This is a genomic window from Nocardia sp. NPDC047038 (assembly GCF_040644075.1).
In the GTDB taxonomy this organism is placed as follows: domain Bacteria; phylum Actinomycetota; class Actinomycetes; order Mycobacteriales; family Mycobacteriaceae; genus Nocardia; species Nocardia sichangensis.
Genome location: NZ_JBEYVQ010000003.1, coordinates 57,672 through 169,422, shown reverse-complemented (window position 1 = coordinate 169,422; position 111,751 = coordinate 57,672). Strand labels below are relative to the sequence as shown.

111 protein-coding genes, 2 pseudogenes and 1 riboswitch (2 of these 114 only partly in view) are annotated in these 111,751 nt (G+C 68.9%); of the genes and pseudogenes, 50 read left to right on the top strand and 63 right to left on the bottom strand.

All coding sequences use genetic code 11. From position 1 onward, the window contains the following. A protein-coding gene (locus ABZ824_RS14280; protein WP_356963609.1) for an acyl-CoA dehydrogenase family protein crosses the window boundary here: on the bottom strand, positions 1–1,088 show its 5' portion. The gene continues 130 nt to the left of window position 1, outside the view; 1,088 of the gene's 1,218 nt are visible here — the first part of the coding sequence; its start codon is at positions 1,086–1,088; its stop codon lies beyond the left edge, outside the window. A gap of 75 nt (positions 1,089–1,163) precedes the next feature. Between ABZ824_RS14280 and ABZ824_RS14275 the strand changes: the two genes are divergently transcribed. From ABZ824_RS14275 to ABZ824_RS14250, 6 genes are all read left to right on the top strand, one after another. Next, positions 1,164–2,711 (top strand): FadD3 family acyl-CoA ligase, encoded by a 1,548-nt coding sequence (locus ABZ824_RS14275; protein ID WP_356963608.1) that lies wholly within the window; start codon positions 1,164–1,166, stop codon positions 2,709–2,711. Further along, positions 2,711–3,616: an enoyl-CoA hydratase gene (locus tag ABZ824_RS14270; RefSeq protein ID WP_356963607.1), complete on the top strand. Its 906-nt coding sequence runs from the start codon at positions 2,711–2,713 to the stop codon at positions 3,614–3,616. Before ABZ824_RS14275 ends, ABZ824_RS14270 begins: the two co-directional genes overlap by 1 nt. Next, on the top strand, positions 3,616–4,758 hold the full coding sequence (locus tag ABZ824_RS14265; protein ID WP_356963606.1) for an acyl-CoA dehydrogenase family protein: 1,143 nt from the start codon (positions 3,616–3,618) through the stop codon (positions 4,756–4,758). The genes ABZ824_RS14270 and ABZ824_RS14265 overlap by 1 nt, the downstream gene beginning before the upstream one ends. Next, positions 4,755–5,771, top strand: a complete 1,017-nt coding sequence (locus tag ABZ824_RS14260) for an acyl-CoA dehydrogenase family protein (protein ID WP_356963605.1) — start codon at positions 4,755–4,757, stop codon at positions 5,769–5,771. Before ABZ824_RS14265 ends, ABZ824_RS14260 begins: the two co-directional genes overlap by 4 nt. Continuing rightward, positions 5,768–6,820, top strand: coding sequence for an acyl-CoA dehydrogenase family protein (locus ABZ824_RS14255; protein WP_356963604.1), 1,053 nt, complete (start codon positions 5,768–5,770; stop codon positions 6,818–6,820). The genes ABZ824_RS14260 and ABZ824_RS14255 overlap by 4 nt, the downstream gene beginning before the upstream one ends. Positions 6,821–7,035: 215 nt before the next feature. Next, positions 7,036–8,433, top strand: coding sequence for an FAD-binding oxidoreductase (locus ABZ824_RS14250; protein ID WP_355076821.1), 1,398 nt, complete (start codon positions 7,036–7,038; stop codon positions 8,431–8,433). Positions 8,434–8,442: 9 nt separating this feature from the next. On the opposite strand, the gene ABZ824_RS14245 is transcribed toward ABZ824_RS14250, so the two are convergent. Further along, a complete protein-coding gene (locus tag ABZ824_RS14245; protein ID WP_356963603.1) occupies positions 8,443–9,036 on the bottom strand; it encodes a TetR family transcriptional regulator in 594 nt (197 codons plus the stop codon). 77 nt (positions 9,037–9,113) lie between these two features. On the opposite strand from ABZ824_RS14245, the gene ABZ824_RS14240 reads away from it, so the two are divergent. From ABZ824_RS14240 to ABZ824_RS14225, 4 genes are all read left to right on the top strand, one after another. After that, positions 9,114–9,602 (top strand): cupin domain-containing protein, encoded by a 489-nt coding sequence (locus ABZ824_RS14240; protein ID WP_355076817.1) that lies wholly within the window; start codon positions 9,114–9,116, stop codon positions 9,600–9,602. Between the two features lie 113 nt (positions 9,603–9,715). Next, the gene (locus ABZ824_RS14235; protein WP_355076815.1) at positions 9,716–10,189 is read left to right on the top strand and encodes a MarR family transcriptional regulator; all 474 of its coding nucleotides are present in this window, start codon (positions 9,716–9,718) and stop codon (positions 10,187–10,189) included. Further along, the gene (locus ABZ824_RS14230; protein WP_356963602.1) at positions 10,186–11,427 is read left to right on the top strand and encodes an MFS transporter; all 1,242 of its coding nucleotides are present in this window, start codon (positions 10,186–10,188) and stop codon (positions 11,425–11,427) included. The genes ABZ824_RS14235 and ABZ824_RS14230 overlap by 4 nt, the downstream gene beginning before the upstream one ends. Positions 11,428–11,520: 93 nt before the next feature. Next, the gene (locus ABZ824_RS14225) at positions 11,521–12,273 is read left to right on the top strand and encodes a DUF427 domain-containing protein (RefSeq protein WP_356963601.1); all 753 of its coding nucleotides are present in this window, start codon (positions 11,521–11,523) and stop codon (positions 12,271–12,273) included. 142 nt (positions 12,274–12,415) lie between these two features. Here ABZ824_RS14225 and ABZ824_RS14220 read toward each other — a convergent pair whose 3' ends face one another. Further along, positions 12,416–13,333 carry an AraC family transcriptional regulator gene (locus ABZ824_RS14220; RefSeq protein ID WP_356963600.1) on the bottom strand — a complete coding sequence of 306 codons (918 nt, stop codon included), beginning with the start codon at positions 13,331–13,333 and terminating at the stop codon, positions 12,416–12,418. 96 nt (positions 13,334–13,429) lie between these two features. Between ABZ824_RS14220 and ABZ824_RS14215 the strand changes: the two genes are divergently transcribed. Both ABZ824_RS14215 and ABZ824_RS14210 read left to right on the top strand, forming a co-directional pair. Then, positions 13,430–14,503, top strand: a complete 1,074-nt coding sequence (locus ABZ824_RS14215) for a saccharopine dehydrogenase NADP-binding domain-containing protein (protein ID WP_356963599.1) — start codon at positions 13,430–13,432, stop codon at positions 14,501–14,503. 7 nt (positions 14,504–14,510) lie between these two features. Continuing rightward, on the top strand, positions 14,511–14,921 hold the full coding sequence (locus tag ABZ824_RS14210; protein ID WP_355076809.1) for a cupin domain-containing protein: 411 nt from the start codon (positions 14,511–14,513) through the stop codon (positions 14,919–14,921). 6 nt (positions 14,922–14,927) lie between these two features. On the opposite strand, the gene ABZ824_RS14205 is transcribed toward ABZ824_RS14210, so the two are convergent. The 3 genes from ABZ824_RS14205 to ABZ824_RS14195 form a co-directional block, all read right to left on the bottom strand. Continuing rightward, entirely contained in the window at positions 14,928–15,746 is an 819-nt protein-coding gene (locus tag ABZ824_RS14205) for an MBL fold metallo-hydrolase (protein WP_356963598.1), read from the bottom strand. A gap of 169 nt (positions 15,747–15,915) precedes the next feature. Next, positions 15,916–16,248, bottom strand: coding sequence for a hypothetical protein (locus tag ABZ824_RS14200; protein ID WP_355076806.1), 333 nt, complete (start codon positions 16,246–16,248; stop codon positions 15,916–15,918). Further along, positions 16,248–17,444 carry a Rieske 2Fe-2S domain-containing protein gene (locus ABZ824_RS14195; RefSeq protein WP_356963597.1) on the bottom strand — a complete coding sequence of 399 codons (1,197 nt, stop codon included), beginning with the start codon at positions 17,442–17,444 and terminating at the stop codon, positions 16,248–16,250. Before ABZ824_RS14195 ends, ABZ824_RS14200 begins: the two co-directional genes overlap by 1 nt. Positions 17,445–17,642: 198 nt before the next feature. Here ABZ824_RS14195 and hsaA point away from each other — a divergent pair, with 198 nt between their 5' ends. The 6 genes from hsaA to ABZ824_RS14165 all read left to right on the top strand — a co-directional run bounded on the left by hsaA (position 17,643) and on the right by ABZ824_RS14165 (position 21,931). Next, a complete protein-coding gene (gene hsaA / locus ABZ824_RS14190) occupies positions 17,643–18,806 on the top strand; it encodes a 3-hydroxy-9,10-secoandrosta-1,3,5(10)-triene-9,17-dione monooxygenase oxygenase subunit (RefSeq protein WP_355076804.1) in 1,164 nt (387 codons plus the stop codon). A gap of 10 nt (positions 18,807–18,816) precedes the next feature. Further along, positions 18,817–19,695, top strand: coding sequence for a 4,5:9,10-diseco-3-hydroxy-5,9,17-trioxoandrosta-1(10),2-diene-4-oate hydrolase (gene hsaD, locus ABZ824_RS14185; RefSeq protein WP_356963596.1), 879 nt, complete (start codon positions 18,817–18,819; stop codon positions 19,693–19,695). Next, entirely contained in the window at positions 19,695–20,600 is a 906-nt protein-coding gene (hsaC, locus tag ABZ824_RS14180) for an iron-dependent extradiol dioxygenase HsaC (protein ID WP_356963595.1), read from the top strand. Before hsaD ends, hsaC begins: the two co-directional genes overlap by 1 nt. A 20-nt stretch (positions 20,601–20,620) precedes the next feature. Then, positions 20,621–21,193, top strand: a complete 573-nt coding sequence (gene hsaB, locus ABZ824_RS14175) for a 3-hydroxy-9,10-secoandrosta-1,3,5(10)-triene-9,17-dione monooxygenase reductase subunit (RefSeq protein WP_356963594.1) — start codon at positions 20,621–20,623, stop codon at positions 21,191–21,193. A 61-nt stretch (positions 21,194–21,254) separates the two neighbouring features. Continuing rightward, the gene (locus ABZ824_RS14170; RefSeq protein WP_356963593.1) at positions 21,255–21,530 is read left to right on the top strand and encodes a type II toxin-antitoxin system prevent-host-death family antitoxin; all 276 of its coding nucleotides are present in this window, start codon (positions 21,255–21,257) and stop codon (positions 21,528–21,530) included. Next, the gene (locus ABZ824_RS14165; protein ID WP_356963592.1) at positions 21,527–21,931 is read left to right on the top strand and encodes a type II toxin-antitoxin system VapC family toxin; all 405 of its coding nucleotides are present in this window, start codon (positions 21,527–21,529) and stop codon (positions 21,929–21,931) included. The genes ABZ824_RS14170 and ABZ824_RS14165 overlap by 4 nt, the downstream gene beginning before the upstream one ends. Before the next feature lie 63 nt (positions 21,932–21,994). Here ABZ824_RS14165 and ABZ824_RS14160 read toward each other — a convergent pair whose 3' ends face one another. Next, a complete protein-coding gene (locus ABZ824_RS14160; protein WP_356963591.1) occupies positions 21,995–22,852 on the bottom strand; it encodes a 3-hydroxyacyl-CoA dehydrogenase in 858 nt (285 codons plus the stop codon). 287 nt (positions 22,853–23,139) lie between these two features. On the opposite strand from ABZ824_RS14160, the gene ABZ824_RS14155 reads away from it, so the two are divergent. From ABZ824_RS14155 to ABZ824_RS14145, 3 genes are all read left to right on the top strand, one after another. Continuing rightward, positions 23,140–23,712 carry a YdeI/OmpD-associated family protein gene (locus ABZ824_RS14155; protein ID WP_356963590.1) on the top strand — a complete coding sequence of 191 codons (573 nt, stop codon included), beginning with the start codon at positions 23,140–23,142 and terminating at the stop codon, positions 23,710–23,712. 89 nt (positions 23,713–23,801) lie between these two features. Then, positions 23,802–24,647 (top strand): ATP-grasp domain-containing protein, encoded by an 846-nt coding sequence (locus ABZ824_RS14150; protein ID WP_356963589.1) that lies wholly within the window; start codon positions 23,802–23,804, stop codon positions 24,645–24,647. Between the two features lie 48 nt (positions 24,648–24,695). Continuing rightward, the gene (locus ABZ824_RS14145) at positions 24,696–25,871 is read left to right on the top strand and encodes a lipase family protein (RefSeq protein WP_356963588.1); all 1,176 of its coding nucleotides are present in this window, start codon (positions 24,696–24,698) and stop codon (positions 25,869–25,871) included. A 97-nt stretch (positions 25,872–25,968) separates the two neighbouring features. Here the strand turns inward: ABZ824_RS14145 and dmpG are convergent, their stop codons facing one another. Genes dmpG through ABZ824_RS14125 form a run of 4 tightly spaced genes read right to left on the bottom strand, consistent with a single transcriptional unit; the run spans position 25,969 to position 30,350 of the window. Next, a complete protein-coding gene (gene dmpG / locus ABZ824_RS14140; RefSeq protein ID WP_356963587.1) occupies positions 25,969–27,006 on the bottom strand; it encodes a 4-hydroxy-2-oxovalerate aldolase in 1,038 nt (345 codons plus the stop codon). A 12-nt stretch (positions 27,007–27,018) separates the two neighbouring features. Further along, positions 27,019–27,927: an acetaldehyde dehydrogenase (acetylating) gene (locus ABZ824_RS14135; RefSeq protein WP_063022250.1), complete on the bottom strand. Its 909-nt coding sequence runs from the start codon at positions 27,925–27,927 to the stop codon at positions 27,019–27,021. A gap of 10 nt (positions 27,928–27,937) precedes the next feature. Further along, positions 27,938–28,723 (bottom strand): 2-keto-4-pentenoate hydratase, encoded by a 786-nt coding sequence (locus ABZ824_RS14130; protein ID WP_355076778.1) that lies wholly within the window; start codon positions 28,721–28,723, stop codon positions 27,938–27,940. Position 28,724: 1 nt separating this feature from the next. Then, a complete protein-coding gene (locus ABZ824_RS14125; RefSeq protein WP_356963586.1) occupies positions 28,725–30,350 on the bottom strand; it encodes an FAD-binding protein in 1,626 nt (541 codons plus the stop codon). Between the two features lie 105 nt (positions 30,351–30,455). Here ABZ824_RS14125 and kstD point away from each other — a divergent pair, with 105 nt between their 5' ends. Together kstD and ABZ824_RS14115 are read left to right on the top strand one after the other, a co-directional pair. Further along, complete coding sequence (kstD, locus tag ABZ824_RS14120) at positions 30,456–32,165, top strand: 3-oxosteroid 1-dehydrogenase (protein WP_356963585.1); 1,710 nt, start codon at positions 30,456–30,458, stop codon at positions 32,163–32,165. A gap of 196 nt (positions 32,166–32,361) precedes the next feature. Then, positions 32,362–33,228 carry a MaoC/PaaZ C-terminal domain-containing protein gene (locus ABZ824_RS14115; RefSeq protein ID WP_356963584.1) on the top strand — a complete coding sequence of 289 codons (867 nt, stop codon included), beginning with the start codon at positions 32,362–32,364 and terminating at the stop codon, positions 33,226–33,228. A gap of 75 nt (positions 33,229–33,303) precedes the next feature. Here ABZ824_RS14115 and ABZ824_RS14110 read toward each other — a convergent pair whose 3' ends face one another. The 9 genes from ABZ824_RS14110 to zapE form a co-directional block, all read right to left on the bottom strand. Beyond that, on the bottom strand, positions 33,304–33,759 hold the full coding sequence (locus ABZ824_RS14110; RefSeq protein WP_356963583.1) for a hypothetical protein: 456 nt from the start codon (positions 33,757–33,759) through the stop codon (positions 33,304–33,306). 26 nt (positions 33,760–33,785) lie between these two features. After that, a complete protein-coding gene (locus ABZ824_RS14105) occupies positions 33,786–34,355 on the bottom strand; it encodes a CBS domain-containing protein (protein WP_356963886.1) in 570 nt (189 codons plus the stop codon). A 122-nt stretch (positions 34,356–34,477) separates the two neighbouring features. Continuing rightward, on the bottom strand, positions 34,478–36,001 hold the full coding sequence (locus ABZ824_RS14100; protein WP_356963582.1) for a helix-turn-helix domain-containing protein: 1,524 nt from the start codon (positions 35,999–36,001) through the stop codon (positions 34,478–34,480). 274 nt (positions 36,002–36,275) lie between these two features. Continuing rightward, positions 36,276–36,737 carry a hypothetical protein gene (locus ABZ824_RS14095; protein WP_356963581.1) on the bottom strand — a complete coding sequence of 154 codons (462 nt, stop codon included), beginning with the start codon at positions 36,735–36,737 and terminating at the stop codon, positions 36,276–36,278. Beyond that, positions 36,734–38,008: a DUF58 domain-containing protein gene (locus ABZ824_RS14090; RefSeq protein ID WP_355076768.1), complete on the bottom strand. Its 1,275-nt coding sequence runs from the start codon at positions 38,006–38,008 to the stop codon at positions 36,734–36,736. The genes ABZ824_RS14095 and ABZ824_RS14090 overlap by 4 nt, the downstream gene beginning before the upstream one ends. Then, the gene (locus ABZ824_RS14085) at positions 38,005–38,967 is read right to left on the bottom strand and encodes a MoxR family ATPase (protein WP_355076766.1); all 963 of its coding nucleotides are present in this window, start codon (positions 38,965–38,967) and stop codon (positions 38,005–38,007) included. Before ABZ824_RS14085 ends, ABZ824_RS14090 begins: the two co-directional genes overlap by 4 nt. Before the next feature lie 29 nt (positions 38,968–38,996). Continuing rightward, positions 38,997–39,485 carry a hypothetical protein gene (locus ABZ824_RS14080; RefSeq protein ID WP_356963885.1) on the bottom strand — a complete coding sequence of 163 codons (489 nt, stop codon included), beginning with the start codon at positions 39,483–39,485 and terminating at the stop codon, positions 38,997–38,999. 34 nt (positions 39,486–39,519) lie between these two features. Then, positions 39,520–40,479 (bottom strand): DUF4129 domain-containing protein, encoded by a 960-nt coding sequence (locus ABZ824_RS14075; RefSeq protein ID WP_356963580.1) that lies wholly within the window; start codon positions 40,477–40,479, stop codon positions 39,520–39,522. Positions 40,480–40,617: 138 nt separating this feature from the next. Next, positions 40,618–41,628 carry a cell division protein ZapE gene (gene zapE / locus ABZ824_RS14070; RefSeq protein ID WP_356963579.1) on the bottom strand — a complete coding sequence of 337 codons (1,011 nt, stop codon included), beginning with the start codon at positions 41,626–41,628 and terminating at the stop codon, positions 40,618–40,620. A gap of 64 nt (positions 41,629–41,692) precedes the next feature. On the opposite strand from zapE, the gene ABZ824_RS14065 reads away from it, so the two are divergent. Beyond that, the gene (locus tag ABZ824_RS14065; protein ID WP_356963578.1) at positions 41,693–42,265 is read left to right on the top strand and encodes a TetR family transcriptional regulator; all 573 of its coding nucleotides are present in this window, start codon (positions 41,693–41,695) and stop codon (positions 42,263–42,265) included. On the opposite strand, the gene ABZ824_RS14060 is transcribed toward ABZ824_RS14065, so the two are convergent. From ABZ824_RS14060 to ABZ824_RS14030, 7 genes are all read right to left on the bottom strand, one after another. Continuing rightward, positions 42,266–42,724, bottom strand: coding sequence for an NUDIX domain-containing protein (locus tag ABZ824_RS14060; RefSeq protein WP_355076760.1), 459 nt, complete (start codon positions 42,722–42,724; stop codon positions 42,266–42,268). Positions 42,725–42,819: 95 nt separating this feature from the next. After that, positions 42,820–43,998 (bottom strand): lipid-transfer protein, encoded by a 1,179-nt coding sequence (locus ABZ824_RS14055; RefSeq protein WP_355076758.1) that lies wholly within the window; start codon positions 43,996–43,998, stop codon positions 42,820–42,822. Beyond that, complete coding sequence (locus tag ABZ824_RS14050; protein ID WP_355076756.1) at positions 43,991–44,395, bottom strand: MaoC family dehydratase; 405 nt, start codon at positions 44,393–44,395, stop codon at positions 43,991–43,993. Before ABZ824_RS14050 ends, ABZ824_RS14055 begins: the two co-directional genes overlap by 8 nt. Further along, on the bottom strand, positions 44,392–45,327 hold the full coding sequence (locus tag ABZ824_RS14045; protein WP_356963577.1) for an OB-fold domain-containing protein: 936 nt from the start codon (positions 45,325–45,327) through the stop codon (positions 44,392–44,394). Before ABZ824_RS14045 ends, ABZ824_RS14050 begins: the two co-directional genes overlap by 4 nt. 18 nt (positions 45,328–45,345) lie before the next feature. After that, positions 45,346–46,506: an acyl-CoA dehydrogenase family protein gene (locus ABZ824_RS14040; RefSeq protein ID WP_356963576.1), complete on the bottom strand. Its 1,161-nt coding sequence runs from the start codon at positions 46,504–46,506 to the stop codon at positions 45,346–45,348. After that, positions 46,491–47,555, bottom strand: coding sequence for an acyl-CoA dehydrogenase family protein (locus tag ABZ824_RS14035; RefSeq protein ID WP_355076751.1), 1,065 nt, complete (start codon positions 47,553–47,555; stop codon positions 46,491–46,493). Before ABZ824_RS14035 ends, ABZ824_RS14040 begins: the two co-directional genes overlap by 16 nt. A 25-nt stretch (positions 47,556–47,580) precedes the next feature. Continuing rightward, entirely contained in the window at positions 47,581–49,734 is a 2,154-nt protein-coding gene (locus ABZ824_RS14030) for an acyl-CoA dehydrogenase (protein WP_356963575.1), read from the bottom strand. 139 nt (positions 49,735–49,873) lie between these two features. Between ABZ824_RS14030 and kstR the strand changes: the two genes are divergently transcribed. The 7 genes and pseudogenes from kstR to ABZ824_RS13995 all read left to right on the top strand — a co-directional run bounded on the left by kstR (position 49,874) and on the right by ABZ824_RS13995 (position 59,109). After that, positions 49,874–50,524: a cholesterol catabolism transcriptional regulator KstR gene (gene kstR / locus ABZ824_RS14025; RefSeq protein ID WP_039794748.1), complete on the top strand. Its 651-nt coding sequence runs from the start codon at positions 49,874–49,876 to the stop codon at positions 50,522–50,524. 256 nt (positions 50,525–50,780) lie between these two features. Further along, positions 50,781–53,354 (top strand): trehalose-phosphatase, encoded by a 2,574-nt coding sequence (gene otsB / locus ABZ824_RS14020; RefSeq protein ID WP_355076747.1) that lies wholly within the window; start codon positions 50,781–50,783, stop codon positions 53,352–53,354. 157 nt (positions 53,355–53,511) lie between these two features. Then, on the top strand, positions 53,512–54,393 hold the full coding sequence (locus ABZ824_RS14015) for a zinc ABC transporter substrate-binding protein (RefSeq protein ID WP_356963574.1): 882 nt from the start codon (positions 53,512–53,514) through the stop codon (positions 54,391–54,393). Positions 54,394–54,397: 4 nt separating this feature from the next. Then, positions 54,398–55,255: pseudogene (locus ABZ824_RS14010) on the top strand (ATP-binding cassette domain-containing protein); the annotation flags it as partial. A gap of 695 nt (positions 55,256–55,950) precedes the next feature. Beyond that, complete coding sequence (locus ABZ824_RS14005) at positions 55,951–56,820, top strand: metal ABC transporter permease (RefSeq protein WP_355076743.1); 870 nt, start codon at positions 55,951–55,953, stop codon at positions 56,818–56,820. Positions 56,821–57,074: 254 nt separating this feature from the next. Beyond that, positions 57,075–58,247 (top strand): acyl-CoA dehydrogenase family protein, encoded by a 1,173-nt coding sequence (locus ABZ824_RS14000; protein WP_356963573.1) that lies wholly within the window; start codon positions 57,075–57,077, stop codon positions 58,245–58,247. 55 nt (positions 58,248–58,302) lie between these two features. After that, a complete protein-coding gene (locus tag ABZ824_RS13995; protein WP_355076739.1) occupies positions 58,303–59,109 on the top strand; it encodes an enoyl-CoA hydratase-related protein in 807 nt (268 codons plus the stop codon). Positions 59,110–59,197: 88 nt separating this feature from the next. On the opposite strand, the gene ABZ824_RS13990 is transcribed toward ABZ824_RS13995, so the two are convergent. The 6 genes from ABZ824_RS13990 to carD all read right to left on the bottom strand — a co-directional run bounded on the left by ABZ824_RS13990 (position 59,198) and on the right by carD (position 63,881). Beyond that, positions 59,198–59,476, bottom strand: a complete 279-nt coding sequence (locus ABZ824_RS13990) for a DUF4190 domain-containing protein (RefSeq protein ID WP_356963572.1) — start codon at positions 59,474–59,476, stop codon at positions 59,198–59,200. 270 nt (positions 59,477–59,746) lie between these two features. Continuing rightward, positions 59,747–60,724 carry a 23S rRNA (guanosine(2251)-2'-O)-methyltransferase RlmB gene (gene rlmB, locus ABZ824_RS13985; RefSeq protein WP_356963571.1) on the bottom strand — a complete coding sequence of 326 codons (978 nt, stop codon included), beginning with the start codon at positions 60,722–60,724 and terminating at the stop codon, positions 59,747–59,749. Then, on the bottom strand, positions 60,724–62,130 hold the full coding sequence (gene cysS / locus ABZ824_RS13980; RefSeq protein WP_356963570.1) for a cysteine--tRNA ligase: 1,407 nt from the start codon (positions 62,128–62,130) through the stop codon (positions 60,724–60,726). The genes rlmB and cysS overlap by 1 nt, the downstream gene beginning before the upstream one ends. Positions 62,131–62,194: 64 nt before the next feature. Beyond that, the gene (gene ispF, locus ABZ824_RS13975) at positions 62,195–62,662 is read right to left on the bottom strand and encodes a 2-C-methyl-D-erythritol 2,4-cyclodiphosphate synthase (RefSeq protein ID WP_062968866.1); all 468 of its coding nucleotides are present in this window, start codon (positions 62,660–62,662) and stop codon (positions 62,195–62,197) included. Between the two features lie 2 nt (positions 62,663–62,664). Beyond that, positions 62,665–63,390 carry a 2-C-methyl-D-erythritol 4-phosphate cytidylyltransferase gene (gene ispD / locus ABZ824_RS13970; protein ID WP_356963569.1) on the bottom strand — a complete coding sequence of 242 codons (726 nt, stop codon included), beginning with the start codon at positions 63,388–63,390 and terminating at the stop codon, positions 62,665–62,667. A 2-nt stretch (positions 63,391–63,392) separates the two neighbouring features. Continuing rightward, a complete protein-coding gene (gene carD / locus ABZ824_RS13965) occupies positions 63,393–63,881 on the bottom strand; it encodes an RNA polymerase-binding transcription factor CarD (RefSeq protein WP_011206964.1) in 489 nt (162 codons plus the stop codon). 433 nt (positions 63,882–64,314) lie between these two features. Between carD and ABZ824_RS13960 the strand changes: the two genes are divergently transcribed. Continuing rightward, the gene (locus tag ABZ824_RS13960; RefSeq protein ID WP_356963568.1) at positions 64,315–65,037 is read left to right on the top strand and encodes a hypothetical protein; all 723 of its coding nucleotides are present in this window, start codon (positions 64,315–64,317) and stop codon (positions 65,035–65,037) included. 87 nt (positions 65,038–65,124) lie between these two features. Continuing rightward, a complete protein-coding gene (gene radA, locus ABZ824_RS13955) occupies positions 65,125–66,522 on the top strand; it encodes a DNA repair protein RadA (RefSeq protein WP_356963567.1) in 1,398 nt (465 codons plus the stop codon). Between the two features lie 10 nt (positions 66,523–66,532). Here radA and ABZ824_RS13950 read toward each other — a convergent pair whose 3' ends face one another. Beyond that, positions 66,533–67,180, bottom strand: coding sequence for a hypothetical protein (locus ABZ824_RS13950; protein ID WP_356963566.1), 648 nt, complete (start codon positions 67,178–67,180; stop codon positions 66,533–66,535). A gap of 124 nt (positions 67,181–67,304) precedes the next feature. After that, positions 67,305–67,928, bottom strand: coding sequence for a carbonic anhydrase (locus ABZ824_RS13945; RefSeq protein WP_355076724.1), 624 nt, complete (start codon positions 67,926–67,928; stop codon positions 67,305–67,307). A gap of 88 nt (positions 67,929–68,016) precedes the next feature. Between ABZ824_RS13945 and ABZ824_RS13940 the strand changes: the two genes are divergently transcribed. Continuing rightward, on the top strand, positions 68,017–68,937 hold the full coding sequence (locus ABZ824_RS13940) for an A/G-specific adenine glycosylase (RefSeq protein ID WP_356963565.1): 921 nt from the start codon (positions 68,017–68,019) through the stop codon (positions 68,935–68,937). A 21-nt stretch (positions 68,938–68,958) separates the two neighbouring features. On the opposite strand, the gene ABZ824_RS13935 is transcribed toward ABZ824_RS13940, so the two are convergent. Further along, complete coding sequence (locus ABZ824_RS13935; protein ID WP_356963564.1) at positions 68,959–69,705, bottom strand: alpha/beta hydrolase; 747 nt, start codon at positions 69,703–69,705, stop codon at positions 68,959–68,961. A gap of 58 nt (positions 69,706–69,763) precedes the next feature. Here ABZ824_RS13935 and mhuD point away from each other — a divergent pair, with 58 nt between their 5' ends. The 4 genes from mhuD to ABZ824_RS13915 all read left to right on the top strand — a co-directional run bounded on the left by mhuD (position 69,764) and on the right by ABZ824_RS13915 (position 71,850). Continuing rightward, a complete protein-coding gene (gene mhuD, locus ABZ824_RS13930; RefSeq protein ID WP_355076719.1) occupies positions 69,764–70,078 on the top strand; it encodes a mycobilin-forming heme oxygenase MhuD in 315 nt (104 codons plus the stop codon). 80 nt (positions 70,079–70,158) lie between these two features. Further along, positions 70,159–70,311: riboswitch (cobalamin riboswitch) on the top strand. Positions 70,312–70,340: 29 nt separating this feature from the next. After that, positions 70,341–70,535 (top strand): CbtB-domain containing protein, encoded by a 195-nt coding sequence (locus ABZ824_RS13925; protein ID WP_039794710.1) that lies wholly within the window; start codon positions 70,341–70,343, stop codon positions 70,533–70,535. Continuing rightward, positions 70,526–71,332 carry a CbtA family protein gene (locus tag ABZ824_RS13920; RefSeq protein WP_355076718.1) on the top strand — a complete coding sequence of 269 codons (807 nt, stop codon included), beginning with the start codon at positions 70,526–70,528 and terminating at the stop codon, positions 71,330–71,332. Before ABZ824_RS13925 ends, ABZ824_RS13920 begins: the two co-directional genes overlap by 10 nt. Before the next feature lie 35 nt (positions 71,333–71,367). Then, the gene (locus ABZ824_RS13915) at positions 71,368–71,850 is read left to right on the top strand and encodes a hypothetical protein (RefSeq protein WP_356963563.1); all 483 of its coding nucleotides are present in this window, start codon (positions 71,368–71,370) and stop codon (positions 71,848–71,850) included. A gap of 61 nt (positions 71,851–71,911) precedes the next feature. Here ABZ824_RS13915 and ABZ824_RS13910 read toward each other — a convergent pair whose 3' ends face one another. The 3 genes from ABZ824_RS13910 to ABZ824_RS13900 form a co-directional block, all read right to left on the bottom strand. Further along, complete coding sequence (locus ABZ824_RS13910) at positions 71,912–72,352, bottom strand: OsmC family peroxiredoxin (protein WP_355076714.1); 441 nt, start codon at positions 72,350–72,352, stop codon at positions 71,912–71,914. Positions 72,353–72,510: 158 nt separating this feature from the next. Next, positions 72,511–72,831, bottom strand: coding sequence for a multidrug efflux SMR transporter (locus ABZ824_RS13905; protein ID WP_356963562.1), 321 nt, complete (start codon positions 72,829–72,831; stop codon positions 72,511–72,513). A gap of 1 nt (position 72,832) precedes the next feature. Continuing rightward, the gene (locus ABZ824_RS13900; protein ID WP_356963561.1) at positions 72,833–73,480 is read right to left on the bottom strand and encodes an NAD(P)H-dependent oxidoreductase; all 648 of its coding nucleotides are present in this window, start codon (positions 73,478–73,480) and stop codon (positions 72,833–72,835) included. 108 nt (positions 73,481–73,588) lie between these two features. Here ABZ824_RS13900 and ABZ824_RS13895 point away from each other — a divergent pair, with 108 nt between their 5' ends. Continuing rightward, positions 73,589–74,200, top strand: a complete 612-nt coding sequence (locus ABZ824_RS13895) for a TetR family transcriptional regulator (RefSeq protein ID WP_356963560.1) — start codon at positions 73,589–73,591, stop codon at positions 74,198–74,200. 56 nt (positions 74,201–74,256) lie between these two features. Here the strand turns inward: ABZ824_RS13895 and ABZ824_RS13890 are convergent, their stop codons facing one another. Together ABZ824_RS13890 and ABZ824_RS13885 are read right to left on the bottom strand one after the other, a co-directional pair. Further along, positions 74,257–75,135 carry an ABC transporter permease gene (locus tag ABZ824_RS13890; RefSeq protein ID WP_356963559.1) on the bottom strand — a complete coding sequence of 293 codons (879 nt, stop codon included), beginning with the start codon at positions 75,133–75,135 and terminating at the stop codon, positions 74,257–74,259. Next, positions 75,117–76,019 (bottom strand): ABC transporter ATP-binding protein, encoded by a 903-nt coding sequence (locus tag ABZ824_RS13885; protein ID WP_356963558.1) that lies wholly within the window; start codon positions 76,017–76,019, stop codon positions 75,117–75,119. Before ABZ824_RS13885 ends, ABZ824_RS13890 begins: the two co-directional genes overlap by 19 nt. Before the next feature lie 229 nt (positions 76,020–76,248). On the opposite strand from ABZ824_RS13885, the gene ABZ824_RS13880 reads away from it, so the two are divergent. From ABZ824_RS13880 to ABZ824_RS13865, 4 genes are all read left to right on the top strand, one after another. Continuing rightward, positions 76,249–77,823 carry a sensor histidine kinase gene (locus ABZ824_RS13880; RefSeq protein WP_356963557.1) on the top strand — a complete coding sequence of 525 codons (1,575 nt, stop codon included), beginning with the start codon at positions 76,249–76,251 and terminating at the stop codon, positions 77,821–77,823. A 32-nt stretch (positions 77,824–77,855) separates the two neighbouring features. Next, a complete protein-coding gene (locus ABZ824_RS13875) occupies positions 77,856–78,560 on the top strand; it encodes a response regulator transcription factor (RefSeq protein WP_356963556.1) in 705 nt (234 codons plus the stop codon). Positions 78,561–79,039: 479 nt separating this feature from the next. Next, positions 79,040–79,303, top strand: coding sequence for a hypothetical protein (locus tag ABZ824_RS13870; RefSeq protein ID WP_356963555.1), 264 nt, complete (start codon positions 79,040–79,042; stop codon positions 79,301–79,303). A gap of 32 nt (positions 79,304–79,335) precedes the next feature. Continuing rightward, positions 79,336–80,142, top strand: coding sequence for an LLM class flavin-dependent oxidoreductase (locus tag ABZ824_RS13865; protein WP_356963554.1), 807 nt, complete (start codon positions 79,336–79,338; stop codon positions 80,140–80,142). A 73-nt stretch (positions 80,143–80,215) separates the two neighbouring features. Here the strand turns inward: ABZ824_RS13865 and ABZ824_RS13860 are convergent, their stop codons facing one another. The 19 genes from ABZ824_RS13860 to ftsH form a co-directional block, all read right to left on the bottom strand. Continuing rightward, positions 80,216–82,771: an ATP-dependent Clp protease ATP-binding subunit gene (locus ABZ824_RS13860; RefSeq protein ID WP_355079133.1), complete on the bottom strand. Its 2,556-nt coding sequence runs from the start codon at positions 82,769–82,771 to the stop codon at positions 80,216–80,218. Positions 82,772–83,061: 290 nt separating this feature from the next. After that, a complete protein-coding gene (locus ABZ824_RS13855) occupies positions 83,062–83,955 on the bottom strand; it encodes an alpha/beta fold hydrolase (protein ID WP_355079256.1) in 894 nt (297 codons plus the stop codon). 135 nt (positions 83,956–84,090) lie between these two features. Beyond that, positions 84,091–84,681, bottom strand: a complete 591-nt coding sequence (locus ABZ824_RS13850) for an anthrone oxygenase family protein (protein ID WP_356963553.1) — start codon at positions 84,679–84,681, stop codon at positions 84,091–84,093. Positions 84,682–84,812: 131 nt separating this feature from the next. Then, on the bottom strand, positions 84,813–85,412 hold the full coding sequence (locus ABZ824_RS13845) for an FHA domain-containing protein (protein ID WP_355079137.1): 600 nt from the start codon (positions 85,410–85,412) through the stop codon (positions 84,813–84,815). Positions 85,413–85,641: 229 nt separating this feature from the next. Further along, entirely contained in the window at positions 85,642–86,001 is a 360-nt protein-coding gene (locus tag ABZ824_RS13840; RefSeq protein ID WP_039794672.1) for an Lsr2 family protein, read from the bottom strand. A 115-nt stretch (positions 86,002–86,116) separates the two neighbouring features. After that, positions 86,117–87,616 (bottom strand): lysine--tRNA ligase, encoded by a 1,500-nt coding sequence (gene lysS, locus ABZ824_RS13835; protein ID WP_355079258.1) that lies wholly within the window; start codon positions 87,614–87,616, stop codon positions 86,117–86,119. A gap of 262 nt (positions 87,617–87,878) precedes the next feature. Continuing rightward, on the bottom strand, positions 87,879–88,301 hold the full coding sequence (locus tag ABZ824_RS13830; protein WP_355079260.1) for a rhodanese-like domain-containing protein: 423 nt from the start codon (positions 88,299–88,301) through the stop codon (positions 87,879–87,881). A gap of 8 nt (positions 88,302–88,309) precedes the next feature. Continuing rightward, the gene (locus ABZ824_RS13825; protein ID WP_356963552.1) at positions 88,310–88,918 is read right to left on the bottom strand and encodes a cysteine dioxygenase family protein; all 609 of its coding nucleotides are present in this window, start codon (positions 88,916–88,918) and stop codon (positions 88,310–88,312) included. A gap of 181 nt (positions 88,919–89,099) precedes the next feature. Further along, a complete protein-coding gene (locus ABZ824_RS13820; protein ID WP_355079142.1) occupies positions 89,100–89,897 on the bottom strand; it encodes a type III pantothenate kinase in 798 nt (265 codons plus the stop codon). A gap of 16 nt (positions 89,898–89,913) precedes the next feature. After that, entirely contained in the window at positions 89,914–90,333 is a 420-nt protein-coding gene (gene panD / locus ABZ824_RS13815; RefSeq protein ID WP_355079144.1) for an aspartate 1-decarboxylase, read from the bottom strand. 13 nt (positions 90,334–90,346) lie between these two features. After that, positions 90,347–91,324, bottom strand: a complete 978-nt coding sequence (gene panC, locus ABZ824_RS13810) for a pantoate--beta-alanine ligase (RefSeq protein ID WP_356963551.1) — start codon at positions 91,322–91,324, stop codon at positions 90,347–90,349. Further along, positions 91,324–92,268 carry a DUF2520 domain-containing protein gene (locus ABZ824_RS13805; RefSeq protein WP_356963550.1) on the bottom strand — a complete coding sequence of 315 codons (945 nt, stop codon included), beginning with the start codon at positions 92,266–92,268 and terminating at the stop codon, positions 91,324–91,326. The genes panC and ABZ824_RS13805 overlap by 1 nt, the downstream gene beginning before the upstream one ends. Positions 92,269–92,408: 140 nt before the next feature. After that, positions 92,409–93,356: a DUF6779 domain-containing protein gene (locus tag ABZ824_RS13800; protein WP_356963549.1), complete on the bottom strand. Its 948-nt coding sequence runs from the start codon at positions 93,354–93,356 to the stop codon at positions 92,409–92,411. A 70-nt stretch (positions 93,357–93,426) separates the two neighbouring features. Continuing rightward, positions 93,427–93,897 carry a DUF3180 domain-containing protein gene (locus ABZ824_RS13795; RefSeq protein WP_355079262.1) on the bottom strand — a complete coding sequence of 157 codons (471 nt, stop codon included), beginning with the start codon at positions 93,895–93,897 and terminating at the stop codon, positions 93,427–93,429. Positions 93,898–93,899: 2 nt separating this feature from the next. Next, positions 93,900–94,436, bottom strand: a complete 537-nt coding sequence (folK, locus tag ABZ824_RS13790) for a 2-amino-4-hydroxy-6-hydroxymethyldihydropteridine diphosphokinase (RefSeq protein WP_356963548.1) — start codon at positions 94,434–94,436, stop codon at positions 93,900–93,902. Between the two features lie 58 nt (positions 94,437–94,494). Next, positions 94,495–94,932, bottom strand: a complete 438-nt coding sequence (gene folB / locus ABZ824_RS13785) for a dihydroneopterin aldolase (RefSeq protein ID WP_356963547.1) — start codon at positions 94,930–94,932, stop codon at positions 94,495–94,497. Continuing rightward, a complete protein-coding gene (folP, locus tag ABZ824_RS13780) occupies positions 94,929–95,786 on the bottom strand; it encodes a dihydropteroate synthase (RefSeq protein WP_356963884.1) in 858 nt (285 codons plus the stop codon). Before folP ends, folB begins: the two co-directional genes overlap by 4 nt. A 71-nt stretch (positions 95,787–95,857) precedes the next feature. Beyond that, positions 95,858–96,475, bottom strand: a complete 618-nt coding sequence (gene folE, locus ABZ824_RS13775; protein ID WP_355079266.1) for a GTP cyclohydrolase I FolE — start codon at positions 96,473–96,475, stop codon at positions 95,858–95,860. Positions 96,476–96,616: 141 nt separating this feature from the next. Beyond that, complete coding sequence (gene ftsH / locus ABZ824_RS13770) at positions 96,617–99,001, bottom strand: ATP-dependent zinc metalloprotease FtsH (RefSeq protein ID WP_355079156.1); 2,385 nt, start codon at positions 98,999–99,001, stop codon at positions 96,617–96,619. Positions 99,002–99,427: 426 nt separating this feature from the next. Between ftsH and ABZ824_RS13765 the strand changes: the two genes are divergently transcribed. Beyond that, a complete protein-coding gene (locus ABZ824_RS13765; RefSeq protein ID WP_356963546.1) occupies positions 99,428–100,306 on the top strand; it encodes a hypothetical protein in 879 nt (292 codons plus the stop codon). Here ABZ824_RS13765 and ABZ824_RS13760 read toward each other — a convergent pair. Beyond that, positions 100,286–101,119 carry a DUF1266 domain-containing protein gene (locus tag ABZ824_RS13760; protein ID WP_355079160.1) on the bottom strand — a complete coding sequence of 278 codons (834 nt, stop codon included), beginning with the start codon at positions 101,117–101,119 and terminating at the stop codon, positions 100,286–100,288. The two genes, ABZ824_RS13765 and ABZ824_RS13760, sit on opposite strands and share 21 nt — an antisense overlap. A 165-nt stretch (positions 101,120–101,284) precedes the next feature. Between ABZ824_RS13760 and ABZ824_RS13755 the strand changes: the two genes are divergently transcribed. Further along, positions 101,285–101,551: a DUF2277 domain-containing protein gene (locus ABZ824_RS13755; RefSeq protein WP_356963545.1), complete on the top strand. Its 267-nt coding sequence runs from the start codon at positions 101,285–101,287 to the stop codon at positions 101,549–101,551. A gap of 13 nt (positions 101,552–101,564) precedes the next feature. Here ABZ824_RS13755 and ABZ824_RS13750 read toward each other — a convergent pair whose 3' ends face one another. Beyond that, positions 101,565–102,878 (bottom strand): helix-turn-helix domain-containing protein, encoded by a 1,314-nt coding sequence (locus ABZ824_RS13750; RefSeq protein ID WP_356963544.1) that lies wholly within the window; start codon positions 102,876–102,878, stop codon positions 101,565–101,567. Between the two features lie 185 nt (positions 102,879–103,063). Between ABZ824_RS13750 and ABZ824_RS13745 the strand changes: the two genes are divergently transcribed. The 3 genes and pseudogenes from ABZ824_RS13745 (at position 103,064) to ABZ824_RS13735 (ending at position 106,811) form a co-directional block, all read left to right on the top strand. After that, positions 103,064–104,668: an aldehyde dehydrogenase family protein gene (locus ABZ824_RS13745; protein ID WP_356963543.1), complete on the top strand. Its 1,605-nt coding sequence runs from the start codon at positions 103,064–103,066 to the stop codon at positions 104,666–104,668. After that, a pseudogene (locus ABZ824_RS13740) lies at positions 104,665–105,489 on the top strand (SDR family oxidoreductase); the annotation flags it as partial. The gene ABZ824_RS13745 and the pseudogene ABZ824_RS13740, both read left to right, overlap by 4 nt. Positions 105,490–105,923: 434 nt before the next feature. Further along, positions 105,924–106,811, top strand: a complete 888-nt coding sequence (locus ABZ824_RS13735; RefSeq protein WP_355079169.1) for a LysR family transcriptional regulator — start codon at positions 105,924–105,926, stop codon at positions 106,809–106,811. Here ABZ824_RS13735 and ABZ824_RS13730 read toward each other — a convergent pair. After that, positions 106,801–108,294: an amidase family protein gene (locus ABZ824_RS13730; RefSeq protein WP_356963542.1), complete on the bottom strand. Its 1,494-nt coding sequence runs from the start codon at positions 108,292–108,294 to the stop codon at positions 106,801–106,803. The two genes, ABZ824_RS13735 and ABZ824_RS13730, sit on opposite strands and share 11 nt — an antisense overlap. Positions 108,295–108,472: 178 nt before the next feature. Here ABZ824_RS13730 and ABZ824_RS13725 point away from each other — a divergent pair, with 178 nt between their 5' ends. After that, complete coding sequence (locus ABZ824_RS13725) at positions 108,473–111,022, top strand: serine/threonine-protein kinase (protein ID WP_356963541.1); 2,550 nt, start codon at positions 108,473–108,475, stop codon at positions 111,020–111,022. Next, positions 111,019–111,751, top strand: partial view of a protein kinase gene (locus ABZ824_RS13720; protein WP_356963540.1) — the start only. Its footprint extends 1,967 nt past the window's final position; only the first 733 of its 2,700 coding nucleotides appear in the window; it begins with the start codon at positions 111,019–111,021; its stop codon lies beyond the right edge, outside the window. The genes ABZ824_RS13725 and ABZ824_RS13720 overlap by 4 nt, the downstream gene beginning before the upstream one ends.

Genomic DNA, 111,751 nt, shown 5'->3' with positions numbered 1-111,751 from the left:
TTCTCGCCCGCCACCAGGCCGCGGGCGCCGAGCACGGCCATCGCCAGCTCCCCCAGCCCGCGATGCCAGTTGGCCCACAGCAGTTTCGCCACCGAGGCCTGGCCAGCCCCGTCGTCCACGCCCGCGCCCTCCATCGTGCGCATGGCGTGCGCGCGCAGCACGCGCAACCCGACCCAGGCGCGGTCGATCCGGTCGGCGATCAGCGGGTCGTCGGCCGTGCCGGTGCGGCGGGCCAGAGCCTCGATGTCGGCCAGTTCGCGGGCGAACCGGATCTGCTGGCCCAAGGTGGAGATGCCGCGCTCGAAGGTGAGCGTGCCCATGGCGATCCGCCAACCGTCGCCCGGCTCGCCGACCACCAGGTCGGCCGCGGTGCGGGCGTTGTCGAAGAAGACCTCGTTGAATTCCGAGGTCCCGGTCAGCTGGATGATCGGACGCACGTCGATCCCCGGCTGCCGCATCGGGACCAGCAGGTAGGACAGACCCTTGTGCCTGGTGGACCCGCGCTCGGTGCGGGCGACGACGAAGCACCAGTCGGCCACGTGAGCCAGCGACGTCCAGATCTTCTGCCCGTTGATCGACCACTCGTCGCCGTCCAGGTGCGCCGAGGTGGTGATGGCGGCCAGGTCGGAGCCGGCGCCGGGCTCCGAATAACCCTGGCACCACAGTTCGCTGACGTTGCGGATGCCGGGCAGGAAGCGGTCCTTCTGCGCCTGGGTGCCGAACGCGAGCAAGGTCGGGCCGAGCAGTTCCTCGCCGACGTGCGACACCCGCGCGGGGGCGTTCGCCTTGGCGTACTCCTCGTGGAAGATGACCTGCTGGCGCACCGTGGCCTCGCGGCCGCCGTACTCCTTCGGCCAGCCCAGGCAGGTCCACCCGGCCGCGGCCAGGTGCCGGTCCCAGGCCAGGCGTTCGTCGAACGCCTCGTGTTCGCGGCCTGGACCGCCGAGGCCGCGCAGCGCGCGGAATTCGCCGTTGAGGTTCTCCTCCAGCCACTCGCGCACTTCGGCGGCGAATCGCTCGTCCTGCACGGCGGAAAACCGCCCGTCCGGAGCGGCGGTGTCGGATTCTGAGGTCTGGATCGCACCCACGCCGGTAGGATAACCTACCAAGCACTTGCTTTGTAGAGTGCACGCATAACTCGCTCGCGGACGGTAAGGACAACCGTGACAACCCCTGCACAGACGACACCGATGGCACTGCACCACGCCGCTCGGACCTTCGGCGACGCCCCGGCGATCGCCGACGGCGAGGTGCGGCTGAACTGGGCCCAGTTGCTCGAGGCGGTCCAGGAAGTGGCACGGGCGCTCATCGCACGCGGGGTGCGGACGGGCGACCGGGTGGCCATGTGGGCGCCCAATACCCACCACTGGGTGATCGCCGCGCTCGCCGCGCACTACGCGGGCGCGGCGCTGGTGCCGCTGAACACCCGCTACGTGGCCGACGAGGCCGCCGACGTGCTCGGACGGGTGGACGCGAAGGCCCTGTTCATCGCGGGGCCCTTCCTCGGCCGCGACCGCTTGGCCGAACTGCGCACGTCCGACCTGGCCATCGACACGGTGGTGGTGATCCCGGTCGAACCCGGCACGGAGAACACCGACATCGCCGCGCTGGACTGGTCGGAACTCGCGACCGTCGCCGCACCGGTCACCGTGGCCGAAGCCGAGGAACGCGCCGAGTCGGTCCGCCCCGACGACATCTCCGACATCCTGTTCACCTCCGGCACCACCGGCCGCAGCAAGGGCACGCTGGTCGCGCACCGGCAGGCGCTGTCGGTGGTGCGGGCCTGGGCGGAGTGCGCCACCTTGCGGGGCGACGACCGGTATCTGGTGGTGAACCCGTTCTTCCACAACTTCGGATACAAGGCGGGCATCCTCGCCTGCCTGGTCACGGGCGCCACGATCATCCCGCAGGTCACCTTCGACGTACCGGAGACGATGCGGCGGATCGGCGCGGAGCGGATCACCGTGCTGCCCGGCCCGCCGACGATCTACCAGACGATCCTGGATTTCCCGCGCCGCACCGAATTCGACTTGAGCTCCCTGCGCGTGGCCGTCACCGGAGCGGCGACGGTGCCGGTGGTGCTGATCGAGCGGATGCGCTCGGAACTGGCCTTCGACGTCGTCATCACCGCCTACGGCCTGTCCGAGAGCGCGGGTTTCGGCACCATGTGCCGCGTCGACGACGACGCCGAGACCATCGCGAACACCTGCGGCAGGCCGATCGCGGATTTCGAGTTGCGCCTCGGCGAGGCGGGCGAGGTCCTGCTGCGCGGGCCGAACGTGATGCTCGGATACCTGGACGACCCGGAAAGCACCGCGGAGACGATCGACGAGGACGGCTGGCTGCACACCGGCGACATCGGCACGGTCGACGACCGCGGATACCTGACGATCACCGACCGGCTCAAGGACATGTACATCTCCGGCGGCTTCAACGTCTACCCCGCCGAAGTGGAACAGGCGCTGGCCCGGCTGGACGGCGTGGCGGAGTCGGCGGTCATCGGCGTGCCCGACACCAGGATGGGCGAGGTGGGCAAGGCGTACGTGGTGCGCAAGCCCGGCTCGGGCCTGACCGAGGACCAGGTGCTCGCCCACGCCACCACCGTGCTGGCCAATTTCAAGGTGCCGCGGTTCGTCGAGTTCCGCGACCAGTTGCCCTACAGCGCCGCCGGGAAAGTGCTCAAGCGTCAACTACGTGAGGAGAAGTCGTAATGTCGGAACCGGCAACCCCGGACGAGGGTCCGGCGATCCCGGACGAAGGTGAGGTCGTCACCTACGAGCGGCGCGGACGCGTCGCGATCGTCACGCTGAACCGGCCGGACTACCGCAACGCGCAGAACTCGGTGATGACCTACGCCCTCGACGCCGCGTTCGAGCGCGCCGTGGAGGACCCCGAGGTCGGAGTGATCGTGCTCGCGGGCAACGGCAAACACTTCAGCGCCGGGCACGACATCGGCACGCCCGGCCGCGACCACCACGTGCGGTACCAGAACAAGGCCGCGCTGTGGTGGGACCACGTGGACCGGGCCGGCGGCGACCAGCGCTTCGCCCGCGAGCTCGAGGTCTACCTCGGCATGTGCAGGCGCTGGCGGGAGATCCCCAAGCCGACCATCGCCATGGTGCAGGGCGCCTGCATCGCGGGCGGGCTCATGCTGGCCTGGGTGTGCGATCTGATCATCGCCTCCGACGACGCGTTCTTCTCCGATCCCGTGGTCCGCATGGGCATTCCGGGCGTCGAGTACTTCGCGCATCCGTGGGTGATGGGTCCGCGCGCGGCCAAGGAGTTCCTGTTCACCGGCGACCGCTTCGGGGCCACGCAGGCCAAGGAGTGGGGCATGGTCAACCGGGTGGTGCCGCGCGCCGAACTGGAGGCCGAAACCCTCGCGCTGGCCGAGAAGATCGCCACCATGCCGCAATTCGGTCTCGCGCTGACCAAGAAAGCGGTCAATCAGGCCGAGGACCTGATGGGCATGCGCTCGGGCATGGATTCGGTCTTCGGCCTGCACCACTTCGCGCACGCGCACAACGCCGAGGTCGGCGCCGACTCGCTGGGCGGCATGAACGCCAAGTCGATGAAGGCCTCCGCGAGCACCGCAGAACAGAACGGAACGACCTAGTGGATCTGGATCTCGATCAGACGACCCAGGAATTCCAGCGGGAGGTCCGCGAATTCCTGGCCGCGAACAAACCCGCGAAACCGCTGCCCTCCATGGACACCAAGGCGGGATTCGAGGCGCATCGCGCGTGGGAGCGCACCCTTGCCGACGCACGGCTCTCGGTGGTGGCCTGGCCGGAAGAGTTCGGCGGGCGCGATGCCTCGCTGCTGGAGTGGGTGCTGTTCGAGCAGGAGTACTACGCGGCGGGCGCGCCGGGGCGGGTCAGTCAGAACGGCATATTCCTGCTGGCGCCAACGCTTTTCGAACACGGCACCACGGAACAGCTGGAACGGATCATGCCGCGGATGGCGCGCGGCGACGACATCTGGGCGCAGGCGTGGTCGGAGCCCGAAGCGGGCAGCGACCTGGCCGGTATCCGCTCGACCGCCCGGCGCACCAACGGCGGCTGGCTGCTGAGCGGCCAGAAGACGTGGAGTTCGCGCGCCGCCTTCGCGGACTGGGCATTCGGGCTGTTCCGCAGCGATCCCGAGGCCGAGCGGCACAAGGGCCTCACCTACGTGATGTTCCCGCTGTCCGCCGACGGGGTCTCGGTGCGCCCGATCCCGCAGCTGGACGGCGAACCCGGCTTCGCGGAGATCTTCCTCGACGACGTGTTCGTGCCCGACCGCGACGTCATCGGCGCGGCCGGCGAGGGCTGGCGCGTGGCGATGAGCACCTCCAGCAACGAACGCGGCCTCTCGCTGCGCAGCCCCGGGCGGTTCAGCGCCACCGCGCGACGGCTGATCGATCTGTGGCGCGAGGCGGGCGACGAGGACAACACCGCGCAGCGCGACGCGGTGGTGGACGCCTGGATCGGCAGCGAGGCCTACCGGCTGCACACGTTCGGCACGGTAACCCGGCTCAACGAAGGCGGCAAGCTCGGCGCGGAATCCTCGATCACGAAGGTGTTCTGGTCCGAACTCGACATCGCCATGCACGAGACCGCGCTCGAGGTGCTCGGTCCGGCGGCGGAACGTTCCGGGCTGTGGACGGACGGATACCTGTTCGCGCTGTCGGGACCGATCTACGCGGGCACCAACGAGATCCAGCGCAACATCATCGCCGAGCGGCTGCTCGGACTACCGAGAGGAAGCAGCCGATGAGATTCGCGCTCAGCCCCGAACAACTCGATTTCGCCGCCAGCCTGCGCAAACTGCTGGAGGCGGGCCGCGCGCCCTCCGCCGTGCGCGCGTGGGCGTCCGGCGACAGCGGGCCCGGTCGCGCGTTGATCCGGCAACTCGCCGAGGCCGGTGTGCTGGGTCTGGCGGTGGCGGAGGAGCACGGCGGCATCGGCGCCGAACCGATCGATCTGGTCGTGGCGTTCCAGGAGATCGGCCGGGCGGCCGTGCCGGGACCGGTGCTGGAGACCGCCGCCGCGATTCCGGCTCTGCTGCAAGCGCTTCCGGACCGGAATCCGGCCGCGCGCTGGCTGCCCGGCTTCGCGGAGGGCACGGCGCTGGGCACCGTCGCCTTCGCGAGCGGTGTCGCGCTGGATGCCGACACCGCCGAGGTGGTCCTGCTGGCCGGCGAGCAGCTGTCCATCGGGCACCGCGGCGGTCTGGTGCGATCGGTCGATCCCGCCCGCCGCCTGTTCACGGTCGCCGCGGCCGAGCCCGTCGCCGAGGGTGAGCAGGTCGCCGCGGCCGTGGCCGCCGGTTTCGACACCGGCGCGCTGGCCTGCGCGGCCCAGCTGCTCGGCGCGGGAAAGGCCCTGCTGCACGCGTCCACCGAATACGCCAAACACCGCAAGCAATTCGGTAAGCCGATCGGCGAGTTCCAGGCCGTGAAGCAGAAGCTGGCCGACGTGCTCATCGCGCTGGACCTGGCCGAGCCGCTGCTCTATCGGGCCGCGCTGACCATGACCGGACCAACCCGGAGCCGCGACGTCTCGGCCGCCGTGATCGCCTGCGGCGACGCCGCCTACCGCGCGGCCCGCACCGCGCTCCAGGTACACGGCGCGATCGGCTACACCGCCGAGTACGACCTGTCGCTGTGGCTGACCAAGGTGACCGCGCTGCGTTCGGCCTGGGGCACACCGGACCTGCATCGCGCCCGGATCGCACGGGCGCTGCGGGAGGATACCGACCAGGAACACGCCGAGCGAGGCATCGCATGACCGCCGAACACCAGGAATTCCTCGCCTCGGTGCGTGCACTGCTGACCAAGCACGCCGGGTCCGCGGCGGTGCGCGCCGCGATGGACACCGAACTCGGCTACGACCCGGCGCTGTGGCGGCTGCTGTGCGAGCAGATCGGCGTCGCGGCGCTGGCGATTCCCGAGGAATACGGCGGCTTCGGTGCGAGCCTGGTCGAATCCCTGCTGGTGGTGGGCGAATTGGGCCGCACGCTCGCCGGGGTTCCGATGCTCGGCTCGGCCGTTCTCGGTGGACAGGCGGTGCTGCTTTCGGGCGACGACGAAGCGTGCGCACGGCTACTGCCCGAGGTGGCGGAGGGCGCGCGCACGATCGCGGTCTGCTGGGCCGACGAGCGCGGCTGGGACGAGCCGGGTGTGCACGAGACGGACGGCGCCCTCACCGGGACCGCGCACTACGTGCTCGACGGTATGTCGGCCGACACCTTCGTCGTCGTCACGCCGACCGGTCTGTTCGAGATCGAACCCACCGCGCCGGGCGTCACCCGCAGGCCCGCGCCCACCATGGACCCCACCCGCAAACTGGCCGAAGTCGGTTTCGCCGACGCGCACGCGCGACGGCTCGGCTCGGGTGACCAGTCCGGGACGGTCGCCCGGCTGCGCGAGATCGCGTGGGCGGCGGTGGCCGCGGAGCAGGTCGGTGCCGCCGACCGCTGCCTGGAGACGACGGTCGACTACGCCAAATCCCGCGTGCAGTTCGGCCGGGTGATCGGCAGTTTCCAGGCGCTCAAGCACCGCATGGCGGACATGTACGTGCTGCTGGAATCGGCCAGGTCCGCGTCCGTCGCGGCGACCGCGGCGGTGGCGGCGAACAGCCCGTCGGCCGCCGAGGACGTCTGGGTCGCCCGCGTGCACTGCTCGGAGGCGCTCACCGCCATCGCGGCCGAGACCGTCCAGTTGCACGGTGGCATCGCGATCACCTGGGAACACGACGCGCATCTGTTCTTCAAGCGCGCCCACGCGGACGCGCAGCTGTTCGGGGCCGCGCACCGCCCGATGACGCAGCCCGCCTGAGCCGGGTCAGGGCGCGCCGACCTGGTCGGCGGCGCGCCCTTCCTCGATAGGCTGTCCGGCGTGGTCCCGATGCACTAAGATGTGACAAGCGCCACACGCGCATGCCGGGGGATGCGTTTTCGAGTGGCACCGCAGGTCGGAATCGGTGCCGTAGCGAGTCGATATGCCGGCTCGCCTCCCAAAAGTCGTCGGGGCCCACCAGCCGGGAGGATGCCATGACGCAAACAGTGCATTCCGATCTCGAAGCATTACGGTCCACCATGGACGGGCCGGTGTACGGCCCAGCGGATACCGGGTACGACCGGGCCCGCGCCATCTGGAACGGGGACATAGACCGGCACCCCGCCGTGATCGCCCAGTGCCTGTCGCCGCGTGACGTGGCCGCGGCGTTGGCCTTCGGCCGGGACCGGGGGCTGGAGATATCCGTTCGCGGCGGCGGCCACTCCTACAGTGGGACCGCGGTCGGCGAAGGCGGCCTGATGATCAACCTGAGCGCCCTCAAGGGCGTCGTGGTGAATCCGGAAGCCGAGCGGGCCCGGGTCGGCGGCGGAGCGACGATGGCGGACATGGACGCCGCGACCCAGAAGTACGGGTTGGCGGTGACCGGCGGAGTGATCAGCGATACCGGCGTCGGCGGCCTCACCCTCGGCGGCGGCATGGGCTGGCTGACCCGCATGGCGGGGCTGGCCATCGACAACCTCGTCTCGGCGCAGGTGGTGCTCGCCGACGGCCAGGTGGTACGGGCGTCGGAGACCGAGAACGCGGAATTGTTCTGGGCATTGCGCGGCGGCGGCGGAAATTTCGGAGTGGTCACCGAATTCGAGTACCGCCTGCATCACGTCGGGCCGGAAATTCACCTCGGCTTGCTCTTCTGGGACATGCCGGACGGCACCGACGCACTCCGCCTGATCCGTGAGTTCATCCCCACTCTGCCGCGCCGGTCGGGAGCGTTGATCGCGCTGGCGATGTCGGCGCCGCCCGCGCCTTTCGTCCCGGAGCGATACCACGGTCACGCGGGCCATGCCCTGATCGTCGCCGGTTTCGGCACGGCCGAGGAGCATGCCGCCGCGGTGGCGCCGATCCGGAACGCCCTGCCGCCGCTGTTCGAATTCCGCACCCCGATGCCGTATGCCGGATTGCAACGGATGCTCGACGCGGCGGCGCCGTGGGGCCTGTACGGCTACGAGAAGGCGCTCGACCTCGACGATTTCTCCAACGACGCCATCGCGGTGCTGATCGCGAACGCGGCCAGGAAAACCGCGCCGCTGTCGTTCATGCCGATCTTCCCGCTCAGCGGCACGTTCAGCACTGTCGGTGAGGACGACACGGCATTCGGCGGCACGCGCCGTTCGCATTACGAGTGCAACATCACCGCGATCACTCCCGACACCGAGACGCTCGCGCTGGACCGGGAATGGGTGCGCACGACGTGGGATGCGCTGCGTCCATTGGCTTCCAACCAGGGCGGGTATGTCAATTTCATGGCCGACCCGGACCATGCCCGGGTTCGCGAATCGTACGGACGCACGAAATACGCGAAGCTGGCGCACATCAAAGCCGACTACGACCCGGGGAACGTCTTCCACCGCAACGCCAACATAGCCCCGGGCTGACCTCCGAGTTCACTCGTCCGAGCGTCCACGGGCCGCATCGGGGCGCAGGCCGTGCAGCACGATCCGCACGAGCCTGCGCCAATCACCGCTGCCGCTGCCGATGGTGGCGGACAACGCGCCGACGATCATGTAGACGTCCGCCACCGTGCAGTCGTCGCGCAATGTTCCCGCGGCTCGGTCCCGCTCGACGAGCTCGCCGATCACGTCCTCGAGCCTGCCGCGGGATTCGCCCCTCGGCTCGCTGCCCGCCGACTGCCGCGCCGTCTCGATCGCCGCCGACAAGCCCCGGTCGGCCGCCAGCACCTCGCCGACATGAAGCAGGTAGCGTGCGAGCCCCTCGCCGGGCTCGGCGCGCAGGCATTCGGTGCGGGCGAACTCCTCGATCTCGGCGAAGCGCTGCTCGGCCGCGGCCTCGATGAGGTCGGCATGGGTGGGGAAATGACGGTAGACGGTTCCGACGCCGACTCCGGCGGCGCGCGCGATCTCGGTCAGTGGCACGGCACTGCCGTGCTCGGCGAACAGCGTGCGCGCCACGGACACGATGCGGGCGCGGTTGAGCGTGGCGTCGGCGCGCTGCTTGCGGGCCGATGGTGGCCTTGACACTGACGATCCCTCCGTGTTTACGCTTCAAACGGAATCGGATTCCAGTTCCGTTTCATCGCTTCGAAGGGTAGCACTTCATGTCCCACAATCGTTTCCGCGTTCTGACCCCCGGCGAGGCACGGCCCGGCCGAGTGCCGCTGCCGCCCGCGTTCGCGGTGAAGGCCACCACCGCCGACACCGAGGGCAGGTTCTCCCTGCTGGAAGTGACCCTCGCGCGCGATATTCCCCGGCACACACACCACGTCGCGGACGAATGCGTCTACGTGCTCGAAGGAACGCTCGACGTCGAGTTCGACGACCGAACCCTTTCCGCGACGGAAGGCATGTTCGTGTTGCTGCCACACGGCGTGCCGCATGCCCTGCGCTGCGGATCGCAGCCGCCGCCACGAGTGCTGCAGATCTCCTCGCCCGGCGGCTGGGAGTGCTATCTGGAGGACCTTTTCGAAGCCGGAGCATCGGTGCTGACCGAGGGCGTGCTGGATCCGGTGAAGATCAATCCCATCGCGGCGGCATATGACATCCACTACGAAGAATCGGCGAGTCCCGTTGCCGGACAGGTCGATTGACTCGCTCACCGCCGACTTGGACAACCCGGCGGAACCCACCGTCCCGTCGGGATCCACCTCATGTGGCCGACTTCACCGCAGATAGATAGTTAGCCTATGTAATAATATTTCTCGTGCGGCAAGCTCAGGTGAACGTAGCGGATGACATCGTCGTCGACCTTCTCGTCACCGCGGGCAGGCTCACTCGGCTGGCCGGGGTGATCAGCGGCGACGACCTGCCGCGGGCCATGTTGCGGGCGCTGGCGGTGCTCGACGAACACGGCGCGCTGCGCGTCAGCGAATTCGCCAGGATCGACCGATGTTCACAGCCGGCGGCAACGGCGCTGATCGGCAAGCTGGTCGCGGAAGGCTACGCGACCCGACGCAAGGACCCGGAGGACTTCCGGGCCGTGATCGTCGAACTCACCCCGGCCGGGCGGACCCGGCTGGCCGAGTTCCGCCGCGCATTCGCCACCGCGATCGGCGAACACCTGCCCGGCTTCGACACCGAGCGACTGGCCCGGCTGGACACCGAACTGCACGACCTGCTGGAGGCCCTGAAAACGGCTACGCGACAGCACGATCCGATCTCGAGGGAACACCGATGAGCACTTTGGCTCCCACCCGCGCCCCGGTCGCGGACAACACCAAGCAACCGAAAGCCGTCTGGGCGGTCGCGTTCGCGAGCGTGATCGCGTTCATGGGCATCGGCCTCGTCGATCCCATTCTCAAGCCGATCGGCGAGCAACTGAACGCGTCCCCGTCCCAGGTGTCGCTGCTGTTCACCAGCTACATGCTGGTGACCGGCGTGGCCATGCTGGTCACCGGCGTGGTGTCCAGTCGCTTCGGCGCGAAGAAGACGCTGCTGGCGGGGTTGACGATCATCATCGTGTTCGCGGCTCTGGCCGGTATGTCGAATACGGTGGCGCAGATCGTCGGTTTCCGCGCGGGCTGGGGCCTGGGCAACGCGCTGTTCATCGCCACGGCGCTGGCCACCATCGTCGGCGCGGCCAGCGGCGGCGTTGCCCGCGCGATCATCCTCTACGAGGCGGCGCTCGGCATCGGCATCGCGACCGGTCCGCTGGTCGGCGGCGTGCTCGGCGGAATCAGCTGGCGCGGCCCGTTCTTCGGCGTATCGGTGCTGATGGCCATCGCGCTGGTGAGCATCGTCGTCCTGCTGCCGGAAGGGCCCAAGCCGACGCATCACACCTCGATCGCCGCGCCGTTCCGCGCCTTGCGCTACCGGGGGCTGCTGATCGTGAGCATCACCGCCCTGCTGTACAACTTCGGCTTCTTCACCCTGCTCGCCTACACCCCGTTCCCGCTGGATATGGGCACCTATGCGATCGGCTTCATCTTCTGCGGCTGGGGTGTACTGCTGGCGATCGCGTCGGTCTTCCTCGCTCCCCGGTTGCAGCGCCGGTTCGGTTCGCTGCCGATGATGGGACTCTCCCTGGGCCTGTTCGCCGCCGACCTGGCGACGATGGCCGTGTTCGCCGAGCACAAGCCGGTGCTGATCGTCGGCACCGTGCTGGCAGGCCTGTTCCTCGGCGTGAACAACACGCTGATCACCGAGGCCGTGATGATCTCCGCGCCGGTGGAGCGGTCCACCGCCTCGGCGGCCTACAGCTTCGTCCGCTTCGCGGGCGGCGCCGCGGCGCCCTACCTCGCGGGCAAGCTCGGCGAGCACAGCGTCTCGCTGCCGTTCTGGGTGGGCGCGGCGTGCACCGCCGCCGCGGTCGTCGTCCTGCTCGCCGGGCGCGCCGCCTTGGCCCACCTCGACGACCACGATCCCGCACCGCACAGCGTCGAGGAAGCCCAGGCCATCACGGTCGGCGACGACTGATCCCCGCGCGCACCGAAGGCAGCCGCCAGCGTGGCTGCCTTCGCCGTTTCCGCACCCTGGCGCGGGCCGGTGCGAGGAGTACGGTCAGGAGATATGACCGAAGCGAAGCGGGGGCGCGTCAGCGTCGAGACCAGCCAGAAGCGTGTGCGCGTCTATCTGGGCGGGCACTTGGTGGCCGACAGCGCGCGGCCGGTGCTGGTCTGGGAGAACCCGCACTATCCGACCTACTATCTGCCCGTCACCGACCTGCGCGCCAAGCTCGAACCGAACGGGCAGACTCAGCACTCCACCAGCCGCGGCGACGCGACGGTCTACGACCTCATGGTCGACGGCACGACAGCGGGCGGGGCGGCGCTGCGCTACCACGACTCGCCGCTGACCGAATTGCGCGAGCTGGTTCGCTTGGAGTGGGGCGCGATGGACGAGTGGTTCGAGGAGGACGAACCGATCTACGTCCACCCGCGCAACCCGTACTCGCGCGTCGACATCCTGGCCAGCTCCCGGCATGTGCGGGTGGAGATCGACGGGGTCACCGTGGCCGACTCGCACGGGCCGCGCATTCTCTTCGAAACGGGTCTGCCCGCGCGGTACTACCTGCCGATGACGGACGTCCGCATGGATCTGCTGTATCCGTCGGCCACCCACACCAGCTGCCCGTACAAGGGCACCGCCGACTACTGGACCGTCCGCGTCGGCGGCAACGAGTATCCCGACTATGTGTGGGGCTACCGCACGCCGCTTCCGGAGAGCCAGAAGGTCGCCGGGCTGGTCTGCTTCTACAACGAGAAGGTCGACATCTACGTCGACGGGGAACTCCAGGAAAGGCCGCGCTCGCCCTTCAGCTGAGTTCGGCGACAGCCCGCAAGTCTCGCCCCTTTCGGCGTCGTTCCCCTCGGTCACCACGTCATACGGCGCTGGCAGGGATCAGTCCTCGCGCCGCGACCGCGCACTTGCCGGTCCGGTCGAGCGATATGCGGCGGCGGCCCGGTCAGACCGCGACCAATGGCGGACTGTCGGCCGCACGGCGGTATTGGCCCGGCGCCACGCCGTATTCGCGTTTGAAGGCCTTCGCGAAGGCGAACTCCGAGGCGTATCCGACCCGGCGGGCCACCGCGCCGAGACTGCTGTCGGTGTCCCGGAGCAGACGAGCGGCGGTCAGCATGCGCCAGCGGGTCACGTAAGCCAGGGGCGGTTCGCCGACCGTCGCGAGGAAGCGACGCGCGAGGGTGGCGCGAGAGACGCCCGCGATGTCACCGAGGTCGGCGACGGTCCAGGCGCGGGCCGGTTCCTCGTGCACCGCGCGCAGCGCCGCCGCGACCGCGGGATCGGCGAAGGCGCCCGCCCAGCCGGAGGAGCACAGGTCGGACTGCTCGTCGAACCAGGCCCGCAGGATGAACAGCAGCAACGTCTCGAGGATCGCGGGCACGGCCGCGTCGCTACCCGGACGGGGCTCGGCGATCTCCACGGCCAGCAGGTCGACCGCGCCGCGCAGCGCTGGATGTCGCCCCGGACGCGCGGGCAGATGGATGAACTCGGGCAACTCGTCGAGGATCGGATGGGTGCGGCTGCGGCCGAGTTCATAAGCGCCGCACAGCAAGGCGGTCCGCACGCCCGGCCCTACGATCTCCCGTGGCTCACCGGGCTGCGCGGTCTCCGTGACCGGGGTGTCCAGACTGTCCATCAAGTCGTGGTCGGCCCCGCGCGGCATGAACAGCACGTCCCCCACGCCGAGTGCAATGGGTTCGCCGTCCGGCGGCGCCACCCAGCAAGAGCCCTGTAAGACCACGTGGAAACCCGCGCCCGGCACTACCGGGTACCGCCGACCCCACGGAGCGTGCCGGATGAACAGGCCGGAGGTGGGACTGCCGGTGCGGATGGCCGCGATGGTCTCGCTGAGAATATCCACCCATTCACCGTAGCACTCTGTAGTTGAGTGTTTGGGACAAATTATCGAGCGCTCTACGCATTGTCCGGCTCACGAGAAGCCAATAGCTTTCTATTCATGACATCGACCGAAACCACCGCCACCATCGCCGTCTACGGCGCGACCGGACACACCGGCGGCTACCTGCTCGCCGAACTGCGCCGCCGCGGCGTCGACCCGATCCTGGTGGGCCGCGATGCCGATCGCGTCCGAGCCGCTGCCGATGCCGCGGACCTGCCCGCAGCCGACATCCGGGTAGCCGACCTGTCCGACCACACGGCTCTGGTCACCGCGTTCACCGGAGCGGATGTGGTGATCAGCAGCTTGCCCGCCTATGTCGAGCACGGCTCGGCGGTGCTGGCCGCCGCGATCGACGCGGGTGCGCATTACACCGACATGTCCGGCGAGCAGATTTTCCTGAAGCGCGTGCTCGACGAGTTCGGACCGCGCGCGGCGGCGGCCGGCGTCACCGTGGTCTCCGGCGTCACCGACAGCAACCTCCCCGGCGACCTGCTGGCACACCTCATCACGCGCCGGGTGCCCGGGCCGGCCGAGGTGGTGTTGAGCCATCTGAGCAAGAGCGGCGGCAATGGTTCCAAAGGCAGCGCGAAGACGGTGCTCGCCAGTTTGGATTGGTTCCGCGGCGGCGGCTGGCACTACGCCGACGGCGAACTGCGCACCGGCGCGACGGCGCGCCGCGAGAAGATGACCTTCCCCGGTGACACCGAGCCGACCACCGTCGCCAAATTCCCGCAGCCCCCGGTCCTGACCATCCCGCGGCACTCGGACGTCTCCTACGTCGAGGGCGTCCTCGCCACCTCGATCCTCGACACACTCAGCGGGTTCACCGCCGAACTGATCGACACGCTGCCCGACGCGCCCGGCGCGGACCTGCGCTACGACCTCGTCGTCGACGCGTTCGGCGCGGACGGGCGGCAGGTCCGCGGCGTGCTCAGCGGCGTCGACTCCTACCGCGATTCGGCGTTGATGGCGGTGGAGTCGGCGGTCCGCTTGGCCGGCGGAGCCGCGGCGCCCGGCGCCCTCGCGCCGGCGGAGGCGTTCGACCCCGCCGATTTCCTGGACGCGCTGGCGCCTTTCGGTATCACCTGGCGTATCGAGGGAAGCCGAGCGTCGGCGAAGGATCGGGCATAGTCGAACGATGACCGACAATCGACCGCCGCTCGCTGTCGCCCTCGATCTCGCGCCGCATCCCGAAGGCGGCTGGTACCGCCAAACCTGGCGCAGCCCCGTGGAATTCACACCGGAGGGTTATCCGGGCCCGCGCGCCGCCGCCACCGCGATCCATTTCCTGCTGCTGCCGGGCGAGCGGTCCGCCCCGCACACGGTGCGCTCCGACGAGCTGTGGCTCTGGCACCGTGGCGGACCGCTGGCGCTGGAGATCGGCGGCGAGGAGGTGATCCTCGGCCCCGACCTGGAGCACGGTCAGGCGCTCCAAGCGGTGGTGCCGGGCGGGGTCAGCCAGTCGGCGCGGCCGGCGACTGCGGAATACGTGCTGGTCAGCTGCATCGTCGCGCCGGGATTCGACTTCGCGGATTTCCGGCTGGACTGACCCGGCTCAGCGCACCGGCACGGCGGCGAATCGTTCGAGCTCGTGCGGATCGTGCGCGCAGAACATTCGCACCCGCTCGCCGTGGTCGGCGTGCAGCGTGCGCAGCCGTTCCAGGTTCTCCACCCGCTCTCGTCCGAGCGTGCTCGCGAACGCCTCGAACACGCCGAGGCCGACCGGGGGACGCGCCTTCCCCGCTGCCAGCTGCCGGTGGTGGAAATAGGCGTCGCCGCAGTGCAGCAACCATCCGTCGCTCTGCCGGACCGCGACGCCGCTGTGCCCGCGCGTGTGGCCGACCAGCGGGATCAGCATGATGTCCTCGAGCACCGGGACGGCGGTGAAGCCGAACCAGGTGTCCGCGCCGGTCTCGTGGGCCAGCCAGCGGGGGCCGTGTTCCCACTGGCGCGGCTGATACCGCATCTTCTCCCCGAGGGTGGGGCGCTGGGTCGCCGCGTCGAGTTCGTCGGCGAAGACGTGCACAGTGGCGTCGGGGAAGTCGGACAGCCCGCCCGCGTGATCGAGATCGAGATGGGTGAGCACGATGTGCCGGACGTCCTCGCGCCGATAGCCAAGCCCGCGGATCTGGTGCAGCGCGGTGAGTTCCGGGCGCAACCGGGGACGCAGCAACCGCGAGGTACCGAAACCGAGCCTGCCCCGGTCGAGCACGTCGGCCATGCCGAAGCCCGTGTCCACCAGCACCAGCCCGTCATCGGACTCGACGAGCAGGCAATGGCCGACCAACCCGCCGGTCAGCAGACCACCGCTGCCGAGCAGCGCTCGTCCGCCGACCGGGCACATGGTCGCGCAGTCCAGATGCCGCACCAGCATCGCGGAAACTCCCTCCTGCGGCGCCGAATCGGACTGATCCGTTTCGGCACGAAGGTCTCTTTTGTTCCCGTCAACGTAGTCGGAGCACGACTCGGCCGCGACAGCGCGGTCACCGCCGCGGTAATCGGCGGGCGAATCGATCGCCGCCCGCCGATCCCGAACGGCCTGATCACTCAGGAATTTCGAGCACGCCCTCGTCCACGGCCCAGGCGATGGTGCGCTCGAGATCCGGACACGAGTCCGGGCGACCCGGCCCGTGACCGGTCGCGCTCAGTGCGGCGAAAACAGGGCAGTGCTCGGCCGGGTTGCCGGTCCACTGCACCGACGTCTGGTGGTTGCTGCTCTTGCGCACCAGCACATGACTTTGGCAGGCCCGGCACCGCAGGGGTGTCAGGCCGTCCTCCAGATACCGCTGCTTGTCGACCACCGTCTGGGCGCGCACTTCGGCTCGCCGAGCGGGCTGATCGGCGAAATCGGGTGCCTTCGCCCAGGTGGCCGCCATCAGACGCTCGCCTCGGCTTCCTCGGACTCGCGCTTGCGCCGCAGGTTCTCGGCGACCTCGGCTTCCCACGCCTCGTTCGCTTTGGTGGTGTCCACCTCGAACTCGAAGCGCTGGGTCATCTTCTCGGTGACGTCGGCCAGGTCGACGTAGAACTGGTCGTACCAGCGACGCAGCTGGTATACCGGCCCGTCCTCCTCGCACAGCAGCGGGTTCTCGACCTTGGACTTGTGCTTCCAGATCTCGACGTCCTGCAGGAAGCCGACGCTGATGCCCTCGGTCATCTTCTCGGCCAGCTTGGTCGCCATCTCGCCCTCGACGCCCTTGGGCTTCTCCAGCGTGATGCCCCATTGCAGGACGAAGGAGTCCTGCGTGACCGGGTAGTGGCAGTTGATCAGGACGCTTTTGACCTCGTAACCGCTGTAGATGTTGATCAGCGGGTTGATCATGTACGAGGGCCCGAAGTACGAGGCCTCGGACTTCAGCAGCGTGTCACCGCCGTATTTGGAGGCCATGCCGATGTCCGGCCTGCCCTTGGTCTCCAGGAACTGGGTGGCGATGTGACCCTCGAAGACGTTCTTGAAGTACGTCGGGAAGGCGAAATGGATGTAGAAGAAGTGGGCCATGTCGACCACGTTGTCGATGATCTCGCGGCAGTTGGCGCCCTCGATCAGCATCGAATTCCAGGTCCAGTCGGTCCACCCGCTGTCGAGTTGCTCGCTGGGGTTGCCGTCGGCGTCGGTGTAGGGGCCCTTGATGTGCGGGATCGTGACCTCGGGCGGCGGCTGGCTGCCCTCGTGGTCGTGCCAGACGAACAGCTGGCCGTTGCGCTCCAGCGTGGTCCACTTCCTGGTGCGCGCCAGCGGCGGCACCCGCCGCGCGTACGGAATCGCGGTGCACTTGCCGTTGGTCCCCGACCAGCGCCAGTCGTGGAACGGACAGGCGATGTCGTCGCCCTTGACCTCACCCATGCTCAGGTCGCCGCCCATGTGCCTGCAGTAGGCGTCGAGCACCCGCAGTTCACCACTGCTGTCGGCCCAGACGACGAGCTTGGTGCCGAAAACGTTCACCGCGTGCGGCTTGCCGTCGCGGAACGTCTTGGCCAGACCCAGGCAATGCCATCCCCGCGCATAGCGGGTCGGTGCGGTGCCGACATCCAGCTCCCGGACCTTCGCGCCGCCCTGTGGGGTAACTGCCATCGCGTTTCCTCCTCCATCTGTACTAGAACACGTTACAAAACTGGCGTCCTCGACGCCAGCGATTCACCTCACTTCCTGCATGAGCGCATGTCCGCGCGGGGGTGAACACCGGTTCTCGACATAAATAGGAACGTGTTCTAGTCTCAGAGGCAAATGAGATTCCGGACATCAACCGACCAGGCAGGAGCAGGTCCCGAGATGACGCAAGAAGTGACCGAACGGGTCGAAGCGCTGTTGCCGACGTTGCGCGAACGCGCACAGGAGGCCGAGGACCTGCGGCGCATCCCCGACGAAAGCATGAAGGCGTTGCAGGAGACCGGCTTCTTCCGGTTGCTCCAGCCCAAGCAGTGGGGCGGTCACGCCGCCGATCCGGTGGTCTTCTACGACACCGTGCGCAAGATCGCCGGCGCGTGCGGCTCCACCGGCTGGGTGGCCGGCATTGTCGGCGTGCACAACTGGCACCTCGCGCTGTTCGCGCAGCAGGCGCAGGAGGACGTCTGGGGCGAGGACACCGAAGTTCGGATCTCCTCCTCCTACGCGCCCATGGGTGCGGGCACGGTCGTCGACGGCGGCTACCTCGTCAACGGCGCGTGGGCCTGGTCGTCCGGCTGCGATCACGCCACCTGGGCGGTGCTCGGCGGCCCGGTGATCAAGGACGGCAAGCCGGTGGACTTCGGCAGCTTCCTCATCCCGCGCGACGACTACCGCATAGACGACGTGTGGAACGTGGTCGGCCTGCGCGGCACCGGCTCCAACACCGTCGTGGTGAAGGACGTCTTCGTGCCCTCGCACCGGTTCCTCAGCTTCCGTGCCATGAGCGAACTGAAATCGCCCGGTCTGGAGCAGAATACCGATCCGGTCTACAAGATGCCTTGGGGCACAATCCATCCCACCACCATCTCCACCCCGATCGTCGGTATGGCCTACGGCGCCTACGCGGCGCACGTCGAGCACCAGGGCAAGCGGGTGCGCGCGGCCTACGCGGGCGAGAAGGCCAAGGAGGACCCGTTCGCCAAGGTGCGCATCGCGGAGGCCGCCAGCGACATCGACGCCGCGTGGCGGCAGCTGTCGGGCAACGTCGCCGACGAGTACGCACTGCTGGCGGCGGGCAAGGAGATCCCGTTCGACCTGCGCGTGCGGGCGCGGCGCGACCAGGTGCGCGCCACCGGCCGCTCGATCGCCGCGATCGACAAGCTGTTCGAGAGCTCCGGCGCCACCGCACTGGCCAACGGCACACCGCTGCAACGCTTCTGGCGTGACGCGCACGCGGGCCGGGTGCACGCGGCCAACGATCCCGAGCGCGCCTACCTGATGTACGGCACGCACGAGTTCGGCCTGCCCGTCACCGACGGCATGGTCTAGGAGGACGACCGTGACCTCTACCGCGGAACTCACCGCCGAATCGACCTCGCGCTACGCGCAGGCGCGGCCCGATCTGCGGCTGCACTACCACGAGGCGGGCGTCGGCAGCGGGCCGACGATCGTCCTGCTGCACGGCGGCGGCCCCGGCGCGTCCTCCTGGTCGAACTTCGCGCGCAACATCCCGGTGCTGGCCGAGCACTTCCACGTGATCGCGGTCGACCAGCCGGGCTACGGCCGCTCGGACAAACCCACCGAGCATCCGCAGTACTTCGTGCACAGCGCCTCGGCGCTGAAGGACCTGCTCGACCACTTGGAGATCACGTCCCGGGTGCACCTGCTGGGCAACTCGCTCGGCGGCGGCGCGGCGGTCCGGTTCGCACTGGACTACCCGGATCGGGCCGGGAAGCTGATCCTGATGGGGCCGGGCGGGCTGAGCACCAACCTGTTCACGCCCGACCCGACCGAGGGCGTGAAGCTGCTCTCCAAGTTCAATTTCGAGCCGACCAGGGAGAACCTGGAGGCGTTCCTGCGCATCATGGTCTTCGACCAGTCGCTCATCACCGAGGAGCTGATCGACGAGCGGTTCGCCTCGGCGAGCACGCCCGAGGCGCTGGCCGCGACCAGGGCGATGGGCAAGTCGTTCGCGAGCGCGGACTTCGAGAAGGGCATGCTCTGGCGCGACGCCTACAAACTGCGTCAGCCCGTGCTGCTGATCTGGGGCCGGGAGGACCGGGTCAATCCGCTCGACGGCGCGCTGGTGGCGACCAAGGTGATCCCGCGCGCGCAGCTGCACGTCTTCGGTGGCTGCGGGCACTGGGCACAGCTGGAGAAGTTCCACGAATTCAACCGGCTCGCGATCGATTTCCTCGCGGGCGTCAAGGAGAAGTGATGGGCATCCGCTCACTGGGATATCTGCGTATCGAGGCGACCGACATGGCCGCCTGGCGGGAGTACGGCCTGAAGGTCCTCGGCATGGTCGAGGGCAAGGGCACCGACCCCGAAGCGCTGTACTTGCGCATGGACGAGTTCCCGGCCCGGCTGGTGATCGTTCCCGGCGAGAAGGACCGGCTACAGGTCTCGGGCTGGGAGACCGCCAATGCCGAGGAGTTGCAGGACGTCCGCAACCGGCTCGACGCGGCGGGTGTGCCCTACAAGGAGGGCACGGCCACCGAACTGGCCGATCGCCGGGTGTACGAGCTGATCAAGTTCGACGACCCGTCCGGCAACACGCTCGAGGCTTTCCACGGCGCGGCGCTGGAGCATCGCCGGGTCGTCAGTCCATACGGGCACCGGTTCGTCACCGAGGAGCAGGGGCTCGGGCACGTGGTGCTCAGCACCAAGGACGACAAAGCGGCGCTGGAGTTCTACCGCGACGTGCTGGGCTTCCGGCTGCGCGACTCGATGCGGCTGCCACCGCAGATGGTCGGTCGCCCGGCCGACGGCGAGCCCGCCTGGCTGCGCTTCTTCGGCTGCAATCCGCGCCACCACTCGCTGGCGTTCCTGCCCATGCCGACGCCGAGCGGCATTGTGCATCTGATGCTCGAGGTGGAGAACGCCGACGACGTCGGCCTGACCCTGGACCGCGCGCTGCGCAAGAAGGTCAAGATGTCGGCGACGCTCGGACGGCACGTCAACGACAAGATGCTCTCCTTCTACATGAAGACGCCGGGCGGATTCGACGTCGAATTCGGCTGCGAGGGCTTGGAAGTGGACGACCACGACTGGATCGCGCGAGAATCGACCGCGGTGAGCCTGTGGGGCCACGACTTCACCGTCGGGCAACGGCAGCAGTGACCGAGAGGGCGAGCGAAGCGATGACCGCGGACGGATCCGAGATCGATCCACGGCAGTTCCGGAATGTGCTGGGGCAGTTCTGCACCGGCATCACCGTGATCACCACCTTCGACGACGACGGAGTGCCGATCGGCTTCGCGTGCCAGTCTTTCGCCGCCCTCTCCCTCGAACCGCCGCTGGTGCTGTTCTGCCCCACCAAGGCGTCCCGGTCCTGGGCGGCGATCGAGAAATCGGGGCGCTTCTGCGTGAACGTCCTCGCCGAACAGCAGCGCGAACTGTGCGCCCGCTTCGGCTCCCGCGAACCCGACAAGTTCGCCGGCGCCGCCTGGCACACGTCCGACCTGGAACTCCCGGTGCTGGACGAAGCGCTGGCCACCATCGAGTGCAAGGTGGACAACGTCATCGACGGCGGCGACCACTACATCGTGATCGGGCGAGTCCAGACCCTCTCCGAAACCACCACCACCGGCCGCCCCCTGCTGTTCTACCGGGGCCAGTACACCGCGATCGAACCGGAGAAGACCACCCCAGCCCCGTGGCGCGCGGACCTGGAGCACTTCCTCACGACGACGACGCTGGATACCTGGTTGTAGCAGGGCGCGGCTCGGTGTAGCACTTGTAGCCCAGCACGCTACGCCGGGCTACAATCATTCCATGAAGGTGATCACGCAACGCGAGTTCCGCAACAACTCAGCGGCAGTAATGGATGCCGTCGAGGCCGGGGAGACTTTCCGCGTGACCCGCAATGGGGTCGAGGTCGCCGAAGTACGGCCGGTCGGCCGAAAGCGCGGCCGAACGGCGGAGGAACTAGTGGAGCGGCATCGCAAACTCCCGCGTGTCGACTACACCCGCATGCGGCAAGAGGCCGACGAATTCTTCGGAACGGAAGATCGGGTCGGCGACGACGATGCTTGGGGATCGCGTTCATGATCGAGCGACACGCATCGGGCGTTTTGGACACCTGCACCTACATAGACCTGTACGTGCTCGATCCAGGAGCTTTGCCGGAGTTGCCTGAGATCACCGCGATCACGCTGGCCGAATTGCACCAAGGCGTTGCCATGGCGAAAGACGCTGCTACCCGAGCCGCACGATCCGAGCAACTCGGCGCCGCCATAGTGGATTTCGATCCGTTGCCCTTCGACGAGAACGCCGCGACACGCTACGGCACCCTGGTAGCGCTCACCCTGGCAGCGAAACGCGATCCGCGGCCCCGCCGAATGGATTTGCTCATAGCAGCGATTGCGTCAGCACGTGGGTTACCGCTGTACACCCGCAACAGCGCAGATTTCCGCGGGCTGGAAAGCATGCTCGAGATCGTCGCGGTCTAGCGCATCGAGTGCTCGATCGGCTGTGTGGCCTACCGAACTGGGTGACGCAGTCGCCCTCGCCGGTCAGTACTTGTAGAAGCCCTCGCCGGTGGCGATGCCGAGCTTGCCCTTGTCGATGTAGTTCTCCTTCAACCACTGGGCCAGCCGTTGGGAGTCCTCGTCCTCGTTGTTGACGAGGATGTTGTAAGGCGTGGTCAGCCCGATGATGTCGAGAATGCGGAACGGCCCGGCCGGTGCGCCGGTGCCGATCTGCCAGGTCTTGTCCACCGCTTCGGGATCGGCGTAGCCGCCAGCCGCCAGGCTCATGCCCGCGTTGAGCAACGGCACCAGCAGCGAGTTCAGGACGTAACCGGCCTTCTCCTTGTGGATTTCGATCGGCACCATGCCGATCTTCGAGGCGAAGTCGACCACGGCCTGGTACACGTTCGGGTCGGTGTCGGCGGTGCCCATGATCTCGGCGGTGTTGAAGTGCCACACCTGATTCGCGAAGTGCAGCGCGAGGAATCGGTCCGGGCGGCCGGTGAAGTCTTTGATGGCGCTGGGCAGCAGGGTGGAGGAGTTGGTGGCGAAGATGGTGCGCTCCGGTGCGACCTGGCCGAGCTTCTCGTACGTCTGCTGCTTGATGGTCAGCACCTCGGGAATGGCCTCGATGACCAGATCCGCGTCCTGCGCCGCTCGAGCCAGATCGGAAGTCAGCGCGATGCCCGCCGCCGTCTGCTCCGCCTTACCGTCCCCGCCGCCGGGTACCTGCTCACGGTAGACCGCCACCAGCTTGTCGAGTCGCTCCCTGGCCGCGGCCAGCGCCTTGTCGTCGATGTCGTATGCCGTCACCTCGAAACCGTGGAAGGCCGTCTGGAAGGCGATCTGCGAACCGAGCACTCCGGTGCCGAGGACGGTCACCTTGCGAATGTCGATGGTCATTCGTTTCTCCTCTCGACTGTTGCGAAGAAGCCCGCGACGATCCGGTCCGGTATCCGACGTCGTGCTCTCACAAGTGACCGTACAGTCCTTCCACTCCAGCCACCCCGACCCAGGCTTCACGGCCCGTCTGACGTCCGCGGTAGATGGCGGCTCGCGAGTGGCACATGAGCGCGGCGAAACGCGAGAGCGCCACACGCTCATGTGCCACTCGTGAAGTGCTCAATTGGTGAGCACTTTGGGGCGGAGGATGAGGTGCGCAGGCAGCACCGCGTTTTTTGGAGAGCATCATGGGTCAGTTCGATGGGACAGGAATCCTCACTTGTGCCGACGGCGCGCAGTGGGAGGAGTGGCTGGCGGCCAATCATCACGGGGCCGCCGACGTCTGGCTGAAGATCGCCAAGAAGGGGGCAGCGGACCGGACGATCAGCAACGGGGAGGCGCTCGACGGCGCGCTCTGCTTCGGCTGGATCGACAGTCACCGCCGCGGCCTCGACACCGAGCACTACCTGCAGCGATACTCGCCGCGCCGTCCGAGGAGTCGGTGGTCGCAGATCAATGTCGCCAAAGCCGAAGCTCTCGTCGCCGCAGGTCGCATGCGGGCAGCCGGTTTCGCGGCCATCGCCGCCGCGCAGGCCGATGGGCGCTGGGCGGCCGCCTATGAATCCCAGCGGACCGCCACCTGTCCGGCCGACTTGCTCGAAGCGCTCAGCGCGAATCCACGCGCACGGAAGAGATTCGAACTGCTCGACCGCACCGCGCAGTATGCGCACTTCCTGCGGCTGATGAAGACACGGAGTTCCGCCGAGCGGGCTGGGCAGCTGCGGCGCATGCTCGATGAGTTGAATCAGCCAGCGGCGTAGTCCAAGTCGACTACGGCATCGATGATCACCGATAGCGGCGAGGCGAAAATCGGTTGGGAATCGTGTGTGCCGACGCGAGGATATGTGTTGTGCTGCTTCTTGTTCCGGCCGATGTACTTCGCCCCCAACGCGTCGACGAGCATTTCGCCCCGGAGGCGGACGCGGCTCGTGCCGCCGGATGGGAAGTCGCCGTGGTCGATCACGACGCGCTGACCCGCGCCGACGGCGCCGAGGAGGCCGTTCGACGCGTCCGTTCCAGCGGGGTGGCTGTCTACCGCGGCTGGATGTTGCGCAGTGCTGAGTACGCCGCGTTCGAACGGAGCTTGCGGCAGCGGGGCGTCACGCTGCGCACGAGCGCCGAACAATACCGGCGGGCGCACGAGCTGCCGGGGTGGTATTCCGCACTCGCCGAGATGACGCCTCGATCGGTATGGACCAGCGGGGGCGATCGCGCCGCGTTCGATCACGCGCGTCGGGAGCTGGGAACCGGCCCCGTCGTCCTGCGCGACTACACCAAGTCGATGAAGCACTACTGGCACGAAGCGGCGTTCATCCCGGATGTGGCGGACCCGGACGCCGCCTGGCGCGTGGCGCGCAGATTCGCCGAACTTCGCGGCGACGACCTGACCGGCGGATTCGTTCTGCGCCGCTTCGAACATTTCAGATCGGCCGAAGTGCGCACCTGGTGGGCGGACGGCAAGTGCCGGTTGATCGGCCCACACCCGGACACCCCGGACGCGATGCCCGACGCCGACTTCGATCCGGCCACCGTCGAGGACCGCATCGCCGCCCTCGGCCTCCCCTTCGTCACCGCCGACTTCGCACTGCGCGACGACGGAGGCTGGCGCTTGGTCGAACTCGGTGACGGCCAGGTCAGCGACCGTCCCCGGACCATTCCGGCCGAGGAGCTGATCACCGTTCTGGGTGACCGATGACTTTATGATGCAGCAGAGCAATTCGGGTTTGGTCGACGAAGGAAGCCGATGTTCGCCAACTGGTTCCGTCCTGCCGCCGCCATCCCGAAGCCTCGGCGCGCGATGGCGGTAGCGCTCTGCTCGCTCGCCGTGCTGTGCACCGGCGCGGCGGGAACGATCGCGCACGCCGACGAGACCGCCTGGCCGACAGCGGAACCGGGCTCGGTGGTCAGCTCGCACGGGTTCCCGGGCGGATGGGGTGGCATCGAGTCCGCCCGTTTCGTCGAGTACATCACCGAGGGCCCGACCGGCGCGCCGACCACGGCGACCGGCGTGCTCGCGACACCTGACGGAACACCGCCCGCCGGCGGCTGGCCGATCGTCGCCTGGGAGCACGGGACCAGCGGACTCGGCGCGTCGTGCGGGATCAGCGCGAATCCGCGATACGACGCGCCCATCGTCCAGCGGCTGCTGGACCAGGGGTACGCGGTCGTCGCGCCGGACTATGTCGGCCTCGGCGCCGGCGCGGCGACCACGCATCCCTATCTCCAGTCGCGCACCGAGGCCACGGCGACCGTCGACCTCGTCCGCGCCGCCCGCCACATCGATGCCGCGCTCGCGCCCAGGTGGGCGGTAACGGGTGTGTCCCAGGGCGGGCACGCCGCGCTCAACACGGGTGGCATCGCCGACATCTACGCTCCCGAACTCGAATTCCGTGGCACCGCGGCGCTCGCGCCACCGTCGAACATCGAAGGAGTTCTCGCACTCGCCGGACCGTATGTGCCGGAGGTCCCCGGCTTCGAAGGCTCCACCGCTCTATTCGCCGCCATGCTGAACGGGATGCGACTCGCCGCACCCGAAACGGTGGCTGCCGCACTGACACCCGCGGGTGCGGACGCGCTGGCTCGGATCGACCGGCGGTGCCAACGGGAGTGGCAATCGGCAGTTCGCGGCACAACGATCGGATCGATGCTCCAGCGACCTGTGGCGGGCAGCCCTTTGGCCGACGCCCTCACCGGCTACCTGAGGGTACCGACCTCGGGGTATCGCGGCCCGCTGTTCATCGCGCACGGCACCGCCGACAACGTCGTCCCCATCGCGCTCACCCGGTTGTTACTCACCCAATACACGCTCGCCGGAACGAAATACGAATTCCGCAGCTACGACACCGATCACGAAGGAATCGCCGCCGCCGCTTGGCCGGACGTGCTCTCCTTCGTCGCCGCAGTTCTCGGCCCCGCGTAGTCGACCCACTCGACCGCCGTCGACCGGCAGAGCCTTACTCGAGCGCAGACGAACGGGGTCGCGAACCTCCGTCCGCGACCCCGCTGCGTTCGCCCGGTCAGGCGGAGACGGTCGCCTTCTCCCGCTGCAATTCCAGCGCGATGTCGATCAGCTGATCCTCCTGGCCGCCGACCAGTTTGCGCTTGCCCGCGCGCACGAGCATCTCGGCGGCGGAGACGCCGTACCGCTCGGCTTGCCGTTCGGCGTGCTTGAGGAAGCTGGAGTAGACGCCGGCGTAGCCCATCATCAGGGCCTGGCGATCTAGCAGGCATTCCTGGGGCATGGCGGGGCGGACGACGTCTTCGGCGGCGTCGGCGATGGCGAAGAAGTCGATGCCCGTCTTCACGCCCAGCTTGTCGCACACGCCGACCAGCGCCTCGACCGGGGTGTTTCCCGCGCCCGCGCCGAAACGCCGTGCGCTGCCGTCGATCTGCTTGGCGCCCGCGCGGATGGCGTAGATCGAGTTGGCGACGGCCAGGTCGAGGTTCTCGTGACCGTGGAAGCCGACCTGCGCGTCGTCGCCGAGTTCGGCCACCAGCGCCGCGACGCGGTCGGAAACCTGCTCGAGCACCAGCGCACCGGCCGAGTCGACGATGTAGACGCACTGGCAGCCGGCGTCGGCCATGATGCGCGCCTGCTTGGCGAGCACCTCCGGCGGCTGGGTGTGCGACATCATCAGGAACCCGACCGTCTCCAGTCCGAGTTCCCGCGCCAGACCGAAGTGCTGGATCGACACGTCGGCTTCGGTGCAGTGCGTGGCGATCCGGCAGATGGACGCGCCGTTGTCCTGGGAGATCTTGATGTCTTCCTTCACCCCGACGCCGGGCAGCATCAGCACGGCGATCTTCGCCTGCTTCGCCGTCTCGGCGGCGATGGTGACCAGTTCCTGCTCCGGCGTCTTGGAGAAGCCGTAGTTGAACGACGAACCGCCGAGACCGTCGCCGTGGGTCACCTCGATCACCGGCACGCCCGCGCCGTCCAGCGCGGCCACGATGTCGCGGACCTCGGCGGCGGTGAACTGGTGGCGCTTGTGGTGGGATCCGTCGCGCAGCGAGGTGTCGGTGACGCGGATGTCGAGTTCTGCTGAGTAGGCCATGTCGAAAGCTCCTTACACCCGGGCCGTGACGATCTGCTCGGCGATGACCTCGCCGACCTGCGTAGCGGCGGCGGTCATGATGTCGAGGTTGCCCGCGTACGGGGGCAGGAAGTCGCCCGCGCCCTCCACCTCGACGAACACCGACACCTTGGCCATGCCGCCGGAGACCACCGAGGGCTCGTCGAACTGCGGCTCGTTGAGCAGCCGGTAGCCGGGCACGTACTGCTGGATGTCGGCGACCATCCGGTGGATCGAGTCGGCGATCGCGTCGGTGTCGGCGTCGTCGGGGATGGCGCAGAAGATGGTGTCGCGCATGATCATCGGCGGCTCGGCCGGATTCAGGATGATGATGGCCTTGCCGCGCTGCGCCCCGCCGATGGTCTCGACGCCGCGACTGGTGGTCTTGGTGAACTCGTCGATGTTCGCGCGGGTGCCGGGGCCCGCGGAGACCGACGACACAGACGCGACGATCTCCGCGTACGGCACCGGGACGACCCGCGACACCGCGGCGACGATCGGGATCGTCGCCTGGCCGCCGCAGGTGATCATGTTGACGTTCGGCGCGTCGATATTCGCGCCCAGGTTCACCGGCGGCACGACGGCGGGGCCGACGGCGGCGGGGGTGAGGTCGACGGCGCGGATGCCCGCTTCGGCGTAGCGCGGCGCGGCGGCGCGGTGCACGTACGCCGAGGTCGCCTCGAAGATCAGGTCGGGCAGTTCGGATTGTCCGAGCAGCCAGTCCACGCCTTCGTGCGAGGTCTCCAGCCCGAGCCCGCGCGCCCGCTTCAGCCCCTCGCTGTCCGGGTCGATCCCGATCATCCAGCGCGGCTGGATCTTCTGCGAGCGCAGCAGTTTGTAGAGCAGATCGGTGCTGATGTTGCCGGACCCGACGATCGCGGCGGTGACGGTCCCGTTGGACACGACAGCCTCCCTAGGTGAATTGCAAACGGACAGAGCCGAGTCCGGCGAACTCGGCGTGGAAGTCATCGCCCGGACGGGCGTCGATGGCGCGGGTGCACGAGCCGGGCAGCACGATGTCACCTGCCTTCAACCGGACACCGAAGCTCGCGACCTTGCGCGCCAGCCAGGCCACCGCGATCACCGGATCACCCAGGACCGCGTCGCTGCGGCCCTCGGCGACCACCTCGCCGTTGCGGGTGAGCACCGCGTCGATGGCCTTGATGTCGATGTCCTTCGGCGCGACACGCTGCGCGCCGAGCACGAAGCCCGCCGAAGACGCGTTGTCGGAGATGGTGTCGGCCAGGCCGATGTTCCAGTCCTTGATCCGCGAGTCGATCAACTCGATCGCGGGCGCGAAGGCGACCGTGGCGGCGAGCACGTCCTCTTCGGTGCACTCCGCGCCGGGCAGGTCGGCGCCGAGCACGAACCCGACCTCCACCTCGACCCGGGGGAACAGATACCGGCCCGCTTCCACCGGAACATCCTCGTAGACTTCCATTTCCGCGAGCAGATGCCCGTAGTCGGGCTCGTCCACGCCCATCATCTGCTGCATGGCCTTCGAGGACAGGCCCACCTTGTGCCCGACCACGCGCGCGCCCGCGTCGAGCCTGCGGCGGATGTTGATCAGCTGGATCTCGTAGGCGTCGACCACGTCGATGTCGGGGTGGCGGGCGATCAGCGGATCGATCGCCACCCGGTCGCGCTCGGCGCGCTCGAGTTCGTCGGCCAGTTCGGTTCGTACCGCGTCGGACAGCACGCTAATTTCCTTCCACTGTTGCGTTTTCCAGCGCCGAGACCTGCTCGCCCGCGGCCGACCGCCCCGCCCTGCGGCCGGAGAAGACGCAGTCGGCCAGCGACAGCCCGCTGACGTAGGACTTGGAGCAGACGCCGACCGCGGTGCGCCCGGCCGCGAAGAGCCCCGGGATGTCGGCGCCCTCGTTCGTCTTGACCGCGCCGGTGCGCTCGTCCACGACGACGCCGCCGAGGGTGAGCATGGGGCACGGGTTGGTCAGGCTCGGTTTGATGCCCACATCCAACAACCAGAAGGGGCCGGTACGGACCGGTTCGGTGAACTCGGCGGGTTTCCCGACCGGATCGGGGGCGCCGGTCTCGATCGCGGTGTTGTGCGCGTCGACCGTCGCGCGCAGCCCGGCCGGGTCGATGCCCGCCTTCGCCGCGGCTTCCTCCAGCGTGGCGCCGCGAATCGCGGTGCGACGCATGGTCTCGAACTGCCCGCGCTGGAACCAGGCTCCTTGCTTGCCGATCTGCCCGATCGCGGTGCGCATGAGTGGGTTGTCGGCCAGCAGCCACCCCTTGCCGCCGTGCTCGGTGATCAGCTTGTTGCCGACCGCGGCGCCGTAGCGCGTCTCATCGATCACCCGCCTGCCATCGGCGTCCACCAGCAGCGCCGCGGTGAACGCGCTGGGCGGGAGCAGGAATCGCCACGCGGAGACGTTGTCCATGTGATCCACGGCCGCGCCGACCTGCTCGGCCATCAGGATGCCGCTGCCGTCGTCGGCGGTGGTGCCGAGGGCGAGACCGCCGTGGAAGGCGGGCGCGTACTGCCGCACCAACTCGCGATTGGCGATGAACCCGCCCGCGCTGAGCACCACTGCGCGCCGCGCGAGGACCCGGATCGTGCTGCCGTACCGGCGTTCCAGCAGGTCCAGCCGCTGTTCCAGGGTCCGTCGCAGCGGCGGGTAGTAGATGCCGGGCTTTGCCGCGACCTTCGCCATGCGGGTGTAGCGGTCGCGGACCCGGCCGGGCGCGTCGCGCAGGGTGCGGCACTCGACGCCGATCACCGCGCCCGCGCCGTCGGTGATCAGTCGGGTCACCCGGGTGAGGGTCTCCACGCGCACGCCCGCCCTGGACGCGGCGGCGGCGAGCGGGCCGGTGAGCTTCTTTCCCGAAGTGCCCCTTCCCTTCACCCGGTGTCCGCGCTGGGCGGGCGGGATGTCGCGGAACGCGCCGGAGATCTCGCTGCCGGAGTAGTACAGGTAGTAGCGGTCGTTGGGGTAGGAAGTCTTGTACGGGCACAGCGAGGCTTCGAACGGAACGCCGTGCGCCTTCAGCCACTCGATCAGTTCCGGGCTCTCGTCGACGAACCGGCGCAACGTCTCGGGGGCGACCGCGTCGCCGACCTCGCGCTCGAGGTAGGCGTACATGGCCTCCGGGGTGTCCTCCACCCCGGCCTCCCGTTGCACGGAGGTGCCGCCGCCCGCGTAGATGATGCCGCCCGACAGCGCCGACGTCCCGCCTCCGGCGAAGCGTTCGAGCACGAGCACCTGCGCGCCCGCCTCGGTCGCTTCCAGCGCAGCCGCCGCCCCCGCGGCGCCGTATCCGACCACGACAACGTCGGTGGCCAGGTCCCATTCGAGGCCCATGTTCTTAACTCCGGTCTGAAACTGAAACAAGTTTCCTCGACAAACGGAACGTCGAGCAAGTCTTCTGCCACACAACATAGACCAATGGCGCGTCCATTCTATAACGTGTTCTACATGACTGATCGGGAATACGACGTGGTGGTGGTCGGCAGCGGCGCCGCCGGCATGACCGCCGCCCTCACCGCGGCCCACAACGGCCTGAGCGTGGTGGTCATCGAGAAGGCCGCGCACTACGGCGGGTCGACCGCGCGCTCCGGCGGCGGCGTGTGGATCCCGGGCAACAAGGCGCTGCGCGCGTCCGGTCGGCCCGACGACCGCGAGGACGCACGGACCTACCTGCACAGCATCATCGGCGACGTCGTCCCCTCCGAACGGGTCGACACCTTCATCGATCGCGGGGCCGAAGCGCTGGACTTCGTGCTCGATCACTCGCCCCTGAAGATGACGTGGGTGCCCGGCTACTCCGACTACCATCCCGAAGCGCCGGGCGGGCGGCCCGAGGGGCGCTCGTGCGAGCCCAAGCCGTTCGACACGAAGATCCTCGGCGACGAGCGGTTCAACCTGGAGCCGCCGTACGCGAAGGCTCCACTGAACGTGGTGGTCATGCAGGCCGACTTCGTCCGGCTCAATCTGATTCGGCGGCATCCGAAGGGCATGCTCCGGGCGATGCGCGTCGGCGCGCGCACCTACTGGGCCAAGTTCACCCGCAAACACATCGTCGGCATGGGGCAGGCCATCATCGCGGGCATGCGCAAGGGGCTCATGGACGCGAACGTGCCGCTGTTGCTGAACACCCCGATGACCGACCTTGTGGTGACGAACGGCGTCGTCACCGGCGTCAACGCGCTGCACGACGGCGAGCCGGTCACCTTCACCGCCCGCTACGGCGTCGTCCTCGGCAGCGGCGGTTTCGAGCACAACGCGGAAATGCGCACCAAATACCAGCGCCAGCCCATCACCACCGAGTGGACCACCGGCGCGGCCGCCAATACCGGCGACGGCATCCAAGCGGGCATGGCGGCGGGCGCGGCCATCGGTTTCATGGAGGACGCCTGGTGGGGGCCGACCATCTTCAAGGGCGGCAAACCGTGGTTCGCGCTGGCCGAACGGAACCTGCCCGGCAGCATCATGGTGAACGCCGACGGCAAGCGATTCGGAAATGAGTCCGCTCCTTACGTCGAGGCGGTGCACACCATGTACGGCGGCGAGTACGGGCAGGGCGAGGGGCCGGGCGAGAACATCCCCGCGTGGCTGGTCTTCGACCAGCGCTACCGGAACCGCTACATCTTCGCCGGGCTACAGCCCGGTCAGCGTTTTCCGTCCCGGTGGATGGAAAACGACTACATCGTCAAGGCCGACAGCATCGAGGAATTGGCAGGCAAGATCGACGTGCCCGCCGACGAGTTGGCCGCGACCGTCACCCGCTTCAACGGCTTCGCCGAGACCGGGAAGGACGAGGACTTCGGCCGCGGCGACAGCCATTACGACCGGTACTACGGCGATCCGACCGTGCGGCCCAACCCGTGCCTGGCCGCGCTGGTGGAAGGCCCGTACTACGCCGCCAAGATCGTGCCGGGCGATCTGGGCACCAAGGGCGGACTGGTGGCCGACACCGCCGGGCGGGTGCTGCGCGAGGACGGCAGCGTCATCGAGGGGCTGTACGCCTCCGGCAACTGCTCCACACCGGTGATGGGCCACACCTATGCCGGGCCCGGCGCCACCATCGGCCCCGCGATCGCCTTCGGCTACCTCGCGGTGCTGGACATCGTCAAGCGCAAGAAGGAGCAGCCCGCAGTCGCCGCGGCAGAGGCCTGACGGTCGCCCTCGGCCACAACTGGGGCGCCGAGCACGAGTCATACCGCGACTCGCCCATCCCACCGACCGGACGGCGCATTGGCGAGCCGCCGTCGCGCTGAGCAGGATCGAACCGACGGCGCAGCTATTTCCGGCGCGGCCTCGGGCGCGGCGCGGTAGATCCGGATCGATCCACATTCATGCACAAGGAGAACTGATGCCCATCGACCCGAAGATCGCGCTCGGCGCGGAGCTGCCGAGCCGGGAGTTCGCCTGGACCCCGTCGGACGTGCAGCTCTACCAACTGGGCCTCGGCGCCGGCACGCGCTGGACCGAGCCTGCCGAGTTGCGCTACCTCGACGATCGGGAACCCCAGGTACTGCCGACCTTCGCCACCGTCGCGGCCACCGTGCACGAGACCGAGCCGCCCAGGGTGAGCTTCCCCGGCGTCGAGATCGATCTGGCGAAGGTGGTGCACGGTCATCAGGAGGTCGAGGTGCACCGGCCGATCCCGGCCGCGGGCAAGGCGACCAAGGTCAGCCGGATCGCCGAGATCTGGGACAAGGGCTCGGCCGCGGTCATCGTGCAGGAGCACACCGTCACCGGCTCCGACGGAGCGCCGCTGTGGACCGAGCGCTCCTCGATCTTCGCCAAGGGCGAGGGCGGCTTCGGCGGCGAGCGCGGACCGAGCACCAAGACCGAACTGCCCGATCGCGCCCCGGATTTCGACGTCACCACCCCGACGCTGCCGCAGCAGGCGCTGCTCTATCGGATGTCCGGCGACCGCAACCCGCTGCACTCCGACCCCGAATTCGCCCGCGCCGCCGGATTTCCCGCACCCATCCTGCACGGGTTGTGCACCTACGGCATCGTCTGCAAGACCGCGACCGACATCGTGCTCGACTCCGACACGAGCCGCGTCACCGGTTTCCGCGCCCGGTTCGCCGGGGTGCTCTACCCGGGCGAGACGATCCGCACCCGGATCTGGCGCGAGGACGACGAACTGACCATCGCCGCCACCGTGGTCGAACGCGACGACGCAGCGGTCCTCGGCGACGTCAAGCTGCGATTCCGCTCCGCCTGAGGAATCACTACACAGCTTCATTCGAGCGGCCCCCGGCGGGGCGCGTCCGGCAGCACTCGCCCGAACGGTGGGCGGTCAACGGCACGCGAGCGTCTCACGTTTCGTCGGCAGGTCGCGTCGCGGCGCTGGGGAGGGTTGGCCCGGCCGCTGTCCGCGTATCACGCGGGATCCGTCGGCGGAAGGGAGATGCCGGCGGCACCGCAAGCACCACTGGGTAGTGGGAATGGTGCGCAGCAGGCGAACCGAGATCTCGGCGTCACAGCGGCGGCAGCGGCCGTAACGTCCGGTGGAGATGAGCATGAGAGCTGCCTCGATGTCCGCCAGCGCTTGCCGTGCTGCCGCGGCCAGTTTGCTGTCGACCTCGCGTCTGGCTGCGTCAGCCGGGTCGGCGGGTTCGCCTGCGCGGGCGATTGCGGCTTCGAGTTCGGCCAGCTGTTGCAGGCGGAAGCGGCGTTGCTGCAACAGGGCGGCGCGCAGCACGGGTAGCTGTTCGCTGAGGCTTGCGCGTGAAACGGGGTGTGCGTGGGTCATCGTCGACTCCAGGGCTGGTTTGGTGGTCAATACTCGGCCGCGGTGGGTGTGAGCGCGATGCTCGCGGTGCGGATGCCGGGCACGGTGCGGGTCAAGGCGACGGCGATGCGTCGTTCGGATTCGTCGGCGAATCGGCCGTAGACGGTGGCGTCGCCGTCGTCGACGGTGACCTGCCAGCGCCGCGCGCCGCGGTATTGATCGAGCAGGCGCTGCGCATCGGCCGCGAGCGCGTCGTCCGGGGTGAGCATGAGCCGCAGCGCGTCGCCGCGGCTGAACATGCCGACCACGCGGTCCTCGGCGTCGACGACCGGCAGACTGCGTAGTCCGTGGGTCACCAGCCTGCTCATACCCTCGGCCAGTGCCGCGGTCTGGGGCAGGGCGACCGCCGGCGTGGTCATCACCCCGCCGACAGCGTCGTCGAGTTCTCCGGACCGCAAGACGTCACCGCTGGTGAGCATTCCGATGAGGCGGTCGTCCCCGTCGAGCACGGGCAGCGCCGCGTACCGCAGTTCGGCGAACATCAGCGCCGCATCGCGCGCCGTATCCTCGCGCCGAACGGTGGTGACCGGCCTCCGCATCACCTCACGTACCTGCATGTTCCTCACTCCGATACCTCCTTTCCGGCTCAACCCCATGGTGGCGTGGCGGCGAGGCGATCGATTGCGCTGATCGGACAATCGGAGGGCGGAGATTTGTGGCGACGGCACAGCGGGCCGGGTCAGCCGGTGTCGGCGACGGCGAGTTCGATCATCATGGCGAGACGTTTGCGCGGATCGTCCAAGCCGAGATCGGTCACCTCCGCCATCTTGCGCAGCCGGTTGCGGACGGTGTTCTCGTGCACGCCGAGCTGCGCGCTCGCCTGGGCCGAGTCGCCCTGCGCCTGCAACCAAGCGCGCAGCGTAGCCACGTACTGGGTGGAGTGCGCGCGGTCGTGGCGCCGTAATTCCGACACCGGTCCCCGCGCCGGGGTGCGTCCGGAAAGTCCTGCGGTGCGCAATCGCTGTAGCAGGATCTCGTCCCACGACTCGTCGTAGGCGGGAGGCTCGGCCGCCGCGGGCCGGGCCTCGTGCAGCGCCAGGCACTCGTCGGCTTCTCGGCGCGCCGACGCCAATTCCGTGGCCCGTGCGAGACCGCTGACGCCGGCCGTCAATGTCATCCCCACGGGCAGCGCGGCCTGTAACTCACCGACCCAGCGGCGTGCCGCCGCAGCGGAATCAGCGGGGAGCACGGTGTAGACGGTGTCGCCGACCAAGGCGCTGCGGGTCGAACGCGACCAGCCGAATCCGGTCGTCGCTCGCTCGAAGATCAACAGCAGCGCGGCGTGCCGCTCGTGCGCGTCTCGATCCCGCAGCGCGATCACCCGCAAGTTCTCCGGCGCCAGCCCCAGTCTGCTGGCCACCGTCGCCGCGTCCGCCGCACCCTCCAGTAGACGAATGACCAGATCGGCTTCCACCTGACGCTCCAGGTCCGCGCTGGCTCGCGACCGCAACAGGTGCAAGGCCACCGTGCGCGCACCATCGGCCAAGGCCGTGCGCCGGGCCCCGCGCAACGGCGCCGGGCACGACACCCATATCGACCCCAGCAGTTGCCTGCCCACCCGCACGGCCACGACCATCCGCCCCGTCACACCGCGTTCGGCGTCCGCGGCGACGAACAACGGCTCATCCGAGGCGGCCAAATGCGCGAAGACACCGCGCGCGTCGAACAGGGCCCGCAACCACGGCGGCATCTCCCTACCGAGGATCGTCTCGACGCGGGCGGGATCGAGGTGCTGCTTCGGCTTCGAATACGCCAGCACCCGAGACCGCCGGTCCTCGATCGTCACCGCGCCCCCGACAGCGTCGGCCACGCTGTCGGCCAAGGCGAACAAATCGGTCGGGCCGCGACCGGCCTCGGTCTCGCGTCCTTCCAGCACCAATCCGTAAACCACCGCGGCAAGCTCGCTCCAGGCCACCGCGGGATCGACCACCAGCACCGCCACGCCATCGATATCCGGCTCGCGCTCGGTCTCCGCACCCCCACGAAGGACTGCGACGACAGCACCCGCCGAGACCGCCCATTCGACCACCTCCGACAGCGAGCGTGCCCCGATCCCCAGCAGCACGTCGCCCGCCTCCACGGGCCCCTGATCGGCCCCGTGGATCACCACGCTGCGCAATCGGGTGGACCGGGGCACCGAACCCAACCGCAAGCGGATTCCGTAGCCACTCAGCACGTTCGCCAACCGGTCCAATGTCACCACGAGCCGCTCCGAAGCCGAGCCGACAGCGCTGCGCGCCCAGGCGACCGACGCGGCCCGCACAAGGTCGTGGACGTGGCGGTCATTCGATCGAACTCGGCGAACGTCATAAGACCTCCCGCGGTTGTCCATCTCCCTCGATCACGCCTGCGGAGCCTCAGCGGGGGACCTCGTCCGTCGGGACCGCCCTAGCACTACCGAACGGTACGCGCACGACCGTGTGGCTTTCGCGGTTCATACCGGCACGGTCTCGGCGCCGAGGGCTGTCGCGTCCGCGTCAGGCTTCGCCCGTCGCCGGAAGTTCGCGATCGCCGCGCCCGCGCCGGGCCGCGGCGCCCTGGATCACCAGCGCGTACAAAAGCAGCACGAGCACCGGCGCGGCCAGCGGCGCCCAAGCCAAGCGCAGCGGGACGAGAGCGGCGACGACGGCGACCGCCGTGAAGCCGACCGCACCGGTCACGGACGGGATCGTGGTCGGCACCACGCCGTGCGGCGCGGTCACCGTGGCGGCGTTGAGCAGATAGGTCGTGGCCACCAGACCCGTCGCCGCGGAAGCGAGCACACCCGCGTCGGCGACCGCGAGCACGGCGAGCGCGAGCAGCACCGCGCAGACCGCCAGCGGCCGCAGCCACCAGCCGAGCGCGACGAAGACCAGGGCGGGAATGCCGATCCACGGCTCCAGCAGCGCCACCGACGCCACCAGCAGCACCCCGGAGAGAACGGCGAGGAATCTGGTCATCGGCGCACCCGTACGGTCCTGCGGTGCTCCGGCAGCACCCGCATGATCTGGTCCAGGCGCGCGTCTTCCGGCCACGCGACGATGTCGACGCCGACGGTGCCCATGTCCCGGTACATCGCCGCGCGCTCGAGCTGCCACATCTTGGCCAGGATCGGGTCGAGGTCCTCGCGGAACGGCGTGCCGCGCAGGACGTCCACCACGACCACCACGTGCCCGCGCTTGCGCAGATCGATCAGCGCGAGCGCGAACTGTGTGTCCAGCAGGGTGGAGAAGGCCACCACGATCGCGCCGAGCGGAACGGCGGAGTGCGGCGCGAGGGTGCCGGTGGTCGGGATGTGTTCGTCGCCCACGTCGAGCACGGTGTCCACGATGCGGTAGAACTGGCGCCGCCCGATGTCCGGCCGCAGCCAGCGCGGCGCCTGGCCCAAGCAGACCACCGCGGTCCGGTCGCCCGCCTGCAAGGTCGACTGCACCACCTGCGCCGCGCCGCGCACCGACAGCTCCAGCGAATCGGTCGCCGGTCCCGGCGCTTGCTGCGAGGTGTCCACCAGCACAACGACGTCCGCCGAACGATTGGTCAGCCGCTCGGTGACGTACAGCCGCCCGCGCCGCGCGCTCACCGGCCAGTTCACGATGCGCAACTGGTCGCCGGGGGCGTAGGCGCGGATGTCCGCGTACTCGACGCCGGGACCGTGCCTGCGGGTCAGGTGGGTGCCGAGCCGCTCGGGAAGTTCGGTGCGCGGCAACCGCATTCGCTGCGGATCGGTGATCGGGTACACGAACAGCTGCCCCGCGGGCAGCACCGCGGTGGCGACGGCGAGCCCGGCGGGGCTCAGCGCCGAGACCCGCACCGACATCGGGTAGCGCCCCCACCTGGCCGCCGAGAGCGCGAGCCGCAACCCGGCGGGCGCGATTCCGGAATCGCCGGCCTCCTCGATCTGGATCTCCAAGCCGGCCGAACGCTCCGGCTTCAAGCGCAGCAGCGCATGCCCTTTCTCCACGAAGGCGGCGACGGTCAGCGTCACCTCCTCGGTCTCGAAACAGCGCAGCGTGCCGCCGCCGTCGACCTGGATCCTGGTCGAGGACTGCTGCCACGGCGCGGTTGCCAGCACGCCGAGCAGCGGCGCGGCGAACACGAGCAGTTGCCACCGGCCGAGGACCACCGCGAGCACCAGGGCCGCGGCGGCGCACCCCGCGAGCATGAAGACCAGCGGTGCGGGTCGCCACCGCAATTCGGCGTCGACCGCGGAACTGGCGTCGCGGTGCCTCATGTCACGGTGGCGCGCGGTACCGGCAGACGGCGCAGCAGTTCGGTGATCACGTCCTCGCCGCGGATGCGGCGCACCCACATCTCCGGCCGCAGCGTGATCCGGTGCGCCATGGCCGGGATCGCCAGCGCCTTGACGTCTTCGGGAATCACGTAGTCGCGGCCGAGCAGCAGAGCCCGCGCCCGGGACATCTGCACCAGGTCCAGTTCCGCGCGAGGGCTCGCGCCGACCTCGACCTGAGGGTGCCCTCGGGTCGCCGACGCCAGCGCGACGACATAGCTCACCACGTCGGGGTGCACGGTCACGTACTCGACGGATTGCCGCATCTCCAGCAAACCGTTGGCGTCGACGACCTGGTTGACCTGCGGCACCTGCGCCCCGCGCTCCAGTCTGCGGCGGATCATCTGCGTCTCGTCGTGCTCGGACAGGTAGCCCAACCGCAGCTGGATGGCGAAGCGGTCGAGCTGCGCTTCCGGCAGCGGGTAGGTGCCCTCGTACTCGATCGGGTTGTCGGTGGCCAGCACGATGAACGGTTGCGGCAGCAGGAACGTCTCGCCGTCGATGCTGACCTGTCCCTCGGCCATCGCCTCCAGCAGCGCGGCCTGTGTCTTCGGCGGTGTGCGGTTCACCTCGTCGGCCAGCAGCACGTTGGTGAACACCGGCCCGCGACGGAAGGTGAACCGGCCCGAGGACATGTCGTAGATCGTCGAACCGAGCAGATCCGCGGGCAGCAGGTCCGGGGTGAACTGCACCCGGGTGAACTGCAACCCGAGCGCGGCCGCGAACGATCTCGCGATGAGCGTCTTGCCGAGACCGGGTAAGTCCTCGATCAGCACATGCCCACCGGACAGCACCGCGATCATGATCAACTGCAACTCGTCCTGCTTGCCGACCACGACCCGGGACAACTCCCGGAGCACGGCCTCGCTGCGCTGGATGGTCATGTCCATCGGCATGGTCATGTGTGTACCCGCACTTGCCTCAACCCATTTCACATTCTCTGCAGGCGGCTCAGGATCTCGTCCAGCGCCGCACGTCCCGGTGCCCTGCCGGCTTGATCACGAAGGGCCGAATTGGCCGGGTCCACCCAGCGCCACAGTTCCGGCCCGAACTGGTGGACACCCGCCGCCTCGACCGCTCTGCGGTTCTTCGCCACCCGCTGGCCGCTGGACAGCTCGAACTCCTTGGCCAGCAGAGGACGCAGGTGCCGGTCCCAATCGGCACGACTGCCGTCCGCCCGGTCGGCGAGCATCTCCGCCCTGGCGTGCCAGCGCTGCAACATCTCGGCCGGGCCGTTCTCCATGTCGTCGAACTCGTCGGCGTCCCCGGCCTCGGCGCGCTCGAGCAGCGACCAGATCAGCCAGCCCAGCGCCACCGCGACCGGGATGCCCGCGACGATCGGCAGCAGTCCGCGGGCGCGCTCGACGGCGACCAGCTCGATCACCGCGATGACGATCACCCCGGTGATCACCACCCCCATCCGATTCACGCGATGTCCTTTCTCACCCGGCCGGTCACGCGGGCACCTCCCCTTGCAGATCGGCGAGCACGATGCGCAGCAGTTGCTCGGCTCGCATGCGCTGCCATTCGAGCATGGCGTGCGGGCTGAACCTGGCCTCCTCGAACAAGGCGACCAGTTCGCGGGCGGACGCGTCGTGCAGCGCGCCGCGTTCGAACGCGCGGGCCAGCACTTCCATCGGGGTGTCCGAGGCGAGCGGAGCGGCGGCGCGGTCGGAGGCGAGGCCGCGCTCCATCGCGACGTAGCAGGCGATGATCGCGGTGCGCGGGTCCTGGCCCGGGGCGTTCATCGCGGCCAAGCCCAGCTCGGCCGCGCGGGCCAGCGAGTCGGCCACGGTGGGCGTCGGCGCGACCCCGGGCGCCTGCGCCGGGACGGGCTTGCGCCGGGACGACATCGCGACCACGACCAAACCGCTCATCGCCACCGTCACCAGGCCCGCGGCCGCGATTCCGGCCAGCACCAGCGCCGTTCCGGTCAACTCCGCCGACCTGGGCTCGCGTTCGGCGGGCGGCGGGGTCCCCTGCTCCGGCGCGGCGCCCGTGGTGGTGGCGGGGGTCGCCGGGCGCGCGGGTTCGCTCGGCCTGCCCGCGCCGATGAAGTAGATCGCCGTCACGGCCGCGAACAGCACGCCGAGCAGCGCGAGCGCACCGAGCACTGCCAGGCCCACGCGCCCCAACCGCCACTGCTTGCGCTCGTCCGCGCGTTCGGGCTCCGGCATGGCCAGCGGCAACCGGTGCTGGCTGGCGATGACGCCCGCCAGCAGGATGACGATCGATACGGTCAGCAACACGGGCATCAGAGCGACCGACAACGCGGACGGGACTTGCCTGCGCGACTCGCTCTCCGTGATTCCTGGGATGTATCCGTGCAATGCGATGGCGGCAAAAGCCAGCAGCGTGATCAGCACGATCACGCGCGATATCGGCGCTCGCGCCCTGGCCACTGCGTTACCCACCAAATCTGAGTACTCCACAAAACAGCCACATAGTTACATGCCGGGCGGTCCGCTCGGGATGGAATGGAATACTTCGCAGTCCTTCCTCCTAAACCGCAACTGTGCGGGGAGGCGGCGGGTCGGGCATCGCGACGGTGACTACCGGACGATTTCGGCCGAGGATTGGGACAATGCACAAAGCCGACTCGTCAAACGTGAGATATCCGGCACTTCCCGCACCTCCCGCACCAGCTCGCCGAGCGCTGCGGACGCGATGACGGTGAGTGCACGATCGGCGTCGTAGAGCACGTCGACGACGTTCACGAACCGCATCGTCCAGTCGGGCGGAACTGTGCGCAGCGGTGGTACATCCCGGATTTCCCAGCGCGGAAAACGTTGGGCCAGCGCAACATAATCCGCCGCGGAAGTTGGGGTCCCGCACAATGCGGCGAAGTCGATGACGAGTGCGCCTCCGTCCGCCGCAATCGCCCGCAAACTTCTGGCACCGAGGGATATCTCGACGATCGATTCGATTTCCTGTTGTGCCGCATCATTATTGCGGGAGGACGAAGCCGACAACGCTTCCACGGTCATGTGCCATCGGGGCGCCACGACGTATCGCCCGGCCGCGAATCCGGTACCGGCGCCCCGGGAACCGAGGGTCCGATAGTCGATCGCGCCGTCGACAGCGACCACGTCCATGTTCGCGAGAATTCGCTCGATCGTCGGCACGAACCGGTCGTGGAACAACGGATTCGGCAGCAGCTCGGCGGGCGGATAGTTCGACGTCACCACCAGCGCGACGCGGCGGGCGAACAGCGCGTCGAGCAGCCGGGCGAACAGCATCGCGTCGCCGATGTCGTGGACGTGGAATTCGTCGAAGCAGACCAGCAGGGCGTCGCCGAGCAGCGCGTCCACCGCGGCATCGATCGAGCCGGACGCGTGCGCCGCGGCGTGCAGGCTCGCGAAGAACTGGTGAAAGTGGTAGCGCCGCTTGCGTTCCGATGCCACCTCGGCGAAGAACCGGTCCATGAGCATGGTCTTGCCGCGCCCGGGCCTGCCGTGGAGGTAGACGCCACGGCTCCGTCGGCTCGGCCTGCCGCGCCGATCGACCAACTCGCGCAACCGCGCCGCCGCCCGCGCCTGCTCGGCATCCCACCGTAGTTCCACGGCACCTCCAAAGTCCTCTACATTTGTAGAGGACGAGGCCGCGCGGCGGCCAGGAAGGGTGATCATGTCCACAGGCGACCGGCGTGCGCTCCTCGTCGACACGGCCATCGAAGTGATCGCGGCACGCGGCCTGCGCGCGCTCACCCACCGCGCGCTGGACACGGAACTGGGCCTGCCCGCCGGTTCGGCTTCCTACTACTTCCGCACCAAACGCGCCCTCATCGAGGCCATCGTGGAGCGGATCACCACCCGCACCCGCGACGATTTCGCCGCTGCCGCGTTGACGCCGACCGCCGACCGGCAACCGGTCGCGGAAGCCATCGCGGCCTGGCTGGACCGGCTACTCGCGCAACGGCGCGGTCACCTGATCGCACGGCACGCTCTGCTGATCGATCTGCTGGACGATCCCGACCTGCATCCCCGGCTGGTGCGCAGCCTGTTCTCCGTCGACCGCGCCCGCGACCTGTTCCGCGCCATGGGCGCGCCCGATCCGGATATCCGGGCCGCGGATTTCGTCGCCGTCATCGAGGGAGCCGTCTTCGACCGCTTCGCGGGCAATCGCACCGCCCTGCGCCCGGACACGCCGGAGAGCGTCCAGCAGCTCGCCCGCGTTCTCGCCGCGCACTTGCGTGTGTGATCAGCTAGGCCAGCCCCGCTGGCTGTAGGTCACGCCGGTGAGGTAGCCGTGGATACCGGCGGCCGGATACGGAATGAGGGTTTCCGGAAGGTTCGCGAGCGAGAACCACCGCAGCTCGTAGGACTTGTCCGGCTCGCGGTTGACCGGCTCGCCCGACCAGCGGCGCGTCTCGAAGAACAACCCGACCCGGGCTTCCCGTTCGGACTCGACGACGTGCGCGGAATGGACGTGCCGCAGATCCGCCGGATCGATCACCACGCCGACCTCTTCGTGCGCTTCGCGGACCACCGCGGCGAGCACCGACTCCCCCACTTCGAGCTTTCCGGCGGGCAGGTGCCACAGCCCGTCGAACTCGTCCGCGCTGCGCCGCCTGCTCAGCAATAATTCCGCGCCGCGCAGCAGCAACACATGCACATCCACCAAATGCCTGGCCACCACTTGCCCCAAGCTACGCGCCACCCCCCGCACCGGCGGCGGTTCGCACACCCGTCAGCACTCCGGACCCACCATGACGGGTGCCGGAGTGCTGAAGCAGGCAGGCGCGGCCGACCTGATCAGTCCGCACTGAGGACGAGGCCGGAGGTCGGCACGCCGGTGCCCGCGGTGACCAGGATGTTGGTCAGGTCGGCGACCGGGTTGACCGAGACGCCGCGGATCTGGCGCACCGCCTCGGCGATGCCGTTCATCCCGTGGATGTACGCCTCGCCGAGCTGGCCGCCGTGCGTGTTGAGGGGCAGGCGTCCGCCGACCTCGATGGCGCCGTCGGCGATGAACTCCTTCGCCTCGCCCCGGCCGCAGAACCCGAGTTCCTCCAGTTGCATGAGGACGAACGGGGTGAAGTGGTCGTACAGGATGGCGGCCTGCATGTCCTCCGGACGCAACCCGCTCTGCGCCCACAGCTGCTCGCCGACCAGGCCCATCTCCGGCAGGCCGGTCATGGCGTCGCGGTAGTAGCTGGTCATCACGTACTGGTCGGCGCCGGAACCCTGGGCGGCCGCGGCGATGACGGCGGGCCGCTGCGGCAGGTCGCGAGCCCGCTCGACGCTGGTGACCACGATCGCGACGCCGCCGTCGGACTCCTGGCAGCAATCCAGCAGGTGCAGCGGCTCGGCGATCCAGCGGGAATTCTGATGATCCGCCAGCGTGATCGGCTTGCCGTAGAAGAAGGCCGCGGGGTTCACCGCAGCATGCTTGCGGTCGGCGACGGCCACGCGGCCGAAGTCCTCGCTGGTGGCCCCGTAGACGTGCATATAGCGCCGGGCGACCATCGCGACCTGCGCGGCCGGGGTGCCCAGCCCTTGCGGGTAGGACCAGCCCGCGTCGATGCCCGACGAGGTGGGCGCGGTGGCCAGCGCCGTGGAGAACTGCCCGAACCGCGACACCGACCGCTCGTTGAACGCGCGGTAGGCCACCACGACGTCCGCGACGCCGGTGGCCACCGCCATGGCGGCCTGCTGAATGGTGGCGCAGGCCGCGCCGCCGCCGTAGCCGATGTGGCTGAAGAATTTCAGCTGCGGAATGCCGACCGCCCTGGCCACAGCGGCCTGGGTGTTGGTGTCCATGGTGAACGTGGTCAGGCCGTCCACGTCGGCGGGCGTCAGGCCCGCGTCGGCCAGTGCGGCGGTGACCGCCTCGGCGGCCAGGCGCAGTTCGCTTCGTCCGGAGTCCTTGGAGAAATCCGTGGCGCCGATGCCGACGATGGCCGCACGGCCGGAAATCTTCTGCTCAGACATCGGCCCTCCGCAACGCGATGACGGCCGTAGCCGTGATGTGGTCGCCGAGGCTGTCCTTGCCGACCACGTCGATGTGTATGTCGTCGCCCTCCAGCGCGGTCACCGTGCCGGTCAGCGTCAGCGTGTCCCCGGCGTACAGCGGCACGCCGAGGCGCAGCGCGATCGACTTGACGACGGCGCGCGGGCCCGCCCAGTCGGTGACGAAACGCTGCACCAAGCCGGTGTCGGTGAGGATGTTGACGAAGATGTCCTTCGAGCCGCGGGCGACGGCCTTGTCCCTGTCGTGGTGCACGTCCTGGAAGTCCCTGGTGGCCAGGGCGGTGCTGATCACGAACGTGGGGTCGGCGCCGATCACCAGCTCGGGCAGCACCGTGCCCACGCGCACGGCGGCGCTCACGAGACCACCTGCCAGACCGGCAGTGCCGCCTCGTCGTCGAGCTTCTCGAAGCCCACCTCGACCGGCAGACCGATCCGCACCTCGGCCGGGTCGATGCCGCGCAGTTCACCGAGCATGCGCACGCCTTCCTCCAGTTCGACCAGCGCCACCACGAACGGCAACTGCCGCCCCGGCACCTTCGGCGCGTGGTGCACGACGTAACTGAACACGGTGCCGCGCCCGGAGGCGACGACGTAATCGGTCGGTTTCGACTTGTCCTGCCAGATGGCCGGAATGGGCGGATGCCGCAGCGAGCCGTCCGGCAGCCGCTGGATGCGCAGCTCGCCCGCTTTCGTTCCTTCCCAGAAGAATTCGGTGTCCCAGGAGACCAGCGGCTTGACCCGCGCGCCCTCCGGGGCTTTCGGCGCGGCGGTGCCGGGAGCGAATTTCAGCAGCCGGAAAAGCATCTCGGCGACCACTTCATCGCCGACCCGCCAGGTGGTCTGGAAGGTGACGAACCATCCCTCACCCAGCGCGGTGCGCTTCGGGCCGCGGATGTCCGACAGCGTGCTGGTGACCGAGACCTGTTCGCCGACCGCGAGGTAGCGGTGGTAGGTCTGCTGACAATCCGTGGCGACCACGGAGGTGTAACCCGCGGCGTCGAGCAGTTCCGTGGCCGACCCCATCGGGTCGTCTGCGGGACGAGAACCGTTGAGCCCGAACATGGTCCACACCTGGGCCATGGCGGGCGGCGCGACGATTCCTGGATGTCCCGCCGCGCGCGCCGCCTCCTCGTCGACATAGATCGGATTGGCGTCGCCGAGCGCCTCGACCCAGTTGTTGATCATCGGCTGGTTCACCGGATCGCGCCCGAAACGGGGCGCGCTCGCACCCGCCGCCTTGATGGCCTCGGCTGCGGCGACGATCGCTTCCGGAGTAGTGGTTTCCGGCACGCGCGGCTCCTTCACTCGTTATCGGGGTACTCGCGGCAACCGCAGACCGGACGAGGCGACCAGTTCGCGCATCACCTCGTTGACGCCACCGCCGAAGGTGACCACGAGGTTCTGCTTGGTCCTGCGGTCCAGCCAGGTCAGCAGCTCGCCGGTGGCCGGGTCGGCCGGGTCGCCGTAGCGGCCGACGATCTCCTCGGCGAGCCTGCCCGCCTCCTGGAGCGATTCGGTGGAGTAGACCTTGGTCGCGGACGCGTCGGCGATCACTTGCGCCTGGTCGCCGTCCACAGTCGCGGCGACCTGCCAGTTCAACAGTTCGTTCAACCGGACCATGGCGTGGATGCGGCCCAGCGCCCTGCGCACGTCGAGTTCGGCGAGCACGCCGCGCGGTTGCGCCCAGTCGCGCACCCGGTCGTAGAGCTGCTCGATCTTGCCGGACGGCCCCAGGCTCACCCGCTCGTGGTTGAGCTGCGTCGTGATCAGCTTCCAGCCCCGGTTCTCCTCGCCGACCAGCATGTTCGCCGGGACGCGCACGTTGTCGAAATAGGTCGCGTTGGTGTGGTGAGCGCCGTCGCAGGTGATGATCGGCGTCCACGAGTAGCCGGGGTCGGTGGTGTCCACGATCAGGATCGTGATGCCGCGGTGGCGCGACTCGGTCGAGCCGGTGCGGCAGGCCAGCCAGACGAAGTCGGCCTCGTGCGCGCCCGTGGTGAAGATCTTCTGCCCGTTGACGATCCAGTCCCCGGACTCGTCACGCACCGCCGAGGTGCGCAGCGAGGCGAGGTCGGTGCCCGCGTCCGGCTCGGAGTAGCCGATCGCGAAATGGACGTCGCCGGAGAGGATTCCGGGCAAGAACCGCCGCTTCTGTTCCTCGGTGCCGAACTGCTGCAAAGTCGGTCCGACGGTCAGCAGCGTCACCAGCGGGAGCGGGACGTCGGCCCGGACCGCCTCGTTGAAGAAGATCTGCTGCTCGACCGGCCCGAAGCCTTGGCCGCCGTATTCCTTGGGCCAGCCGACGCCGAGCCAGCCGTCGCGGCCCATCCGGCGCACCACGGCGCGATAGGCGTCACCGTGCCGGTTCACCGCCATCTCGGCCTCCTCCTCGGGAGTCACGAGATCGGCGAAGTAGGCACGCAATTCGTCGCGCAGCCCGCGTTGCTCGGTGGTCAGGTCGATGAACATCTCGCCCCCAATCGGTCGAGCCGGAACGACGCGCCGCCGAGCCAGCGAGCGATGTCCTTGGCTTGTGAGTAGTAGCGATGCATCGGGTGGGTCACGTCCACACCGAGGCCGCCGTGCAGGTGATGGCACTTCTGCATGGCCGCGGGCAGTTCCGCGGCGACGGTGTAGGCGAGGATCTCCAGGTCGTCGTCGGTGCGCTCGCGATGCTCCCGGCTCGCGTCGGGCTGCGCCAGCGCCCAGTTCGCCGAGACCGCGGCCACGTGCAGGGTCCGCGAGACGACGTACAGGTCCGCGATCTGCTGGGCCACCGCCTGGAACTCGGCCAGCGGCCTGCCGAACTGATGCCGGGTGCGCAGATGCTCGGCGGTGAGCGTGATCGCGCCTTTGAGCAATCCGTCGGCCACCGATCCGATCGAGGCGAGCGCCAGCCGGTGCAGATCGGCGAGACCGACCGGCCACAGCTGGTCGGCCGGAATCTGCACCTGGTCCAGCCGGACCGTGTACTCGGGAATGCCGCCGGAGACCGGCGTCGGCGTGCGGGTCAGGCCGACGGCCTGCGCGTCCACCACGGCGATACCGGCGTCGGTCGGCACGAGCAGCCAGCTCGCCTCCTCCGCGTACGGCACCGCCACCTTGTGCCCGGTGATGCGCACCGTGTCGCCGCTGACGACGGCGGTGGTCTCCGGCTCGCGGACGAACGGCGCCCCCGGTTCGCTCAGCGCCGCGGTGAGCACCGCGCCCTCGGCGACCCCCGGCAGCACGAGCGACTGCACGCGCTCCGGCGCGCAGGCCACCAGCGGCAGCACGCCCAACCCCAGCGTCGACAGCGCCGGCACCGCCACCGCGTCGGTGGCCAGTTCGGTGAGCAGCGCCGACACCTCGAGCAGCCCCATCCCATCGCCGCCGAACCGTTCCGGCAACGCGACGACGAGCAGGCCGGAGTCGGCCAGCTTCGGCCACAATCGCATGTCGCGCGCCGGTTCGCGCTCCAGCAAGCTCACGACGACCTCGGCCACCGCGTCCTGGCCCTCGTCCCTGGTGAAGTCCACGCTTGTCTCCCGATTGACTGTAGGGCTAGCTGTCCGCGTCACGAGGCAGCCCCAGAATCCGCTCCGCGGCCACGGTGAGCAGGATCTGCTCGGTCCCGCCCGCGATCGACAGGCAACGCGTGAGCAGGAACTCCTTGGTCACCTCGGAGTCCTGCGCGCCGAGCGGGCCCGCCGCCTCCGCGGCGAATTCCGCGACCGCTTGGCGGTGGCGCACGCCGACCAGCTTGCGCACGCTGCTCTGCGCGCCGGGGTCACCGCCCGCGAGCATCTTCACCGCGGCGCGTTGCTCGAGCAGCAGGCCCGCGATCGCCTCGGCCACGAATCCACCGAGCCGGTCGTTCACCAGCTCCGCGCCGGGGCCGGTGGCGGGCGATTTCGCGATCAGCTCTTCGAGTACCGGACCGATGCCGTTGCCGCCCATGGCGACTCGCTCCGTCGACAGCGTGGAGCGGGCGATCTTCCATCCGTTGTTCAGCGCGCCGACCACGCAGTCGTCCGGCACGAACACATCGTCGAGGAAGACCTCGCTGAAACGCGCCTCTCCGGTGATCTGCACCAGCGGGCGCACCTCGAGCCCGGCGCTGTGCATATCGACCAAGAAGTACGTGATGCCGCGGTGTTTGGGCGCGTCAGGGTCCGTGCGCGCCAGGCAGATCGCCCAGTTCGCCTTGTCGCCCAGCGATGTCCACACCTTTTGCCCGCGCAGCACCCAGCCGCCGTCGGTCTTTTTCGCGGTGGTGCGCAACGCCGCCAGGTCGGAACCCGCCTCTGGTTCGCTGAACAGCTGGCACCAGACCACTTCGCCGCGCAAGGTGGGCCAGGCGAAGCGCTCGATCTGTTCCGGCGTCCCGTGCTGCAACAGCGTGGGGATCGCCCAGCCGCCGATGGCCAGGTCCGGCGCGGTGAGTCCGGCACGGCGCAGTTCCTCGGAGATCACCAGGCCGGTCATCGGGTCCGCGGCGCGTCCGTATGGCCGCGGCCAGTGCGGCATGACCAGGCCCGCGTCCACCAGCGCGGCACGCTGCCGGTCGGCTGGCAGCGCCGCGATCCGCGCGACCTCGGCGGCGAGTTCGTGCGCGCTGTCGCCGTCCACAGCGGCCACGCCTTCCTCGGCGAAGACCCGATCGGCCCCGGTGGTGCGCCGCAGGCCCCTTCGGGTCAGTTCGGTGACCCGCGCCCGCCAGTGCGCCGAACCGCCGAGCAGTTGGCGCAAGGCCGTGGCCCGCCGCAGATACAGGTGCGCGTCGTGCTCCCAGGTGAAGCCGATGCCACCGAGCACCTGAATACAGTCCTTCGCGGTCTCCACCGCGGCGTCCAGGGCGATGGCGGCCGCGATGGCGGCCGCGATCGGCAGTTCGGCTCCGCCGTCGTCCACGGCCGCCGCGACGTCGGCCGCGGCGGCGCGGATGAGTTCGGTGCGGCACAGCATCCAGGCGCAGATGTGCTTGACCGCTTGGAACGAACCGATCTTGCGGCCGAACTGCTCGCGCACCTTCGCGTACTCGACCGCGGTCTCGAGGCACCAGCCCGCGAGGCCGGACAGTTCGGCGGTGACCAGCGCGACGAGCAGGTCCCCTGCCGCGTGCGGCGCGACGAATACGCGTTCGGCGGGCACGCGCAGGTCGGCGCAGTGCACCCGCGCCAGCGGCGTGCTCGGATCCAGCGGCGCGAGCGCTTCCACCCGCAGGCCATCGGCGTCGGGCGCGACCAGGCACCACCGCTGTCCTTGCGGTTGGTCGATCGGCAGCAGCACGGCGGTGCCGGGGGCGGCGCCGACGACGGAATCCCAGGTACCCGTGAGCAACACGCCGTCGCTCGCGACGGGTACGCTCACCGTCGAACCGACGACGAAGTCGAGCGCCACACCGCACGGCAGGTCCTCGTCGAGCTGTCCGGCGGTGATCAGATTGGCCAGAGCCGTCGCGAGTACCGGGCCGCCGACGAGATCGTGCGCCGCCTGTTCCACCAGCACGGCCAGATCGGAGACCGACCCGCCCGCACCTCCCGCGTCCTCGGCCACCGCGACCCGGAAGATCCCGATCTCGGCCAGCGCGGGCCAGTAGGCGCGCCAGAAGTCGGCCGCGCCGGCCCGCATTGTTGCAATCGGACGGACCGAAGCGGCCCATCCGCGCATCGACTCCTGAACGGCTTTATGCTCGTCAGTGGTGGCGATGGTCACACTCCATACCGCCTTTCCGGCGTGACTCCCACACCTAGAACATGTTCTAATATCCTAGCCGGGCGGAAGTCAAGAGACCGCCGCGGCCACACCGCGCACGCAGCCGACGAAACGACGTTTCCGGAAAGGACTTTCATCGATGGCCAGTCCGTCCCGATCGCAGCCAGCCGACCCGAGCGCGGGACGGCCCGCCGCCACGGTCACCACGCTCAGCGAGGACGAGCTGAGCTCGGCGGCGCAACGCGAGCGGCGCAAGCGGATCCTGGACGCGACCTTGGCGCTCGCGTCCAAGGGCGGTTACGACGCGGTGCAGATGCGCGCGGTGGCCGAGCGCGCCGATGTCGCGGTCGGCACGCTGTACCGCTACTTCCCGTCGAAGGTGCACCTGCTGGTCTCGGCGCTGTCGCGCGAGTTCGAGCAGATCGAGGGCAAACGCAAGCCGCTTGCCGGGCAGTCCCCACAGGAGCGCATGCACCTGCTGCTCACCCAGATCACCCGGATGATGCAGCGCGACCCGCTGCTCACCGAGGCCATGACCCGCGCGTTCATGTTCGCCGACGCCTCGGCCGCCGCCGAGGTGGACCGGGTCGGCAAGGTGATGGACCGCGTCTTCGCCCGCGCGATGAACGACGGCGAGCCCACCGAACGCCAGCTGGCCATCGCGCGGGTGATCAGCGACGTGTGGCTGTCGAATCTGGTCGCCTGGCTGACCCGGCGCGCCTCGGCCACCGACGTGACCGAACGACTGGAACTGACCGTCGACCTCCTCCTGGGAGAACGCAACCAGTAAGCTCTAGCGGGATCTCTCAGCACACAGCGAGCGAATCAGCGCCCGGTCACCCCACCGGGCCCGAATAGCTCGTTGTGCTGCGACGAAGCTCACCCGCTCGGATCCCGTTGCCGTTAGCTGGGCAGATCTACCGGACACCGGTTCAGGTGCGCGTTATCGTGCGCACGCGAACCGGCGCGCTTCTGTGCGGCAAATTCAACACAGTATTGTTTTGCCCGCCCCCTGAAAAAACTCCTCCGATCACTAGGTTGGATGCGTGAGCGCACAGGATCTGCCACTGGAACTTCGCCGTGCACTGTCGACGGTCGCGCGCGTGCCACGGCTGTTGGTCGCATCGGACTACGACGGGACACTCGCGCCCATCGTGTCCGACCCGACCAAAGCCTTTCCCCATCGGGAATCGGTGAGCGCGTTACGAGCCCTCGCCGGCCTGACCGGGACCACTGCCGCCGTGATCTCCGGCCGCGCGCTGCGAGATCTCGCGGCGCTGTCCCGCCTTCCGGTCGAGGTGCAACTGATCGGCAGCCACGGCTCGGAATTCGACGTGGGCTTCGTGCACGCGATCGACAACGACGCCAAGCATCTGCTCCAAGAGGTGCAGACGGCCCTGAATCAGGTCGCCGCGGACAACCCCGGCGTCACCGTCGAGATCAAACCGGCCAGTGTCGCGTTGCACGTGCGCAACGCCAGCCCGGAGATCGGTCATCGCGCGCTGTCGCAGGTCCGGCTCGGTCCGGCGTGCTGGTTCGGCGTCCAGGTCACCGAGGGCAAGGCGGTCATCGAACTGGCCGTGGTGCAGACCGACAAGGGCACCGCACTGGACACCGTTCGGCATCAGGCGGGGGCCTCGGCCGCGGTGTTCTTCGGTGACGACGTCACCGACGAGAAGGCGTTCCGCGTGCTGTCCGGCCCGGACGTCGGCATCAAGGTCGGCGACGGCGAGAGCCTGGCCAAGTTCCGGGTGGACAGCACCGAGGCCGTGGCGTGCGCGCTGGCCTACCTGCTGGAGGAGCGCCGGACCTGGCTGGCGGGCGCGAGCGCGCCGCGCATCGAGCGGCTGACCATGCTGGCCAGCCCGCGCTCGGTCGCGCTGCTCACCCCGGACGCCACGGTGACCTGGTTCTGCCACCCCGAGCCCGATTCGGCCGCGGTGTTCGCCCACCTGCTCGGCGGCCCACAGGGCGGCCACTTCACCATCGAGCCGGAGCGGCCGGGCCTGCCGCTGTCGCAGCGTTACGTCGACGGCACGATGACCGTCGAAACCCGTTGGGCCAAACTGCAAGTCACGGACTACCTGCCGCACGACGTAGCCCCGACCCGCACCGACCTCACCCGGGTGATCACCGGCGACGCGAAGGCCGTGGTCACCTTCGCCCCCCGCCCGGAGTTCGGCCAGGTGCCGGTGAACCTCGAGGCGCAGGAGGGCGGCCTGCGGGTGTACGGCACCAACGACCCGATCGTGCTGCGTTCACCCGGCGTGCGGTGGGAGATCGTCTCGGACGGTACCCACGAGTCGGCACGGGCCGTCGTGGATCCGTCCAAGGGGCCGGTCGTGCTCGAACTGCGCTGCGGCACCGCCGATCTCGATCCCGCCCCGGCCAGTGAGGCGGAGCGGCGGCGGGAGGCGCAGCGGTACTGGTCGGATTGGGCGGGGACGCTCACACTGCCGCCGCTCAAGCCCGACCTGATGAAGCGCTCCGCGCTGACCCTGCGCGGCCTGGTGCACGCGCCGTCCGGCTCGATCCTCGCGGCCGCCACCACCTCGCTGCCCGAGGACATCGGCGGCGTGCGCAACTGGGACTACCGCTACTGCTGGCTGCGCGACGCGGCGCTGACCGCGCAGTCGCTGGTCTCGCTCGGCTCGCTCGCCGAGGCGGAGGACTACCTGGGCTGGGTGCACCGCGTGCTGGAGACCTTGCCCGGCCCCGAGCGGCTGCACCCGCTGTACACGCTGTACGGCGAGACGCTGCCGCCGGAGGCCTCGATCGACCAGCTACCCGGCTACGCAGGCTCCCGCCCGGTGCGCGTCGGCAACGCGGCCAACATGCAGGTGCAGCTGGACGTCTTCGGTCCGATCGTGGACCTCATCGCCACCCTGGCGCACGCCAGGGAGCTGCGCGGCGTCACCGATCCGGCGAACGTGCTGCCCGACGCCGACTGGGAGCTGGTGTGCGCCATGGTCTCGGCGGTGCAGCGGCGCTGGCAAGAGCCCGACCACGGCATCTGGGAGATCCGCGGCAACCCCCGCCACCACGTGTACTCGAAGGTGATGGGCTGGCTGACCGTCGACCGGGCGCTCACCCTGGCGCAGAAGTTCGATCGCGAGGCCGATCCGGCCTGGCCGGTGCTGCGCGACACCATCGCCGACGAGGTGAAGGCCAAGGGCTGGAACGACGAGGTGCAGTCCTACACCGCCGCGTACGACGGCACCGACCTGGACGCGGCGACGCTGCACATCGGGTTGAGCGGCCTGATCGACCCGTCCGACCCGCGCTTCGCGGCGACGGTCGTGGCGACCGAGGCCGAGCTGCGCAGCGGCTCGACGGTATACCGCTACCACCACGACGACGGCCTGCCCGGCGGCGAGGGCGGATTCCACCTGTGCGCGGCCTGGCTGGTCGAGGCGTACCTGCTGATCGGCAAGCGCTCCGACGCCGAGGCGCTGTTCGCCCAGCTGGTCGACGTGGCGGGCCCGACCGGGCTGCTCAGCGAGGAATACGACCCGGTGGCCGAACGGTCGCTCGGCAACCATCCGCAGGCGTACAGCCATCTGGGCCTGTTGCGCTGCGCGCAGCTGCTGGGGCAGCCGGTGGAGGCCGCGCTGGTCTGACCACGTAGGAGCCGAGGGCCCGCGAACGAGGAATCGTTCACGGGCCCTTCGCATTCGGTTTCCAGGTGGGCGTCGCATCCGAACGCTTGACGGCCCCTGCTAGAGTTAACGGGAACGATTTCCATTATGATCTAGAGCACGGCCAGGAGTACCCCACGTGAGAACCCGATTCGCCATCAGTTGCGCAGGTATCGCCGTGGGAGTCGTCTCCGCCCTGACGCTGACCGCCTGCGGCGGCTCCAACGACGACGGGCGCCCGACCGTCGTCGCCTCCACCGACGTCTGGGGCGATATCGCCGCCGCCGTCGCGGGCCCCGACGCCGCCGTCCGGTCGCTGATCACGGATCCGTCCGCCGACCCGCACTCGCACGAGACCTCCGCGGTCGAGTCGGCGGCGCTCAGCGATGCCGACCTCGTGGTCTACAACGGCGGCGGCTACGACCGGTTCGCCGAGAAGGCGGTGGCGGGCACGAACAAGCGCACCGTGGACGCGTTCGCCCTGCGGGCCGATCAGAGCGACGACAACGAGCACGTCTGGTACGACGTGCGCACCGTCGACGTGGTCGCCGACCGGATCGCCGCCCAACTCGGCGAACTGGATCCGGGCAAGGCCGCGGCCTACGCCGAGCGCGCGACGACGTTCAAGAACCGGCTCGCCGCGGTTACCGCCATCACCGGCGCACTCGCCGCCGAGCATCCGAAAACGCCGGTGCTGCAGACCGAGCCTCTCGCGCACTATCTCCTGGTCGCCGCCGGAGCCGACGACCGGACTCCGCACGAGTTCCAGGAAGCCATCGAGCAGGAGACCGACCCGGCCCCCGCGGCCGTCGCGGCGACGCAGGACCTGCTCGCCGGCAAGCGGGTCCGCGCCCTGATCTACAACGTGCAGACCGAGGACAAGATCACCAAAGACCTGCGCGCGACCGCGCGGAGCGCGGGCGTCGCCGTCGTCGAGGTGACCGAGACCCTGCCCGACGGCGTGGATTACATTCAGTGGCAGACGAAGAACGCGCAGGCGCTCGCCGCCGCGCTGGGCTGAGCAGATGAACAAGGGAGCCGCGCTGACCGCACACGCCGACGAGGTGGAACGGCGCTCGACCATCGGTGAATCGGCCGCGGTGCGACTGGAAGCCGCCCGCTTGTCGTTCGGAGACCGAACCCTTTGGGAGGGGCTGGATCTCACTGTCGCGCCGGGTGAATTCGTCGCGGTCCTCGGGCCGAACGGTTCGGGCAAGACCTCGCTGCTGAAGGTGCTGTTGGGCCAGGTCGGCCTGAGTTCGGGCGCGGCTCGGATCGCGGGCTCTCCCGCGCGCACCGGCAATCACGACATCGGCTACATACCGCAACAGAAGACGATCGACGCCGGGGTGCAGTTGCGCGGCGTCGATCTCGTCGGCCTCGGCGTCGACGGGCATCGCTGGGGGCTCGGGCTGCGCTCCCGCGCCGAACGCAGGCGAAAGGTGGCCGCGGCCATCGCCGACGTGGGCGCAGAGCGATTCGCCCACGCGCCACTGGAATCCATGTCCGGCGGGGAACAGCAGCGACTGCGGGTGGCGCAGGCGCTGGTCGGCGATCCGAAGGTGCTGCTGTGCGACGAACCGTTGCTCAGCCTCGACCTGGCGAATCAGCGACTGGTCGCCGAGCTCATCGATCGCCGCAGGCGCACTCACGACACCGCGGTGCTCTTCGTGACGCACGAGATCAACCCGATCCTGCCCCTGGTGAACCGGGTGCTGTACCTGGTCGACGGCAGGTTCCGGATCGGGACGCCGGAAGAGGTGATGACCTCGGCGGTGCTGTCGGAGTTGTACCGCACCCAGGTGGACGTACTACGGGTACGCGGGCGTCTGGTGGTCGTCGGCACCGGCGACACCATGGACGCGCTCGGCACCGCGGGCGGCCACTGCCACGGCCCGGCCGGCGACGAGTTCGCCCACGGCGATTCCGCCGGTAGCCCCGCACCGGACGATGACGCCACCTCGACCACGGGATCCGTCGAAGAGCCGGTCCCCTCAGCACCGACCTCAGCGCATGCCGCCGTCGCCGCTACCTCGACCGACACGGAAACCGGCACACGAACCAGCCGCTCGGCAATCAACGGCAGCGCCCCGGCCGAACGAACACCGGCAGTCCCGACGACCGCCGCCCCGGCTTCAGGCCGATCGCCGACCACCGACGAGGCACGCGTCGCCGCTACCTCGACCGACACGGGAACCGGCACACGAGCCGGCCACGCGGCGACCCGCGGCACCGCTCCGGCCGAACGAACACCGGCAGTCCCGACGACCGCCGTGCGCCCGAACTCGGGCCCACCCTCGACCATCGATGTGACGAGTGGTGGCTCGACGCCGATCGACCCGAAGACCAACGAACCGGCGGTGAGCAGTGCGCCGATGACCGAACCGACATCGAGCGGCCTGGCATCCGCGGTCGACACATCGCCCAGCCCGGCGAACGGCAACGCGGCAACGGGCGACGTGGCGTCCGGACACCCGATCCACGGCAACGGTTCGACGGCGGCCCACGCTTCGGCGGAGCGTGGCCAAGGCGACGGCGACCGTCCGACGGCGGATCCCGAGCAGAGCGGAGTGCGTTCGTGACCGACAAGCTCTCCAGCGTCCTCGGCAAGATGCTCGACTTCGGTACCACGGCGAACCTGCTGTCCTACGGTTTCGTCCAGCAGGCGCTGCTCGCGGCGGCCCTGCTGGGGCTGCTGTCCGGCGTGATCGGTCCGCTGATCATCAGCAGGCAGATGTCGTTCGCAGTGCACGGCACCAGCGAGCTTTCGTTGACCGGAGCCGCCGCCGCGCTGCTGGCCGGTGTCGGCGTCGGTTTGGGGGCCATCGCGGGGTCGGTGGTCGCGGCGGTGTTGTTCGGCCTGCTCGGCGCGCGGGCGCGGGAACGCGATTCGGTGATCGCCGTGGTGCTCTCGTTCGGGCTCGGACTCTCGGTGCTGTTCCTGTGGTTGGGCCCCGATCGCGCGGGATCGAAATTCTCCCTGCTGACCGGCCAAGTGGTCAGCGTCGGCAACAACGGGCTCGGCCTGCTCGCCGTCTGCACCGCCGGAGTGATCGCGGTGCTGGCCTTCGTCTACCGGCCGCTACTGTTCGCCAGTTCCGACCCGGAAGTGGCCGTGGCGCGCGGTGTCCCGGTGCGGGCGCTGTCCATCGTGTTCGCCGTCCTGCTGGGCATCACGGCGGCGTTCGGGGTGCAGATCGTCGGCGCGCTGCTGGTCCTCGCCCTGCTGATCACCCCGGCCGCCGCGGCCGCCCAGCTCACTGCGGACCCGGTTCGAGCGACCGTGCTCGCCGTGGTGTTCGCTGAGATCGCCGCCGTCGGCGGCATCCTGCTGTCGCTCGCGCCTGGCGTCCCCGTCTCGACCTTCGTCACCACGATCTCGTTCCTGATCTACCTCGCCTGCCGCCTGCTCGGCACCCGTGACCGCAGACTCGCGCACGCCCGCTGAAGGCGTCGCGCGCCGGTCTACTGACGCCGCACCGGCATGTCGAGAAGTTCTCGCGATCGACGTCCGGGTGATGGCGGTGACCTCATGGCGAGCGCAACGCCGAGCGGTGCCGCGACCGCCAGGCCAGCGGCTATCAGTGCTGATCAGCGCCTAGCTCGGAAACCGGACCAACTTGATGGCAGCCGCCTTCAGTCGTTGGCGAATGCTTTCGTATGCTCGACTCATCGCGCCCCCCGAACGAATGGTGACCAACGATGATCGACTTCGCGATTCCCGCCGACCTCGCCGCCGAACGCGACCGAGTGCGCCGCTTCGTCATCGACAAGATCGTCCCCTACGAGCGCGACCCGCGCCTGACCACGCACGGGCCGACCGACGAGCTGCGGCAGGAACTCGTCGAACTCGCCCGCGCCGAGAAGCTGCTCACCGTGCAGGCGCCCGAGTCGCTCGGCGGACGCGGACTGACCCACATCGAGCAGGCGGTGATCTACGAGGCGGCAGGCTGGTCCACGCTCGGCCCGGTCGCGATGAACTGCGCGGCGCCCGACGAGGGCAACATGTTCCTGCTGTCCAAGGTGGCCGATCCCGACCAGGTCCAGCGTTACCTGGCCCCCGTGGTCGCGGGCCACCAGCGTTCGGTCTTCGCCATGACCGAGCCCGAGGGGGCCGGCTCCGACCCGGCCCAGCTGGCCACCAGCGCCGCCTTCGACGGCGAGAACTTCACCATCAACGGCCGCAAATGGCTGATCACCGGGGCGAACGGCGCGAAGACCTGGATCATCATGGCCCGCCTCGCCGCCAACCCGCATCTGCCCGAGGGCCCAACGCTGTTCCTGGCCGACGGCGCGGAACCCGGCATCGTCATCGAACGCACGATGAACACGATGGACCGCAACTACGTCGCCGGGCACGGTGTGGTCCGCTTCGACAACCTGACTCTGCCCAGGGAAGCGCTGCTCGGCGAGGCGGGCCAGGCGCTGCGCTACGCCCAGCTCCGGCTCGCCCCGGCCCGCCTGACCCATTGCATGCGGTGGCTCGGCGCGGCCGAACGCGCCCAGAGCATCGCCGTCGAGCACGCGCGCACCCGCACCGCGTTCGGCAAGCCGATCGGCGAACACGAGGGCGTGTCGTTCATGCTCGCCGACAACGAGATCGCCCTGCACCAGTGCAGGCTGACCATCTGGCACGCGTGCTGGCTGATGGACAACGGCGAGAAGGCACGGCACGAGAGTTCGATCGCCAAATCGTTCGTGTCCGAGGAGTTGTTCAAGGTCGCCGACCGCTGCGTGCAGGTGCTCGGCGGCATCGGCATCAGCGACGAGACAGTCGTCGAGATGATCTTCCGGGACATGCGCGCCTTCCGCCTCTACGACGGGCCCACCGAGGTGCACAAGTACGCCATCGGGCGCAAGGTGCTGCGCGGATAGCCGAGGACTTTCGGCCCCGGGTCAGCTGCGCGCGCGTCGGCTAACATCCTGTGGCATGAGTTCGGAACTGCACGTCGACGTCTCCCGGGGCGTCGCCGTGCTCACGCTCAACCGGCCCGCCCAGCAGAATGCCTTCACTCCCACGATGGCCGCCGAGTTGGGCGCCGCGTTGCAGCGCTGCGATTCGGAAGACGCCATCCGTGCCGTGATCATCACCGGCACCCCGCCCGCGTTCTGCGCGGGCGCGGACCTGTCCAATCGGGTGGGCGAGGTCAGCGCCACCATCGATCCGCCGCCGTGGCGGGTGCGTAAACCGGTTATCGCGGCCGTCAACGGCCACGCGGTCGGCATCGGCTTGGCCCTGGCCTTGCAGTGCGATCTGCGGTACATGGCACGCGACGCGGTGTACGGGCTGAATCAGGTCCGCCGCGGCGTGCTGGCCGACGGCTACGCGCACTGGACGCTACCCAGGCTGGTCGGCATGGCCAACGCCGCCGACATCATGCTGACGGGGCGCACCTTCGACGGCGACGAGGCGAAGGCGATGGGCGTGGCCAACAGCTCGCTGCCCGCGGGCGAGGTGCTACCGACGGCGCTGGCCGTCGCGCACGACATCGCGAACGGCTCGGCGCCACTACCGGTGGCACTGTCCAAGCGGCTGCTCTGGGAGGGGCTCGGGATGAACCCGGCCATGGTCGGTCAACTGGAAACCGATCTCAACCAGCACGCGACCAAGAGCATCGACGGCGGCGAGGCCATGGCCGCGTTCCGGGATCGCAGGCAGCCCAGCTGGTCGGGCAGCGTCAGCACGGAATGGCCCGCCTGGGACACCGCCGGGCGCGAACGGCCCAGTCTGGACTAGGCGGCTCGCCCGGCTGAGTGCGATGCCGCGAATGTCACCGCCCGGCGGTAGCGCCCCTCCGCCCCACGCGGGACTCGGTCAGCGCCGCTCAAGCATTGCCGCCGAGCACGATGAACAGGAACAGCAGCGCGAAGACGATCATCAGGACGGTGCCGATGACGCCGAGGACGTAGCCGACCAGCACCTGGGCGCGACCACCGTACGCGCCGCCGGATTCCTCGATCTGGTCGAGCGCGCGCCGTCCCAGCGCCCACGCCACCGGCCCCAGCACTCCGCAGCAGAGGACGCTCGCCGCGCCGAGAAACAACACCGCCGTCGCATTCGGATGCTCGACCGGCGCGCCAATGGGCTGATTGGGTATCACCACCAGCCGAATTCTACTGGGCTCCTCGGCGTCTCCGGGTTTTTAGGCCGTATGGGTCGGGAGCCGCGAGATTTGCAAGCAGGTCCTGCGTTCGGTGGTACCCGGGTTCTGGGCGTGCCCGGTGAGTTACCCATGTTCTTGCGAGATCAGTTGTCGCGCTCCGGTTTTCTTAGTGAATTACGAACCCGCCCGCAGGCCGAAGACGTCCCGGCACGGCGTGGGATACCCGGAGCCCGGCAAGCGGCGCAACGGGAGTCCAGGGCGGGAACGTGCTCAGGCCCGACGTTGGCGGGCGACTTCGGACAGCACCACACCGGCGGCGACCGACGCGTTCAACGATTCCACCGGGCCCGCCATCGGAATCGACAAGATCGAGTCACAAGACTCCCGCACCAGGCGGGACAGTCCTTTGCCCTCCGAGCCGACCACGATCACGGTCGGCTCGCGACCGTCGAAATCGTCCAGCGTGGTATCGCCACCAGCGTCCAAGCCGACGACCTGAATGCCCTGAGCCGCCCAATCCTTCAGCGTGCGAGTGAGATTGGTCGCGCGGGCGACCGGAAGCCGAGCGGCGGCGCCCGCGCTGGTGCGCCAGGCCACCGCGGTCACGCTCGCGCTGCGTCGCTGCGGGATCAGGACGCCGTGGCCACCGAAAGCCGCCACGGAACGCACCACCGCACCCAGATTGCGCGGATCGGAGATGTTGTCCAGCGCCACCAGCAACGCGGGCTCGGCGGCGTTGCGCACCCGGTCGAGCAGATCGTCCGGGTGGGCGTAGCGATACGGCGGCACTTGGAGCGCCACACCCTGGTGCAAACCGTTGGCGCTCAACCGATCCAAGTCGGTGCGCGGCACCTCCAGGATGGAGATACCGGTGTCGGCGGCCAGCCGCACGCTCTCGGTCAGCCGGTCGTCGTTCTCGGTACCGACCGCGACGTACAGTGCCGTCGCGGGCACGCCGGCACGCAAGCACTCGACCACCGGGTTGCGCCCGAGCACCAACTCCGGCCCGTCCTCGGTCTTGCGTCCGGCGGGCCGTGCCGCCGCGCCACGAGCGGACGGACGGCCCTGCGCGGCTTTGGTTTTCGCGGCCGCGCGCTTGGCGGCGGGATGCTTGGTGCGCATCTCCGCGGGCGGGGTGGCGCCACGCCCCTCCAGTCCGCGCCTGCGCTTGCCGCCGGAGCCGACCACGGCGCCCTTCTTGCTGCCGCTCTTGCGGACCGCGCCGCGGCGCTGCGAATTGCCTGCCATCACTTGGCCTTTCCGGGTTGCGGCGCACCGAGCGCCCATTCGGGACCGCCGGCCGTGTCGGTGACCTCGATCCCCGCGGACTGCAGACGATCGCGCACGGCGTCGGCGGCCGCCCAGTCCTTCGCGGCCCGCGCCTCCTGACGGCGGTCGAGTTCCGCACGCACCAGCACGTCCAGCGCGCCGAGCGCGGCCGAGGAATCGCTCGGTGTGTACCAGTGCGGATCGAGCGGGTCGACACCGAGAATGGCGAGCATGGCACGCACCTGGCTCGCCAGGTCGCGCGCGGAGTCGATCGCGCCGACCTCCAGCGCCTTGTTGCCCTCGTGCACCGCGCGATGGATCTCCGCCAGCGCCTTCGGCACCGCGAGATCGTCGTCGAGTGCGGCGGCGAACGCGTCGGTCCACTTGCCCACCGGGATCTCACCGGCCCGGTCCACCACCCGGTTCACGAACGCCTCGATGCGCTGATAGGACTGCGCCGCGTCGTGCAGCGCCTTGTCCGAGTACTCCAGCATCGAGCGGTAGTGCGCGCTACCCAGGTAGAACCGCAGTTCGACGGCCCGCACCTGCTTCAGCACGTTCGGCACGGAGAGCACGTTGCCCAGCGACTTGGACATCTTCTCCCCGCCCATGGTCACCCAGCCGTTGTGCAGCCAGTACCTGGCGAAGCCGTCACCGGCGCCCTTCGACTGGGCGATCTCGTTCTCATGGTGCGGGAACACCAGATCCATTCCGCCGCAATGGATGTCGAATTCCGCACCGAGATAGAACTCGGCCATCGCGGAGCACTCCAGGTGCCAGCCGGGGCGGCCGGGGCCCCACGGGGACGGCCAGGTCGGCTCGCCCGGCTTGGCCGCCTTCCACAAGGTGAAGTCACGCGGATCGCGTTTGCCTTCGCCCGCGCTCTCGCCTTGATGCACGTCGTCGAGCTTGTGGCCGGACAGCTTGCCGTAATCGGGGTAACTGACCACGTCGAAGTAGACGTTGCCCTCGGAAGCGTAGGCGTGACCGCGATCGATCAGCCGCTGCATCATCTCGACCATCTGCGTGATGTGGCCGGTGGCCCTGGGCTCCGCGGACGGCGGCAGCACACCGAGCCGTTCGTAGGCGCGATCGAAGGCGCGCTCGTGCGTGGCGGCCCACTCCCACCACGGCCTGCCCGCCTCGGCGGCCTTGGTGAGGATCTTGTCCTCGATATCGGTGACGTTGCGGATGAAGAAGACGTCGATGTCATGCGCGAGCAACCAGCGTCGCAGCACGTCGAACGCGACTCCGCTACGCACATGGCCGATGTGCGGCTCGCCCTGCACGGTAGCGCCACAGAGGTACACCGAAGCACGGCCGGGGACCAAGGGCGCGAAATCGCGCACGGTCCGCGTGTCGGTGTCAAAGAGGCGCAGCGTCACGGCAGTCGATCCTAGCTGGTGTATAAGGTCGTTCACGGACCGGCTCGGGTCCGTCGGAGCTGGATCAACGACAGGCTTGCAGCAAGGCCGTCGCCACGGCGGCGACGCCCTCGCCGCGACCGGTCAAGCCGAGCCCGTCGGTGGTGGTGCCGGACACCGAGACCGGGGCGTCGAGCAGCTCGCCGAGTACCTGTTGCGCCTCGGCGCGCCGAGGCCCGATCTTGGGGCGATTGCCGATCACCTGCACCGCGGCGTTGACCACCTCGAAGCCCGCCTCGTCCAGCAGGCGGCGCACTTCCTTCAGCATGGCCGCGCCGGAGACGCCCGCCCATTCGGGGCGTCCGGTGCCGAATACCGCGCCGACATCGCCGAGACCCGCCGCGGACAGCAGCGCGTCGCAGAGGGCGTGCGCGGCGACGTCGCCGTCCGAGTGGCCCGCGCAGCCGTCGTCGCCGTCGAACAGAAGACCGGCCATCCAGCAGGGCCTGCCCGCTTCGATCGGATGGACGTCGCTGCCGATGCCGACGCGCATGGTCACGGCGTCACCGCCCGTCCGATGCCCGCGCCGTCGAGCACCGCGTCGGCGAGCCGGAGGTCGAGTGGAGTGGTGATCTTGAAGGCGAGCGGATCGCCGGGAATGGTGTGGACCGCGACGCCCAGCCGCTCGACCAGGCCCGCGTCATCGGTCGCCTGGATGCCCTCGGGCGCGTAGGCGGAGCGCAGCAAGTCGGCCGCGAAACCCTGCGGCGTCTGGATCGCGCGCAACCGGGCGCGGTCGGGCGTGCCGGTCACCGCGCCGACCGCGTCGACGGACTTGATGGTGTCGGCCACCGGGAGCCCGGGGACCACGGCGGGACGGCCCGCCCGCAGTTCCGCCGCGACCCGGGCGATGAGCTCGGGCGGCGTGAGCGCTCGGGCGGCGTCGTGCACCAGAAAGTAGGCGGCGTCGGGCGCCGCGGCGATACCCGCCCGCACCGAGTCGATGCGTTCGGCGCCGCCGACGACCACCTGGACCGAATTCGTGGGCGGCAGCAGGGCAACGGCGCTGTCGACGAGTTCGGCGGGAACCATCACGATGATCCGCTCGACCGCGCCGGAGGCGATCAAGCCTTCGACGGCGAGCCGGACCATGGGTGTGCCGCCGACCGGGACGAACGCCTTGGGTGCGGATTCACCCAGACGCACGCCACGACCGGCGGCAGGCACCAGAGCAACGACGGGTCCGTCGGCGGAACGGACACCGTTGTCAGGTGTGTTCACGGTCAGGAAGCCGCTGCGAGGACCTCATCGAGCAGGGTCTCAGCCTTGCCGTCATCGGTGCCTTCGGCCAGCGCGAGCTCACCGACAAGAATCTGCCGAGCCTTGGCGAGCATGCGCTTCTCACCCGCGGACAGGCCGCGGTCCTGTTCCCGGCGCCACAGATCGCGGACGACCTCGGCCACCTTGTTCACATCGCCGGAAGCGAGCTTCTCGAGGTTGGCCTTGTAGCGGCGGGACCAGTTGGTCGGCTCCTCCGTATGCGGCGCGCGAAGCACCTGGAAGACCCGATCGAGACCCTCCTGACCCACGACGTCACGCACGCCGACGTATTCGGCGTTCTCCGCGGGAACCCGAACAGTGAGATCGCCTTGGGCGACCTTCAGGACCAGATACTCTTTTTGCTCACCCTTTATGGTGCGAGTCTCGATTGCTTCGATCAGCGCCGCTCCGTGGTGGGGGTAAACGACGGTGTCTCCGACCTTAAAAATCATGTGTCCCGTGCCCCTTTCGATGTTCACAGTTTAACATGCGACTCGATAACGGCGCGATCAACTGTGCAGGTCAGGGCCACAACGAGGCAACCGTGGGGCTTGACAGATGCCAGGCTGTGTGCATTACGTTGTGCCAGAACGGGTTATCTCCCGGCTGGAGTCGGCGCCGCTCGCCGCCCACGCGCCGGCACCTTCGTGGCAACCTCCGAAGTTCGATCGAACCGTTATCGACACGCCGGGTGTCGGCGCGGACGCCCCCGTGGCCCCGTCGCATGCGCCCGGGCCGAACCCCGAGTTCGACCCGGCCCCCGCGCCCGGGCTCTCGAGGGAACTACTACGCTGCCTAGTTACTACGCTCCCGCGTTACTACGCTCCCGCGCGGAGCCAGAGCCCGGTCGACATGGAGGGACAACCCGTGACTGCCCTGAAAGCTGTGACCGCCCCGAAGGGGGCGCGACGTCGCATGGTGACGGTTGCCGCACTCGCCGCCGGAGCGGCGATCGCGCTGTCCGGCTGCGGCGCGGGCCAGATCGCGCAGACCGCCGAACAGGTCGCCGCCGTGAACGGCAACCACGCCGACGTGGGCCGCATCGCGCTGCGCAACGTGCACATCGTGTACCCGTCCGAGGGCACCGCGTACAACAACGCCAAGGGCGGCAAGGCGCTCATCGCGCTGTCCATCATCAACAACGGCGAGTCCGTCCCCGACGAGCTGACCAGCATCACGACCGACCTCGGCACCGTCAAGATCACCCCCGCCTCCGGCAAGTCGGTCGTCGAACTCGCCCCGCAGCAGACCGTCGTCGCGGCGAGCCAGCCGGTCAAGCGCGAGGCCGCGTCGACCACCACCAGCGCCGCGCCGACCACGAGCGCCGGTGCGCCCACCTCAGCGCCGCGCTCCGCCGCGCCGACCACCACCGCCGAGTCGCACGGCTCCCCGGCCGCCGCCGAGGACCCGGAGGCCAACCCGATCCTGATCGAGATCACCGGCCTGACCAAGGACATCGCCCCCGGCCTGACCTACAACGTCTCGTTCAACTTCAAGCAGAACGGCACCGTCCAGGTCCAGGTCCCGGTCGACGCGGGCCAGCACACCGAGCGCCACGAGTCCGACAAGTCGGGCCCGGCCGAAGCCGAGCACACCGGCGGTCACTGAGGCTGTGTCTGATTCGCAGCGCCTGCGGTACTCGTTCGCAGGCGCTGGAAATCAAACACTGTCGGCCCTGGTGCGTATGGTGCCGGTGTGGCAAAGACCAAGCCGACCTTCCGCTGCTCCGCCTGTTCGCATGAAGTCGCCAAATGGGTGGGCAAGTGCCCCGAATGCGGGGCTTGGGGCACCGTCGACGAAGTAGTCGCCGCGGCGGGTGCGGTCGGGTCTCCTGGGCGCAAGGCGATGTTGCCGAGCACCGCGGCCGCGCCGATTTCGCAGATCGATTCCAAGGTCACCAGAGCGCGGCCGACGGGCGTCACCGAGTTGGACCGCGTGCTCGGCGGCGGGGTGGTGCCGGGATCGGTGGTGTTGCTGTCCGGCGAGCCGGGGGTGGGCAAGTCGACGCTGCTGCTCGAGGTGGCGCATCGCTGGGCGGCTCAGCGCGACGAGAAGTCGCTGTACGTCACCGCCGAGGAGTCGGCGGGGCAGGTCCGGCTGCGGGCCGATCGCACCGGCGCGGTGCACGACCGGGTCTATCTGGCGGCGGAATCGGACCTGTCGATCGTGCTGGGACACGTCGAGCAGGTGCGGCCGACGCTTCTGGTGGTCGACTCGGTGCAGACCATGCTCGCCCCGGAGGTGGACGGCGTGATCGGCGGCGTCACCCAGGTGCGCGAGGTGACCGCCGCGCTGACCTCGCTGGCCAAGGCGAGCGGGATCGCGGTGCTGCTGGTCGGGCACGTCACCAAGGACGGCAACGTCGCGGGCCCGCGCACGCTCGAGCACCTGGTCGACGTGGTCCTCCAGTTCGAAGGCGACAAGAACTCCACGCTGCGCATGGTGCGCGGCATCAAGAACCGCTTCGGCAGCGCCGACGAGGTGGGCTGCTTCGAGCTGCACGAGGACGGCATCGCCTGTGTCGACGACCCGTCCGGCCTGTTCCTGCACCATCGAACGGATTCCGTGCCGGGCACGGCGGTGACCGTCGCGATGGACGGCAAGCGTCCACTGGTCGGCGAGGTGCAGGGCCTTACGGTGAAGACCGAGATTCCGCAGCCGCGCCGCGCGGTGAGCGGTCTGGACTACAACCGCGTCGCCATGGTGCTGGCCGTCCTGCAGAGCCGCGGCCGGGTGTTCCTCGGCAAGAGCGACGTCTACGCCGCGACGGTCGGCGGCATGCGCCTGGTCGAGCCGTCCGCCGACCTGGCCATCGCGCTCGCCATCGCCAGCGCCGAGTCCGACGTCCCGATCCCCCCGGGCTGGGTGATCCTCGGTGAGGTCGGACTCGCCGGTGAGGTCCGCAAGGTAACCGGCCTCAACCGCAGACTGGCCGAAGCCGAACGCCTCGGCTTCACCACCGCCCTGGTACCCCCCGGCCTCTCCCCGGTGAAAAGCACCATGAAGATTCACGAGGTCACCGACCTCCGCTCCGCCATCCGCATAGCGGGCCTGCGCAAACTACGCGCCGCCCCTGAGGAGGCCGCCAGCTGACCTACCCTCTTCAAGCGATGTTGAACGGCTCGGCCATGCTGCGTACCGAACCCAATTGCGCGACAACGCTGTACGCACCCGGTGGGACTTGGACGCGTTCGCCCGCGCAGTTGGGCTGGGATGTGGTGCCCGACCAGGTCACCGTGAACGCGGCCTGCTCGCCGCGGCTCATCGTGCGGACGTCGGGCTGGCCGTCCGGGTAGCAGTCGGTGCTCGACCACAGGCGCCGCTGGCCGTCGAGCGTGTGCACCGACACCTGTTGCAGACCGGAACCCATATCGCGGGTGCAGGCCATCGCCGAGATGTTGGTGATGACGATCCCGAACACCGGCTGCTCGCCCGTCTTGTAGGTGGGCTGCTCGACGGTCACCTTGATCGCCAGCGATTGGTCCGGGCACGGCCCTGCCGCGACGCTGGTTGCCGCCGCGGAGGACTTCGGCGCGCCGGACTCGCCCGACGGCTTGGCCGCCGCGTCGGCGGACTTGGTCACGACCGAGCTGGTCCCGGCGGCCGCGGTGTCACCGGGCGAGTCGCCGCCACGCGCGACCGCGAGCACGACCCAGATCACCAGCGCCAGGGCCACCACCAGGATCCCGATGGCGAACACGCGTCGACGCCAGTAGATCTCCGGTGGCAGCGGTCCATTCGGTTCCAGCACGCCTCAACGGTAAGGGCACCATCGGGCGCATCGTCTCAGGGGCACGGCGTGTCGGCCGCCCGCACCCGCGGGCGACGAGTACATTCCGCCGGCACGCTGGGGCGATGGCGGGCGCGCGGCAGCCTCAGACCACCTCGCCGATGTTGCCGACAACCCGGTGCAACTGCACTTTGCCCTCGGCCAGTTTGTAGGTCACGCAGGCGATGGCGCACTCACCGGTCGCGACCCGCTGCGAGATGATCATCGACCGCTGCATGAGCAGGCGGCTGGTCTCCACAACGTGCCTGGCCTCCATCTCGTCGACGGTGGACAGGCCTTCGCGCCGTCCGACCAGAATGGACGGCGCGACCCGCTCGACCACGCTGCGAATGAATCCGCCTGGCACCTCGCCGCCGTCGAGCGCGTCGATGGTGGCCTTCACGGCTCCGCAGCTGTCGTGCCCGAGCACTACGATGAGCGGCACGTTGAGCACCTGCACCCCGTACTCGATCGAGCCGAGCACCGAGCTGTCGACCACATGGCCCGCGGTACGCACCACGAACATGTCGCCGAGGCCCTGGTCGAAGATCAATTCGGCGGCGACCCTGGAGTCACCGCAACCGAACAGGATCGCGTGCGGGTGCTGGCCGCTGACGAGTTTGGCCCGGTCTGCGGCGCCCTGGCTAGGATGCAGCAGCGCACCGCTGACGAAGCGCTCGTTGCCTTCGCGCAGGGACTTCCAGGCACTGATCGGGTTGGAATCCGGCATACCGACCATTGTGCAGGACAGTTACGGTTACCAGCGAGTTCGGCCGGTTACAGGCGGGCAAATACCGTCTGGCGGCAGTAGTACGGGGATGGTGAGGACAGTGCGGAACGGCGCACCGAACGGCATCGACGCCGACACGTTGCTGGACTGGTACGAGGAGACCGCCCGGGATCTGCCGTGGCGCCGCCCCGGCGTCACCGCGTGGCAGATCCTGATGAGCGAGATCATGCTTCAGCAAACGCCCGTGGTCCGGGTCGAGCCGATCTGGCGGGAATGGGTGGCGCGCTGGCCGGTCCCTTCGGCGATGGCCGCCTCGTCGCAGGCGGAAGTGCTGCGTGCCTGGGGCAAGCTCGGGTACCCGCGCCGTGCGCTGCGGCTGCACGAGTGCGCGAGGGTGCTGGCGAGCGAGCACGGCGACGAGGTGCCCGCCGACGTGGAGGTACTGCTCGGGCTACCGGGCATCGGCGCGTACACCGCGCGCGCCGTCGCCTGTTTCGCCTACGGACAACGCGTTCCGGTGGTGGACACGAACGTCCGCCGGGTGGTTGCCAGGGCGGTGCACGGGCGCGCGGAAGCGGGCAACCCGTCGTCGCGCGATCTCCCCGAGACCGAGGCGCTGCTGCCGCTGCGGATCGATCGCGCGGCGGTGTTCTCCGCCGCCCTCATGGAACTGGGTGCGACCGTGTGCACCGCCCGCACCCCCGATTGCTCGCGCTGCCCGCTGCCGAGCTGCGCGTGGGTCACCGCCGGGCGACCGGTGAGCGAAGTGGTCCGCCGCACGCAGAAGTACGAGGGCACCGATCGCCAAGCGCGCGGTCGGCTGTTGGACGTGCTGCGCGCCGCGAGCGGCCCGGTGGAGCGGGTGCGCCTGGATCTGGCCTGGACTCGCGACCCGGGCCAGCGCGACCGCGCGTTGGACTCGCTGCTGGTGGACGGACTGATCGAACAAACACCCGGCGGGTTGTTCGCACTGGCGGGCGAGGGCGGGACTCCTGGGGCCGACAGCTGAACGCCGAGATGGACTCCTGCCCTAGCTGCCAAGGACTCGCCGCAGGAAGCGCTCGACCTCCGCTCGGTAGCGCTCCGGTTGGTCGTCGTGCACGAGGTGTCCCGCGCCGGGCACCAAGACATAGTCGGCGCCCGGATGGGCGGCGGCCATCTGCCGCATCTGCCCCGGCGGTGTGATGCTGTGCTCGCCCTCCAGCAGCAGGGCGGGCACTCGCACCGCATGCCAGTGCTGCCAGAAATCCCGCGTCCCCCACTCCTCGGAGATATCGCGGAAAGTGGTGACCGACCCGTGCAGCCGGTATCCCTCCGGCCCGCGTTCGAAAGAGTTCAGGAAATATCGCCCGGCGACCGGCCCGAAGAAGGACAGTACGGCTTCGTCGTCGGGGAATGGCTGCGGCCAGGCCTCGATCATCGCCGCCCAGTGCGTCGCGGTGCGGCCGGTGAAATCCGGCGCGATGTCCTCGATCACCAGCGCCCGCACCCGGTCGGGGTGAGTCGCCGCGAACACCCAGCCGTGCAGCGCACCCATCGAATGCCCGATCACCACCATCGGTTCCGCGATCGCGGCGGTGCCCGCGGCGAGGTCCGCGATGAAGGCCTCGGTCGTCAGTTCCTCGGGTGCGGGCCTGCCGTGCCCGGCGGCGTCGAAGGTGTAGACGTGGCCGTGCTCGCGCAGCCAGTCCAGCTGATCGCGCCAGGTGCGCGCGCTGCCCATCAGGCCGTGCAATAGCAGGATCGGCGCGCCTGCTCCGCCTTCGTCGTGCAACATCGGTTCGACAATACGAGGCACCGAGCATCTGCTCGGCATCAGCCGCTAGCTTGGACACATGGCTGTTGTGAAGATCAACGCGATCGAGGTTCCCGAGGGCGCGGGCCCCGAGCTGGAGAAGCGGTTCGCCCACCGTGCGCACGCGGTCGAGAACTCCCCCGGCTTCCTCGGCTTCCAGCTGCTGCGCCCGGTGGCCGGAGAGAAGCGGTATTTCGTGGTCACCCAATGGGATTCGGAAGAGTCCTTCGCGGCCTGGCGGGACGGACCTGCGCGCGAGGCGCACGCGGGCGAGCGGCAGAAGCCGGTCTCGACGGGTGCGTCGCTGCTCGAGTTCGAGGTCGTGCTCGACGTGGACGCGAAGCCCGCCGACTGAGTCCGAGGCCCACCGCCGGGCAGGCCCGCCTGCCCGGCGACTCGCCCGACGCCGTGGTACGCCCGTGCCGGACCCGGTTGACGCCGGGGGTGTGCGGGTGTCACAGTTCGAAGGACAAACGCGAGGGTGACGCGGTAATTCCGGTGCGATTCCGGAGCGGTCGCGCCACTGTGTTCCACGCACCGAGTCCGGTGCCGGAAAGCCAGACACCGGCACCGTCGCGCCACCACCCTACGGGACGCGTATCCCAAGGAGGACTCGAATGGCCATCGCGCATTCACCCAGCCGGGCAACCGATTCCCTGGCCACCGTGCTCGTCACGGTCGGTGTCGTTCTTCTCGCACTGCTCACGCTGTACCTGGTCGGTTTCGACCAGGGCGTCATCTCGCGCAGCGGGATGTATCTGCATGAGCTGATGCACGACGGACGCCACCTGCTGGGGCTTCCGTGCCACTGATCGGTTCACTCCGAACACTGCTGTTGCGCGGCCTGCTGGCCGGTCTGATCGCCGGGCTGCTGGCCGCCACAGTCGGTTATTTCGTCGGCGAACCCAAGGTGGAAGCGGCCATCGCCATCGAGGAAGCGCACAGCGAACACGCCGGAGCCGCTGACGGGCACTCTCACGGCGAGCACGCCGAATCTCCTGGCGGGCATTCCCACGGTGACGAGGAAGAACCGCTGGTGAGCCGCGGCGGCCAGAAGTTCGGACAGTTTCTCGCCCTGGGGTTGGCCGGTCTCGCTCTCGGCGCCATCTACGCCTCGGTCGCGCATTTCGCGCGGCGCCACACCACGCTGTCCGGGCCGCGGCTCGCGCTGACGCTCGGTGTGGCCGGTTGGGCCGCGATCGTCGCGGTGCCTTTCTTCAAGTACCCGGCCAACCCACCGGCGGTGGGCGACCCGGACACCATCAACGAACGCACCCTGCTGTGGGTGGCGGCCGTCGTGCTCGGCATCGTGGCGGTCGGTGCGGCGGTGGCGGCGTTCACCGCGCTGCGCGCGCAATTGCCCACTTTCCGGCTGATCGGTGGCGTCGCCGCGTTCGTACTGGTCACCACCCTCGGCTACGTCCTGCTGCCCGGCGTGAACGAGGTGAGCGCGGATTTCCCGGCCACCCTGCTGTGGCAGTTCCGGGTGGCGTCGCTGGCCGAGACCGCGACCCTGTGGGCCTGCCTTGCTCTCGGTTTCGCGGCGCTCACCGAGTTCGCGACGCGTACCGATACCCGGGTACCGGTAGCCGCCGCTACCGGGGAGTGATTCGCGTCCGGAAACATTCAGGCAGTGTCGGTCCCATGACCGGCACTGCCTTTTCCGTCTGGCCCGCTTCGCCGCGTGTCCACCCGGGTGGACCGCCGCACGCCGTCCGCGTCGCGTTCGTCGCGCTGGTCGTCGCGTTGGTCGCGGGTGGCGCCGAGGCGATCACGCGAGCCGTCCGCGCGTTGTCGACTGCCGACCCGGCGAGCCTCGCGACGGGGTTGGGGTTCCGTGCGGCGCTCTACCTTCTGGTGCTGGCCGTCGCGGTGCGCATGACCTACGGCGACCGCTGGGCCCGCCTGCTGATCACCGTCGGCATCGGCGTGTTCGGCCTGCTGTCCCTGATCATCGAGCCGCTGGCCGCGGCCATGTCCGCGAACCAATTGCGCGATCTGGTCCGGGACGCCGCACCCGCGTCCTTGCTACTCGCGACGTTCCGCACCGTGCACGTCACAGCCGTGCTGATCGCCATCCCGGCTCTCTACACCCGCCACGCCCGGCGCTACTTCCGCAAACGCTGACTGCCCCCAACGGTTTCGTGCCCCGCACCTGTCCCGGTGCGGGGCACGAAGCCTGCGCGGACTACGCGAGTGCGGCGTCGAGGGTGATGTGGTCGACGCCGGCGAGGGCCTTGCTGACGGGGCAGCCCGCCTTGGCGGCTTCGGCGGCGGCCTGGAAGGCGTCGGCGTCGATGCCGGAGACGCGACCGCGAACGGTCAGCTTGATCCCGGTGATCCTAAAGCCGCCCGCCGGATCGGGGCCGAGGGTCACGTCGGCGGTGACGTCCAGGCTGTCCGGGGTGCCGCCCGCGTTGCCGATCTGCGCCGACAGCGCCATCGCGTAGCACGAGGAGTGCGCGGCCGCGATCAGTTCCTCCGGGCTGGTGGTGCCGTCGGCCTCCTCGGCGGAGCGCTTGGGGAACGACACGTCGTACTTACCGACCCCCGAACTGGCCAGTTCGACCTGGCCCGAACCCTCCTGCAGGGTGCCGGTCCAGGCGGTACGCGCGGTACGTGTGGGCATCACGGTCCTTTCGCCGATGATCGTTTCACGATTCAGCACGAACCTACCCCGGCCGATTCGTCCCGGCCCACCTGTTCGCCGATCGGGTTCGCCCGATGTCCCGGGCACGCGCGCCGCGCGGTAAAGCAGCGGCGCGCCAAACGAATCCGCGCGGAGTTCTACTCCGGATTCGTGATCCTCGCCAGCACGATGCCGCCGAGGATCAACGCCAGGGCCAGCAAGCGCCCCGCACCGAGCGGGTCCTTGTGGATGACGATGCCGAGGGTGATCGCGCCGAGCGCGCCGATGCCGGTGAACACGGCGTAGGCGGTGCCCACCGGCAACGTCTGCATGGCGCGCGACAGCAGATACACGGCGGTGACGCCGAGAACGAAGCAGATCAGGGTCGGGACGAGCCTGGTGAAGTTCTCGGTCGGTTTGATGCTCTGCGACCAGACGATTTCCACCACTCCGGCGGCGGCGAGGACTACCCAGTTCACGTCAGTGCTCCCCGGCCAGAGCGCGCGCGGCGGCCAGAGCGCGGACGTAGGACGTGTCGTGCTCGGCACGCAGGTGTGCCAGCGCTGGGTCCTGGCGGGAATTGGCTAGCTCCGCGTGCACGAAAACGGTGTCGGAAACCGCGAAATGGCCCGCGAAGAAGTCGCGCAGGAAGCGCTCTTGATAGTCGTAGGCCGCTTTCGGAGCGCCGGGCGAGTAGGCGCCGCCGCGTGCGCTGGTCACGACGAACTTTCGGTGGCCGAGCGACATTCGCGGAAATGTCACCTGGTCCAGCCAGGCCTTGAGCGAAGCCGGAATCGAGTAGTTGTACATCGGGGTGCCGATCAGGATCACATCCGCCGCAAGCAACTCGGCCAGCAGGGGCTCGACGATCTCCCACGCGGCGGCATGTTCGGGAGTGCGCACCAATTCACCGATACGTTCGACATCCGTGTTCGGCAGGGTGAGCACAGCGTCGCACAGCTGAGTCCACCCCTCCCCGATGAACGGCACCGGCTCGGCCGCGAGGTCACGGTAGTGGTAGCCGCCGTCCGGATGCCGTGCGCGCCACGCGTCCGCGAAGGCGGCGCTCAATTCCCGGCTGATCGACCGTCGCCGGGCGCTGGCATCCAGATGCAACAAGGTTCTCATGACCGACCTCCGATTAAGTGGACATAGCGTCCGATTCCTCCTGGATCGACGATACGGTGAATGTGGACATATTGTCCACTTATCGCCGAATCGGCTACAGTCACGGACATGGAACCCCGATCCGACCTGCTCGCCGGTCACGGGCCGGGCCGGTCGGCGACCCCGCCGGAACGCGCGGACGCCGCACGCAACCGGGCCAAAGTGCTCGCCGCCGCCGCGGAGTTGTTCGCCGCCCGAGATCCCCGCACGGTGACGATGGACGACATCGCGAAGGCCGCCCGCGTCGGCCGAGGCACCCTCTACCGGCGTTATCCGGACACCAACTCGGTGGCGGTGGCCCTGCTGGACGAACACGAACGAGCGTTGCAAGAGAAACTGCTTTCCGGTCCTCCGCCGCTCGGCCCCGGAGCTCCCCCCGCACAGCGGCTGGCCGCGTTCTACGCCGCGATGGTCGAATTGCTCGACACACACGCGCATCTGGTGCTGGGCGCCGAGATCGGCGGCGCACGCTTCACGACCGGTGCTTACGGCTTCTGGTACGCGCATGTACGAGGACTGCTGGTCGCGGCGGGCATGCACGAACCGGACGCATTGGTCGACCCGCTGCTCGCGCCGCTGGCAGCGGAGGTCTACCGGCAACAACGTGAGCGCGGCTTGACCTCCGGACAGATCGCCCACGCGCTGCGGATGATCGCCGAAACCGTTCTCGGTCCAGGGTGATTCCACGAAAACGAAACCGGCGGTGGACAACCACCGGTTTCGATACCCCTCGTCGCTCACACCAGATCGCGTCTGCGCATCAGCCAAACCGTGCCGACCGCGAACAGCACCGAATAGACGGCCAGCACGACCAGCGATTCCGTCCGCGAAAGAATCTGCAGCACACCGGGCGTGGCGGGACCGTCAACGGTGCGCATCGCTCCGGCCAGCGACCCGGCCGCCGTGCCGGGCAGATGATCGGTGACCACCTCGATCGGCGCGAAGATCCCGGCCACGCCGCGCAACAGGTTCTCCACCACCAGCACCCAGACCAGACCGAGCCCCACCGCGAGCGCGGGCCCACGGGCGATCGCGCCGATCAGCGCCCCCGCCAACGTCCACATACCGAGAATCGCCACGCCGGTGGAAATTCCGAACAGCGACCGATCCAGTGCGGGCATGGTGAGCGCCTGCGACTGGGACGCCGCGATCAGCGCGGCGACCGCGATGTCGACGACGAATGCCGCACACACCAGTGCCACCACCACAGTCGCGAGACTCACCACCACCGCGGCGACGGCTTGCATGCGCGAAGGCCCTTGGGTGTAAACGGTTTTCCAGGTTCCCCAGCCGTATCCGCTACCCACGGTCAGCGCGCCGAGGACGAGCATCAGCGCGCCGCCGAACATGGCCATGCCTTGGGTGAATACTTCGGGGACCGCCGCGGGCAGCATCTGTCGCAGCAATGCCTCGCGCGGCAGCCCGTTGGACATCCGGCTCGATTCCCCGGAGGTGTAGGCCAGATAGTTGAACAGATACGCGAACGTGAGGTTCAGCAGAATCCAGGTTCCGAGAACGATCCAGAATGCCGGCCACTTTCGCAGCCGCAGCATCTCGGCATTCGTGCTCGCGATCAGGTCCCGGATCGCCATGCCGTTCATCGCGCCGTCTCCCATCGCGTCATCTCGAAGAACACTTCTTCCAGGGACTTCTCCTCGACCCGCAGCTCCAGTAGGTCCGCGCCCGCCGCCACGACCGCACGCGCCACGGCGGGCGCGGTGACGGTGTCCGACTCGATCCGAATGCCGCTCGCGGTCAACAGCGCCGAACGTCCACCCACCAGCCCGCGCACCGCGGGCAGGGCCACCTCCACCGGCTCGGCTCGCACCACCAGCGACGAGTTGCCGCGCAACTGCGCGACCGTCGCTTCGGTGCGCAGCCTGCCCTGCGAGATCACGCCGACCCGGTCGCAGATCGCCTGGACTTCGCTGAGCATGTGACTCGACAGCAGCACCGTGCGCCCCTCGGCGGCCAAAGCGGTGATCAGCTCCCGCATTTCGGCCATACCGGCGGGGTCGAGGCCGTTGGTCGGCTCGTCCAGGATGAGCAGGTCGGGGTTGCCCAGCAATGCCGCGCCCACGCCGAGGCGCTGTTTCATGCCCAGCGAGTAGGTCCGGTACTTGTCCTCGGCACGGCCCGCCAGCCCGACTCGCTCGAGCGCGTCCTCCACCTCCGAGCGCCCGAGCCCGCGATATTCGGCGAGCACGCGCAGGTTGTCCCGGCCGGAAAGGTAGGGATAGAACCCGGGACCCTCGATGAGCACGCCGATCCGGCGCACCACCGCTGGATCGCCGGGCCGATGCCCCGCGACGGTGGCCGTACCCTCGCTCGGACGGATCAGCCCGGCCAGCATCCGCAGGGTGGTGGTCTTGCCCGCACCGTTCGGGCCGAGGAAGCCATAGATCTCGCCGTACGCGACGCTCATGCTCACGTCGTCGACAGCGGTGTGCTCCCCGTAGCGTTTGGTCAGCCCTCGGGTGACCACGATCGAATCTGCCATGCACCGAGAATCCGCCGCCGACACCCTGCGGACATCCGTCGCCGGGCGACGATCCGCATACGTAGCTGGAACGACGGATCGATCCGTGGCCAGTGTCGGATCAGCTGGTGCGGAACCGCTTACATGGTCTGCGAACACCCGAATCGGTGCAATTTCCGCGAAATACGTTTCCAGGCGGACGTCGAATCACGACCGAGCCGCATAGGCTACGTGGGTGCGGGTGGCAGGGATGACAGATCGGAGTTCGGTCGGCTGGGATTGGGGCGTCGCGCTCGTCGTCGCCGCGGTTCAGTTGGTCGGAGGCACTTTCGCGAACATGCGGCAGACCGGAGTGCACTCCCTCGACGCGCTCGGTTACCTGCTGTTGCTCGCCGGCCCGGTGGCGCTGATCCGGCGCCGCGCGCAGCCGCTGCCCGTGCTGATCGTCGTGCTCGCCGTGTGCCTGGCGTACTTCCTGCGAGGCTACGGATACGGCCCGATCTTCGTCTCATTGGTCGTCGCCTTCTTGACCGCCGCGAGCAGCGGATCACGATGGTGGACTTATCCGCTCGTCCCGCTCGGGTACCTGGCGCTGGTCTGGCCGCTGCCCGCACTGCTCGACCGCCCCGCGAACCTGTGGCAGGTGTTCGCGCTGATGGCGTGGCTGGCCGTGCTGCTGCTGGTGGCCGAGGGCATCCGGCAGCGCAAGGCCGTGCTCGTCGCGCGCGGACAGCGCGCCGAGGCCGCGCGCCGGGACGAGGAAGCGCAGCGTGAGCGGCGGGCCAGCGAAGAGCGGCTCGCCATCGCCCGCGAGCTACACGACGTGCTGGCGCACAGTCTGTCGATGATCAACGTGCAGTCCTCGGTGGCGCTGGAACTGCTCGACAAGCGGCCGGAGCAGGCGGAGACGGCGCTCACGGCGATCAAGAACGCCAGTCGCGACGCCCTCGCCGAGGTGCACGCGCTCCTGCACACGATTCGGTCCGGAAGCGCACCCGCGACGCCCAGCGAGCAATCGCCCACAGAAGAGGCGAACGCCGAGGAGACCGGCCGCACGGCCGAGGCCGAGCCGCCACCCGCCCCGCGTACCCCCGCGCCGAGCATCGGCGATTTGGACGACCTGTTGCAGCGCCCGCGCAGCACCGGACTGACCGTCACCACGCGAGTGACCGGCACCCCGCAGCAATTGCCCAGCGTCATCGACGTGGCAGCGGCGCGAATCATCCAGGAGTCGCTGACCAACGTGCTCCGGCACGCACCCGGCGCCGACGCAACGGTGACCGTGCGCTACACCCCGGACTCGGTCGACATCACCGTCGACAACAGCCGCCCGACCAGTGCCCCGTCGCGCTCCGGCAACGGCGGCGGCAACGGCATCATCGGCATGCGCGAACGCACGCACGCCCTCGGCGGCGCCCTCACCGCGGGCCCGCGCCCCAGCGGCGGGTTCCGGGTCGCCGCCCGGCTGCCCACACGAACACCCGGACCCGACGCGGCCACGGCGTCACCGGGAGTGCGAGGCGCCGAGGCGGCAGCAGCGAGCCGGAACAACGCGGCAGCACACGCACCGGATCAGGACACCGCGACGACGAGTACGCCGAGACGCGGCGTCGCGGCCGCGACGAAAACCGAACAGAGCGGCACGACATCAGACGCCCCCGAATCGAGCGCCGCGGGATCGAAGCCTGCCGGGAGATCGCGCTCGACGACCACGGCCACATCGAGCACGACCGGCCCGAACGAGAGCGAGTCGCGTGCCACACCGGACCGACCCGCTGATACGGCCGAACGACCGAGCACCTCGGCCGGTCGCGCGCAGCGCTGACGGGATCGCCGGCCGACGGCAGAGGAGATCCGATGCACGACCACCACGATTCGGTTCCAGCCCACTCTCCCTCCGGCGGCATCCGGGTGCTGGTGGCCGACGACCAGGCGTTGGTGCGTGGCGGGTTCGTGGCGTTGCTGGATGCCCAGGACGGCATCGAAGTGGTCGGCGAGGCGGACAACGGGGAGCAGGCCGTGCGCATGACCCGCGATCTGCGTCCCGACGTGGTGCTGATGGACATCCGCATGCCCGTCCTGGACGGTTTGGCCGCCACTCGCGTGATCGCCGAGGACCCCCTGCTGGCCGCGGTGCGCGTGGTCGTGCTGACCACTTTCGAACTCGACGAGTACGTCTTCGAGGCGATGCGCTCCGGCGCGACCGGGTTCCTGGTGAAGCACACCGAACCGGCCGATCTGGTTCGTGCCGTCCGAGTGGTCGCCGCCGGCGACGCGCTGCTGTCCCCCGGCGTGACCCGCACGCTGATCGCGGAATTCTCCACACGCGCGAAAACGCCGCCGACGGCCACGCTCGCCGAACTCACCGACCGCGAACGCGAGGTGATGACGCTGGTCGCCGAGGGTCTCACCAACGCCGAGATCGGCGAACGGCTGTACATGAGCCCGGCGACCGCCCGTACCCATGTCAGTCGCATTCTCACCAAACTGCACGCCAGAGACCGCACCCAACTGGTGGTCATGGCTTACGAATCCGGACTCGTCCGCCCAGGCTGGCAGTGAGCGGCCGATCGTTGCCCAGGAGCCGGACTGCTTCGCCGCACTGCCATGGGAACCGGAATCAAACGACCCAGGCACCCATCCTCCCAATAAAGACGCAGGACGGCGACCAGTCAGTGGGCAAACCCGCGCCGAATTTTGATTCGCGGTCGGACCAGTCGGCAGAATGAGCGTCCCGCCCCTTCTTGCGCGTTCTTCGGCGCGCGACTACGGCCGGGACCAGGCACAGCCGCAGCCCAGCCCGAGATTCTTCCTCCTCGCGCGGCGCGCCAGCGCAGTGCGACATGGTCCGACTTCTCCCGTTATCAGCCAATAGCAATTTCTCAGCGAACTCTAATTGTCCGGCCTGCTGCCGCTTAGCAAATAACTGGTAAATCACCGCGGGGAGAGCCTTCGGGCTCTGGGCGTACGTATCCAGGCGTATTCCGAGTGCCGACGCGCGACCGATGCCCCCGGCGTGCCCTTCGGCGCAGTCTTTCGTCATGAATATTTTCACTCGACCCGACGCCGTGAGTTTTCTGGCCGATCACTACGACGGCGGATGGCACCCCTGGCCGTTCTTCTGGATTTTCCCGCTGTTGTTCTGGCTGACCGTCGTCACAGTGCTGGTCTTCGCCCGGAGGCGGTTCATCGGACGTGTGAGCGGTATCGGCGCGCTGCGCACCGCGTTCGCCCGTGGCGAGATCACCGAGGAGCAGTACCGCAGCAGGCTCGCCGTCCTGAGCGAACCGCGACACAAGCCCTGACCGGCCCGCCTGCACGATCGGGAGATCCCACCATGAGCATGACCTTCGGCATCGTTCTCACTCCGCGTTCGGGAGCGGACTGGGCGCGCGAGGCAGCCGCCGTCGAACAGCAGGGCTACCGGACCATCCTGTTGCCGGACACCCGGTTCACCCCCTCGCCGTTTCCGGCCCTCGCCGCGGCGGCCGCCGTCACCACCACCATTCGGCTGCGCCCGAACGTACTCGCCGCACCGCTGCGCACACCGGCCGCCACGGTCAGGGAGACCGCGGCATTGCAGCTGCTGTCGGACGGACGTTTCGAACTCGGAATCGGCTCGGGACGCCCGGACGCCGCCGCCGAAGCACAGTGGCTCGGCACGTCCTGGGGTTCGCCCGCGCAACGGCGCGCGCAGCTGGTCGCCACCATCGCCGCCGTGCGGGCTGGAGTGAACCCCGCCCCACCGGTCGTGGTCGCCGCCAACGGACCCAGAATGCTGGCGACGGCGGCGGAATTCGCCGACCGCATCCTGCTGGCCGCGGCACCCGGGGCCACCGAGTCGGAGCTGGCCGAGCTGGTCCGCACCGCACGGGACGGTACCGACCGCACCCTGCGCTTCACCCATCAGGTGGTCGGCATCGGGCAGCGGCTACCGATCTGGACCGCGACGAAGCTCGGCCTGACCGCCGCCGCCCTCGCGGACGCGGGCGCAGCGGGCATGATTCCCGCGGAACCGTCCGCCGCCGCCGAAATCCTCGAGCGACGCCGGGAAAAGTACGGCATCGACGAGGTGATCGTGCCCGCTGAACTCGCCGCTGACTTCGCACCGATCCTCGCCTACTTCGCCGACCGCGATTCCTGACCCGGCGCAGCGGGCGACGCCGAATACGAAAAAGCCCATGCCCACAGGTGGGCACGGGCTTTTCGGTTGCGGCTTACTCGCCCGAGGCGGCCTCGGTGGAGCCTTCCGTCGCGCCCGTCAGCACGACTTCGGGCTTCTCCTCGCTCGCGGCCTTGGTCAGCTTCGCCTTACCGGTGAAGGTGAACTTCGCGTCTTCGCCGGAGCCCTCGCCGTCCCAGCCCTCGACGTCGACCTCGATGGTCTGGCCCGGACCGATCTCGCCGAAGAGGATCTTCTCCGACAGCTGGTCCTCGATCTCGCGCTGGATGGTGCGGCGCAGCGGCCGGGCACCGAGCACGGGATCGAAGCCACGCTTGGCCAGCAGGTTCTTGGCGTTCGGGGTGAGCTCGATCGCCATGTCCTTGTTCTTCAGCTGCGTGGCGACGCGGCCGATCATCAGGTCCACCATCTCGACGATCTGCTCGTTGGTGAGCTGGTGGAAGACGATCACGTCGTCGATGCGGTTGAGGAACTCCGGCCGGAAGTGCTTCTTCAGCTCGTCGTTGACCTTGAGCTTCATCCGCTCGTAGTTCGAGCCCTCGTTGTTCGACTGGGTGAAGCCGAGACCGACGGCCTTCGAGATGTCCGAGGTGCCGAGGTTCGAGGTGAAGATCAGCACCGTGTTCTTGAAGTCCACGGTACGGCCCTGGCCATCGGTCAGGCGGCCGTCCTCCAGGACCTGCAACAGGGTGTTGTAGATCTCCTGGTGGGCCTTCTCGATCTCGTCGAACAGCACGACCGAGAACGGCTTGCGGCGCACCTTCTCGGTGAGCTGGCCGCCCTCTTCGTAGCCGACGTAGCCCGGAGGGGCACCGAACAGCCGCGACGCGGTGAAGCGGTCGTGGAACTCGCCCATGTCGATCTGGATGAGCGCGTCGTCGTCGCCGAACAGGAAGTTCGCCAGCGCCTTGGACAGCTCGGTCTTACCGACGCCGGACGGGCCGGCGAAGATGAACGAGCCGGACGGACGCTTCGGATCCTTCAGGCCGGCACGAGTGCGGCGGATGGCCTTGGAGACGGCCTTGACCGCGTCCTCCTGGCCGATGATCCGCTTGTGCAGCTCGTCCTCCATACGGAGCAGACGGGTGGTCTCCTCCTCGGTGAGCTTGAACACCGGAATACCGGTCCAGTTCGCCAGCACCTCGGCGATCTGCTCGTCGTCGACCTCGGCCACGACGTCCAGATCACCCGAACGCCACTGCTTCTCCCGCTCTGCCCGCTTGGCGACGAGCTGCTTCTCCTTGTCGCGCAGCCGCGCGGCCTTCTCGAAGTCCTGCGCGTCGATCGCGGACTCCTTCTCCCGGCGCGCCTCGGCGATCTTGTCGTCGAACTCGCGCAGGTCCGGCGGAGCGGTCATGCGACGGATGCGCATCCGCGCGCCCGCCTCGTCGATCAGGTCGATCGCCTTGTCCGGCAGGAACCGGTCGTTGATGTAGCGGTCGGCCAGGGTGGCGGCGGCCACCAACGCGCCGTCGGTGATGGAGACCCGGTGGTGCGCCTCGTAGCGGTCGCGCAGACCCTTGAGGATGTTGATGGTGTGCTCGACGGTCGGCTCGCCCACCTGCACCGGCTGGAACCGGCGCTCCAGGGCGGCGTCCTTCTCGATGTACTTGCGGTACTCGTCGAGGGTGGTCGCGCCGATGGTCTGCAGCTCGCCGCGGGCCAGCTTCGGCTTCAGGATCGAGGCCGCGTCGATGGCGCCCTCGGCGGCGCCCGCACCGACCAGCGTGTGCAGCTCGTCGATGAACAGGATGATGTCGCCGCGGGTGTTGATCTCCTTGAGCACCTTCTTCAGGCGCTCTTCGAAGTCACCGCGGTAGCGGCTGCCCGCGACCAGGGAGCCCAGGTCGAGGGTGTAGAGCTGCTTGTCCTTCAGCGTCTCGGGGACCTCGCCGTTGACGATGGCCTGCGCGAGCCCTTCGACGACGGCGGTCTTGCCGACGCCGGGCTCGCCGATCAGCACCGGGTTGTTCTTGGTACGGCGGCTGAGCACCTGCATGACCCGCTCGATCTCTTTCGAGCGGCCGATGACCGGATCGAGCTTGCCCTCGAGCGCGGCCTGGGTCAGGTTGCGACCGAACTGGTCGAGCACGAGCGAGGTCGACGGTGTGCCCGCCTCGCCGCGCGAACCGGATTCGACCGGCTCCTTGCCCTGATATCCCGACAGCAACTGGATGACCTGCTGGCGCACACGGTTGAGATCGGCGCCCAGCTTCACCAGCACCTGCGCCGCCACGCCCTCGCCCTCACGGATGAGGCCGAGCAGGATGTGCTCGGTGCCGATGTAGTTGTGGCCGAGCTGCAGCGCTTCGCGAAGGCTCAGCTCCAGCACCTTCTTGGCGCGCGGGGTGAACGGGATATGACCGGACGGGGCCTGCTGGCCCTGGCCGATGATCTCCTCCACCTGGCTACGCACGCCTTCCAGCGAAATGCCGAGCGACTCGAGCGACTTGGCCGCGACGCCCTCACCCTCGTGAATCAGCCCCAGCAGGATGTGCTCGGTGCCGATGTAGTTGTGGTTGAGCATCCGGGCCTCTTCCTGGGCCAGGACAACGACACGCCTCGCGCGGTCGGTGAACCTCTCGAACATCGCTCCCTCACTCTCCTGCTCCGACATTCTGGCAACAGACGCCGCAGTGTGCTGTGTACAACAACCGTGGGCGTCAGCCTGCCATGAAGCCCGGGGGTTGCGGCCCCCGCCTCCACTCTAGTTGGCGGGGGATGCCACCGCCGCCGGTCCACCCTATTGCCGACCGGCGACAGCACGGTCATTCACTCATAACGTGGGCGTCGCGGGATTCGTTTCCGGCCGGGTTTTGCCCTCAGCGAACAAATCGTCCGCCGACCGGATCTGCGCCGCACACGTACGACCTCGGCCGCCTACCCCGTGTACGGGTCGACGAAACCGCAGGGCACCGGGCGTTGATGAGCGGGATCGAGCGCGTTGAGCACGTAGGTCGCGGCCCTCTTGCTGCCCGCTATGCCCGTATGCCCAGAGTAGTCCGTCGCGCAGCCGTCCTGAACCACGATGTTGGTCACATGGGGGCCGGTGACCAGGCCGGAGGTATACGGCACCACCAGTTCGTCCAGCTGGGTCGCGATATTGGTGTACGTCACGTCGGGGTGGTAGACGCCGTCCGCGTTGAGTTCGCGCACGAACTCCGACCCTTGCAACACCTGCCTGCAGGCATTGCACGGCGATCCGGCCACGGCGTCGAACAGCGGACCGAGGCCGAGGCGTGTGCCGAACGCGTTCAGGTCCGCCATGCCGTACGCGTTCGAGCCTTGCCACGGCGGGGCCAGACCGACCATCTTGTCCACCTTGCCCGCGCCCGCGAGCCGTTTGACGAAGTAGTTGCCGATGAAGTTGCCCTGGGAATGGCCGATGAGGTCGACCTTGTGCGCACCGGTCGCGGAGCGCACCCGGTCTACGAAGGCGGCGAGCTGGGCCGCGCTCTGCTCGATCGGGAGCATGCCCCCGATGGCCGACGCGGGCCACGGCAGGTCGTAGGCGCCGAACGTGGCCGAGTACACGCAGTAGCCCTCGTTGGCCAGCAGCGGCGCGTACACGCCCCAATTCGTCTGTGCGCCACCGCCCGTGCCGTGCACGAGGACCACGGGGTTCGGATGCTCGGAGTTCGGCCGGCACGACCAGTCGTTGGTGCCGGGCAGCGAACCACCCGGATTGGACAGTTCGGCGGGAATGCCCGCGAAGAAGTTGAACTCGACCGGATATCGCTCCTGCGCGTGCGCAGCGCCCGCGGTGGCGCACACCGCGGCGAGCAGAACGATGAACAACGAAAAGCCTGGGACACGCCGCACGATAGCCTCCCGGTCCGGATCGTCTCCGGGGAAGCTACCGCACGGAGTGGCCCAGACGGCGCAGATTCCGGCGGGTCGTTGCGGAAACTAGCTCTGACCGAAGGCCGACGCGCCGGACGGGTAGGGCGCCGCGTACTCGCCTGCGGCGATCCGGCCCGGCGCCGCCGCGGCGGATGCCTTCCCCTGCTGGATTCCCGCGACGAACAGCGCACCGCAGAGCACCAGGAAGGCCAGCGTGTGGAAGACGCCACGCACGATGTTCCAACGCACCCAGGCGGATTCGAAATCGGCGCGCACCGCCGCCGGGTCGGCGATCGACGCCGGGTCGCCCGCGGCGGCCAGTTGATCGTTGAGCGGAACATTCAGCCCGGAGGTCACCGCGAAGGCGATCACGTTGAGCACCAGAGCCAGGCCGATCCAGATCAGCGTGCTCCGGTGCTCACGTCCCAGATGCAGCGCCGCGGCCAGGATGGTGAACCCCACCGTGCCGAGGAAGCCGATCATGAACCAGGGATTGATGATCACCACGTTGATCTTCTGCATCGCGTCGATCATCGCGCGATCGTCGGTGCGGGCCAGCGCGGGCATCACCGAATTGGCGTACGCGTAGAAAAGGCCCGCGACCAGGCCCGTAGCCAGTGTGGCGAGCACCAGTGCGGCGATACGTGTGGCGGTCATGACTTCCTCCTGCTTCGGAAACCGGCCGGAGCCATCGCCCCGGTCGCTCGTCTCCGAGTCAAGCCGTCGCCGCCGTGACTCTCCATGGTCGAGAAGCTCGATCGGATGAGCGAGCGTCTACGGTGGACGTCTCACAGGTCCCGATCGGAAATGAGCCCACTCTGCATGGCCAGTCCAGCCAGCCGCACCCGCTTCTGGTTCTGCGGCAGATCCTCCACCCCGAACTTGGCGAACAGCGCGCGTAGATGGGTCTTGATCGCGTCGACGCTGAGGAACAACTCCTCGGCGATCTGCTGATTCGAGGCGGGAGTGGCGAAACCCGCGCCGTGCTTGTACGGGCGGCACAGCGCGACCAGGACCGAGCGCTGCGTTTCGGTGAGCGACCGCGCGGTGGGTATCGAGCCGGTGGAGGTGCGGGTGATGTCGTCGGATACGCCGCCGAAGTCGTGAAAGGACACCCGAGACGTACCGACCCGGATGACGTCGCCCGCCATCAGTCTGCGGCGGCCGACCAGCCGGTCCCCGTTGACGAAAGTGCCGTTGCGGGAGAGGCCGTCGTCCACGATGGTCCAGTGCGCACCCAGGTATTCGACCGCCGCGTGTAGCCGGGACACCTCCGCGTCCCAGCTCAGGGCGAGATCGGCATGCGGGGAGCGACCGATGGTGACGCGGCCGCGGTCGGGCGTGAGCGTGAGCTCCTGCTGCCGACCGGCGTCATCGGTGAACCGCAAGAATGATCCGACGAATCCTGTCACTGCGCCGATACCTCACCTCTCCATACCGCCAGTGACCTTCGCACGCTTCCATGGTGCCGCTTCCCGGTACCACGAGCAAGATCGATTCATCCGCCGTGACGGGCCACCGGGCGAACCGGTCTCGCTGCTATATCGAAGCCCTATCACAAACAAGACCGCCGTCCCGACGTCGCACGATTCGCCGGGACGGCGGCCGGAAAAAGAACTATCCCTTCGCGGCCTTGTTGTACGCGTCGGTGATGTCGGCGGAGATGCGGCCCCGCGCGGACACCTTGTGTCCATTACGGCGCGCCCACTCACGAATTGCGGCGCTTTGTTCCCGATCGATCGAGACCCGGCTCTTCGGAGTGCCCGTTGCGGCCGCGGCGGCCTTGACCCGGCGCCGGCCGCTGACCCGGCGCGCATTCGAAACCCACTCCTCCAAACCGTCGCGCAGCTTCGCCGCATTTGCCGACGACAGGTCGATCTCGTACGACACACCGTCGATCGCAAACTCGATGGTCTCGTCTGCGATGGACTCACCGTCGACATCGTCGATCAGGCTAACGGTGACCTTCTTTGCCATGAGATGAACGTCCTCTCGAAATCGTGCGACCCGCATACTAGGCCGATTACCCGAGGCAAGAATACCTCGAATTCCGGAAATTCCAAGACGGAGCCGCTGCTTTGCAATCCAGTGGTCACCTGGTGACCGGACGCACAATTGGGAACAGTATCGTTTCTCGGATTCCCAAACCCGTCAACGCCATCAACAACCGATCGATTCCCATACCCGTTCCGGTCGTCGGCGGCATGCCGTGCTCCATCGCGGCGAGGAAGTCCTCGTCCAGCACCATCGCCTCGTCGTCGCCCTGCGCGGCCAACCTGGCCTGGTCGACGAACCGCTCCCGCTGGATCACCGGGTCGACCAACTCCGAATAGCCCGTGGCCAACTCGAAGCCGCGCACATAGAGGTCCCACTTCTCCGTGACGCCGGCGGTGCTGCGATGCTGCCTGGTCAACGGGGATGTCTCCACCGGGAAGTCGCGCACGAAAGTCGGTGCGTACAGCTTGTCACCATACTGGTGTTCCCAAAGTTCCTCGACGAGTTTCCCGTGACCGTAGCCCTTGCCCTCCGGAATTTCCAGACCGACCCGATCCGCGAGTGCGCGCAATTCGGCGACCGATGTTTCCGGAGTGACCTGCACACCCAGCGCATCGGACAGCGACGGGTACATCTCGACGGTGGCCCACTCGCCACGGAGATCGTATTCGGTGCCGTCGGCCAGGGTCACCACCTGCGTGCCGAACGCCTCCTGCGCCACTTCCTGCACCAATTCCCGGGTCATCACCGCCGAGTCGTCATAGGTGCCGTAAGCCTGGTACGTCTCCAGCATCGCGAACTCGGGGGAATGCGTGGAGTCCGCCCCCTCGTTGCGGAAGTTCCGGTTGATCTCGAAGACCCGCTCCAAGCCGCCGACCACGCAGCGCTTCAGGAACAACTCGGGCGCGATGCGCAGGAAGAGGTCCATGTCGAGGGCATTGGAATGGGTGACGAACGGCCGGGCCGCTGCGCCGCCGTGCAGCGTCTGCAGCATAGGCGTCTCCACCTCGAGAAAGCCCCTGCGCTCGAGCGCGTTGCGCAGCGCGCGCACCACGGCGATGCGGGTACGGGCCATCTCCCTGGCCTCAGGGCGCACGATCAAGTCGACATAACGCTGCCGGACCCGCGACTCCTCGTTCATCTCCTTGTGCGCCACCGGCAGCGGCCGCAGGGCCTTCGCCGCCATGAACCAGGAATCGGCCATGACGCTCAGTTCCCCGGTTCGCGAAGAGATGACCTCACCGTGCACGAAAACGAAGTCACCGAGGTCGACGTCCGCCTTCCAGGCGGCAAGCGCGTCCGCGCCGACCCCGTTCAGACTGATCATCGCCTGCAGCTTGGTGCCGTCGCCTTCCTGCAGTGTCGCGAAACACAACTTGCCGGTATTACGCAGGAATATGACGCGCCCGGCGACGCCCACCTCTTGTCCGGTGGAGGTGTCGGCGGCCAGGTCCGGATATGCGGCCCGAATTTCCGCCAGGGTATGCGTACGCGGCACGACGACGGGATACGCCTCGCCACCGGCCGCGAGCAGCCGCTCCCGCTTCTCCCGGCGAATCCGTATCTGCTCCGGGGCATCGTCGGCGGCGGGTGCCACAGCGGGCCGCGAATCCGATGTCGATGCGGTCGAAGAGGCAGAGTTCGGGGTGCTCACATCGAACAACCCTAGCGTGCACCGGAAATCGTTTTGCGCGCCGCCCGGACTCCGACCCGGAGTAACGAAACGGTATCGCTGCGGCGCACCGCCCGGGACGTCCCGGTCCACGTCCCGGAGACGCGAAATAGCCGGTGCGCATCATAGTGTGTGCGAAAACACCTGCGCGCCCGGCTATTTCGAGATGGAAGTGTTGGCGGGGAAATTACAGCGAGGCGAGCGCCTCGGCCTCACGCACGAAGTGCGACGCCCCGACGGCGACGTTCAACAGCCCGGCCGCCTTCAACGCCTGGTAACCGCCCACCAGATCGGTCGCCCGGTGCAGCCCGAGTTGCTGCAGGGCGGCGGCGGCCAAGCTGGAGGTATAGCCCTCGGAGCAGACGACGATCCATTCCACGTCGTGATCGGCGGCCAGCGCCAAGCGGGCCGAACTGGTGGGGTCCAGCCGCCATTCCAGGACATTGCGCTCGATCACCAAGGCGCCGGGCAAGGTGCCCTCGCGTCCGCGTTGCGCCTGCGGCCGGATATCCACCAGAATGGCGCCCCGCTCGATGGCTTCCGGCAATTCGAAGGCATAGATCCGGTCGAGTTGCGCCCGTGCGTTCTCGAGCATCTGATCGATGGTCAAACGGGTCATCACATGTCACCTTCGGGCTGGTCGGTGAGGACGGTTCGGGTGCGCCGCAGGGTGCCGTGGCCGGTCACCTCGTAATACGACATGGCGGTGAGCGGCGGGGAATAGGCGTGCACGCTGAGCGTCGGATCGAGCGGGCCCGCGGATTCGACGGCGCCGGGCACGTCGGCGGGCGCCCGCATGACGTCGTGCACCCAGCCGATCGGGAACGAGGCCTGGTCACCCGCCGCGAGCGTGCGGCAACGCAATTCCGTCCCGTTCCAGCGGTATTCGGATAACGCGCCGCTGAGCACGGTGAGCGCGCCGAGCGACCCGGCATGGTCGTGCAGCTCGGTCGACTTGCCCGGCGTCCAGCTGATCAACCAAACGTCGACTTCGTCGTCGGAGAGCAGCCTGGTCGCCCAGCGCTCGTCGTGCGGCCATGTCCCGTCAGCTGGAAGCAGGTGGTCATAGCGACCGGCGAGCACGTCCTCGGCGCCCTCGTCGGTCAGCCGCAGCAGATCGGCCGGGCGCAGCCGAGTGGGCAGAGCGGGTGCCACCGAGCGTTCCACCGGCGGAGTAGCCGACAGCGCCGTACGCGCGGAAGAAAGGGAAAGAACAGAAGAACGCATGAGCGAATCTCCAGGAGGAAGGTAACGGTCGAGGGCAGGAACTCAGCCTCGATCGGTCGAGGCACGTCAGCCTCGACAACACTCCTGGGTGCTCACGAAGAAAGTCACGAGAGGGAGTTTAACAGCATGCGACGCGGTGTCGACAAGTCCCTGGCCTGCGACGAATCCAACACCGCGCATATCAGACATTTCCCTTGCGCCGCTGGTTGCGTTCGTATACGAGCCGCAGGCCGGTCAACGTGAGATGCGGATCGTGGTCGTCGATCGTTTCCGATTCCGGGACGATCAGCGGCGCGGTCGCGCCGGTCGCCACCACCGCCACATCGTCGCCGGCAAAGGCGTCGAACTCGTCGCGAATCCGATCGATCAGGCCGTCGACCAGTCCGGCGAAACCGAATACCGCGCCGGACTGCATGCATTCCATGCTGTTCTTCCCAAGCACCGACCGTGGCCTGGTCAACTCCGCCCGCCGCAGCGCACTGCGTTCTACCAGGGCTTCCGTGGCGATCTCCACACCGGGTGCGATGATCCCGCCGAGAAACTCGCCCTTCTTCGACACCAGATCGACGCAGATCGCCGTTCCGAAATCGACGACGATCGCGGGCCCGGAATACCGCTGGTAGGCGGCCAGGCAATTGACGATGCGGTCGGCGCCGACTTCTTTCGGATTGTCCACCAGCAGCGGAATCCCGGTGCGCACACCGGGTTCCACCAACACGTGCGGAACATGAGCCCAGTATTGACCGAGCATGCCGCGCAGTTCGCGCAGCACGGGCGGCACCGTCGAAAGCGCCGAGACGCCGATCACCTCGTCCAGTTGCGCGCCGACCAACCCGCGCACCTGCATGGCGAATTCGTCGGCGGTCAGCAACGGATTGGTGTGGATACGCCAGTGGCGCACCAGTTTCGAATGCTCTCCGGAACCGGAGAACAAGCCGAGTTCGATACTCGTATTGCGGACATCGATGGTCAGCAACATGTCCGGTCGCCGCTGTTCAGACGAACGACAGCGAGCGCGGCGAGGTCAGGCCCGAGCCCTCCGGTGCGTGCGCCGGGTCCGAACCGAGCTCGACCGGGCGGTTGCGCTCGTCGACGAATACGACCTTGGGGTCGTATTCCTTCAGCTCCTGCTCGTTCAGCTGGCCGTAGGCGATCAGGATGACGAGGTCGCCGGGATGCACCAGGTGGGCCGCGGCGCCGTTGATCCCGATCACCCCCGAACCCCGCTCACCGGCGATCACGTAGGTCTCCAGGCGGGCGCCGTTGTCGATGTCGACGATGCAGACCTGCTCGCCTTCCAGCAGATCGGCGGCGTCGAGCAGGTCCTGGTCCACGGTGACCGAACCGACGTAGTGCAGGTCGGCGTGCGTCACGGTGGCACGGTGGATCTTCGACTTCATCATGGTGCGCAGCATTGCGTCGACCTTTCTAGTTCGCGGGAGGAAGCGGGGCGGGATTCGACACCGCCGGAACGGACCGGGGGTCCACGGCGGGCCGCGAACCGGAGACGTTGGGATGGCCGTCGATCGGAGCGCCGAGCGTGACGGCGATGTTGTCGATGAGCCGGGTAGTGCCCACCCTGGCCGCGATCAGCAACCTGGCGTTGCCCGCGGCCGGGGCGGGGCCCAGGGTGGCCGAGCGCAATTCCAGGTAGTCGACGTCCACGCCGGGCACGGCGTCGAGCACCTGACGGGCGGCCGCGAGCACCGCGTCGCCGCCGAGCCCGCCCGCGTGCTTGCCCGCCGACAGGGCGGCCGACAAGGCGAGCGCCGATTCGCGCTGCACGGGGTCGAGATAACGGTTCCGTGAGGACATGGCCAGGCCGTCGGCCTCACGGACGGTGACCACCGGCGTGATCTTCACGTCGAAGTTCAGATCGCGGACCATCTGCCGGATCAACGTGAGCTGTTGGTAGTCCTTCTCGCCGAAGAACGCCTCGGTCGGCCGCGCGATCTGCAGGAGCTTGGCGACCACGGTGAGCATGCCCGCGAAATGGGTCGGGCGGCTCGCCCCTTCCAGCTCCGCGCCGAGCGGGCCCGGCTGCACCGTGGTCCGCGGGCCGTCCGGATACATGTCGGACGCGCTGGGCGCGAACACCAGCTCGACACCCTCCGCGCGCAACAACTCGACGTCGGCGTCCAGCGTGCGTGGGTATTTGTCCAGGTCTTCGTTCGCCCCGAACTGCAACGGGTTGACGAAGATCGAGACGATGACCACCTGGTTGGTCCGCTTGGCCAGCCGCACGATCTCCAGGTGGCCCTCGTGCAGCGCACCCATGGTCGGCACCAGCGCGACGGTACGGCCGACGCCGCGCAGCGCGGCGGACACCGCGCCGAGCACGGCGGGATCGTGGTGGACGGTCAGCGCACCGGGCCGGTAGGCGCCGCGCAGTTTCGGGTCCAACATCAGCGTCCTTCCAGCAGTTCGATGACGGCGGGGGCGGTGCCCGCGCGTTCCGCCGTGCGCAGCGACAGCGCGCGATACGCCTCGGCCAGCCTGGCGTCGACCGACGCCAGCGCGGTCAGATGCGCGGCCACCGCGCCCGCGTCACCACGGGCGACCGGGCCGGTCAGCGCGGACTGGCCGCGCCGCAACGCGTTGTCCAGCGCCGCCGATGCCAGGGGCGCGAGCAGACGCTCGGCCAGGCCGTTGGGCTGCTCGTCCACCAGCTGCTGGCCCATCAGGCCGGGGCCGGCCAGGGCGGCGCGCAACGCGGCCACCGCGTCGACGATCACCGTGACCAGGTGGTTGCTGCCATGCGCGAGCGCGGCGTGGTACAGCGGCCGGTTCTCCTCCGGCACCCGCACCGGCTCGCCGCCCATCTCGATCACCAGCGACTGCGCGATGGCGTAGCCGACCTCATCGGCGGCGGTGATGCCGAAGCACGCGTTGCCGAGGCGGTTCACGTCCTCGTCGTGTCCGGTGAAGGTCATGGCCGGGTGGATGGCCAGCGGAAGCGCGCCGATCTCGGCCAGGGGCGCGAGTACGCCGACGCCGTTCGCGCCGGACGTGTGCGCGACGATGGTGCCGGGACGGACGACTTCCGCACCGGCCAGACCGCGAACCAGGCCGGGAAGCTCGGCGTCGGGCACGGCCAGCAACAGCAGCTCGCTGCGGGCGGCCACCTGTTCGATCGGCAGGATCTCCGAATCGGGCAGCCGGGTCCGGGCACGCCGCACCGACGCGTCGGAGATCGCGCAGACGCCGAACACGACGTGTCCGGCGCGCTCGAGTGCGACGCCCAATGCCGAGCCCACGCGTCCCGCCGAGACGATTCCCACCGTCAGGCGTGCGGGCGCGGGGTCGTAGCCCGAATCAGCGTTGTCGGAATTCACGCTTCTCGAGGTCAACGTTGTCCTCTCGATGTCGTTCCAGTCCCGCCATGCGGGTACCGGACGGTACGCCAAGAGGATATCTACAGGTGCTTCGCCGCCGCCACGGGGTGCCCGCGTGATCTAGGCCGCAGTGCCGGGCCGGGCCCCGGCTCCACTCACCGGCGGTCCCGCTCCTCCGATTGCAGGTTGGCCATGATCTCCGCGACCGAGAGACGACGCGACGGCGTCTCGTCGTCGCTTTCCGCCCGGCGGCGCCTGCGCGCGCTCGGCGTGCCCATGGCGGGTGCTGAGGCCGACCGAGAGGCCGGTTCCGGCGTCGGCTGGGGTCGTGCGGCGGGCTGGGTGGGTGGCTCGTCCAGCGGCTCCTCGTCCACCGTCTCGGTGAAGGCGTCGGCCCAGCCGCGCGGCTCGGCGTAGCGCGCCCGCTCCGCGTCGGCCTGGTCGGTGTCGTCGAGGGAGACGACGGCGGTCTCCGCGGTGACCGGATCATCGAAGGGGCTGGCGAAGACCGGTGGCTCGGGATGGTCGGGCTCGAAGATCGGCGTCATACTGCTACGCGGTTGCTGGTCGGCGAACATCGACCACATCCCGGCATTCGCGGAGCTATTGTTCCCCGATTCCGTGCCGGAGCTGGTCAGCTCCTGGATCCTGGTCGCGTCGGCGCGCAACGCGGGGCGATCCATCGGCAGATCGCCGTCGAACAGCCGCTGCAGGCTCTGCCGCAGCACGGTGAGCTCCGCGCGCAAGGCCGCGAGTTCGGTCGCGTCGACGCCCACCTCCTCGCGGACCCGCGCCTCCACACCGAGCTCGTACTCGCGGCGCGCGGTGACCTCACGCTCCAGCTGCAACGCGTAGACGGTTTGCAGATCGCGGACCTTCGCCTTGTCGATCGTCGCCTCTTTGCGGTACTTCGTCGCAGCAAGAGCCCCGATCGCCGCGGCCCACAGGGCCGCGACCAGACCTACCCGTACGAACTCGACACTGTTGCTGAAGATCAGGAAAACACTGGCAACCAGACCGAGCACGATCAGGACGCCGACGAATAATTTTCCCGCGTCGTCCCGCCGTCCACGGGAAGTGCTGCTACGGGAGGGTGAAACCATGCCAGCCAGGGTAGCCAATAGCTTCGGCCACGCCCAGATTCCGGTTTTGTGATTAAGTTCGTGAAACTAGCTATGTAGTTGCCGCATCGTCGGTGGGATCCTCCGGCGCCCGGCAGCAGTACTCCAGCCAGAGGGCCGCAGCAACCAAAGCGAAGCCCGCCAGCATCCCGACGATCGCGCCGGGGCTGTCGGCCGCGGCCGCGCGCAAGGTGCCGCGCTGCGGGAGGACCCAGCACAGGAATCCGAGCCAGATACCCGCGGCGATCGAACCGACCTGCGCCGACGCCTTGGCCAACGCGACGGCGCGGGCCGCCGTGATCGGATGCAACTGGTGACGTCCATCGCCGATCTGGTGGTCGTTGACCCGCGCCCGGATGACGAACGCGAGCACAGCTTCGATCGCGGCCACCGGATACAGCGAGGCGCCCGCGAAGATCGAGATCGGCGGGAAGCTGTCATAGGCCACCCGGGTGGCGATCCACGCGACGATCGCGGCGATCAGCACGTTCGCCACGAGGTCGAGTATGCGAGTCGGCTTCAGTTTCACGACGGCGCGCCCGTCAGCGAGAACGCGGTGCGACGCACCCCGGCGCGTTCGTCCGGATCGAGCCCGGCCAGCAGATCCGCGACAGCGTGCGGCACGCCGTCGACCTCGAGCACCGCGTCCGGCATCACGTCCAGCCACGGCGCCAGCACGAAGGCGCGCCGATGCGCCTGCGGGTGCGGCAGGATGAGATCCGGGTCGGCGCTACGGCACGCGACCGGCTCACCGCCGCGCAGTTCGGCGCACCACACCACGTCCACGTCGAGCGTGCGTGCGCCCCAGCGCACTTCACGCACCCGTCCCGAGGCCTGCTCCAGCTCCTGCCCGCGACGCAGCCAGTCGGCGCAGCCGAAGGCCGGATCCTCTACCAGCACAGCGGCATTGAGATAGTCGCCCTGCGGGACACCACCCCAGGGCGCGGTCGAATACACGGCGGAGACCGCCAGCACGCGATGGCCGAACCCGTCCAGGACGCTGCGCAGATGCGCGAGCCGATCACCCAGATTCGAACCGATGGACAGCACGGCACGGGTCATCGGCGCACCTCCGCGGCGCCCGGCACGGTGAAAAACACCGCGCCGCAGTTCCGCTCGCTCATCCGACGGGCTCCCCCCGGTGACGCGAGGTGATCACCCGCACATCGGCGAACGTGTGCGGGATCGGCGCGGACGGCTTGTGCAACACCACCTCGACCGACCGTATCCGCGGATCGGTCATGACATCGTCGGCGATCTCCGAGACCACCGTCTCGATGAGATTGCGCGGCGGACCCTGGACGATGCGCACCGCGCGTTCGGCCAACGCGCCGTAGTCCACGGTGGCTGCCAGGTCGTCGGACGCCGCGGCCACGTCGAAGTCCACCCATACCGTCAGGTCGACCAGGAACTCCTGGCCGTCGCGGCGCTCGTGCTCGAACACGCCGTGGTGCCCGTAGGCGCGCAGGCCGCGCAACTCGATGCGGTCGGCGCCGCGCCGGATCGCCGAATCACCCGGCGGCGCTTCGTCTTCGGCGTGGATCGGGGACCGGCTCATCGTCGAGCTCCTTGCGCACTGGATCGGGCGGTGTCGTGCTGTTCGGCGCGCTGCCGTGCGGCATTCTGCCACGCGTCGGTGACCGTGATGGCGTCCAGCGAGGCGCGCACGTCGTGCACCCGCACACCCCACGCGCCGTGCACCGCGGCCAGTGCCGAGATGGTCGCGGTGGCCGTCTCCCTGCCGTCCGGTGGACGCGGCCCCGCCTCGTCGGCGAGCAGGGAGCCGAGAAAACGCTTGCGAGACGCCCCGATCAGGACCGGGAGCCCCTGCGCGACCAATTCCGGCAGCGCGCCGAGCAGAGCCCAGTTGTGTTCGGCGTTCTTCGCGAAGCCCAAGCCGGGGTCGAGAATCAGCCGGGACGACTCCACGCCCGCGGCGACGGCCGAGTCCACCTGCGTGGTCAACTCGGCGAGCACCTCCGCGACCACGTCGTCGTAGTGGTCCGCCGGTCCGGTGTGCCGGTAGTCGGCGCCCGCCCGCCAGTGCATGAGGATCCACGGGACCCGCGCGGAGGCGACCACGCGCACCATGTCGGCATCGGCAAGGCCGCCGGAGACGTCGTTCACCACCGACACCCCGGCTTCGATCGCGGCTTCGGCGACGGCGGCGCGCATGGTGTCCACGCTGGTCGGCACCCCCGCCGCGACCAGTCCGCGGATGACAGGTGTCACCCGTGCGGTCTCGGTCGCCGCGTCGACGCGGACCGCGCCCGGCCTGGTCGACTCGCCGCCGACGTCGATGACGTCCGCGCCCGCGGCGTGCAGCCGAACGCCGTGCGCGATGGCCAGCTCGGGATCGAGGTATCGCCCGCCGTCGGAGAACGAATCGCTGGTGACGTTCACCACACCCATCACCACACAGGAGCGCCCGTCGCGGGCGGCGAGGCTCTCGAAGCGCCTCGGTTCGGACACCGCGGGCCCGCTCACTTCCGCAGGATCAGATCGAGCGCCTCGGCGCGCGAGGCGGCGTTGGACTGCAGCAGTCCACGCACCGCGGAGGTGGTCGTGCTCGCGCCCGGCTTGCGGATGCCGCGCATCGCCATGCAGAGGTGCTCGGCCTCGACCACGACGATCGCTCCCCTCGGGTCCAGCTTGCGCATCACCGCGTCGGCGATCTGGCTGGTCAGCCGCTCCTGCACCTGCGGGCGCTTGGCGTACAGGTCGACCAGGCGGGCGAGTTTGGACAGGCCGGTGACCCGGCCGTGTGGACCGGGGATGTACCCGACATGGGCGACACCGTGGAAGGACACCAAGTGGTGCTCACAGGTGGAGTACATCGGAATGTCCCTGACCAGTACGAGTTCCTGATGGCCCTCGTCGAACGTGGTGTTGAGCACCGAATCCGGTTCCACATAGAGCCCGGCGAACGTCTCCCGGTAGGCCCGCGCGACCCGGGCGGGCGTGTCGAGCAGGCCGGGCCGGTCCGGGTCCTCACCGACGGCGATCAGCAACTCCCGTACCGCCGCTTCGGCTCGCGCCTGATCGAACGACCTGCCCGTTTCCAGTGCCACGAGGCCCGGCTCCGACAGGCCGATGTCGATGCCGTTGTGCTCCGCACTGTCCAGTTCGGCGACGGTGTGACCACCGCCATACTCGTTGGCCGACAATCGAGGACACCTCCAAACTCCCCGGGCGCCGGCAATCTCTCGGCACCCCAGATGGTCGAGCCTAATCGTCACAGGTCAGTGACGACCGTTCGGTCCATCCCAATCACCGTCGCCCTCGCCGTTCGGATTCGTCCGGCGCGGCTCGTCGTAACCGCCGTGGTCGCCGTACCCGTCCCTGTCATAGCCGCCTTCGGGCGAACCCTGCGGACCCCACGGCTGATAGCCGTGCCGCGGCTGCTGCGGGTCGCCCCAGCCGGGCTGACCCTGCTGCGGCTCGTCGCGCGGCGGCCAGCCGGGAGCGGACCAGCCCGCCGGAGCGCCGTAGTCCGGCCGCGAACCGTGCGTGCCCTGGCGCGGATAGGCCGGAGCGGGCGCCTGCGGCAGCGGGTAGCCGGGCGCGGACGGGCGGGGGTACTGCGGCGGAGCGCCGTAACCGCTCTCGTGCGGCGGATACCCGTTGGCGGGCTGCGGCTCGCGCTGCGCGGACGCGGCCACCGGCTTCACCACCGGCTCCGGCGGCCACGACTCGCCGCGCTCGGCGGCCAGCTCGCCCGGGGTCTTCACCGGCGGCTTGTCCGAGGGGACCCGCTCGCCGAAATCGTTGAACGCGGTGATCCGCGGGCGCTTCTGCACGGAGGCGAGGATCTGCTCGAGATCCTTGCGGTGCAGCGTCTCCCGCTCCAACAGCGCGGTGGCCAGGTCGTCGAGCACGTCGCGGTACTCGTTCAGGATCGCCCACGCCTCGGTGTGCGCGGCCTCGATCAGGTTGCGCACCTCCACGTCGATCGCGCCCGCCACCTCGTGCGAATACTCCGAACCCATGCCCATCGAGCGGCCGAGGAACGGGTCGCCCTGCTCCTGGCCGTAGCGGACCGCGCCGAGCCGGGCGCTCATGCCGTACTCGGTGACCATCGCCCGGGCGATCTTGGTTGCCTGATCGATATCGGAGGACGCGCCGGTGGTCGGCTCGTGGAACACCAGTTCCTCGGCCGCGCGGCCGCCCATCGCCATGACCAGGCGGGCGATCATCTCCGAGCGGGTCATCAGGCCCTTGTCGTCCTCGGGCACCGTCATGGCGTGGCCGCCGGTGCGACCGCGCGCCAGGATGGTGACCTTGTAGACCGGCTCGATGTCCGGCATCGCCCAGGCGGCCAAGGTGTGGCCGCCCTCGTGATAGGCGGTGATCTTCTTCTCGTGCTCGCTGATGATCCGGCTCTTGCGGCGCGGGCCGCCGATCACGCGGTCGACCGACTCCTCCAGCGATTCGCCGGTGATCACCGCGCCGTGCTCGCGGGCGGTGAGCAGCGCGGCCTCGTTGATGACGTTGGCGAGGTCCGCGCCGGACATGCCGACGGTGCGCTTGGCCAGGCCGTCCAGATCGGCATCCGGGGAGATCGGCTTGCCCTGCGAGTGCACCCGCAGGATGGCGCGGCGACCGGCGAGGTCCGGATTGCCGACCGGGATCTGCCGGTCGAAGCGGCCGGGACGCAGCAGCGCCGGGTCGAGGATGTCGGGGCGGTTGGTGGCGGCGATCAGGATGATGCCGGTGCGGTCGCCGAAGCCGTCCATCTCCACCAGCAGCTGGTTGAGGGTCTGCTCGCGCTCGTCGTGACCGCCGCCGAGGCCAGCGCCGCGCTGGCGGCCGACCGCGTCGATCTCGTCGACGAAGATGATGCAGGGGCTGTTCTGCTTGGCCTGCTCGAACAGGTCGCGCACGCGGGAGGCGCCGACGCCGACGAACATCTCCACGAAGTCCGAACCGGAGATGGTGAAGAACGGCACGCCTGCCTCGCCCGCGACGGCACGGGCCAGCAGGGTCTTGCCGGTGCCGGGCGGACCGTAGAGCAGGACGCCCTTGGGGATCTTGGCGCCGAGGGCCTGGTAGCGGACCGGGTTCTGCAGGAAGTCCTTGATCTCGTAGAGTTCCTCGACCGCCTCGTCGGCTCCGGCCACGTCGGCGAACGTGGTCTTGGGCATGTCCTTGGACAGCTGCTTGGCCTTCGACTTGCCGAAGCCCATCATGCCGCCGCGGCCGCCGCCCTGCATGCGGGCCATCACGAAGATGAACAGGCCGAGCAGGATGACCATCGGCAGCACGAACAGCAGGATCTGGGTGAACCAGCTCTCCTGCTTGACCACGGTGTTGTACGGGGCGCCGGAGTTCTTCACGGCCGAGAAGATCTGGGCGGAGGTCTCGCTACCGCCCGGATACTTCGCGATGATCTTGTTCTGTCCGCCGGTGGCGTCGTTGCCGTCCTTCAGCTCGATGCGCAACTGCTGCTCGCGATCATCGATCTGGACGTTCTGGACGTTGCTCTTGTTCTCGAGCTGGCTCAGGGCAACCGATGTATCGACGCTCTTCCAGCCCCGCGTGTCGTTGCCGAAGTAGCTGAACGCATAGATCACGAGCAAGATGCCCGAGACTATGGCCAGGGTGCGAAACACTGTCTTGCGGTTCATAGAGCGTCGGCCGGGGCGGCCAGTCCTTTCCGGTGTCTCCGGTTCTTGCCTAGCGATGCGTCTGGCGCGTCCGGTTCCGCAGGGGTTCGGATGCGGACAAGCCACGTTACCGCGTACGGTCTACTCGATACATCGCGTAGTTCGGCTGCAGGTGCAGTTAAAGAGGTAAACGGCCGGGGATCGACGGTGGTTCCCGATGTCTCCGGTTCGGCTTCCTCCAAGTGGCAACAATCATGGCATGTTCGGCCTATCGTGAGCGACGACACAACATCGCGGCGCGAGCGACGGGCACGTAGGCGGTAGCTCGCACACCACGAAAGGCCCCGGGAGCGCCGCAGACCAGACACGAGCGCAGGGGGTATGGACATAGTCGAGTTACGAACACCCACAGCGATACTGCGTCACGGCCGCGGCAGGTTGATCGTCTTGCGGCCCGGGTCCGACGGCGAGCGCGTGCTCGATGTCCCGGTCTCCGACCTGCTGAAGGTCCGGCTGAACCGGCGCGCGGACGACGCGGTGGTGATCGAGATCTATCTGCGCTACCCGACGCCCGTGCTCACCGGCGTCCCCGCGGACCGCACGCCCCTTCCGGTGATCATCGCCGAGCACGACGTTCCCGCGGCCACCGAGATCGTCGACCGCATCAACGCGCACATCCTCGCCACCCAGCGCATCGACGTGGCGGCGCCGGACCTGCGCCCGCCTACCCCCACCTGGGGACGTGGCGGCCCCACCCGCGCGGACGTGGAACGGGCGACGCGCAGGATGTCGCCGCGCCGTGAGGCGAAGCATGCGATAGCGGCTCTGCATCGTTACGTGACGCCGGACGAGTACGTCCTGGAGACCGCCGTCGCGGTCGCGCACCCTCCGGCGGGCAGCGGCTCCGGCCTGCTCGCCGCCACGACGACGCGGCTGCTGTTCATCGCGATCGGCGACAGCCGGTACGCGTACGAACTCCCGATTCCCGTGGTCGTATGGGCTCGCGTGACCGATACCCCCACCGCGGGGCGCGGCGAGATCGGCCCCGGACGCGGCGCGACCGGCGCCGAGGTACACGACGGCAGCCGCACGCTGCAATTCGCGGGCGCCGACCGCGCCGACACCGATCGGGTCATCTGCGCGGTGAACTTCGCGGTACGCCGGGAGTCCGCCGACGGCGCCGCTGGCCCCGCGGATCCCGGTGTGGCGCAGTTGTATTCGGAGTGGGAACTGCTGGTCGAGCGACACTCCCTCGGCATGGTCGACGACGCGCAGTTCCAACGTTACGGCCGCGGAATCCTGCGTTCACTCCCCGACGGGAGCTGAGTTCAGCGCGATCCGCCGCCACGGGCTGGTCGGACGCAGCCACAGCCGCAGCAGCTCCTTGCGGCGGTCGACGCCGCCGTTCTTCAGCTCGGCCAAGTCCTCGCAGGCCTGCCAATAGGTCCAGCCGGTGAGGTAGGCGTCGCCGAACTGGCGCCAGTTGCGGTACTTGCTCTGGGCCAGCGGCAGGGCGCGCGCCAGATAACTCCAGGCCACGTCGGCGTCGAGGTACCCGGCCGTGTAGGCCATCCTGGCCACCGCGACGACCCTGGCCAGATCCCAGGCGTGGATGTCACCCGGCAGCGGCCGGGCCAGATGGTCGGTGAATCCGATCTTGATCGCCTGCGACCAGATGTCGTAGTCGCGGACCAGCGCCTCGGGATTGTCCATCCCCCGGAACGCTCCGACCTGCCGCAGGAACGCCCGGTGCCGGTCGGCGCGCTCACCGAAGCGATCGCGCTCACTGGCGTTGATCGAGGCCGTCACCAGCGGGTGCACCAGCGCGTAGAGCGGGGCGTGCATGCCGTCGAGCAACTGCTCCATCGACGCCTGCGCCTCGGTGCCATCGGTGATGCCCCACGCGCCGGTGAGTGTGTCGATGGCCAGTTCACGCCGGTCACCGAGCGGATGCGCGCGTTCCGGGCCGAGCAGCAGCGCGTCATGGAAGGCGTCCCAGCGCGCGGAATAGAAGGCGCCGAGGGCCAGCGCCCGCAGTTCGTCGTCGGATACCGCGGCGCCGGACCAGTGGTCTTCCTCCCGCTCGTCCAGCTCCGCGTACGGAAAGGTCGTCAAGGTGGGTACGCCGCGCGAAGACATGCCCCGATTGTTCCCTATCCCGCGCGGGGTACGCGCGGGATTCGCGGACGGCCACCTCTGTCGGTCGCGACGCCGGACCGCGGGCGCGTCCGCAGGGCGAATCGATTTCGGACTCCGTTGGTTCTTGCGCTGACGCATGTCGTGATCTGGGGCTAGTGTGCTCGCATGTGTAGAAACATCACCGTCCTGCGTGGTCTGGAGCCTGCCGCAACCGAGCAGGAAATCTATGCCGCCGCACTGCAGTACGTGCGCAAGGTCGGTGGCGTGTCCGGCCTGAGCTCGACCACCAAACCGGCCGTCGACAAGGCCGTCGCGGCCATCGCAAGCGCGACCACCACCTTGCTCGCCGAGTTACCCGACCGCAGGGTGGCCCCGACCACCGAACCGCCGCTGCGCCGGATCGCCGCACGGGAGGCCGCGGCGGGAGAGTAGACAGGCGGCCGGTTCAGGGCAGTGCGTCGGCGCCGTAGACGGCGACGCACACCAGCGCGATCTCCAGCGGCAGACCGCGTTCTTCGATCGGATATCCCAAAAGCTGTTCGATCCGCTGCACGCGGTAGCGGACCGTGTTCTTGTGTACGCCGAGCACCTTCGCGGTGGCCTCCGGGCTGCGTTGGCTGCGCAGATAGGCGTGCAGCGTCTCGCGCAGACGTGCGGCGTTCCCGTCGCGCGCCGCCAGCGCGCCCAGTTCCCGCTCGACCAGTCCTCGCATGGCCGCTTCGTCCGCACCGGCCAGATAGGCGATCTCCACCGTTCGATACCCGGTGACGCGCCGCCCGCCCGCGGGTGCGCGCTCCGCGACCTGCCGCGCGGCGACCGCTTCGCGATGACTGCGACGGAAACCGGCGATCCCCGCGGCGGGCACACCGAACGCCACCCGTACCGGCGCCTCGACCTGCGCCGCGGTCAGCCGCTCCGCTTCGCCCGGCACCGCGAGTTCGGCGCCGTGTTCCCCGTCGTCCGATCCGGCCCACGCCCACATCGCGCTGGCGCCGGAGGGAACGGTGAGCAGCCGCGCGCTGCCCAGTGCCGCGGCCAGCCGCGCCGCGACCCGATCCAGCAGTCCGGTCGCCTCCGCCTCCGCGCCTGCGGGTTCTCCGGTCGGCTCGTCGGTCCACAGCACGAAGGCCAGGTGCCGCTGGGAGAGCCGGTAGCCGAGCCGCACCGATGCCTGATCGACGTCCACGTGCTCGCCGTCCAGCAGCGCTCGGACGGTCTCGGCGCGACGGTTGAAGGCGGCGCGCAGCACCTGCTCGCGCTCCTCCATGTAGGTGTCGGTGAGCAACTCGACCGACGTGCTGATCCACTTGGTGGCCCGCTCGAACAGCCGCAGCAGCACCATGCGTTCGAGTTCCGGCGTCGCCCGCCGCTGCTCGACGACCTCGGTCATGTAGTCCAGCACCGCCTCCATGCCCACGTGATAGACCCGCAGCAGCAACCGCAGCTCGAAACCACGCCTGGCCACGCTGCGCGCGAACGCGTGCGCCTCCTCCGGGAGCGAGAACTCGAAGGTATCGCTGGCCAGGCGGCTGAGCACGATCCTGGCGTGCGCCCTGGTGCTGGCCGCGAGGTCGCGGCGCATATCGCGATCGGCGAGTTCGGGAATGCGCGCGATGATCACGTCGTCGAGCCGGGTGACGATGCGTTCGAGCACTTCGGCGCGCGTCGTCTCGTAGACGTACTCCGCGAGCCAGTCGCGCACTTCGTCGGGTGCGGGGCTCGGCCCGGCCGCGGCGCCCGGCGAAGGCCCAACGGTCATCGCCCTCTCCTTCGGCTCGGCGGATACCGAACCACCACTTGTCTCACGGACACAAAATCACCCGTTTTCCTTGACGATCTGGGCCAAGAAAGTCTGTTCGGATTGTGTCACGATCATAGTTCAGTGGCCTGCCTCACAGCAGTCAGCAGACCGCGGTTCAACACGACGTCAGTGGGAGAACAGCAGTGACCAACACCGAACCAGCGCCCGCGACCGAGAAGGCGCGGGCACGCGAAACGACCGCGAAGAAGGACGGTCCCGCCGTCATCGAAGTGCGCAATCCCGGCACGGGCGAGGTCGTCGGCACGGTGCCGGACGAGACCGCGGACGCGGTCGCGGCCAAGGTCCGCGAACTGCGGCTGTACCAGCCGGAGTGGGAGGCGATCGGCCCCGAAGGGCGCAAGGTCTGGCTGCTGAAGTTCCAGGACTGGTTGATCGACAACACCGACCGCCTTGCCGCCGTGCTGCAATCGGAGACCGCCAAGCCCCGGGTGGACGCCCTGATCGATCCGGGTTTCGCGACCGATCTGATCGGCTACTACGCCCGCCGCGCGGCGAAGTTCCTCGCCGACGACCACCCGTCACCGCACAGCCCGCTGGCCCGCGTCAAGCGCTTGACCACGGTCTACCGGCCCTATCCGGTGGTCGGCGTCATCACGCCGTGGAACTTCCCGCTGGCCATGCCGGTGATGGACGTGATCCCCGCGCTCGCGGCCGGGGCGGCCGTCATCCTCAAGCCCTCCGAGGTGACCCCGCTCTCCGCGATCGAACTGGCCAAAGGCTGGGCGGAGATCGGCGCGCCGCCGATCTTCGCGGTGGTCACCGGCGCGGGCGCGACCGGAGCGGCCGTGGTGGGCAACGCCGACTACATCCAGTTCACCGGTTCCACCGCGACCGGCCGCAAGATCGCCGCCGCGTGCGTGGAACGGATGGTGCCCTACAGCCTGGAACTCGGCGGCAAGGATCCGGCGATCGTCCTGGCCGACGCCGAGCTGGATCGCGCCGCGCACGGCATCGCCTTCGGTGGCATGTTCAACTCCGGCCAGGTCTGCATCTCCGTGGAGCGGGTGTACGTCGAAGCGCCGGTGTACGACGAGTTCGTCGCCAAACTCACCGCCAATGTGCGGGCGCTACGCCAAGGCCTGGACGGACGCGAGTCGAAATACGACGTGGGAGCGCTGGCCAACGAGAATCAGGCGGCCATCGTGCAGCGCCACGTCGACGAGGCCGTCGCGGCGGGCGCCAAGGTGCTCACCGGGGGCAAGCGGGCCGGATTCGGCACCGCCTTCGAGCCGACCGTGCTGGTCGATGTCGACCACACCATGTCCTGCGTCACCGAGGAGACCTTCGGCCCGACGCTGCCGGTGATGAAGGTGGCCGACGAGTCCGAGGCGATCCGGCTGGCCAACGACTCGGTGTACGGCCTGTCGGCCTCGGTGTGGACCGGCGACAAAGAGCGCGGCGAACGGGTCGCACGGCAGCTGAACGCGGGCGCGGTCAACATCAACGACGTCTTCGCCAACCTGTTCAGCTACGCCCTGCCCATGGGCGGCTGGGGGCTGTCCGGCGTCGGCGCCCGCTGGGGCGGCGCGAACGGCGTGCGCAAGTACTGCCGCCAGCAGGCGATCACCACGCCGATCCTGCCGACGCAGCAGAAGGAACTGTTCTGGTACCCGTACTCGATGCCGAAGCTGCTGTTCGCGCTCGGCGCCATGCGCGCGGCAGGCGCCCGCGGGCTGCGCCGCCTCGACCTTCCGGCCCTGCTGAAGCTCAAAGGGGGCGACAAGTGACCGAAGCGAAGCAGATCCGCGGCAAGGTCGTGGTGATCACCGGTGGGGCACGCGGCATCGGACTCGCCACCGCGACCGCGCTACAGGCTCTCGGCGCGCAGATCGCGATCGGCGATATCGACGAGACCACGGTCAAGGAGTCGGGCACGGCACGCGGTTTCGAGCTCTACGGCAAGCTCGACGTTACCGATCAGGAGTCGTTCGACGGCTTCCTCGACGAGGTGGAGCGGACCCTCGGCCCGATCGACGTGCTGATCAACAACGCGGGCATCATGCCGACCGGCAAGCTGGTGGACGAGCCGGACCCGCTGACCCGCCGGATCCTGGACATCAACGTCTACGGCGTGATCCTGGGCTGCAAGCTGGCGCTGCGCCGGATGCTGCCGCGCGGCGGCGGGCACATCATCAACATCGCCTCACTGGCCGGCGAGACCCATATCCCCGGCCTGGCCACCTACAACGCCAGCAAGCACGCGGTGCTCGGCTTCACCGACACGCTGCGGGAGGAGTACCGCGGCACCGGCGTGCGCTTCTCCTCGGTACTGCCCACGCTGACCAACACCGAGCTCGGATCCGGCGTCACCGCGCCCAAGCTGCTGCGCGCCGCGGAGCCGGAGGAGATCGCCGACGCCGTCGCGAAGCTGATCGTCGCGCCGAAGTCGAAGGTCAGGGTGACCGCGGTGGCCGGGTTCATCGCCCAGTTCGTCGGCCTGCTGCCGGAATCGCTCGGTGACGGCATCGGCCGCGCGCTCGGATCCGGCCGCGCCTTCCTCGACGACGTCGACGCCGAGAAGCGCAAGGCCTACGAGGAGCGCGCGCGGCGCGTGAGCGCGGCGGGAAGCAGGGGCGCCGCGGCTGGGATTCGTCTCGGCCGCGGGGCCCCGTCGTGTTCGGGGGCACATCGGGAGCCCCACACACCGACGGCATTGTGATGAAAATCACGCGGGCACTCGCTGACATCGCGAAGCCGGTCAGCGGCAAATTCTCAGCCCATACTCGGCGGCCACAAACGCGTCCACAATCCGCCACAAAGACTCCCGGTTCACTCTCGTTCATGCTGGTCAACTGCCCAAATCGAAGAACCCGACGGTAAACGGCCACGGCATGCCGAAAATTCGCTATCCGCCTGGTGCGCAGCACCATCGCAGGCAATATGCTGTCCCTAACAAACCTGCCGACTGTTTCGGCGCCCGTATCCGAACTTTTCGGCCTGATAAGGCTGGAAATTCCGGACCGATTCTGATAGCAAGGGGCTATGGACCCGCATTTGCGCGACCTGCGGTATTTCGTCGCCGTCGCTGAGGAACTGCATTTCACCAACGCCGCCCAGCGGCTGCACATCGCTCAACCCACCCTGTCGCGTCAGATCCGGCAGCTGGAACGTCAGCTCGACGTGGTCCTGTTCGACCGCAACCAGCGCAGTGTCGCGTTGACCGTCGCGGGCAAGGAACTGCTCGAAGGCGCACGCAAGATCCTGGAGTTGTGGGAGGTCACCAACGTCTCGCTGCAGGAGGCGGGCGAGGTGTTGCGCGTCGGCATCCAATCCACACTCGGGCGCGGTCTGCTCAGCGATCTGGAGAGCGCGAGCGGACATCGTCTCGCACTGCACGCGGCTTCCTGGACCGATCCCTCCAGCGGCCTGGCGGGTCGGCAGGCCGATCTCGCTCTGGTCTGGCTGCCGTTGCCGGACCAGAGCCGCTACCGGTGGCAGGTGCTGCGCACCGAACCGCGCTGGGTGCTGCTTCCGGAAAACCACCCGCTGGCGATCTCGGAGACCATCGAATTCGCCGATCTGCTCGACGAACCGTTCGTCGCACTGCCCACCGAAGCCGGTGCGGTGCGCGATTTCTGGCTCGGCAACGACGGACGCGGCGGCCGTCCGCCGAAGATCGGCGCCGAAGCCGCGACCGCGGAGGACAAGCTGGAAGCCGTGAGCCTCGGCCTCGGCGTGTGCCTGCTCGCCGAGAACAACGTGCCGATGTACCGCTGGCCCGGGCTGACCGCGCGTCCCGTGTCGGGGTTGGCGCCGTGCGAGCTCGCCGTGGCCTGGCGGGCCGACGACAACCGGCCGACAATCCTGGAGTTCGCCGGACGAGCCGTCGATGGCGGGTTCGCGGCGCAGCAGTCGCCGGTCAGCGTCTGAACCGGCCCGGCGGGGTCTCGGGGGCGGTGCGCTGCCACGGACGGCGCGTCTCCAATTGCGCGGCCAGCCGTAGCAGGGTGGATTCGCTACCGGGTGGTCCCGCGAGCTGAGCGGCCACCGGCGTACCCGACCACGAGTGCATGCCCATGGGAACGGAGGCGGCGGGCCAGCCGACCAGATTCCACAGCGGAGTGAAGGGTGCGAACCGCGCGCCGGCGAGCAGAGTGGCCGGACGATTGCGGAAGTGCCAGGCCCGCGCCGTCGGCGGCGGGGCGGCGAGCGTGGGAGTGATCACCACGTCGTAACGCTCGAAGAACTCCAGCAGTCGCGCCTCCACCCGGTCGATCTGGGCGGGACGCGCGAGCCTTAACCGATGCACCGTCCGGCCCAGAGCCAGGCGGTGCCGGGCTCTCCGCGATAGTCGGCCGGGTTGGAGTAGCGCGGGGGCCTCACGGGCGCCGAGGGCCAGCCAGCGTAGCGAGGCCGCGAGCAGGGCGTTTCCGTACGGTAGCGCGGTCGGTTCCACCGAATGGCCTGCCGCCGCGGCCACCGAGGCCGCCCTGCGGGCCGCGGCGGTCCAGCGGCGGTCGACGCGCAACAGGCGAGAAGGTGGATCCACCGCCAGCCCGATACGTAGTCGGCCGGGTGGATCCACCTCGGCTAGGTCCGGTCGCGCCGCCAGGACCGACAACGCCAGCGCGGCGTCGTCCACGCTTGTCGCGAGGACACCGTGCTCGACCAGGCTCGACCACGGGCCCGCAGCGGGGACCGTGTACTGCCCGGGCTTGATCCCGAAGATTCCACAGCACGCGGCCGCGACCCGCACCTCCCCCAGGCCGTCGCAGCAGTGCGCCACCGGCACCAGTCCGGCCGCGATCGCGGCTCCGGCCGCGCTACCCGCGTAGCGCGTGGGGTTCCACGGATTGCGGATGACACGCTCGGTGCCCGCGCTGGTCACCCACCGACTCGGCTCTGGAGCCGCGACGAGGCCCATGACCACCGCTCCCGCGGCGCGCAGCCTGGCCACCACGGGGTGATCCGCGGCGGCCACCGGCCCCCACGGCATCGGCTCGCCCGCGAGGGGAACACCGTGCTCGACCACGACCGGGACACCGGCCAGGGGCAGCACGTCGAGGTCGTCGCGTTCCATCAGGCCGACCGACTCGGCCGTCGCCTGTTCGGCACGCAGGACGCTGAAGGCATGTCGTTTCCGGTCCGCCGCCGCGATCCGCGTCCCGGCATCCGCGGCTACTTGCCCGGGGTGCAGCAGGCCGTCTCGCACGCACGCCGCGATCGTCGCGGCCGGGCCGCGTTCGAGTGCGGTCTCGGCTTCCGGAGCTCCGTCGGGCCGCGCGTCTGCGACGGCTCCCAGCAGTCGGGCGGGCATCGGCTCGCCGGTCTTCGCGTTCGGAATGGCGGTGTGCGGAGCGGCGTTTCCCGCTGAGATCGAGCCGTCCGCCATGATTGCGGCCTCGTCGGACATGTGCTGGTCATCCCCCGTCGCGTCGTTGTCGAAATCGGGTGATCCACTGTCGAGCCGCAAGTTATCATTTCGAATACGGCACGGGGGATGATGGTGTCGGGTGTGGCGGAAATTTTCGGCACATCGGACAACAACCGGTGCGGATTCCGCGGCGTCCGCCGAGCCACTAGGTCCGAGCATGAGTGCGAACTCTGAGAGAAGGTCCGACCCCGACACGGGTATTTCCACCCGGCCGAGGAGTGGCGACCTGTCGCGTGCCGAATCCGACGCGGTGGCCGCGTTCACAGCGGAGTGGGAATCCACCCGGCGCCCACCGGCGATCGCCGAATATCTACCGGACGCCAGTACCTTGCGACGTGAGGCATTGCTGGAGCTGATCCGCGTCGACCTGCGCCATCGCTGGCTGCTTCGCCGGGGTAAAGGCGCGGGCACCGCGCCGGAACCGGCCGCGCGCATGCGCCTGACCGATTACTGCGCCGAATTCCCCGAACTCGCTTCCGACGATATTCCGGCCGGCTTGGTGTACGAGGAGTTCGTCATCCGCCGCCAGAGCGGCGAGCGGGTCGATCCGCGCGAATGCCTGCGCGAATATCCGCGGCAGGCGGAGCAACTGCGCGAGTTGCTGAACGCCGACGAAATCGACCAGAGCACCCGTCGCGCGACTCCGGAGGATTCCGTCTTGACCGCGGTCGCGCACAGCGACTCCGTTCTCGCCGACACCGTATTGAACCGAACCGCGGGGTCTGCTCGTGATTCCGAGGTGACCAGAACGACCGCCTCCGATCTGACGGGTACGGCCACCGCCGTGCCCACGACGATCGGGACCGGGCCGGGCCGCTCCGACCCGCTCGACCGGATCGAGATCGGTCAGCGGATCGACGACTTCGATCTGCTGACCGGTCTGGGCAGCGGTGCGTTCGCCCGGGTCTTCCTCGCGCGGCAGCGCTCGCTGCAACGGCTGGTCGCGGTGAAGATCTCCAGCGATCACGGCACCGAGCCGCAGACGCTGGCCCAGCTCGACCACGACTACATCGTGCGGGTCTTCGACCAGCGGCTGCTGGACGACGCCGAGGGCGCCGCGCGCCGGCTGCGGCTGCTCTACATGCAGTTCCTGCCCGGAGGCACGCTGCTCGGCGTGCTGCGCTGGGTGCGCGCGACCCCACCCGAGGAGCGCAGCGGCAGGCTCCTGCTGGACGCCGTGGACGCGGCCATGGAGGAGAAGGGCGAGATCCGGCCGACCGACTCCAGCGTGCGCGCCGAGATCGCGGCGCTGAGCTGGCCGGAGACGGTGGCGTGGCTGGGCCGCAGGCTGGCCGAGGCGCTGGACTACGCCTCCTCGCACGGCGTGCTGCACCGCGACGTCAAACCGGCCAATGTCCTGCTCACCGCCGAGGGCGTGCCGAAACTCGCCGACTTCAACATCAGCTTCAGCCGCAACGTGGAGGGCACCAGCCCAGTGGCCTACTTCGGCGGATCACTGGCCTACATGTCACCGGAACAGCTGGAGGCCTGCCATCCCAGTTTCGGCCGCAGTGCCGCGGACCTGGATACCCGCGCCGACATCTATTCGCTCGGCGTGGTGTTGTGGGAGCTGCTCACCGGTGCGAAGCCGTTCGACGACCGCACGGCGGGGGCGGGTGACCAAGGCGACGACACCACGCTGGAGGCCATGCTGGAGCGGCGCAGCAGCGGCGTGGACGAGGCCGCGCTGCAGCGGGTTCCGGCCGACTGTCCCGCCGCGTTGCGGCGCATCCTTGTGACCTGCCTCGCCCCCGAGCGGGCCGACCGGTGGTCCAGCGGCGCGATCCTGGCCAGGCAGCTGGAGATGTGCCTGGACGAACGCGCGCGAGAATTGGTCGACCCCGCGCCGAACAGCTGGCGGCTGCGGCTGCGCCCCTACATCGTTCCGGTGGCGCTGGTGGCGATGGCGCTGCCGAATGTGCTCGCCTCGCTGTACAACATCCAGCACAACCAGCACCTGATCATCAGCCGGATGACCGAGGAGGCCCAGCAGACCTTCCTCATCATCACCGGCGTGGTGAACGCGATCTTCTTCCCGACCGGCATCGCGCTCGTGCTGTATATGGCGAGATACGTGCTGACGGTGCCGCGCGGCCTACGCAAAGGACGAAGATACGATCCGGGAACCCTGCGGCGTGCCAGACGCGACGCGTTGCTGATGGGCGATCGGGCCGTGGCCGTGGCCTTCTCGCTGTGGGTGCTGGCCGGACTGATCTTCCCGATCGCGCTACAGGTGTCGACGGGAGATATATCGGCACAGGCCGTGGTGCACTTCTTCTCCTCGTTGGTGGTGTGCGGCGCGATCGCGGTCGCCTATCCCTTCTTCCTGCTGACGTTCTACCTGGTGCGGTGCGTCTATCCCTTGTTCCTCCGGCACGGCGACATCAGCCCCGAGGACGCGGTCTGGCTGCGCGGCCTTGACCGGCGCTGCAACGGCTACCTCGCGGTGGCCGCCTCGGTGCCGCTGCTCGCGGTCACCGGGGTGACCTTCCTGCCCCCGTCCGACATCCCCTCGGTCATCGTCGCGGTTCGGCTGCTGTGTGTGGGCGGCATAATCGCGTTCGTGGGCACCTATCTGCTGTTCCGTGCGCTGGAAGCGGACCTACGGGCGCTGGAGCGGGTGGTCGATCCGGAATCCGCCGAATCGGGGGCCGCCGAGGGCCGACCCGCCCGATCGACCGCGACCGCCGTGGAGACCGACACGTGAGTTTGCCCCGCACCGACGCCGTCGCCCGCTTCTCCGCCGACTGGCAGCGCAGTCTCCATGGTGATCGCTTGCCGCCGCAGATCCGCGACTACGTACCCGACGGCACGCAAGTTCGCCTGGGGGTACTCGTCGATCTGATCCGGGTGGATCTGCGGCGACGCTGGGAGCGCGAAGGGCTCGGCAAACGGATCGCCGACTATCGCGCGGAATTCCCCGATGTGGAGACCAGCCCCGAGTTGGTCGACCTGCTGTGCGAGGAATTTCTGGCGCGTCGCGGACGCGGACCGCTGCCGCTGGAGGACTTCCTAGCCGAATACCCGGACCTCGCCGGCGCGGTCCGCGAGCACCTCGCCGATCTCGCCGCCGCCGACGACGCCCACCCGGACGCCGACTCGAGCGAAGCCCTCGCCGCGCTCGCCGATCTCGCGCCGGGCCTGCGGATCGATGACTTCGACCTGCTCACCGACCTGGGCGCGGGACTGCTCGGCCGGGTCTTCCTGGCCAGGCAGCGTTCCATGCAACGGCTGGTCGCCGTCCGGTTCTCGGCGGGCCGGGCGGGCGCGGCGCACACGATGGCCCAGCTCGACCACGCCCACATCGTGCGGGTCTTCGACCAGCGAGTACTCAGCGCCGACGCCGCACAGACTCTGACCGTCGCCGGTCCCCCCGCGAACGGCCGCCACACCGCGGCGAATGCCACCGTCGCCGCGCCACACCCGGACCTCGACG

Excerpts from the sequence above, each read along its gene's own strand:
- ABZ824_RS13910 (WP_355076714.1), bottom strand. The coding sequence starts at position 72,352 with ATGCCCACACGTACCGCGCGTACCGCCTGGACCGGCACCCTGCAGGAG.
- ABZ824_RS13885 (WP_356963558.1), bottom strand. The coding sequence starts at position 76,019 with ATGGCAGATTCGATCGTGGTCACCCGAGGGCTGACCAAACGCTACGGG.
- ABZ824_RS13800 (WP_356963549.1), bottom strand. The coding sequence starts at position 93,356 with ATGGTTTCACCCTCCCGTAGCAGCACTTCCCGTGGACGGCGGGACGAC.
- ABZ824_RS14200 (WP_355076806.1), bottom strand. The coding sequence starts at position 16,248 with ATGGCGGCCACCTGGGCGAAGGCACCCGATTTCGCCGATCAGCCCGCT.
- ABZ824_RS14255 (WP_356963604.1), top strand. The coding sequence starts at position 5,768 with ATGACCGCCGAACACCAGGAATTCCTCGCCTCGGTGCGTGCACTGCTG.
- folK (WP_356963548.1), bottom strand. The coding sequence starts at position 94,436 with ATGACCCGTGCCGTGCTGTCCATCGGTTCGAATCTGGGTGATCGGCTC.
- ABZ824_RS14055 (WP_355076758.1), bottom strand. The coding sequence starts at position 43,998 with ATGTCTGAGCAGAAGATTTCCGGCCGTGCGGCCATCGTCGGCATCGGC.
- ABZ824_RS13755 (WP_356963545.1), top strand. The coding sequence starts at position 101,285 with ATGTGTAGAAACATCACCGTCCTGCGTGGTCTGGAGCCTGCCGCAACC.
- ABZ824_RS13995 (WP_355076739.1), top strand. The coding sequence starts at position 58,303 with ATGAGTTCGGAACTGCACGTCGACGTCTCCCGGGGCGTCGCCGTGCTC.
- ftsH (WP_355079156.1), bottom strand. The coding sequence starts at position 99,001 with ATGAACCGCAAGACAGTGTTTCGCACCCTGGCCATAGTCTCGGGCATC.
- ABZ824_RS13915 (WP_356963563.1), top strand. The coding sequence starts at position 71,368 with ATGACCGGCACTGCCTTTTCCGTCTGGCCCGCTTCGCCGCGTGTCCAC.
- ABZ824_RS14065 (WP_356963578.1), top strand. The coding sequence starts at position 41,693 with ATGTCCACAGGCGACCGGCGTGCGCTCCTCGTCGACACGGCCATCGAA.
- ABZ824_RS13760 (WP_355079160.1), bottom strand. The coding sequence starts at position 101,119 with ATGTCTTCGCGCGGCGTACCCACCTTGACGACCTTTCCGTACGCGGAG.
- ABZ824_RS14205 (WP_356963598.1), bottom strand. The coding sequence starts at position 15,746 with ATGCTGGTGCGGCATCTGGACTGCGCGACCATGTGCCCGGTCGGCGGA.
- panC (WP_356963551.1), bottom strand. The coding sequence starts at position 91,324 with ATGTTGGACCCGAAACTGCGCGGCGCCTACCGGCCCGGTGCGCTGACC.
- ispF (WP_062968866.1), bottom strand. The coding sequence starts at position 62,662 with ATGCGCGTCGGCATCGGCAGCGACGTCCATCCGATCGAAGCGGGCAGG.
- hsaA (WP_355076804.1), top strand. The coding sequence starts at position 17,643 with ATGACGCAAGAAGTGACCGAACGGGTCGAAGCGCTGTTGCCGACGTTG.
- folP (WP_356963884.1), bottom strand. The coding sequence starts at position 95,786 with ATGGGTGTGGTGAACGTCACCAGCGATTCGTTCTCCGACGGCGGGCGA.
- ABZ824_RS14225 (WP_356963601.1), top strand. The coding sequence starts at position 11,521 with ATGACCGAAGCGAAGCGGGGGCGCGTCAGCGTCGAGACCAGCCAGAAG.
- hsaC (WP_356963595.1), top strand. The coding sequence starts at position 19,695 with ATGGGCATCCGCTCACTGGGATATCTGCGTATCGAGGCGACCGACATG.
- ABZ824_RS13870 (WP_356963555.1), top strand. The coding sequence starts at position 79,040 with ATGAATATTTTCACTCGACCCGACGCCGTGAGTTTTCTGGCCGATCAC.
- ABZ824_RS13875 (WP_356963556.1), top strand. The coding sequence starts at position 77,856 with ATGCACGACCACCACGATTCGGTTCCAGCCCACTCTCCCTCCGGCGGC.
- ABZ824_RS13850 (WP_356963553.1), bottom strand. The coding sequence starts at position 84,681 with ATGACCGCCACACGTATCGCCGCACTGGTGCTCGCCACACTGGCTACG.
- ABZ824_RS13820 (WP_355079142.1), bottom strand. The coding sequence starts at position 89,897 with ATGTTGCTGACCATCGATGTCCGCAATACGAGTATCGAACTCGGCTTG.
- ABZ824_RS13865 (WP_356963554.1), top strand. The coding sequence starts at position 79,336 with ATGAGCATGACCTTCGGCATCGTTCTCACTCCGCGTTCGGGAGCGGAC.
- ABZ824_RS13895 (WP_356963560.1), top strand. The coding sequence starts at position 73,589 with ATGGAACCCCGATCCGACCTGCTCGCCGGTCACGGGCCGGGCCGGTCG.
- ABZ824_RS14210 (WP_355076809.1), top strand. The coding sequence starts at position 14,511 with ATGACCGACAATCGACCGCCGCTCGCTGTCGCCCTCGATCTCGCGCCG.
- ABZ824_RS14090 (WP_355076768.1), bottom strand. The coding sequence starts at position 38,008 with ATGAGGCACCGCGACGCCAGTTCCGCGGTCGACGCCGAATTGCGGTGG.
- ABZ824_RS14155 (WP_356963590.1), top strand. The coding sequence starts at position 23,140 with ATGGGTCAGTTCGATGGGACAGGAATCCTCACTTGTGCCGACGGCGCG.
- ABZ824_RS14085 (WP_355076766.1), bottom strand. The coding sequence starts at position 38,967 with ATGACCATGCCGATGGACATGACCATCCAGCGCAGCGAGGCCGTGCTC.
- ABZ824_RS13900 (WP_356963561.1), bottom strand. The coding sequence starts at position 73,480 with ATGAGAACCTTGTTGCATCTGGATGCCAGCGCCCGGCGACGGTCGATC.
- ABZ824_RS14240 (WP_355076817.1), top strand. The coding sequence starts at position 9,114 with ATGTCCCACAATCGTTTCCGCGTTCTGACCCCCGGCGAGGCACGGCCC.
- ABZ824_RS14110 (WP_356963583.1), bottom strand. The coding sequence starts at position 33,759 with ATGACCCACGCACACCCCGTTTCACGCGCAAGCCTCAGCGAACAGCTA.
- ABZ824_RS13860 (WP_355079133.1), bottom strand. The coding sequence starts at position 82,771 with ATGTTCGAGAGGTTCACCGACCGCGCGAGGCGTGTCGTTGTCCTGGCC.
- carD (WP_011206964.1), bottom strand. The coding sequence starts at position 63,881 with ATGATTTTTAAGGTCGGAGACACCGTCGTTTACCCCCACCACGGAGCG.
- ABZ824_RS13940 (WP_356963565.1), top strand. The coding sequence starts at position 68,017 with ATGGTGAGGACAGTGCGGAACGGCGCACCGAACGGCATCGACGCCGAC.
- ABZ824_RS14145 (WP_356963588.1), top strand. The coding sequence starts at position 24,696 with ATGTTCGCCAACTGGTTCCGTCCTGCCGCCGCCATCCCGAAGCCTCGG.
- ABZ824_RS14115 (WP_356963584.1), top strand. The coding sequence starts at position 32,362 with ATGCCCATCGACCCGAAGATCGCGCTCGGCGCGGAGCTGCCGAGCCGG.
- ABZ824_RS14230 (WP_356963602.1), top strand. The coding sequence starts at position 10,186 with ATGAGCACTTTGGCTCCCACCCGCGCCCCGGTCGCGGACAACACCAAG.
- dmpG (WP_356963587.1), bottom strand. The coding sequence starts at position 27,006 with ATGGCCTACTCAGCAGAACTCGACATCCGCGTCACCGACACCTCGCTG.
- mhuD (WP_355076719.1), top strand. The coding sequence starts at position 69,764 with ATGGCTGTTGTGAAGATCAACGCGATCGAGGTTCCCGAGGGCGCGGGC.
- ABZ824_RS13735 (WP_355079169.1), top strand. The coding sequence starts at position 105,924 with ATGGACCCGCATTTGCGCGACCTGCGGTATTTCGTCGCCGTCGCTGAG.
- hsaB (WP_356963594.1), top strand. The coding sequence starts at position 20,621 with ATGACCGCGGACGGATCCGAGATCGATCCACGGCAGTTCCGGAATGTG.
- ABZ824_RS14195 (WP_356963597.1), bottom strand. The coding sequence starts at position 17,444 with ATGGCAGTTACCCCACAGGGCGGCGCGAAGGTCCGGGAGCTGGATGTC.
- ABZ824_RS13730 (WP_356963542.1), bottom strand. The coding sequence starts at position 108,294 with ATGTCCGACGAGGCCGCAATCATGGCGGACGGCTCGATCTCAGCGGGA.
- ABZ824_RS13890 (WP_356963559.1), bottom strand. The coding sequence starts at position 75,135 with ATGGGAGACGGCGCGATGAACGGCATGGCGATCCGGGACCTGATCGCG.
- ABZ824_RS14040 (WP_356963576.1), bottom strand. The coding sequence starts at position 46,506 with ATGTTCATCGACCTGACCACCGAGCAACGCGGGCTGCGCGACGAATTG.
- ABZ824_RS13925 (WP_039794710.1), top strand. The coding sequence starts at position 70,341 with ATGGCCATCGCGCATTCACCCAGCCGGGCAACCGATTCCCTGGCCACC.
- kstR (WP_039794748.1), top strand. The coding sequence starts at position 49,874 with ATGGCCAGTCCGTCCCGATCGCAGCCAGCCGACCCGAGCGCGGGACGG.
- ABZ824_RS13945 (WP_355076724.1), bottom strand. The coding sequence starts at position 67,928 with ATGCCGGATTCCAACCCGATCAGTGCCTGGAAGTCCCTGCGCGAAGGC.
- ABZ824_RS14170 (WP_356963593.1), top strand. The coding sequence starts at position 21,255 with ATGAAGGTGATCACGCAACGCGAGTTCCGCAACAACTCAGCGGCAGTA.
- ABZ824_RS13880 (WP_356963557.1), top strand. The coding sequence starts at position 76,249 with ATGACAGATCGGAGTTCGGTCGGCTGGGATTGGGGCGTCGCGCTCGTC.
- ABZ824_RS14165 (WP_356963592.1), top strand. The coding sequence starts at position 21,527 with ATGATCGAGCGACACGCATCGGGCGTTTTGGACACCTGCACCTACATA.
- ABZ824_RS14270 (WP_356963607.1), top strand. The coding sequence starts at position 2,711 with ATGTCGGAACCGGCAACCCCGGACGAGGGTCCGGCGATCCCGGACGAA.
- ABZ824_RS14000 (WP_356963573.1), top strand. The coding sequence starts at position 57,075 with ATGATCGACTTCGCGATTCCCGCCGACCTCGCCGCCGAACGCGACCGA.
- panD (WP_355079144.1), bottom strand. The coding sequence starts at position 90,333 with ATGCTGCGCACCATGATGAAGTCGAAGATCCACCGTGCCACCGTGACG.
- ABZ824_RS14215 (WP_356963599.1), top strand. The coding sequence starts at position 13,430 with ATGACATCGACCGAAACCACCGCCACCATCGCCGTCTACGGCGCGACC.
- ABZ824_RS13825 (WP_356963552.1), bottom strand. The coding sequence starts at position 88,918 with ATGCGTTCTTCTGTTCTTTCCCTTTCTTCCGCGCGTACGGCGCTGTCG.
- ABZ824_RS13725 (WP_356963541.1), top strand. The coding sequence starts at position 108,473 with ATGAGTGCGAACTCTGAGAGAAGGTCCGACCCCGACACGGGTATTTCC.
- ABZ824_RS14125 (WP_356963586.1), bottom strand. The coding sequence starts at position 30,350 with ATGGGCCTCGAATGGGACCTGGCCACCGACGTTGTCGTGGTCGGATAC.
- ABZ824_RS14260 (WP_356963605.1), top strand. The coding sequence starts at position 4,755 with ATGAGATTCGCGCTCAGCCCCGAACAACTCGATTTCGCCGCCAGCCTG.
- ABZ824_RS14250 (WP_355076821.1), top strand. The coding sequence starts at position 7,036 with ATGACGCAAACAGTGCATTCCGATCTCGAAGCATTACGGTCCACCATG.
- folB (WP_356963547.1), bottom strand. The coding sequence starts at position 94,932 with ATGAGCCGGTCCCCGATCCACGCCGAAGACGAAGCGCCGCCGGGTGAT.
- ABZ824_RS14080 (WP_356963885.1), bottom strand. The coding sequence starts at position 39,485 with ATGGGGGTGGTGATCACCGGGGTGATCGTCATCGCGGTGATCGAGCTG.
- ABZ824_RS14160 (WP_356963591.1), bottom strand. The coding sequence starts at position 22,852 with ATGACCATCGACATTCGCAAGGTGACCGTCCTCGGCACCGGAGTGCTC.
- rlmB (WP_356963571.1), bottom strand. The coding sequence starts at position 60,724 with ATGGCAGGCAATTCGCAGCGCCGCGGCGCGGTCCGCAAGAGCGGCAGC.
- ABZ824_RS14105 (WP_356963886.1), bottom strand. The coding sequence starts at position 34,355 with ATGCAGGTACGTGAGGTGATGCGGAGGCCGGTCACCACCGTTCGGCGC.
- ABZ824_RS13750 (WP_356963544.1), bottom strand. The coding sequence starts at position 102,878 with ATGACCGTTGGGCCTTCGCCGGGCGCCGCGGCCGGGCCGAGCCCCGCA.
- ABZ824_RS13935 (WP_356963564.1), bottom strand. The coding sequence starts at position 69,705 with ATGTTGCACGACGAAGGCGGAGCAGGCGCGCCGATCCTGCTATTGCAC.
- ABZ824_RS13840 (WP_039794672.1), bottom strand. The coding sequence starts at position 86,001 with ATGGCAAAGAAGGTCACCGTTAGCCTGATCGACGATGTCGACGGTGAG.
- ABZ824_RS14095 (WP_356963581.1), bottom strand. The coding sequence starts at position 36,737 with ATGACCAGATTCCTCGCCGTTCTCTCCGGGGTGCTGCTGGTGGCGTCG.